The 81,776-nt window shown below is 55.5% G+C and carries 71 protein-coding genes and 2 pseudogenes; 39 read left to right on the top strand and 34 right to left on the bottom strand.

The window, feature by feature from the left end:
- Positions 1-1,043 (bottom strand): hypothetical protein (locus BUC32_RS15185; RefSeq protein WP_139280748.1); only part of this gene is annotated, 1,043 nt, incomplete at its 3' end.
- A 234-nt stretch (positions 1,044-1,277) separates the two neighbouring features.
- On the opposite strand from BUC32_RS15185, the pseudogene BUC32_RS15180 reads away from it, so the two are divergent.
- Together BUC32_RS15180 and BUC32_RS20985 are read left to right on the top strand one after the other, a co-directional pair.
- Positions 1,278-1,984, top strand: a pseudogene (locus tag BUC32_RS15180) (IS6 family transposase).
- Positions 1,985-2,205: 221 nt separating this feature from the next.
- Positions 2,206-3,064, top strand: a pseudogene (locus BUC32_RS20985) (IS110 family RNA-guided transposase); the annotation flags it as partial.
- A gap of 259 nt (positions 3,065-3,323) precedes the next feature.
- Here BUC32_RS20985 and BUC32_RS15165 read toward each other — a convergent pair.
- The 3 genes from BUC32_RS15165 to BUC32_RS15155 form a co-directional block, all read right to left on the bottom strand.
- Positions 3,324-3,830 (bottom strand): hypothetical protein, encoded by a 507-nt coding sequence (locus BUC32_RS15165; RefSeq protein ID WP_073254689.1) that lies wholly within the window; start codon positions 3,828-3,830, stop codon positions 3,324-3,326.
- A gap of 545 nt (positions 3,831-4,375) precedes the next feature.
- Complete coding sequence (locus BUC32_RS15160; RefSeq protein ID WP_073254686.1) at positions 4,376-5,149, bottom strand: hypothetical protein; 774 nt, start codon at positions 5,147-5,149, stop codon at positions 4,376-4,378.
- A 61-nt stretch (positions 5,150-5,210) separates the two neighbouring features.
- Complete coding sequence (locus BUC32_RS15155) at positions 5,211-5,540, bottom strand: DUF805 domain-containing protein (RefSeq protein WP_456114788.1); 330 nt, start codon at positions 5,538-5,540, stop codon at positions 5,211-5,213.
- A gap of 86 nt (positions 5,541-5,626) precedes the next feature.
- Here BUC32_RS15155 and BUC32_RS15150 point away from each other — a divergent pair, with 86 nt between their 5' ends.
- A complete protein-coding gene (locus BUC32_RS15150) occupies positions 5,627-6,334 on the top strand; it encodes an IS6 family transposase (RefSeq protein ID WP_073254680.1) in 708 nt (235 codons plus the stop codon).
- A gap of 373 nt (positions 6,335-6,707) precedes the next feature.
- Here the strand turns inward: BUC32_RS15150 and BUC32_RS15140 are convergent, their stop codons facing one another.
- The gene (locus tag BUC32_RS15140) at positions 6,708-8,045 is read right to left on the bottom strand and encodes a tetratricopeptide repeat protein (RefSeq protein ID WP_139280746.1); all 1,338 of its coding nucleotides are present in this window, start codon (positions 8,043-8,045) and stop codon (positions 6,708-6,710) included.
- A 239-nt stretch (positions 8,046-8,284) separates the two neighbouring features.
- Between BUC32_RS15140 and BUC32_RS15135 the strand changes: the two genes are divergently transcribed.
- The 7 genes from BUC32_RS15135 (at position 8,285) to BUC32_RS15105 (ending at position 16,640) form a co-directional block, all read left to right on the top strand.
- Positions 8,285-8,554, top strand: coding sequence for a hypothetical protein (locus tag BUC32_RS15135; protein ID WP_073254670.1), 270 nt, complete (start codon positions 8,285-8,287; stop codon positions 8,552-8,554).
- Positions 8,555-8,556: 2 nt separating this feature from the next.
- On the top strand, positions 8,557-9,810 hold the full coding sequence (locus tag BUC32_RS15130) for a DUF3179 domain-containing (seleno)protein (RefSeq protein ID WP_073254667.1): 1,254 nt from the start codon (positions 8,557-8,559) through the stop codon (positions 9,808-9,810).
- Between the two features lie 5 nt (positions 9,811-9,815).
- A complete protein-coding gene (locus tag BUC32_RS15125; RefSeq protein WP_245815191.1) occupies positions 9,816-10,085 on the top strand; it encodes a formate/nitrite transporter family protein in 270 nt (89 codons plus the stop codon).
- Positions 10,086-10,182: 97 nt separating this feature from the next.
- Positions 10,183-10,659, top strand: a complete 477-nt coding sequence (locus BUC32_RS15120) for a hypothetical protein (RefSeq protein ID WP_139280745.1) — start codon at positions 10,183-10,185, stop codon at positions 10,657-10,659.
- 227 nt (positions 10,660-10,886) lie between these two features.
- The gene (locus BUC32_RS15115) at positions 10,887-11,984 is read left to right on the top strand and encodes an efflux RND transporter periplasmic adaptor subunit (RefSeq protein ID WP_073254658.1); all 1,098 of its coding nucleotides are present in this window, start codon (positions 10,887-10,889) and stop codon (positions 11,982-11,984) included.
- Positions 11,984-15,100, top strand: a complete 3,117-nt coding sequence (locus tag BUC32_RS15110; RefSeq protein WP_073254655.1) for an efflux RND transporter permease subunit — start codon at positions 11,984-11,986, stop codon at positions 15,098-15,100. Before BUC32_RS15115 ends, BUC32_RS15110 begins: the two co-directional genes overlap by 1 nt.
- Positions 15,101-15,365: 265 nt before the next feature.
- Complete coding sequence (locus BUC32_RS15105; RefSeq protein ID WP_139280744.1) at positions 15,366-16,640, top strand: MFS transporter; 1,275 nt, start codon at positions 15,366-15,368, stop codon at positions 16,638-16,640.
- A gap of 260 nt (positions 16,641-16,900) precedes the next feature.
- Here the strand turns inward: BUC32_RS15105 and BUC32_RS15100 are convergent, their stop codons facing one another.
- Complete coding sequence (locus BUC32_RS15100) at positions 16,901-17,668, bottom strand: alpha/beta fold hydrolase (protein ID WP_073254649.1); 768 nt, start codon at positions 17,666-17,668, stop codon at positions 16,901-16,903.
- Between the two features lie 89 nt (positions 17,669-17,757).
- Between BUC32_RS15100 and BUC32_RS15095 the strand changes: the two genes are divergently transcribed.
- Positions 17,758-18,132 (top strand): hypothetical protein, encoded by a 375-nt coding sequence (locus BUC32_RS15095; protein WP_073254646.1) that lies wholly within the window; start codon positions 17,758-17,760, stop codon positions 18,130-18,132.
- 133 nt (positions 18,133-18,265) lie between these two features.
- Here the strand turns inward: BUC32_RS15095 and glyA are convergent, their stop codons facing one another.
- A complete protein-coding gene (gene glyA / locus BUC32_RS15090; protein ID WP_073254643.1) occupies positions 18,266-19,558 on the bottom strand; it encodes a serine hydroxymethyltransferase in 1,293 nt (430 codons plus the stop codon).
- A 179-nt stretch (positions 19,559-19,737) separates the two neighbouring features.
- Between glyA and BUC32_RS15085 the strand changes: the two genes are divergently transcribed.
- Positions 19,738-20,499 (top strand): NAD kinase, encoded by a 762-nt coding sequence (locus tag BUC32_RS15085; RefSeq protein WP_073254641.1) that lies wholly within the window; start codon positions 19,738-19,740, stop codon positions 20,497-20,499.
- A gap of 15 nt (positions 20,500-20,514) precedes the next feature.
- On the opposite strand, the gene BUC32_RS15080 is transcribed toward BUC32_RS15085, so the two are convergent.
- Complete coding sequence (locus tag BUC32_RS15080) at positions 20,515-21,660, bottom strand: M24 family metallopeptidase (protein ID WP_073254638.1); 1,146 nt, start codon at positions 21,658-21,660, stop codon at positions 20,515-20,517.
- A gap of 210 nt (positions 21,661-21,870) precedes the next feature.
- On the opposite strand from BUC32_RS15080, the gene BUC32_RS15075 reads away from it, so the two are divergent.
- The gene (locus BUC32_RS15075) at positions 21,871-22,209 is read left to right on the top strand and encodes a DUF6614 family protein (protein ID WP_073254635.1); all 339 of its coding nucleotides are present in this window, start codon (positions 21,871-21,873) and stop codon (positions 22,207-22,209) included.
- Here the strand turns inward: BUC32_RS15075 and BUC32_RS15070 are convergent.
- From BUC32_RS15070 to BUC32_RS15055, 3 genes are all read right to left on the bottom strand, one after another.
- A complete protein-coding gene (locus BUC32_RS15070) occupies positions 22,206-23,666 on the bottom strand; it encodes a sulfatase-like hydrolase/transferase (RefSeq protein WP_073254632.1) in 1,461 nt (486 codons plus the stop codon). The two genes, BUC32_RS15075 and BUC32_RS15070, sit on opposite strands and share 4 nt — an antisense overlap.
- A 106-nt stretch (positions 23,667-23,772) precedes the next feature.
- Positions 23,773-25,665, bottom strand: a complete 1,893-nt coding sequence (gene prpE, locus BUC32_RS15065; RefSeq protein WP_073254629.1) for a propionate-CoA ligase PrpE — start codon at positions 25,663-25,665, stop codon at positions 23,773-23,775.
- A gap of 261 nt (positions 25,666-25,926) precedes the next feature.
- On the bottom strand, positions 25,927-28,206 hold the full coding sequence (locus BUC32_RS15055; RefSeq protein ID WP_073254623.1) for an NADP-dependent malic enzyme: 2,280 nt from the start codon (positions 28,204-28,206) through the stop codon (positions 25,927-25,929).
- Positions 28,207-28,449: 243 nt separating this feature from the next.
- On the opposite strand from BUC32_RS15055, the gene BUC32_RS15050 reads away from it, so the two are divergent.
- The 5 genes from BUC32_RS15050 to upp are packed head-to-tail and all read left to right on the top strand — an operon-like array spanning position 28,450 to position 32,974.
- Positions 28,450-28,842 carry a cytidine deaminase gene (locus tag BUC32_RS15050; protein WP_073254621.1) on the top strand — a complete coding sequence of 131 codons (393 nt, stop codon included), beginning with the start codon at positions 28,450-28,452 and terminating at the stop codon, positions 28,840-28,842.
- Between the two features lie 4 nt (positions 28,843-28,846).
- On the top strand, positions 28,847-30,151 hold the full coding sequence (locus tag BUC32_RS15045; protein WP_073254618.1) for a thymidine phosphorylase: 1,305 nt from the start codon (positions 28,847-28,849) through the stop codon (positions 30,149-30,151).
- Entirely contained in the window at positions 30,151-31,362 is a 1,212-nt protein-coding gene (locus tag BUC32_RS15040; RefSeq protein WP_073254615.1) for a phosphopentomutase, read from the top strand. The genes BUC32_RS15045 and BUC32_RS15040 overlap by 1 nt, the downstream gene beginning before the upstream one ends.
- Positions 31,359-32,345 (top strand): adenosine deaminase, encoded by a 987-nt coding sequence (locus BUC32_RS15035; RefSeq protein ID WP_073254612.1) that lies wholly within the window; start codon positions 31,359-31,361, stop codon positions 32,343-32,345. The genes BUC32_RS15040 and BUC32_RS15035 overlap by 4 nt, the downstream gene beginning before the upstream one ends.
- Positions 32,342-32,974 (top strand): uracil phosphoribosyltransferase, encoded by a 633-nt coding sequence (upp, locus tag BUC32_RS15030; protein ID WP_073254609.1) that lies wholly within the window; start codon positions 32,342-32,344, stop codon positions 32,972-32,974. The genes BUC32_RS15035 and upp overlap by 4 nt, the downstream gene beginning before the upstream one ends.
- A 380-nt stretch (positions 32,975-33,354) precedes the next feature.
- Here upp and BUC32_RS15025 read toward each other — a convergent pair whose 3' ends face one another.
- Positions 33,355-33,711: a hypothetical protein gene (locus BUC32_RS15025; protein ID WP_073254606.1), complete on the bottom strand. Its 357-nt coding sequence runs from the start codon at positions 33,709-33,711 to the stop codon at positions 33,355-33,357.
- Between the two features lie 19 nt (positions 33,712-33,730).
- Between BUC32_RS15025 and BUC32_RS15020 the strand changes: the two genes are divergently transcribed.
- Positions 33,731-34,486, top strand: coding sequence for an SPOR domain-containing protein (locus BUC32_RS15020; protein ID WP_139280743.1), 756 nt, complete (start codon positions 33,731-33,733; stop codon positions 34,484-34,486).
- A gap of 9 nt (positions 34,487-34,495) precedes the next feature.
- On the opposite strand, the gene BUC32_RS15015 is transcribed toward BUC32_RS15020, so the two are convergent.
- Positions 34,496-35,506 (bottom strand): hypothetical protein, encoded by a 1,011-nt coding sequence (locus BUC32_RS15015; RefSeq protein WP_073254601.1) that lies wholly within the window; start codon positions 35,504-35,506, stop codon positions 34,496-34,498.
- Between the two features lie 376 nt (positions 35,507-35,882).
- On the bottom strand, positions 35,883-37,511 hold the full coding sequence (locus BUC32_RS15010; RefSeq protein ID WP_073254598.1) for an AMP-binding protein: 1,629 nt from the start codon (positions 37,509-37,511) through the stop codon (positions 35,883-35,885).
- Between the two features lie 111 nt (positions 37,512-37,622).
- Here BUC32_RS15010 and BUC32_RS15005 point away from each other — a divergent pair, with 111 nt between their 5' ends.
- From BUC32_RS15005 to BUC32_RS14995, 3 genes are all read left to right on the top strand, one after another.
- Positions 37,623-38,519 carry a DMT family transporter gene (locus tag BUC32_RS15005; protein WP_073254595.1) on the top strand — a complete coding sequence of 299 codons (897 nt, stop codon included), beginning with the start codon at positions 37,623-37,625 and terminating at the stop codon, positions 38,517-38,519.
- 204 nt (positions 38,520-38,723) lie between these two features.
- Positions 38,724-39,377: a Hint domain-containing protein gene (locus tag BUC32_RS15000; RefSeq protein WP_083599347.1), complete on the top strand. Its 654-nt coding sequence runs from the start codon at positions 38,724-38,726 to the stop codon at positions 39,375-39,377.
- 262 nt (positions 39,378-39,639) lie between these two features.
- Positions 39,640-40,299, top strand: a complete 660-nt coding sequence (locus tag BUC32_RS14995; protein WP_175556948.1) for a Hint domain-containing protein — start codon at positions 39,640-39,642, stop codon at positions 40,297-40,299.
- Between the two features lie 69 nt (positions 40,300-40,368).
- On the opposite strand, the gene BUC32_RS14990 is transcribed toward BUC32_RS14995, so the two are convergent.
- The 8 genes from BUC32_RS14990 to BUC32_RS14955 all read right to left on the bottom strand — a co-directional run bounded on the left by BUC32_RS14990 (position 40,369) and on the right by BUC32_RS14955 (position 48,907).
- Positions 40,369-42,561, bottom strand: a complete 2,193-nt coding sequence (locus BUC32_RS14990) for a 3-hydroxyacyl-CoA dehydrogenase NAD-binding domain-containing protein (protein WP_073254586.1) — start codon at positions 42,559-42,561, stop codon at positions 40,369-40,371.
- A 12-nt stretch (positions 42,562-42,573) separates the two neighbouring features.
- On the bottom strand, positions 42,574-43,785 hold the full coding sequence (locus BUC32_RS14985) for an acetyl-CoA C-acetyltransferase (protein WP_073254583.1): 1,212 nt from the start codon (positions 43,783-43,785) through the stop codon (positions 42,574-42,576).
- A 13-nt stretch (positions 43,786-43,798) separates the two neighbouring features.
- Positions 43,799-44,437, bottom strand: coding sequence for a glutathione S-transferase family protein (locus BUC32_RS14980; protein WP_073254714.1), 639 nt, complete (start codon positions 44,435-44,437; stop codon positions 43,799-43,801).
- A 301-nt stretch (positions 44,438-44,738) separates the two neighbouring features.
- Positions 44,739-45,878 carry an acyl-CoA dehydrogenase family protein gene (locus BUC32_RS14975; RefSeq protein WP_073254580.1) on the bottom strand — a complete coding sequence of 380 codons (1,140 nt, stop codon included), beginning with the start codon at positions 45,876-45,878 and terminating at the stop codon, positions 44,739-44,741.
- Positions 45,879-45,898: 20 nt separating this feature from the next.
- The gene (locus tag BUC32_RS14970; RefSeq protein WP_073254577.1) at positions 45,899-46,111 is read right to left on the bottom strand and encodes a hypothetical protein; all 213 of its coding nucleotides are present in this window, start codon (positions 46,109-46,111) and stop codon (positions 45,899-45,901) included.
- Positions 46,112-46,164: 53 nt separating this feature from the next.
- Positions 46,165-47,940: an acyl-CoA dehydrogenase C-terminal domain-containing protein gene (locus BUC32_RS14965; RefSeq protein ID WP_073254574.1), complete on the bottom strand. Its 1,776-nt coding sequence runs from the start codon at positions 47,938-47,940 to the stop codon at positions 46,165-46,167.
- Positions 47,941-47,955: 15 nt separating this feature from the next.
- Positions 47,956-48,357 (bottom strand): MerR family transcriptional regulator, encoded by a 402-nt coding sequence (locus tag BUC32_RS14960; RefSeq protein ID WP_073254711.1) that lies wholly within the window; start codon positions 48,355-48,357, stop codon positions 47,956-47,958.
- Positions 48,358-48,535: 178 nt separating this feature from the next.
- The gene (locus BUC32_RS14955) at positions 48,536-48,907 is read right to left on the bottom strand and encodes a MerR family transcriptional regulator (protein WP_073254571.1); all 372 of its coding nucleotides are present in this window, start codon (positions 48,905-48,907) and stop codon (positions 48,536-48,538) included.
- Positions 48,908-49,021: 114 nt separating this feature from the next.
- Between BUC32_RS14955 and BUC32_RS14950 the strand changes: the two genes are divergently transcribed.
- From BUC32_RS14950 to BUC32_RS14940, 3 genes are read left to right on the top strand one after another with little or no spacing between them, the layout of a single operon-like run.
- Complete coding sequence (locus BUC32_RS14950) at positions 49,022-49,447, top strand: PaaI family thioesterase (protein ID WP_073254568.1); 426 nt, start codon at positions 49,022-49,024, stop codon at positions 49,445-49,447.
- Complete coding sequence (locus tag BUC32_RS14945; RefSeq protein WP_073254565.1) at positions 49,444-49,956, top strand: PaaI family thioesterase; 513 nt, start codon at positions 49,444-49,446, stop codon at positions 49,954-49,956. The genes BUC32_RS14950 and BUC32_RS14945 overlap by 4 nt, the downstream gene beginning before the upstream one ends.
- Positions 49,949-51,268, top strand: coding sequence for an MATE family efflux transporter (locus tag BUC32_RS14940; RefSeq protein WP_073254562.1), 1,320 nt, complete (start codon positions 49,949-49,951; stop codon positions 51,266-51,268). Before BUC32_RS14945 ends, BUC32_RS14940 begins: the two co-directional genes overlap by 8 nt.
- 103 nt (positions 51,269-51,371) lie before the next feature.
- Here the strand turns inward: BUC32_RS14940 and arsC are convergent, their stop codons facing one another.
- From arsC to BUC32_RS14925, 3 genes are read right to left on the bottom strand one after another with little or no spacing between them, the layout of a single operon-like run.
- The gene (gene arsC, locus BUC32_RS14935) at positions 51,372-51,710 is read right to left on the bottom strand and encodes an arsenate reductase (glutaredoxin) (RefSeq protein ID WP_073254559.1); all 339 of its coding nucleotides are present in this window, start codon (positions 51,708-51,710) and stop codon (positions 51,372-51,374) included.
- Entirely contained in the window at positions 51,707-52,765 is a 1,059-nt protein-coding gene (locus BUC32_RS14930) for a quinone-dependent dihydroorotate dehydrogenase (protein WP_073254556.1), read from the bottom strand. The genes arsC and BUC32_RS14930 overlap by 4 nt, the downstream gene beginning before the upstream one ends.
- Positions 52,762-53,103, bottom strand: coding sequence for a DUF952 domain-containing protein (locus BUC32_RS14925; RefSeq protein WP_073254708.1), 342 nt, complete (start codon positions 53,101-53,103; stop codon positions 52,762-52,764). The genes BUC32_RS14930 and BUC32_RS14925 overlap by 4 nt, the downstream gene beginning before the upstream one ends.
- Before the next feature lie 112 nt (positions 53,104-53,215).
- On the opposite strand from BUC32_RS14925, the gene BUC32_RS14920 reads away from it, so the two are divergent.
- Both BUC32_RS14920 and BUC32_RS14915 read left to right on the top strand, forming a co-directional pair.
- Positions 53,216-54,790 (top strand): bifunctional metallophosphatase/5'-nucleotidase, encoded by a 1,575-nt coding sequence (locus BUC32_RS14920; protein ID WP_073254553.1) that lies wholly within the window; start codon positions 53,216-53,218, stop codon positions 54,788-54,790.
- A gap of 64 nt (positions 54,791-54,854) precedes the next feature.
- A complete protein-coding gene (locus BUC32_RS14915) occupies positions 54,855-55,160 on the top strand; it encodes a DnaJ family domain-containing protein (RefSeq protein ID WP_073254550.1) in 306 nt (101 codons plus the stop codon).
- Here the strand turns inward: BUC32_RS14915 and BUC32_RS14910 are convergent.
- The 3 genes from BUC32_RS14910 to BUC32_RS14900 are packed head-to-tail and all read right to left on the bottom strand — an operon-like array spanning position 55,157 to position 60,421.
- Positions 55,157-56,896, bottom strand: coding sequence for a tetratricopeptide repeat-containing sulfotransferase family protein (locus BUC32_RS14910; RefSeq protein ID WP_073254547.1), 1,740 nt, complete (start codon positions 56,894-56,896; stop codon positions 55,157-55,159). The two genes, BUC32_RS14915 and BUC32_RS14910, sit on opposite strands and share 4 nt — an antisense overlap.
- A gap of 18 nt (positions 56,897-56,914) precedes the next feature.
- Positions 56,915-58,666 carry a tetratricopeptide repeat-containing sulfotransferase family protein gene (locus BUC32_RS14905; protein WP_073254544.1) on the bottom strand — a complete coding sequence of 584 codons (1,752 nt, stop codon included), beginning with the start codon at positions 58,664-58,666 and terminating at the stop codon, positions 56,915-56,917.
- 9 nt (positions 58,667-58,675) lie between these two features.
- Positions 58,676-60,421, bottom strand: a complete 1,746-nt coding sequence (locus BUC32_RS14900) for a tetratricopeptide repeat-containing sulfotransferase family protein (protein WP_073254541.1) — start codon at positions 60,419-60,421, stop codon at positions 58,676-58,678.
- A gap of 62 nt (positions 60,422-60,483) precedes the next feature.
- On the opposite strand from BUC32_RS14900, the gene BUC32_RS14895 reads away from it, so the two are divergent.
- The 3 genes from BUC32_RS14895 (at position 60,484) to BUC32_RS14885 (ending at position 63,236) form a co-directional block, all read left to right on the top strand.
- Positions 60,484-61,137, top strand: coding sequence for an SOS response-associated peptidase (locus tag BUC32_RS14895; RefSeq protein WP_073254539.1), 654 nt, complete (start codon positions 60,484-60,486; stop codon positions 61,135-61,137).
- A gap of 120 nt (positions 61,138-61,257) precedes the next feature.
- The gene (locus BUC32_RS14890; RefSeq protein ID WP_073254705.1) at positions 61,258-62,079 is read left to right on the top strand and encodes a bifunctional allantoicase/(S)-ureidoglycine aminohydrolase; all 822 of its coding nucleotides are present in this window, start codon (positions 61,258-61,260) and stop codon (positions 62,077-62,079) included.
- A gap of 158 nt (positions 62,080-62,237) precedes the next feature.
- A complete protein-coding gene (locus BUC32_RS14885) occupies positions 62,238-63,236 on the top strand; it encodes a type I glyceraldehyde-3-phosphate dehydrogenase (RefSeq protein WP_073254537.1) in 999 nt (332 codons plus the stop codon).
- Here BUC32_RS14885 and BUC32_RS14880 read toward each other — a convergent pair.
- Positions 63,233-65,005: an SLC13 family permease gene (locus BUC32_RS14880; RefSeq protein ID WP_073254535.1), complete on the bottom strand. Its 1,773-nt coding sequence runs from the start codon at positions 65,003-65,005 to the stop codon at positions 63,233-63,235. The two genes, BUC32_RS14885 and BUC32_RS14880, sit on opposite strands and share 4 nt — an antisense overlap.
- Before the next feature lie 196 nt (positions 65,006-65,201).
- Here BUC32_RS14880 and BUC32_RS14875 point away from each other — a divergent pair, with 196 nt between their 5' ends.
- On the top strand, positions 65,202-65,942 hold the full coding sequence (locus BUC32_RS14875) for a YebC/PmpR family DNA-binding transcriptional regulator (RefSeq protein WP_073254533.1): 741 nt from the start codon (positions 65,202-65,204) through the stop codon (positions 65,940-65,942).
- Between the two features lie 61 nt (positions 65,943-66,003).
- On the opposite strand, the gene BUC32_RS14870 is transcribed toward BUC32_RS14875, so the two are convergent.
- Positions 66,004-66,888: a LysR family transcriptional regulator ArgP gene (locus BUC32_RS14870; RefSeq protein ID WP_073254531.1), complete on the bottom strand. Its 885-nt coding sequence runs from the start codon at positions 66,886-66,888 to the stop codon at positions 66,004-66,006.
- An 86-nt stretch (positions 66,889-66,974) separates the two neighbouring features.
- Between BUC32_RS14870 and BUC32_RS14865 the strand changes: the two genes are divergently transcribed.
- The 4 genes from BUC32_RS14865 (at position 66,975) to betC (ending at position 70,741) form a co-directional block, all read left to right on the top strand.
- Positions 66,975-67,574, top strand: a complete 600-nt coding sequence (locus BUC32_RS14865; RefSeq protein ID WP_073254528.1) for a LysE/ArgO family amino acid transporter — start codon at positions 66,975-66,977, stop codon at positions 67,572-67,574.
- Between the two features lie 75 nt (positions 67,575-67,649).
- Positions 67,650-68,555, top strand: coding sequence for a DMT family transporter (locus BUC32_RS14860; protein ID WP_073254525.1), 906 nt, complete (start codon positions 67,650-67,652; stop codon positions 68,553-68,555).
- A gap of 105 nt (positions 68,556-68,660) precedes the next feature.
- Entirely contained in the window at positions 68,661-69,236 is a 576-nt protein-coding gene (betI, locus tag BUC32_RS14855; protein ID WP_073254522.1) for a choline-binding transcriptional repressor BetI, read from the top strand.
- Entirely contained in the window at positions 69,233-70,741 is a 1,509-nt protein-coding gene (gene betC / locus BUC32_RS14850) for a choline-sulfatase (protein WP_073254519.1), read from the top strand. The genes betI (BUC32_RS14855) and betC overlap by 4 nt, the downstream gene beginning before the upstream one ends.
- A 298-nt stretch (positions 70,742-71,039) precedes the next feature.
- On the opposite strand, the gene BUC32_RS14845 is transcribed toward betC, so the two are convergent.
- The gene (locus BUC32_RS14845; RefSeq protein WP_073254701.1) at positions 71,040-71,783 is read right to left on the bottom strand and encodes a hypothetical protein; all 744 of its coding nucleotides are present in this window, start codon (positions 71,781-71,783) and stop codon (positions 71,040-71,042) included.
- Between the two features lie 89 nt (positions 71,784-71,872).
- On the opposite strand from BUC32_RS14845, the gene BUC32_RS14840 reads away from it, so the two are divergent.
- Positions 71,873-72,412: a MarR family winged helix-turn-helix transcriptional regulator gene (locus tag BUC32_RS14840; RefSeq protein WP_073254516.1), complete on the top strand. Its 540-nt coding sequence runs from the start codon at positions 71,873-71,875 to the stop codon at positions 72,410-72,412.
- 205 nt (positions 72,413-72,617) lie between these two features.
- On the opposite strand, the gene BUC32_RS14835 is transcribed toward BUC32_RS14840, so the two are convergent.
- Positions 72,618-76,865, bottom strand: a complete 4,248-nt coding sequence (locus tag BUC32_RS14835; protein WP_073254513.1) for a beta strand repeat-containing protein — start codon at positions 76,863-76,865, stop codon at positions 72,618-72,620.
- A 501-nt stretch (positions 76,866-77,366) separates the two neighbouring features.
- Positions 77,367-77,951 carry a choline-binding transcriptional repressor BetI gene (betI, locus tag BUC32_RS14830; protein ID WP_073254510.1) on the bottom strand — a complete coding sequence of 195 codons (585 nt, stop codon included), beginning with the start codon at positions 77,949-77,951 and terminating at the stop codon, positions 77,367-77,369.
- Between the two features lie 161 nt (positions 77,952-78,112).
- Between betI (BUC32_RS14830) and BUC32_RS14825 the strand changes: the two genes are divergently transcribed.
- From BUC32_RS14825 to BUC32_RS14815, 3 genes are all read left to right on the top strand, one after another.
- Positions 78,113-79,321, top strand: coding sequence for a BCCT family transporter (locus BUC32_RS14825; RefSeq protein WP_073254698.1), 1,209 nt, complete (start codon positions 78,113-78,115; stop codon positions 79,319-79,321).
- A gap of 74 nt (positions 79,322-79,395) precedes the next feature.
- Positions 79,396-81,054 (top strand): choline dehydrogenase, encoded by a 1,659-nt coding sequence (gene betA, locus BUC32_RS14820; protein WP_073254507.1) that lies wholly within the window; start codon positions 79,396-79,398, stop codon positions 81,052-81,054.
- 98 nt (positions 81,055-81,152) lie between these two features.
- Positions 81,153-81,392, top strand: coding sequence for a YdcH family protein (locus tag BUC32_RS14815; RefSeq protein WP_073254504.1), 240 nt, complete (start codon positions 81,153-81,155; stop codon positions 81,390-81,392).
- On the opposite strand, the gene BUC32_RS21230 is transcribed toward BUC32_RS14815, so the two are convergent.
- The gene (locus BUC32_RS21230; RefSeq protein ID WP_073254501.1) at positions 81,374-81,622 is read right to left on the bottom strand and encodes a serine aminopeptidase domain-containing protein; all 249 of its coding nucleotides are present in this window, start codon (positions 81,620-81,622) and stop codon (positions 81,374-81,376) included. The two genes, BUC32_RS14815 and BUC32_RS21230, sit on opposite strands and share 19 nt — an antisense overlap.
- Positions 81,623-81,776: the final 154 nt, after the last annotated feature.

Here is an 81,776-nt window from a genome sequence, read left to right as displayed (position 1 = left end):
GCGGCAACAACCGAGACTGTTTCGGGGCTGCGAAATGAAACCGAACCCAATGTTTCCGAGAACCGTTCGATCCCTTCGACAAAACCCAGCGCCTGACACAACCGTAAACCCGTTAGCGCCTTTTCATCATCCATCCGAACCAATCTCCGGCTTGGTGCGAAAGGTGAAAACAATGTGTGTCCAAGCCAGTTGGAAAACACGAGTAAGAATAGAATCTGCAATACAAATTGGCCGGCGAAGTCTGTCGCCGACGCCCTAACGCCAAGCACAGGCAGGATGCCTGCAATCGCGACAATCCCGAATAGTGGGACAATAAGGCGTGAAAGGCTCGACATTAAAGCCCAAAAGAAACGCAATGCGCCAGAACTGCCTTCGAATTTTTTGTCAAAGAAACGCCCAACCAATGAGCGCACATAAAAGATCAAAAACAGACCCAAAGCCCCAAGGAACCCGGCAAGAGATAGGCGTTCCAGGCGGGCGTTCTTGAATTCCTTGCGACCCATTGCTTCGGTCAACTCGTTGCCAGCGCCAGCACCGTAGCTCTCGATTTCTCCGATGCCTTTCACAATGGTGCCAGGCCAAAGGACGCTTGGGAAACGTTGAAAAAGCCTATTCCGGTCTTTTTCGCGTATTAGTTGGTCTACTTCGTGGATGAGCAGTTCTACCTGACTAAGGCGGGCTTGCGCTTCGCGGATCGGTTGGCTTGCCTGCTTGAGTTTTTGTGCAAGCGTTTTTCTCTTTTGGGCCAACCCTTCAGTTTCCACGCTCCCATCATCTGGAACTGGTCCCAGTGCTGACAACTGCACCTCGATCACTCTGGCTTCGATGCTCCCGGCGTCAACAATGTCAAACATTTGCTGGCGCAGGTCGTCCAAATCTTTCCGAAGCACGCTAAGAGCTTCAGCCGATGCTCGCCCAGTTTTTAGGGCTTCTTCAGCCCGCTGAGTAAGAGCATCCTGTGCATTGGGGGGAATGAAATCTTGTCCCAATGCAATTGAGGCTGAGGACATGATCATAAATATGGAAAAAAGTATGTGGCGCATGGTCAAATCCTCAACGGTCTCGAGTTTTTCACACAGTCTGGGGAATTAGGCATTCCTGTCCAGTTGAAAAACCAAAATGGCGCCATTTCAATTTTACCTAAGCAGAGTTTGGATTCTTTTGGACTAGTTGCTAATAGTGTAAGCACAAGCCGTTGGAAGCATAAAAGCGTCCTCAGTGGCACTGTCAGAGGAATCTCGGTTATGATTGGCAGGGTGTCGATTTAGCTTCTACCTATGACAAAACGCTCCCCATTTCGCTACTTCAAAACTAGTCCGGAAGTCATCCGCCTTGCGGTGATGATGTATATCAGGTTTCCACTTTCGCTTCGGAATGTCGAAGACCTACTGCACGAACGGGGTATCGATGTAAGCCGCGAAACTGTGCGGTTTTGGTGGAACAGATTTGGTCCATTGTTCGCTTCAGAAATTCGTAAACGGAGAGTTCATCAGCTTCGCTCGTACTCAAATTGGTGTTGGCATCTGGATGAGGTGTTTGTGAAAATCAATGGCGTCCAGCATTACCTTTGGCGTGCGGTTGATCACGAAGGTGAGGTGCTGGAAAGCTATGTAACCAAACGCCGTGATCGCACTGAAGCCCTTAAATTCTTGAAGAAAGCGATGAAAAGATATGGACCACCGGAAGTCATCGTGACGGATAAGTTGCGCTCATATGGCGCTGCGATGAAGGTCATTGGAAACGCCTGCAAACAGGAAGCGGGGCGTTGGAAAAAAATCGCGCTGAAAACTCACACCTACCTTTTCGAAGGCGAGAGCGAGCCATGAACCGCTTTCGTCGGATGCGAAGTTTGCAGAAATTTGTTTCCGTCCATGCTTCCGTTTTCAACCACTTCAATCAGGAGCGCAGCCTTTCGAAAAGATGCCATTTCAAGCTGAACCGGACCGCTGCTCTCGCTGAGTGGCGCGGGCTTTGCGCGGCATAAAGGTCGCCCAGCAGCGATAGTATAGTGGAAGGTGATTTAGCGTTCCTTTAGAACGCCTCCAGCAGCTTTAACTTTACCAATTAACGTACCCAATGCTCTGAATACTAAGCTGCGCCCCCGTTTATTGGTGCTGTTACGAACCAACAGAGAGAAGGAGCCATCCACAATGGATATTACAACACTCGGGATTGATCCGCCGGCCGGCAGGCGATTGCTCTGCAATCGCTGAGAGGATCGCCAAGTCTGTTTTCCAACTTCACGGCATTGATACGAATGGCGTCGTGGTTTTGCAAAAGAAGCTGCGCCGTGGCGCTGTTCTAAATTTCCTGTCGAAACTGAAACCCTGCCTGATTGGCATGGAGGCCTGTGCCACATCGCATTACTGGGCGCGTGAGATCGCGGCGCTTGGTCACGACGTGCGGATAATTCCTCCCGCTTATGTAAAGCCGTACGTAAAACGACAAAAGAACGATGCCGCAGATGCGGAAGCCATCTGCGAGGCTGTCACGCGACCTAACATGCAGTTCGTGCCGGTAAAAAACTCGAGCAGCAGCAGGGCGTTCTTGTACTGCACCGGTCTCGTGACCTGTTGATGCGACAACGCACGATGATCCTGAATGCGATCCGTGCCCACTTCGCCGAGTTTGGGGCCATCGCAGCACAGGGGGCTCGAAAAGTTGCTGAACTTGTCAGTCGCCTTCATGATGGTGACACCCTCGGACTACCGGAGACAGCCCAATCTGCCCTTCTGGCTTTGGCGGTGCAACTCGACAGCCTCGAACAAGAAGTCCGTAAGATTGAGCGCCAGCTTCTGGTGTGGCATCGACAGAACACCGCGAGCCAACGGTTGATGACGGTCCCGGGTGTTGGCCTCATCACGGCAACCGCGCTGGCTGCCAGTGTACCCGATCCGGCTGTCTTCAAATCCGGCCGACAGTTTGCGGCCTACCTCGGCCTTGTGCCCCGGCAAAACTCTTCGGGCGGCAAGGATCGGCTCGGGCATATATCGAAGATGGGCAACGGCTACCTGCGTCGGTTGCTGGTTTCGGCGCCACCTCGGTCACACGACAGGCGCCAACGACCGACAAGGCGATAGCCAATGCCTCGGAGCCAATGAGGAAGAAGCGAGCGGAAATCCATCGGGGCTCGCAGCGACGATATTTCGGGCCGCATTCAGAAGCCGGATATACGTCAGCAATCTTGAAAGCCAATCCACCTCAAACTAAGACGTTGCAAAAGGGCGGGGTCCATATACGTCCACACATGACACTACCCGCTTTGCCAATAATTGGGAAGCCGCATGCGGCACCCCTGAAATTCAGAACTCGAATAGTGCGCCCTATTCCCACTCGGCAGACGTAGAACGCCAAAGCATTTCTTCGTTATCCCAGATGCTTGAGGTGACGCACGGTGTGGGATTAATTCCCCCGCATTGTGAACCGTGAACATCTGCCAATAGGACACGATGCGGCCCAAGACTGATAATGCTCCATCCCTGATTCAGGAGGGACGACAGGTTGTCTGCCACCAAAAAATGGGAAACGCTTCCACCGGTTCCATGATAAAGTGATGCTGCCGAGGAGCAGGCAAAACCAAACTCGTTCAGTACCCAGTCAAAACGCATATCACCATCAAGATCGACGCGATTAACGGCCCCCCAATCTATGTAAAACTCGCCATCACTAAATTCAGCGCACTCTTTTTTCGCAAGAGTAATTTTCTCTTGGAATTGTTGGGGCAATTCTAAGATGTCCATGGCCACCGCCTGCGACGTCAGAATGCTCGCTGCAAGCATACTCCCCACGAGCCGCATTTTTACCCGATTTAAAAGTTGTAGAGGCATCATATCATTTCATTCCTCATATTCAGCATCATAAGGCCCATGTTATCCTAAGCGCTCCACCAAACTCGTCGCCGTAGGTATTTTTAGTATACACGAGCCCAGCGGAGACATCAGGGGAGCTTCCTGCGGCACTGTTTAAGTCGAACCAGATTGAGTCTGCGTTGGCCCTCTAAACCTAAAGCGCACCCTCGTCTGATAAGGACATGATGCCATCCGTAGCCCCGTCTTGATACGCGATGCACTGCCAAGGTGCTTTGTCTGGACCTACGCCGACTTTTACCAAAGTTCCGGCTTCAGAGAACTCGGAAGACATTAGAGCAACTTCACTGTTTCCAGTTGACTAGGCAACTGCTGACAAACATGCTGGATCCGCGGCTGTCGGCAGTATGGGGGCTGCGATGTCAGTTCCTTCAACGCAAGCGGTTAAAAGTCCTGTGGCGAATAGCCCAGCGGCAAGTTTACAACCTAGTTTCATCTTTTTTCCCTCCGTTTGTTATCCGCAATTCACGGCAAATCTACCCCACGAAGAGGCCTGTCTTGCCGGTTTCTCAATTGCATTGGCCGTACCGATAATCGCCGAACTCAATCCAGTTTTTGTTGCCATCCTTGAACACCAAAAACTCTGATTGATCCTCTCCCAAAAGTGCGACCAAAAACCCTTTTGGCGGCACACTGTTATTGAAGTAGCTGTAGGCCGTCATGGCACGGATGGTTTCACCGTTAACCGTTACGTTGGCATCCCACTCATCCGTGGCGTTTTGACGGATGAGGTACTCAATCTGGCGTTTGACCTGACCGCCCCCGCAATAGACAATTCCCTCCGGAGCCTCCATCGAGGTGCCTTCCATCCGCTCTCCTGATCGGCAAGCGGATTGCAACGAGCTGATAGCCTTACTTGAGCCTTTCAGATCAAAAATCCCATAACTCACCTCTTGATCTTTCATCGAGAGATTAACGACGGCATTGGCTGATATTTGCTCCAGCACAAAACCGTAATCCTCAGCATCTTGGAAAACGACTTCGACCGGAAAATTGTCTACAATCTGAATAGAAGCGTTTTCGGGGCCCGCCTGAAAGGCCCCCGTTTCCGTGGACCCATCTTTCAAGAAACGAAAGGAAAGACCCTGCTGTTTGACGATATCTTCGCTGTCTTGATATCCTGCGGGGGCAAACCGAATGCGGTCGCACTGTAATTCAAGGGTCATGTCGCCTGATTGAACAAAGGCATTAGGTTGTGGGGCACCGCTAAAGCCCCAATCCGCCAAAACGGGTCCAGCCGACACACCAAGCAGCAGGCATCCAGTTAACAAAGAGTTTTTCATGCGTAGCTCCAAGGTTTTCTAGTAAATTTCGGGGATGGTCCCGCTGTAAAACGTCTAGGACCTAGTTTGATGGGACTGGGCCATATTCATTTGGCCCTTCTTGTGAGGGACGCGAAAGCCACCAGATCATCATAACCGAAAAGACGAGCTGGAGCACGGACATCACGATCATACCAGTTGCGCCAAGAAAGGATGCAGATCCCCTTAAGGCGTCAGGGTCGGCACCACTGGTTTCCAGTACGGAGAACGCTGCCACGCCCGTAAGCAACATAACCATTGTTGCAATACTGAAAGCGAATGGAATGAGGAGATACCAACCGGGACGGCCAGTATCATGTAAGCGACGCCACCCCGCAGCAAGCATCGGGAGAAGCATAGCCAGCTGAAAGATCGAGTTTAGGGCATTCGAACCCTCACCGGGGTGATGTCAGAGGAAACTCGGTTGTGAAGGGTAGGGTGGCGATCTAGCTTCTGTACATGACAAAACGCTCCCCTTTTCGCTATTTCAAAACCAGTCCGGAAATCATCCGCTTAGCGGTGATGCTCTACGTCAGGTTTCCGCTCTCGCTTAGAAACGTGGAAGATCTGCTGCACGAGCGTGGCATCGACGTGAGCCACGAAACTATTCGGTTTTGGTGGAACAGATTTGGCCCGTTGTTTGCATCCGAAATCAAGAAAAGGAGGATTCAGCAGCTTCGATCATACTCCAATTGGAGATGGCATTTGGACGAAGTATTTGTGAAAATCAATGGCGTCCAGTATTACCTTTGGCGGGCGGTTGACCACGAAGGTGAGGTGCTGGAAAGCTACGTCACGAAACGACGAGACCGCGCCGCAGCCCTTAAATTCTTGAGAAAAGCGATGAAACGGTATGGAACGCCGGAGGTCATCGTCACTGACAAATTACGTTCTTATGGCGCTGCGATGAAGGTCGTCGGAAATGCGGTGAAACAAGAAACAGGTCGCTGGAAAAACAATCGAGCTGAGAATTCACACCTCCCTTTTCGAAGGCGAGAGCGAGCCATGCACCGCTTTCGTCGAATGCGAAGTTTGCAGAAATTTGTTTCCGTTCACGCTTCCGTATTCAACCACTTCAATCAGGAGCGCAGCCTTTCCCAAAGAGACCATTTCAAGCGGAATCGCACCGCCGCTCTGGCCGAGTGGCGCGGTCTTGGCGCGGCATAAAGGACAGCTTTACTGGCCTAGTAGAGACTGGTTCGAATTGGTCTGACACCACCCTCGGTGGCTACGATGAGCAACAAATTCTCTATTAGCAAATGACCCTATTTGGACCCATAAGCACTGACGTCAGACAGTTTCCGTTCATGCTTCCGTTTTCAACCATTTCGATAAGGAGCGCAGCCTTTCCCAAGGAGATCATTTCAAGCTGAACCGCACCGCTGCTCTTGCTGAGTGCACGGTCTTTGTGCACCATAAAGGACAGCTTCACCGGCCTAGTATTGACGAGTTCGAATTCGCCTGACACCGCCGGTTGCAAGGTTGCAAGGTTGCAAGGTTGCAAGGTTGGGTTGAACGCCCATTTACTCATCCGACGGCCTCACTCTGACCAGCCCGCTTCACGCAGGGAGGCGATGATTTCGTCGGCATGTTCCGGGTCTCGATAAAGGGCACGAAAAAGTGCACCTATCGGGAATCCCGGCCAGGCGGCGTTGAGGAGGTTCAGCATCTCCTCTGCGCTGTTGGCGTCGCCCAGCCTTGTATGGATTGCGATCAAGTAGCCGAGGGAGATCGGGCTGATCGGATCGCCCTCGAGAATGGATTCGTTGATCAGGCCGAGCGCTTCGGCAAAGTTCCCAAGGTGAAACTCGGCAGAGGCACGTATGCTCTTGTTGGGGAAGTTGTCGCCCGGCGCCATGATCTCGGCGGCACGCCCGGCCATTTCCGTCGCTTTTTCGAAATCTCCCCCGAACAGGGAAATCAGAGCATCTATGTTCAGTGCGTGCAGATCGGACGGATCAAGTGAAGTCGCCCGTTCGGATTGCTGCCGCGCGCTTTTGAAATCTCGCTTCATCTGGGCGACAAGGGCCGCTGCGGAGTGGCTCCAGCTCCGATCAATCCTGAGTTCGAGGGCGCGCGACGCCAGGTCTTCCGCCTCCTGCAACAGCCTGTCGCGATCCCTGCCCGGAGCGTGGGTTACCGCGATGAGTGCCTTGCTTTCGGCGGCCCCGGCATAGCCTCCGAAATAGTTTCCATCCATCTCGATGACCAGTTCGAACATGAGCAACACCGCATCCTGCCATTTGGGTTCGAGCGACTGGAACTGAAGGCTGCGCGCCACATTGGCCAGGTTCGAGGCCTGAAGGCGCGCCGGGGAATTGGAGAACAACGCATTCCGCACCGCCCGCGCAGTGTCATTGTCCGGGCTTGGGGCCGCTGCCTCGATCTCTGCCTCAAAGCCCTCTCCCGGACTGCCCATCTGGAATCCGGGCTGCCACCAGAAGAGGGTCGCCGCGATCACGGCCACCGCCAGTGATGCCAGCAGCCCGACCGAGACCCACCGCTTTGCTTCGATATGGGTCACAGCAACCTCCGGTTGCGATTTCGTCGGCAGAGCCGTCTCCTGACGCAATGAGAATCGCGGCTCATAGCTGCCGGACTGGAAGCTGATCTGCAGCTCGGTCTTCGCCCCGGAACCTTCGTAGTATTTCTTCAGTCGTCGACGCAGACGACCAGCATCGACGCGGACTACCGCGACGGGGTCCCGCCCTTTGAGCGGAGACCGACCATAGACATCCTCGACAATCGTCTTGCCGCGAATGCGATCTCCGCGCCCTTCCAGGGATTCCTGGACGACGTATTCGAGGAAGGCCTGAACGCGGCCGGCGCCTGTGAATTCCGGGCTTTCGAGTATCTCCCGCAGAGCGGCCATGGCCACAGACGAATCCGGGGTAACATATGTGCTCTCCAGGGGCGTTAGGTCCTGCTTGTCCGGTCTAGTCACATTCACTCCCCAAGCCAATTTCTACCGATAGCTTACTGAAAGTAAAAACACGTTACGTAACTGATACCCAAAGAAACTTACAATTCAAGGGCAGGTCGGTTAGTATCTGTGGAGAGCGCCAAGTATGCCTGCCGCATGACGCTTGCCATACCACGAGGGGATCTAGCGCCCAGATGAACTGTTTCAAGCATAGTTTTGGCGACCACCTGGAGCAGATCTGCCGGCTGCGCTCGAAGGATTCCGTCTTCGCGGAGATTTGCCGGGACTACGAGACATTGATGGAATTGATGCCGCTCGATGCGGACGACCCTGCGCTCGCGGACGTCAACGAGAGCTTGGTAGGTCTCGAACAGGAAATCTGGCTCTATCTCGGGCCACCGGACGGCAGGACATCCGACGCTCCCTCCACACGACGCCACGCCAATCACAAACAAGGCCACTGACAATGCTCGCAAATATCCCATTCTATGCCGGCTTCGCGGTTTCACTGGGCATAGCCCTGCTCTACTTTCGCGATTTGGGCGACATCCCCCAGATGATCATGAAGACCAAGCGCGCCAATATCGATCGCTTCATCCGCCACGAATACACTTTCCTGAGCGCGGGCTTCGGCGGCTGGCTGGTCATGGCCGTTGCGCATTTCGGGTTCGGCGCTGGTCTGGGTTGGCTGTTCTGGATCTCCACCGTCCTGGCGGCGCTCCTGGTCGCCTTCACCTGGATCTACGTCCATATCGGCCTGCGCAACCAGAAAGAGAGCGCGCAATTCTACAGCATCGAGGAAGCGAAGGAATTCGTCAGCCCAACGACGCAGGTCATCGTTCTCGAAAAGAACGGCGTGGCGCGGGCGCATCCGCAATCGCAGATCATGCGGCCGCACCTGGCAGGCACCGAGGAAGGACTTGAGGGCTCCAACGTGGTGATGACCTTCTGCGCCATCGCCAATCTCGGGCTCGGCATGACGCCGGAGGTCGAAGGCGAGAAGGTCGAGCTTGAGGTTCTGGCCCAGCACGGCAACAACCTCGTGCTGCGGGACAATGCGACCGGCGAGCCGATCCAGCAGATCTATGGCTTCCGTGGCAAGGATGCCAACACCACCACGGACGGGCCGGCCTGTCCATTGCGCCGGAGTCTGGCGATGCAGCCTTGGCCGACATTCCGAATGACCTTCCGGGGCTTCCAGAAAGCCTATCCCGAGGGCACGGTCTTCCTGAACAAACCGCCGAAAAACCCGCTTCTGTGGCTGCTCGATTTCGCGATGGAAATGGCCTTCGTCGGCTCGATCCAGAAGCACCACACCGAGGCAAAGCCGATCATGCAGAACCTCGAACACCCGATCGACCCACGCCTGCCGACCAAGAGCTATGTTTGGGGTGTGAATTTGGGCTCCGATGCGACCTGCTGGACCGATGATTTCGTCGTTGCCCAAGGCAATACCGTGAATGCGGTCGTTGGTGGCCAGCCGTTGGTCGTCTCCTGGAGCCCACTTTACGAGAGCATGAATGTCTGGGTCAACGAAACCGGTGCAGATGTTTCGGAGGTCGATGTCTATGGCAAGACGCCTGACGGCCATCAGCTCGCCCGCTCGTCGGACGTGAAAGCCGGCCTCTTTTGGCATGTCTGGGCAGAGTTCTTCCCGCATACCGACATCAATCGGATTGGTGATGTCGCTGCAGGTTCGACCGAAAAGGTCGTGGGTTGATCGGCATGACGGCTTTCTTTGCGGCGATAGACAACACGCCCTTTGGAAAAATCGTCCCGATCTTTCTCGTCGCAGCGCTTTTTGTTGCCGGGAACCTGCAGCACAGCCCAGCGAACATGGGCTATTTTTCTTTGTCCACGGCGCATGGTGGAGACCCTGGCCGGGTGTATGCCTTCCTGTGGAACGTGATCCCGACCGGTATCGAAAATATCCTTGGCAGTTCACTGCTAGTCGCGCTTCCGTTCTGGTTCGCCTTTCGCCACCGAATGAAATGACCCAAACGCCGGGGGGCCAAAGATCGACGAACTCGTCTCCCTCCGGATTGGCCCATACCGAGATCTCGGGAAATACCCACCCGACTTTGAGGCAACAATGACTGGAAACAAAATGAACAACCTCGCTTTGAAGACCGGCCTCGCAGCAGCATTCCTTTTCGGACTCTCGGGGCTTGCCTCTGCCTGTACCGGCGTTGAGGACAACGCACCGGAGATCTCAGAAACCTATGTCGACGAGACCGGTCAGTTCCACGCTGTGGGAGCTGATGGGTGGCTCACCTTCGGCTTGGGCGAACAACTCGTTTACTTCGTCTGTCTTGTAGATAACGAAAACGACTACCTGATTGCGCAAAACGGGTCCGCCAATGACGAGGACTACGAACTCTACAGTCGTTTCGAGTGGTTTGTTGTGGAAGACCAGCTTTTCTTCTGCAACCAGGTAAGTGACGCTGGAAGTCAGGCCGATGCAATGGATTTCGCGGCACTTCCCCGCGCTGATCAGGCGAATCCGACCCTGAGGGGATGCGGTGTCGACAGCCAGGCATGGAGTGCTTTGCGGGTCGTAAAACCGTAGGAAACTGCCCGAGACACCGCAGGTGACCTTGGCATCGCTTGTGTTGCTCCTGTCAGCAACGCCAACCAGACAAGTCACAAAAAAAATGCAATAATCAATTCTGTAACCAATCTATATTGCCTCAACTCAGACGATCGAATCCAGGGAAAGGACAACAAATTGCAGCGACCCTTAATAGCAGTTCTCTTTGCGCTGGCCACCACGGCGCAGGCGCAGGATGGGATATCATGAAACGTCTTGCCCTCATTACTTTTGTCACGCTCGCGCTCGCTGGATGCCGAGAAGAGGTTTCAACAGAGACAGAGAAGGTCCTGCGGCCCGTCCGGACGATGGAAGTCGCCGAGACCAGTGCGCTACACGATCGTTTCTTCGTCGGCGTTGCAAGGGCTGCAAAGCAGGCGACGTTGTCCTTCGGGGTCCCGGGCACGGTAAGGACCTTCGACATACGGATTGGTGAGACGGTCAAAAAAGGGCACCATGTGGCGGTGCTTGACACTGCCCCGTTTGAAGCCGAGGTGGCACGCCTTGAAGCCGAACTGGAAAGTGGTGAGGCAACGCTTGCCAACGCCAGGGCGCAGACTGAGCGACAACGGGTTTTGGTCAAAAAAGAGGTGGCGGCCGAGGCCAAGCTCGACAGCTTCCTCAGCCAGGAAGGATCGGCCATTGCCGCGGTCAAGGCTGTTCAGGCCGCTCTGGACAAGGCCAATCTTGATCTTTCCTATGCCACACTAACGGCGCCCTATGATGGGATCATCGTGGCAACCTATGTCGAAAACTTTGAAGAAGTGGCCGGGCAAACACCCATCGTCCGGATCGTCGATGCCGAGCGGATCGAGATGGTAATCGACGTGCCGGAACGGTTCATCTCCATTCTGCCGCAAATCGAGGATATTTCCGTCCGCTTCTCCGCCCTCGGAGACATCACGCTCGCAGCTGAAATAACCGAAGTCGGCACGGAGGCGTCGAACACCACAGGCACCTTCCCTGTAACCGTCCAGATGGATCAACCGGAGGGCGCGCCTGTACTGCCCGGCATGACAGGACGAGCGCGCGGCATTCCAAAACCCGGTGCGATCCCGAGCGTCGGAATTTATGTTCCGGCGCAGGCAGTTTTCATGCCCGAAGGCAGCAACGCACCTCATGTTTGGGTTGTCGATCAGGGCAGCATGACAGTGACGGAACGGTCCGTGACGCTCGGCGGAGCTGGTTCTCTGGGGATCGCCGTCGAGGACGGGTTGGACGAAGGCGAAATCATTGTAGTGGCTGGCGCCAATTCTCTGCGCAGCGGGCAGGACGTGACCTTCCTTAAAGGCGGAGGGAACTGATGGATCTCGCCAGTTTTTCCATTCGAAACGCCAAATTCACTTGGTTCGCCATTGTCCTGCTGACGCTTGGCGGGATCGCGGCGTTCTTTTCGCTGGGTCAGCTTGAAGACCCGGAATTCACCATCAAGACAGCTGTTGTCGCCACCCCTTACCCCGGGGCCAGCGCCAAGGAAGTTGAACAGGAGGTGACCGAAAAGATCGAGCGTAAACTGCAGGAGATCAAGGAGATCGACACCCTGACCAGCGAAAGCCGGGCGGGCATGTCGACCGTGACGATCGAGATCAAGGCGCAGTACTGGTCCGATGCCTTGCCGCAGATATGGGACAGCTTGCGCCGCAAGATCCGCGATATTGAGACGCAACTGCCGCCTGGTGCTGGCCGTCCGGTCATCAATGACGATTTCGGCGACGTTTCCGGACTGCTGCTGGCCGTTACCTCCGATGGGTTTTCCTACAAGGAATTGAGGGACTACGCGGAAGATCTGGAACGCCATCTTTCGCTGGTCGAAGGCGTGGGCCGGGTGGATCTCTGGGGCGAGCAGGATCGTGCGATCTTTATCGATGTTCGAGAGGAGAAGCTCGCTGCCCTTGGAATCTCGCCCCAGACATTCATCAACACGCTGCGGACGCAGAACGAGGTGGTGGATGCCGGGCGCATGGATGTTGGCGACTATCGAATGCGGATTGCGCCCTCTGGTACGTTCACTTCTCCGCGCGATATCGATGAACTGGCAGTGCGGCCAACGGCTTTTGACGCAATTCGCCTCGGTGAGAACCCAGAGGACGCTCTGCTCCGCATCGGCGACATTGGCGAAGTACGCGAGGGCTATGCCGAACCTGCCACGACGCTGATGCGCTACAATGGCCTTCCAACCATCGGGATCGCACTGTCTTTTCAGCAGGGCGTCAACGTGGTCGAAGTCGGCAAGCTCGTCGACGCGCGGGTCAATGAACTGGCGGCAACCCTGCCCGTCGGCATCGAGATCGACCGTGTGCACTGGCAGTCCGACGATGTGGATATCGCAGTTTCCTCCTTCCTGATCTCACTCGCACAGGCAGTTGTCATCGTGCTTGTCGTCCTGACTTTGGTGATGGGGGTCAGGATGGGCATCATCATCGGCAGCGGGCTCTTGCTGACAATCCTTGCCACATTTATCCCGCTGGCCATGTTCGGCATCGACCTCCAGCGCATGTCGCTCGGAGCGTTGATTATCGCGCTCGGTATGATGGTGGACAACTCCATTGTTGTGGCCGATGGCGCGGCGGTTCGGATGGCCGCGGGCAAGAGCCGTATCGACGCTGCCATTGAGGCCGCTCGGCGGCCGGCGATGTCGTTGCTGGGCGCAACCTTTGTTGCCGTCATGGCCTTCTATCCTATCTTCGCCTCGGTTGAGAGCGCAGGCGAGTATTGCCGCACACTGTTCTCTGTGGTGGGCATCTCGCTGCTGGTCAGCTGGTTCCTGTCGATGACAGTCACGCCGCTTCAATGCGTGGCTTTGCTGAAGGCGCCGGAACCTGACGCAGAGCAAAAGGAAGGAGCGCTGCTCAAAGGCTATCGCACTGTCCTCGAAACTGCCGTGCGATTCCGCTACGTGACAATGGGTGGCGCAATCGCCGCGCTTGTTGCGTCCTTTGTTGCATTCGGATCGGTAACCCAGCTTTTCTTCCCGACCTCCGCGATGGACAAGTTCATGATCGATTTTCAGGCGCCGGAAGGCACACGGATCGAGGTCGTGGCAGAAGCCGTGGAGAGCATCGAGGCGATCGTTAGGCCAATGAACGGCGTTACCGCCGTTGCGAGCTTCATCGGAGCCGGCCCGCCACGTTTTTACCTGCCGGTGGACCCGGAGCCGATCAACCCGGCCTATGCGCAGGTCATCGCCAATGTTGAAGACTACCGGATGATCCCCGAGATCGCCGCAGAAGTCTCTGACTGGCTCGCCGCAAACCATCCCGGGGCTACCGCTTTCACACGCCGCTTTGGCGTGGGACCGGCCAATACCTGGACCTTCGAGGGCCGGATCGTGGGCCCGGCGGATGCCGACCCCAATGTTCTGCGCACTTATGGTGACCGGGCGCTCAAGGTCCTGGAGCAACATCCCTGGACCAAGGTGGCCCGGCATGACTGGCGCAATCGGGTGCTGGTGCAGGTGCCTGCCTTCGACCAGGACATCGCCCGCTGGACCGGGATCACCTACGAGGATCTCGGCAATGCGACGCGGCGCGCCTATGACGGGCTGACGGTCGGTCTCTACCGCGAGGGGGACGAGATGATCCCAATCATTGTGCGCCAGCATCCCGATGACCGCGCCTCGGTGGATAATTTCGAATTGGTGCAGGTCCGGGGGCCGACATCAGTGGAATCCTTGCCCGTTGGCCAGATCGTAACTGGTATTGGAACCGAAACCGAAGACCCGGTCATCCTGCGCCGCGACCGGGCACCCACGCTGACCGTTCAGGCCAACCCGATCGACGGGGTGACCCTCCCAACCTATCGCGCCGATGTGATGGAGGAATTTGAGGCCCTGATGGGTGAATTGCCACCAGGATACCGTTTCGAATGGGGCGGTGAACACGAGGATACCGCCGAGGCTCAGGCAGGGCTCGTGCCGGGCCTAATCCCGGCGATGGCTGTCATCGCGCTGATTGTGGTGGCACTTTTCAACGCCTACCGCCCGCCGCTGGTCATCTTTGCAACGATCCCCTTCGTTTTTATCGGTATCGTCCCAAGTTTGCTCCTGACGAACACGCCTTTTGGCTTCGTGGCGCTGCTAGGTGCGATGAGTCTCTCGGGAATGATGGTCAAGAATGCCATCGTGTTGATCGACCAGGTCAACGACAACCTTGCCGCCGGTCAGCCCGACTATGAAGCGCTCATCAATGCCGGCGCCTCGCGGCTGCGCCCGGTGGCCCTGGCGGCGGCAACGACCGTGCTCGGGGTCGTTCCACTCCTACCGGATGTGTTCTGGATCGGGCTTGCCGTAACGATCATGGGGGGGCTGACGGTCGGCACGATCCTGACCATGATCCTCGTACCCGTGTTCTACGCGACCTTCCACGGCATCCGGGAGGAGAAACCGCGCAGTGCACCACAAGTAGAGTTGGAGGCGACATGAGTGAGATGATGGGCAATCATTGCGCGACGGTGTTTTTGTCTTGGACCTTTCGCTGGTTTTCAGCCTAGCTGGCTGGACCTTAACTAGAAGGTTTCAGGCGAATAAAGATAGGTTTTCTTCTCTGCCGCGGTGGGGCTGAGATCAGGGCTCGACGAGACTCTTCTGATCGACCTCGGCATTGACGGAACCTTGATCGACGCAGGCAAAGCCAGGGCACACCTTCATGTAAGCTAGGCTTACTGGCCTGGATGGAAGGAATGGCGTTTTGGAAGGTAAATTGTACTCGTTGCGGGCATTGCTCCTGTCTATGGGGTCGATCCACCTCGCGACAGCGGCGCTTGGAACTCTGGTGGCATTGCGGATTGCCGCGATTGGCGGCTCGGCAGAACTGGTATCACTGGTCGCCGCGAGCTACTCGCTGGGTTTCCTGCTGGGGTGTTTCTACACATACAAACCGCTCGCTGGTGTCGGCTACGTCCGCGCCTTTGCCGGCGCCGCAGCACTATGCGCAATGTTCGCCCTGCTTATCTCACGCACAGACAGCGCAGGCGTCTGGGTGATCGCGCGATTTATCATCGGAATGGCGACCGCAGGCCTGTATTCGGTCGGAGAAGCCTGGATCAACGATTCAGCCTCGACATCCTCCCGCGGTCGGATCCTTGCCGTCTATTCGACCGTGCTCGGGGCCGCCTCCGTTGCGTCGCAAGCCGTGGTGGCACTTGTTTCGGAGGATATTTCCGGCGGTTTCGTGTTGATGGCAGCCGCCTTTTGTTTCGCCATCGTTGTACTTGCGCTGACCCGCATGAAGCAGCCGGTGGTGAAGGGGCATGCCACCGTCCGTCTTCTGCCGGTGTTTCGGTACTCGCCCACGGCTTTCATAGGCACTTTGGTCACTGGCATCGTCGTGACCGTGTTCCTCTCGATCCTGCCTTTCCAAGCCTCTACCGTCGGAATTAGTTCCACGACGATTACCGTCAACATTGCCATGGCTTATGCGGGGCGCATCTTGTTCCAGTACCCGCTTGGGCTGATTTCGGATCACATGGACCGCCGAATTCTGATCGTTGGCATCTCCTTGGTAGCGTCAGCAGCCCTGCTGCTGATCGCGCTTTTTGTTACCGGGGACGGATCTGCGCTGCAGGGAGAGCCTGGGATGGGTGTGCGGCTTGCCGCGATCGGCATCTCGATTGTGCTGGGAGGCACGCTTCTGCCGCTCTACGCGATCCTGATGGCTCACGCGATGGACCGGACAGATCCGGTTTACGTGCCATCTACCGCCATCACACTGCTGTTTGTCTATACCGTTGGGGGGGTCATGGGGCCAGTCCTCGTGGCCGCAATTTCTGTTCTATTCGGGGATGTGCTCATGGTCTGGGCGATGTTCTACCTACTCTTCGGTTTCAGCATTTTCGCTGCATGGAAAATCCGCCAACGAGCGCGCGTCCCATCGGCTGAACAAGCTGTCATGTCGCCAGCGACCGCGACCAGTGTTGAAACCCTCGCTAGTGAAAAGCGCATTTATTCAGTGCAGGGTGGATAACAATTGAGCAGACTGACGAACCACCTACCTTTCGGGCACAAAGCGACTTTGAACGCCGATACGTTCCCCGGATGTCTGCATTCGCCAAGACAATCGACAGGTTCGCAGTTGTGGCGAACGGCCGAGGTCCGCCGATTCTTTTGAAAAACAACGCTTTTCTGGTGCAGAAAGTAGCGATTTGATAAGTGCGCGATCGCAAAAAAAAACTGTATGAAGACGGCTAAGGCGTTAGGCGAATTACAGTTTGAATTTGAATTGCTTTAGTAATCTGCGCGGTCCAGCCAAGCTTGCACAGTCTGGATGTACTCGCGTGGTTTTTCAGCATGCAACCAATGACCAGCACCTGTGATTTTGGCGAAGCGGGCTTTTGGAAAGTAGGCGCGGATGGTGGGGCGATGTTCTGGCGCGACATAGTCAGAATCTGAGCCAGACAAAAACAGCGTTGCCCCCTGGAAGTTACCAGTCATGTCGGGAAAGCCACGGATTTTTTCCATCTCGGCCTCAAGCACATCAAGGTTCAGCCGCCATCGTTTGTTGGCCAAATCCAATGACTGCGTGAAAAAGCTGCGCAGGGTCGGGTCAGTGATCGTAGCCGCCAACTGTTCTATAGCATCTGAACGCTTAAAGACCTTGCCAAGATCAACCGACCGCATCGCATCGATGTTTGTGTTCGGATCAGGTGGGTAATTTACTGGCGAGATGTCTGCCACAATCAGACGGTTGACCAGTTCAGGACGTGTCAGTGCAAGAACCATCGCTGCTTTACCGCCCATCGAGTGCCCCATGACATCCATCGGGGCGTCCTGAGCCTCGATAACTGAGGCCAGATCGGCGGCCATATCCTGGTACGAATGGCTGTCGTACCACGGGCTTTGCCCATGGTTGCGCTGGTCAACCGATACAATCCGCCGGCCAGGTGCCAACCGTTTGGCCACTGCCCCCCAGTTGCGTCCTGACCCGTAAAGCCCATGCACAATCAAAAGGTCTGGCTGATCGGTGCGGGTGCCGTATTCGATAAAGTTCAACATGTCTTGTGATAGCTCCTTGGCATATGAGGGGCCAGCCCTGTTGAGCCTCTTGCCATCAATAGAGTAAGTTGTCCGCAGGAGGCTTTCCAGTGATTGATCCAAACCAGATTCGCAAAGTGAACCAAGAGCTTTGCCTGCTTGCTGAAGAGAAATTTTCGGTGAAAACGGATGATCTGGCGAAAGCCATGCGCAAGATTGGTCGACGGTTGCCCAAATGGGCGCACCGTCACGCGGAAGTTCTGGTTAAAGCCGAATTCATGTCCGGCCATCCCAAACTATCGCCAATGCTCGACGCCAGGGCGATAGGCAAGGCGTCCACGGGGTTGCGTGCGGCGCTTCAATCCATTGATCCAAAAGATCGACGCAAAGGCGCGATCCTTTCGTTGCTAGGGGCTTTATCATTCAACCTGATTGCGGTTGTCGTGCTGGTGGTACTAGTGCTTCGGTGGCGGGGCATTCTGTGACTGCCGGGCTTTGAAAAAGCTTAATTCCCCATTATCAGTGCAGCGACGGGGCGTTCCTTTCAGAAGACCACTTAAACAAAAAAAACGCCACCAGCAGCGGCTGGCGGCGTTTTGTTCTTGAAAGCCTGTTGGCTTAGAGGTTCGGGTACATCGGGAAGCCCGCGCAAAGTGTTGCGACTTCTGCCTTTACCTTTTCCTCAACCGCACCATTGCCGTCTTCGCCATTGGCGGCCAGACCTTCGACCACTTCGATGATCAGATCAGCGATTTTGCGGAACTCGGCCTCGCCAAATCCGCGCGTAGTGCCCGCAGGGGTGCCCAAACGAATGCCGGATGTCACCATCGGCTTTTCCGGGTCAAACGGGATGCCGTTCTTGTTGCAGGTGATATGTGCACGACCCAGGGCTTTCTCGGTGGCGTTGCCTTTCACACCTTTGGGGCGCAAATCGACCAGCATGACGTGAGTATCAGTGCCACCAGTGACGATGTCCAATCCACCTTTCATCAACTGATCGGCCAAAGCCACGGCATTTGCGCGGACCTGCTTTTGATAGGTCTTGAACTCGGGCCGCAACGCTTCACCGAAGGCCACAGCCTTGGCGGCAATCACATGCATCAACGGTCCACCCTGAATGCCGGGGAAGATCGCCGAGTTCACTTTCTTGGCGATCGCCTCGTTGTTGGTCAGGATCATGCCACCGCGCGGACCGCGCAGGGTTTTATGCGTCGTGGTGGTGGCCACATCGGCAAACGGGAACGGCGAAGGATGCTCGCCTGCGGCAACCAGACCGGCAAAGTGGGCCATGTCGACCATCAGATAGGCGCCAACGCTGTCAGCAATCTCGCGGAACTTGGCGAAATCGATCTGACGCGGGATGGCCGATCCACCCGCGATGATCAGCTTGGGCTGATGCTCGGTGGCCAGTGCGGCAATCTCATCATAGTCGATCAGGTTGTCTTCTTTGCGCACGCCATATTGCACGGCATTAAACCACTTGCCCGACTGGTTCGGGGCCGCACCGTGGGTGAGGTGACCACCCGAGGCAAGGTTCATGCCCAGAATGGTGTCTCCGGGTTGGATCAGCGCCTGAAACGCACCTTGGTTGGCTTGGCTCCCTGAGTTGGGCTGCACATTCACAAACTCACAACCGAACAGTTGCTTGGCGCGATCGATCGCGAGATTTTCGGCCACGTCCACATATTGGCACCCGCCATAATAGCGACGTCCGGGGTATCCTTCGGCGTATTTGTTGGTCAACACCGAGCCTTGCGCTTCCATGACGGCTGCAGAGACGATGTTTTCCGATGCAATCAGCTCGATTTCGTCGCGCTGACGGCCCAGTTCATCGGTGATTGAGCCGAACAACTCAGGGTCACGGGTGGCTAGGCTTTCGGTGAAAAATCCAGGGTCGCGGGTCTCGGTCATAGGGTAAGGCTCCAGATCAGAGGTCAGTTGGCGGCTTTCGTAACGGAAAGCCCCTTTGGTTAAAAGGCTGAATGCGACCCTAAGTCCCGTCAGAACGTCCCCTCTGGTGCCCAAGCGGGAGATGTGTTTCCATCGGGAACACAGTGAGCGCTATCGGAAACAAGAATCAGGGTCCGGGCATGACAAAGAAAATCGCATTTCTGGCCAGCGAGGCCCCCGTCGCCCAAACCGCGCGCGCGGCATTGATCGGGCGCTATGGCGATGTCGCCCCTGAAGAGGCTGATGTGATCGTCGCCTTGGGGGGGGACGGTTTCATGTTACAGACCCTGCACGGCACGCAAGAGCTTCCCGCCCCTGTTTACGGCATGAACCGCGGCACGGTTGGCTTTTTGATGAATGAGTATTCGGAAAGTGACCTTATTGCTCGTTTGGATGCCGCCGAAGAAGAGCTGACCAACCCGCTGTCCATGCGCGCGACCTGTATGGACGGCTCTGTGCACGAAGCCCTGGCCATCAACGAGGTTTCGGTTTTGCGCGCCGGACCTCAGGCGGCCAAGTTGCGGATCACCATTGATGGGCGGCTGCGATTGGAAGAATTGGTCTGCGACGGTGCCTTGATCGCCACACCTGCGGGGTCCACTGCGTATAACTATTCGGCTCATGGACCTATTTTGCCCATCGGGTCTGATGTGTTGGCATTAACGGCGATTGCGCCGTTTCGTCCACGTCGCTGGCGCGGCGCTTTGGTGCCAAAAGATGCCGTGGTGCGGTTTGAAATTCTCAACCCCGAAAAGCGCCCGGTGATGGCCGAAGCCGACAGCCGCGCGGTAAACAATGTGCGGTCCGTGGAAATTCGCTCGGAAATGACCGTGCAACACCACATCCTGTTTGATCCGGGCCATGGATTGGAAGAACGGCTGATCCGCGAACAGTTTGTCTGACGCCTTTTCGCGGCCTTACAACACGATCTCATCTAAAGATTTCGGATGATGTGTGATCGGCTCCCATCCATCTTCGGTGACAATAAAGCTGTCGCCAATCTGTGCGCGGAATGTGTCGACCAGTACCGAGCCATCCACCGCAAACACCATGCCCGGTTGCAAAACCGTGGTATCTCCCGTCACCAGCTGCGGGCTTTCCAGAAAACTGAACCCGGTCGCGCGCCCACAGCGGAACGGATACTCATAGCCCGCCCCCTGAATAACCTCGGCATATTCCGCATGTACGCTTTGTGCCGTCACACCGGGGCGCAAGGCGGCAAGGGCCGCGCGTTGGCTGTTCAGCGCGACTTCATAAACGTCTGCTTGCGACTTGTCGGCGATCTCTCCGATCCAGAAGGTGCGGTCAAACCCTAGTTTAAAGCGGTGGAAATTGGTCATACCACAAAAACACAAGAAAACCGGTTCGCCGTGTTTCATGATCCGGGTTGACGCACGGTGATGGGTTTTAGTGATCTCCTCGCCGGACGCCATGATTTGCAGGAAATGTGTAATCGGGGACATGTCAGCGTCGTCGTAGTGGGCTGCCAGCAGTTCGGCGGCTTTTCGGGTTCCGACCTGATTGATGGCGAGCGCCACTTCAAACTCGGCCACGCCATCTCCAATGGCGGCACGCCCCGCATTCATCATTGCACTGCCCACCTGACCGGCATGGCGCGCCAGTTGTAATTCCTGTGCCGATTTTATCATCCGCATGTCAGATAGGATCGGGGTTGCCGACGTCATCCGTGTGGCATCCATCAGGTCATTCACATAGGCACGCACAACAGGGGGCATGTGATCAGGTTCGATAGCGACCTTGCCTGCGTTTCTGACGGCTTGCGGCAACTCGGTACGCCATTCATCCCCCATGCCGTCGTTCCACGCGGCGATGCGATCCACCTGCGCATGGGCCTCGGCTGCGACCAGATCAATTGTGGGCGTAATCAACAGGGTCTCGCCGTCCTTGGTCACCACCAGAATTGTCGGACGGCCAAATTCCATGTGCAGATAGTCATAATACCCAGTCAGGTAGTAGACGTTGTCGTCGTCGGTGATCAGGGCCACATCAACGTCGGCTTTTGCCAAACGCTTTCGAAATTCCTGCATACGCGCTTTAAACATTCGGGGTGCCTCCTGAGGTCTCCAACGTGGTAAAGCCTGATTGAAAGGCTCTGGCCGCAATTTCACAGGTTAATGGCAATTCCGGTCAGGGATAGTCAAATTGCGACATTTGCCCGACTCTGTTCCGTCTTGCATTGTCGAATTGAGTGAGCTGGTGTTAACCTTTTTGGGTTCTGATAAACGTACCACCCCTAACGAAATGGCATCTTCATGATCCACATGCTGTCCGCCTTTGACCTGAAAGATGGTGAAGACCCGAAAACCTTTGAAACCGCCTATTCGGCCTTCCTGTCAGATTTGCTGGCAGAGGCCATGATTGCACAGGCGGGTCCGGTTGGGCGACGTGTGTCTGACACGCCAATGGACACTGACAATGATCGCACACATCAGTTTTTCTCGGTCATGTCGTTTGAGGATCGCACACAGCTTGAAGCGGCCTATGTGCAAATTGCACAACGCCTCTCAGGTGCGACGCAATCGCATAACCATGTTTTCTCTAAGGTAACAAATGCGGTGTTCACCTGTTGGCAGGACGGTGTTGATCCCTAGTATTCAGGCCGCCAATCCTCGCCCCAGATTTCTTTCCACAAGAAGGGGCGGGTTGAGTTCGATTTCAATGTGCCCCCCTTCCACAGGTCCCACTTCGGATCGCAATAGGTCGAAAAATAGGTGTCCAGCCTGTCTGATGCGGCCTCTAGAGCGTCGGCATACGCCGGATCGTTGGCCACATTCACCCGCTCATCCGGGTCCGCTTCCAGATCATACAACTCTGTCTTGAACTCATAAGGGCAGGGGGCAACCCGGCGCATCAACAACCATTTATCGGTGCGTATGGCGCGGGTTTCTTCCTGTTCCATAAACACAGCATTGTCCCACGAAACATCATCGCCTTGCATTAAGGGTCGCAAACTGTGGCCGGGGCTTTTGTCGATTGCAGGCAATCCGGCAAAATCCAGAACCGTGGCATGAATGTCTGTGGTGCCGACGAGGTTATTGCGCACCTGCGCGCGGCTCTCCTCCGGAGCCTTAACGATCAGCGGAATATGATTGGCCTGACGGTGGGTGTTGGACGGCCATGTGTCTTCGCCATGCCCCCAAAATCCATGATGGCCCAGCGACATGCCATGATCCGAGGTGTAGATCACCAGCGTATCGTCACTCAGGCCCTGTTGCTCCAACGCCTCCAGAACCTGACCCACGCCATGATCCACCATGCTCATCTGTGAATAGTAGTTTCGCAACGTGGTCAGATCGTTGGGAATGCGCGCAATGTCTTTGAAGAACGCGTCTTCGCCGTCGACCTTGTCATGCACAATGAGCATCCAGTCGATCAGTTCTTTGCTCAAGCCTTCACGCGGAACCGAATGAAACGCCGTGTCCTTGTAAAGATCGGCAAACGGGTTTTGCGGCTCGCCTTGGATCGACGGCCAATGCCCGTAGGGCGCCGGATAGGTGAGATACATGAAAAACGGATCGTCTTGGTCTTGGCGCGCCTTGATATAGTCAACGGCGTGATTGCTGAAAAACTCAACCGAATGGCCGGGATGGGTCAGCTTGTCACCATTCACCAACATCTTGTTGTCGTAAAAAGACAGCACATGTCCGATCTGCATGGTCACCCAATGGTCAAACCCGTTTTGCGGCTGATCTGCAACGCCGAGGTGATATTTCCCAATCAATGCCGTGTTATAGCCCGCTTGGCGCAGCTGTTCGGGCAAGGTCTCGAACTCATGCAGCGCGTTGTAGTGGTCTGGCCAATTGTCGATTTCATCATCATCCAGCCACGTGTGAATGCCATGTTGTGATGGAATAAGGCCGGTCAACATCGATGCGCGGCTTGGGGAGCACATGGCATTGGGGCTGAAAGCCTCAGAAAACCGCGTGGCCTTGTTCGCCAATCCGTCAAGGTTTGGCGTGTGTACTTCGTCATTGCCGGAACAACCCATCATATCGGCGGGCTGGTTGTCGACATAGATCAAGAGGATATTGGGCTTTTTCTGGGTCATGCCCGATTGGTATGGAGTGTATCCTTTGCTGTCAAACTCTCTCGCACCAAAAAGCCCCGCACAATGGCGGGGCTTTCAAGTTGTTCAACTAGGTCTGCCTTTTGGCTTAGCCTTTGGCATAGCCAATCGTTTGTAAGGCCTCTTTGATTTCATCCAGAATGACCGGATCATCAATGGTGGCAGGCATTTTATAGGGTGCGTTGTCCGCAATGCTGACCATCGTGCCGCGCAGGATTTTGCCCGAGCGTGTCTTGGGCAGACGATCGACAACCACAGCCAGCTTGAACGCCGCCACGGGTCCGATTTTTTCACGCACCAGTTTCACAACCTCTTTGACAACGTCGCCATGGTCACGATCCACGCCCGCATTGAGGCACAGGAAGCCAACAGGCGATTGGCCTTTCAGCTGATCGGTGACACCAATAACGGCACATTCTGCGACGTCCGGGTGACCTGCCAGAACCTCTTCCATACCACCAGTTGACAGACGGTGGCCTGCCACGTTGATAACGTCATCGGTGCGCGCCATGATGTAGACATAGCCATCTTCATCCATCATGCCCGCATCGCCGGTTTCATAGTAGCCGGGAAAGGTGGTCAGATAGGATTTCTTGAACCGATCTTCGGCGTTCCACAGCGTTGGCAGCGTGCCTGGAGGCAGCGGCAGTTTGATCGCAATCGCGCCCAGTTCGCCCGCCGGAACCGGATGCCCGCCTTCGTCCAGAATGGTCACCTCATAGCCCGGCATTGGCACGGTGGGAGACCCCAGCTTGATCGGCAGGTTTTCGATGCCCACCGGATTGGCGGCAATCGCCCAACCGGTTTCTGTCTGCCACCAGTGATCCACCACTGGCACCTGCAATTGATCCTGCGCCCAGATGATGGTGTCAGGATCGGCACGTTCCCCGGCCAGATACACCTGCTCAAGACAGCTAAGGTCGTATTTTTTGACAAACTCGCCTTTGGGGTCCTCGCGTTTCACCGCACGGAAGGCGGTTGGCGCGGTAAAGAACGATTTCACTTTGTGTTCGGAAATCACCCGCCAGAACGTGCCTGCATCCGGCGTGCCCACGGGTTTGCCTTCGAACACAATGGTGGTGTTGCCGTGGATCAGGGGCGCGTAGCAGATGTACGAATGTCCCACGACCCAACCCACATCTGACGCCGCCCAGAACACATCACCGGGGTCCACGTTATACAGGTTCTTCATGGTCCAGTTCAGCGCAACCAACTGGCCTGCTGTGTGGCGGATCACGCCTTTGGGCTGACCCGTGGTGCCAGAAGTATAAAGGATATAAGACGGGTGGTTGCCTTCAACTGGCAAACAATCGGCAGGCTCTACACCGTATTGGAACCCGTGCCAGTTCACGTCACGGCCTTCGACCAATTCCGCCACTTCCTGTTCACGCTGTAGGATTACGCAAAAGTCAGGCTTGTGTTCGGCCAGATCAATCGCACCGTCCAGAAGGGGTTTGTAATGCACCACGCGCCCCGGCTCGAGACCGCAAGACGCTGCAATGATGGCTTTTGGCGTGGCGTCATCAATGCGCACTGCCAGTTCGTTGGCGGCAAACCCGCCAAACACCACCGAATGCACCGCGCCAATACGGGCACAGGCCAGCATGGCTTCCAAAGCTTCGGGGATCATCGGCATATAGATGATGACACGGTCGCCTTTTTCGATGCCTTTGGCGCGCAAGGCACCAGCAAGGTTGGCCACCCGGTTGCGCAATTCCACATACGAGATTTCGCGTTTGGTGTGGGTGATGGGCGAGTCATAGATGATCGCTGTCTGTTCACCACGGCCTGCCTCAACATGGCGATCCACGGCGTTCCAGCAGGTGTTGACCTTGGCGTCGGCGAACCACTCATACAGGTCGTCGCCTTTTTCAAACAAAGCTTTCGAAGGGGCCTGGTCCCAGTCGATGGCCTGGGCGGCGTTCATCCAAAAAGTTTCTGGATCGTTTTTCCAGCCTTCGTACACGTCTTTGTATGCCATGGTATTCTCCTCCGAATGCGTTGTGAAGTTGTTACGAAAGCAAGGGCTCTTGCAGCAAGAGACTTTCGCGACGTCGCGTCAGATTATCGCGGAGAATTTGCATTTTTTGAGGGGCAGACCCTGCAAACCTTTGCAAACAACGTTGATTTCCGCGAATATTCAGGAAATATTTCCCTTTTTGCAAATCTGCAAATTTTTTCTTGCAAAATAAGAAGGGCGAGAATCGCCCCCTCCATAGGTCTAATCCGTCGTCGCGTCTGACTAGCCGTAGTGCGCGACGGGTGTCCCGGCAATCGCGGCCATGTTCAAAAGTCCACGTGGCGTAATCGACGGCGAAACGATGTGAGCACGGTTGCCCATACCCATCAGGACCGGCCCAACCTCAAGCCCATCCGAGCGCATCTTAAGAATGTTGCGCACACCCGAGGCCGCATCTGCGTGGGCGAAAATCAACACATTGGCCTCGCCGTCCATACGAGAGTTGGGGAAGACCCGGTTGCGCAGAGCAGCGTCAAGCGCGCTATCTACGTTCATTTCGCCCTCGTAGACAAAATCTCTGGGCTCCGAGTCGAGAATTTCAATCGCAGCACGTAGTCGTTTGCCAGACCCTTGTGCATGGTTGCCAAATTCCGACTGCGAACAAAGAGCGATCTTTGGCTCAAGTCCAAAGCGGCGCACGTGCCGGGCCGCCCCAACGGCGGTTCGTGCAAGAATTTCCGGCGTTGGCAGCTCATTAACGTGGGTATCTGCGATGAACAGCGGGCCGTCTTCGAGAATCATCAACGACAATGCGCCATGCGGCTCGAGCCCCTGACCGCCCAGCACCTGATTCACATAATTCAAATGCCAGCGGTATTCGCCAAACGTGCCACATATCAGGCTGTCGGCGTGACCGAGATGCACAGCCACAGCGCCAATTGCAGTGGTGTTGGTCCGCATGATGGCCTTGGCCAGATCGGGAGTGACGCCCTTGCGTTGCATCAACTCGTGATACGACGTCCAGAAATCCCGGTACCGCGCATCATTTTCCGGGTTCACAATTTCCAGATCCGCCCCGGGGCGGATGGCCAGACCCAATCGTTCGCAACGCGCCTCAATCACGTCAGGACGACCGATCAGGATGGGGGTCTCCGTTGTCTCTTCCAGAATGGCCTGAGACGCGCGCAGCACACGCTCGTCTTCGCCTTCAGAAAAGATGATGCGACGGCGAGCAACACGGGCTGCCTCAAACACCGGACGCATCAGCAAGGCTGATTTGAACACAGATTGATTCAGTTTTTGTATGTAGGCTTCAATGTCGTCGATCGGACGGGTGGCCACACCACTTTCCATCGCTGCTTTGGCAACAGCAGCCGACACCACACCAACAAGACGCGGGTCAAATGGTTTTGGGATCAGATAATCCGCCCCAAACGTCATTTGCTCGCCCTTATAGGCAGCAGCGGCTTCGGCGCTGGTTGTGGCGCGCGCCAACTCGGCGATGCCATCAATGCAAGCCAGTTGCATTTGGTCGTTGATCTCGGTTGCCCCAACATCCAATGCGCCTCGGAAAATAAACGGAAAACAAAGGACATTGTTGACCTGATTGGGGAAATCGCTGCGCCCGGTGGCAATAATGGCATCCGGCGCCACGCTGCGCACCTCATCCGGCATGATTTCCGGAGTGGGGTTGGCGAGCGCAAAAACAATCGGTTGAGAGGCCATTTTGGCCACCATCCTGGCTTTCAGAACGCCGGGGCCTGACAGGCCAAGGAACATGTCGGCGCCGTCGATCACCTGATCCAGCGTGCGCAGGTCTGTGTCTTGGGCGAATTCTGCCTTTTGCGGTGTCATCTCTTCGGTGCGGCCCTCGTAGACCACCCCTTTGATGTCACAAAGCCAGACATTTTCTCGTTTCACGCCCAGTTTCAGCAGCATGTTGAGACAGGCAATGCCCGCAGCACCGCCGCCGGTTGAAACAATCTTGATGTCTTCAAATTTTTTGCCGGCGACCTGCAGCGCATTGGTGGCCGCAGCCCCAACCACAATGGCAGTGCCGTGCTGGTCGTCATGAAATACCGGGATGTTCATTCGCTCACGGCAGATTTTCTCGACAATAAAACAATCCGGCGCCTTGATGTCTTCAAGGTTGATCGCCCCAAACGTCGGACCCAATGCGCAAACGATATCCGCAAGTTTTTCGGGGTCTGTCTCGTCTACTTCGATATCAAAGCAGTCGATATTGGCGAATTTCTTGAACAAAACCGCCTTGCCTTCCATGACGGGTTTTGAGGCCAGCGCGCCGATATTGCCCAGCCCCAGAACGGCCGTGCCATTTGAGACCACGGCCACAAGGTTGCCGCGCGAGGTATAGCGCGATGCGGTCGCGGCGTCTTCTTTGATCTCAAGACAGGCTTCTGCCACGCCCGGAGAGTAGGCCCGACTGAGGTCGCGTCCGTTGGCCAAAGGTTTGGTGGCGCGAATTTCCAGCTTACCGGGTTTTGGGAACTCATGGTATTCAAGCGCCGCCCGGCGCAGGTGATCTTTGGCTTTATCGGACATGTCTGGACCTCAAATTTCGAATTAGTTTAGTGTTAAACTAATTCGGTGGAAATGAAAACGGGTCGAATTGACCAAAGGTCAGCCCCCTTGCAAAAAGCGGACATGCGCCGCAATCTTGCGGGTGTTACCAGTCGCCATTGCGGATCAAGCTGTATCAGGTAACGATAGTGAATTGCCCGGTGTGATGCCAGCCTGCTGTAAAACCAGCCTGTATCGCCCGACCCGAACCTGACGGAGGACATCATGAGCCTGAACAAAGCTGCTCTGGCGGTGCGTGAAAACGCCTATGCGCCCTATTCGAATTTCAAAGTTGGCGCAGCCATCCGGGCGCAGGATGGAACGATATACAGTGGCTGCAACGTGGAAAACGTGGCCTATCCCGAAGGCACCTGCGCCGAAGCAGGGGCCATTGCCGCGATGGTGGCCGCCGGGGACACGCGTCTGACCGAGGTTTATGTTGTGGCCGATAGCCCCCATCCGGTGACACCTTGTGGAGGCTGCCGTCAAAAGCTGGCAGAATTTGGAACCGGAGATGTGGTCATCACCATGGCCAATCTCGACGGCGTAGAAGAAAAAATCACCCTGGCTGATTTGTTGCCCGGAGCCTTTGGCGAGCACCACATGGAAACCGTCTGACGCCATGGACGCCCGTGCAATAATCGCGCAACTGCGACTTGGAAATTCACCAAGCTCAGATGAATTATCTTGGTTTGCCAACGGCTTGGCAGATCACTCTGTGACGGATGCGCAGGCCGGCGCATTTGCCATGGGTGTGTGTCTTCGAGGCTTGAGCGAAGAGTCGCGCGTGGCGCTGACCTTGGCAATGCGCGACAGCGGTGACACGTTGCGCTGGGACTTGGCCGGACCGGTGTTGGACAAACATTCCACCGGCGGCGTTGGCGATTGTGTGTCTTTGGTTTTGGCCCCGGCTCTGGCGGCGTGCGGGGCGTATGTTCCGATGATCTCAGGGCGTGGACTAGGGCATACCGGTGGGACGTTGGACAAGATGGAGTCCATTCCCGGACTGCGCACCGGATTAGATGAAATGGCGTTTCGCAATGTCGTAGATGCTGCGGGCTGCGCCATTGTCAGCGCCAGTGCCGATATCGCCCCGGCGGACAAACGGCTTTATGCTATTCGGGATGTGACTGGCACGGTCGAAAGCCTTGATTTGATTACCGCGTCGATCCTGTCCAAGAAACTGGCGGCCGGCCTTGGCGGTCTGGTTCTGGACGTCAAAGTCGGGTCTGGTGCCTTTATGAAAACGCCCGATGAGGCGCGCGCTTTGGCCGAGTCGCTGGTCAGCACGGCAAATCTCGCGGGCTGCCCCACGAGTGCTGTGATCTCTGACATGAACCAACCGCTGGCCCCCTCTCTGGGCAATGCGCTTGAAGTTGCTGACTGCATGGAGGTTTTGACCGGTGTCAAAGGTGGGCCGTTGGCGGATCTCAGTGTTGCCTTGGGCGGTGTGTTGTTGGCCAATGCGGGTCTTGCCACCGATATCGAAGACGGGGCGGGCCGGATCGTGTCTGTTTTGCAGGACGGACGGGCCGCGGAACGGTTTGGTCGCATGGTGTCGGCCATGGGCGGACCTGTGCAGTTTGTCGAGAACTGGCGTCGATTTTTGCCCGAAGCGACCGTTATCCGCGAAGTTGTGGCACCCAAAGCCGGGTACATCACTGCCATGAACGGCGAGGCTCTGGGGTTGGTTGTGGTCGAACTCGGAGGAGGGCGTCAGGTGGAAAGCGATATCGTGGACGCCTCGGTGGGTTTGTCAGAAGTGGTTCGGATTGGCGACCGCGTGGGCAAAGGGCAACCGTTGTTGCGCATCCATGCCGCCCGCGAAGACGCGGCCCAACGCGCGGCGCAGGCCGTGGTGCGCGCCATTTCGATTGGCGCGACGGCTCCTGACATTCCGCCCCTTGTGCATGAAAGGATCCGCTGATGGCACGTGCCTTTCTTGTGGTGATGGATTCAGTTGGCTGTGGCGGCGCGCCGGACGCAGACGCGTTTTTCAACGGTGATCTGCCTGACACCGGCGCCAACACGCTGGCCCACATTGCTCAGGCCTGCGCCAGAGGCTTGGGGGACGTCGGGCGCAGCGGACCGCTGCAATTGCCCAACTTGGATCAACTGGGCCTCGGGGCTGCCATCCGATTGGCCAGCGGTGATGCGACGCCGGGACTGGAAGCTGTTCCACAGGGTTTTTGGGGGGCAGCAACCGAACGCAGCAAGGGCAAAGACACCCCGTCTGGCCATTGGGAATTGGCGGGCTTGCAAGTGCCCTGGGATTGGACCTATTTCCCGGATACCCATCCCGCCTTCCCCGCGAAAGTCGTCGCCGAGGTTTGCAAGATTGCCGGCACGACGGGTATTTTGGGCAATTGCCATGCCTCGGGCACAAAGGTCATCGAAAGCCTTGGCGCAGAGCACGTCAAAACGGGGTTTCCGATCTGTTATACAAGTGCTGACAGCGTGTTTCAGATTGCGGCTCATGAGGTGCATTTCGGCCTCGATCGGCTCTTGCAATTGTGCAAAGCTCTGGCACCGATGTTGCATGAAATGAAAGTGGGCCGGGTGATCGCTCGTCCTTTTGTCGGTGACAGCGAAAACGGGTTTACCCGCACCACCAATCGCAAGGATTTCGCGATTGAACCCCCTGAATCTGTTCTGACAAATTGGGTGCAGGACGCTGGCCGTACTGTGCATGGTGTCGGCAAAATCGGTGATATTTTTTCGATGACGGGGATTGATGACAGCGTGAAGGGATCAGACGCCACGCTGATGACTCATCTTCACCGACTGATTGATGAGGCCCAAGACGGCAGCCTGACATTTGCAAATTTTGTCGAGTTTGACAGCGAATATGGCCATCGCCGCGATATCGCGGGCTATGCAGCTGCGCTGGAATGGTTTGACGGCGAGATTGGTAAAGTGCTGAGCAATTTACGCAGTGGTGACCTGTTGCTGCTGACCGCCGATCATGGCAATGACCCCTCTTGGAGTGGCACCGACCACACGCGCGAACGTGTGCCCGTCCTGTGCGCAGGCATTGGCACAGGTCAGGCCGGATTGATTGAAATGGTGGATGTCGCAGCCACAGTGGCGGCGCATCTAGGAGTGCCGGGCAAACGTCCCGGAAGGAGCTTTTTATGAGCGTGTCAGATCTGCCAAAGGTCGAGTTGCATCTGCACCACGAAGGGGCCGCACCGCCAGATTTCATTCGCCAACTTGCGTTTGAAAAGAAAACAGATCTCAGCGGAATATTCGACGCAAAAGGGGGGTATGTCTTTGAGGACTTTGCGCATTTTCTGCAAACCTACGAGGCCGCAACATCGGTATTGCATACGCCCGAAGATTTCGCCCGTCTGACCCGCGCTATTCTGGAAAAAAGCGCCGCCAACGGCGTGGTCTATTGCGAAAGCTTTCTAAGCCCTGATTTTTGCGGGGGTGGGGATGTCGCGGCATGGCGCGAATATCTGCACGCCATTCAGGAGGCCGCTGACAAGGCTGAAGTCGATTTTGGCATCACCCTGCGCGGTATCGTGACCCCCGTGCGCCACTTTGGACCAGAGCAGGCGAAAAAGACCGCGCTGTGTGCTGCGGAAACTGCGGGCGACTGGATTGTTGGCCTTGGCATGGGCGGTGACGAAGGGCAGGGGCATCAGGGTGATTTTGCCTATGCGTTTGACTTGGGACGCGAGGCCGGGTTGCGGTTGACGACCCATGCCGGTGAGTTTGGAGGCCCCGAGTCCGTTTGGGAGGCTATCCGCGATCTGAACGTCGAGCGCATCGGCCATGGCGTGCGCGCCATCGAAGACCCCGCGCTGGTCAAAGAATTGGTGGCACGCCAAATCACACTGGAATGCTGTCCGGGTTCGAATGTTGTGCTGGGATTGTACCCGGACATGCCAAGTCATCCGATTGCCCGCCTGCGGGATGCGGGCGTCAAAGTGACGGTCTCTACCGATGATCCGCCATTTTTTCATACCACCATGCGCAAGGAATATGACATGCTGGCCGAGGCTTTTGGCTGGGAGACTGAAGATTTCCGCGCGCTGAATGCGACCGCCATTGAGGCGGCATTCTGCGACGAAACCACAAAAACACGCGTCAAAAAGAAACTGGAGACAAACTGATGGATCACCTTACTGTCGTCGATCACCCGCTGGTGCAACACAAACTGACTTTGATGCGTCAAACCGATACATCAACGGGCGAGTTTCGCCGTCTTCTGCGTGAAATCAGTCAGCTTCTGGCCTATGAAATCACGCGCGAGTTGCCGATGACCACCAAACGTATCAGCACACCGATGATGGAAATGGACGCCCCGGCACTGGCAGGCCGCAAGCTGGCACTGGTGTCTATTTTGCGGGCAGGCAATGGTCTTTTGGACGGTATGCTCGAGCTGATCCCTTCGGCCCGCGTTGGTTTTGTTGGTCTTTACCGTGATGAGGAAACCCTTGAACCGGTTCAATACTATTTCAAAGCTCCCTCCGAGCTGGATGAACGCATGGTGATCGCGGTGGACCCGATGCTGGCGACCGGAAACTCTTCGGCTGCGGCGATTGATTTGCTGAAAGAAGCTGGTGCCACCAATATCCGTTTTCTGTGCCTTTTGGCGGCGCCCGAAGGTGTTGCCCACATGAAAGAAGCTCACCCGGATGTACCGATCGTCACGGCCTCTCTGGATGATAAGCTGAACGAAAAAGGCTATATCATGCCGGGACTGGGTGACGCTGGTGACAGGATGTTTGGAACAAAATAGATCGTATTGTTCTCTATGAACTGTTTACTCATATAGGGTTTTACGTCTAAACTTGCCCCTACATATTGTGGGGGCACAATGAATTTAACCAGAGCAATCGCGATCACTGTGATCGGGGCATCTTTGGGTTTAGGCGCGGCGGTGCACGCTCAAACCCTCAAAAATGTCGATACGCCGAACGAATTTCCGCCGGCGTCGTACAAGGGTAAACAATACGTAGACAGCAAAGGCTGTGTCTATATCCGCGCGGGCGTGGATGGCAACGTGAGTTGGGTCCCCCGTGTGACCCGCGACCGCAAGGTGGTCTGTGGCTACAAACCCACGAACCCGAACGCGGCACCAACCACAGCGTCGGCTCAAAAGCTTGATAAAAATGTGGTTTATATTGAACCTGCTGCCAAACCGACTGCGTCAGCTTTGGCCCCGGCTACAAAACCTGCGACCAAGCCAAAAACCACATCGACGACGACAACAGCCGCCAAGCCCAAGACCACAACCAGCACCAAAACAACGTCAACCAAAACAAAACCGGCCTCCACGACCAGCACTGCGGCGTCGGCAACAACCACGGCCACAAAACCGAAATCTTCGTCGAACAATTTCTGGAACTGGGGATCGACAACATCCACTTCGACTTCCACATCGACGACGAAGAAAACCACGAGCACAACATCTGCGGCAAAACCGGCCACGACCAGTTCGACAACCAGCACAACCACAACCACGACAACCAGCACACAAACGCCCCGCCGAACCTTGGACCAGACCAAGCGTCAGTCCGGATACGAGGCTGTGTGCCGCGATGGTGCTAAGTCAAAATACAAAGTGCGCTGCGGTCCACAGGCAGAATTGCCTTACAGTCCGGGATCGGGCAACCCAACCGCTCCGGCACCTGTGATCAACATCAATCGCTCCGGGGCATCACTTAATGCGCCTGTGGGCACGGTTGTGAAAGAGGGTGAGGTGGCGTCAAATGTGCGCGTTGTCCCCAGGCACGTTTATGAAAACCGGCGCCTGGTTTTGACAACAACAACGGTGCCCAAGGGGTATCGCAAGGTTTTTGATGACGGACGGCTTAATCCTTACCGGGCGGAACAAACCTTTGCGGGCAAGGCGGCAATGGATGCGATTTGGACACAAGAGGTTCCGCGTGAATTGCGCCGGGACTTGCAGGATGGCAGCTCAGCGGTCGTTTCGAGCAAATCCACCACGGCCCCCGCAACCAGCAGCACTGCTGTCATTTCCACCAAAAGCGTCGCCAAAGAAAAATCCATCCGCCTGTCCGGGCAAAGCTATGTTCAGGTGGCGACCTATCAGGACAAAAACGCCGCTCAAGGGGCCGCCAAACGGATTCAATCCATGGGCCTTCCGGCAAAGATCGGCAAATATGAGCGTAACGGAGCGACCTACCGGATTGTTCTTGCAGGCCCATTTGCGACCTCGGACAAGGCGGATCGGGCTGCCAGCAAAGCCCGCGGCGCAGGCTATTCAGGTGCGTTTGTGCGCAACTGACACGACGCTCTAATTTCCACAAATTCCTTGCAGAGCGACCCAGTCGCCGTCTGTCAGCACTTGTTTTGGAGAGGTCACAAAAGGATCTGCTTCAATCAGCTCCAAAGTGCGTTCGCCTGAGGGATCCAGCGCATAGGCATAGGGCGAGGTTTTGACCTCACGTGCAGAAAAGGCCGCCAAAAGCGTGTTCGTATCGAGCGTCGTGTGCGGTAAGACCACCAGATCTTCGGCGTAGGCGCGTAGCATGTCGTCATTCAGATGCCCGGTTGTGAGCAGGCGAAAGCTGGCGAGAAAGCCCAGATGTTCAAGCATCGTGCGCAGCGGATCGTTGGTGGTGGCTTCTAACTGTTGCGCAATCACATATCCTGCCGCCACGTCCGGTTCTTCATAGTCTTCAAGGATCGAGCGGTTAATCAGTATCGTGCCGCCAGGCAGGCTTAGCGTGTCTCGCACGCCGCCTCGCACCACCACCAGTTCCCCAGACCCAAGACGTTGCGTAAGGCGATTCAAGGCCGGGGTTGCCAGCACGTCGGCGCAGGGTTTGCCGGTCAATCGCTCCATCGGAGTCATCAGAGCCAGGCCAATTTCTTGCCGTTTCACGTCGGGCACCACTGAAATTGTGTGGGTCAGTAGCGCACCAGGCAGCCAGAACACAGCGAGAGCCAAAACGCTGACCGCCGACAGAGTTAGCGAAAACAACCGCAGGCGACCAGGGCGCGGGCGCCTTTTCAGGATGGCCAGACGCAGTTTCTCAATGGCGTCGATCATCTGGCTTTCCGAAGCAGGCAGTTCCAGCGTTTCTTCCGGGTCTCCATCCGGGCTATAGATCGCAGGGCGTTTGCCGGGATTGACCCTTTCGACCGCAGGCAGCGACCAGTGGGCCAGAGCACGGTCCTGCATATCCGAGATCGTCAAAGATGCATCCCCAATAGAGACCACGACTTCGCGGCGCTGTTCATTGGATGTGGGACGCCAAAGGCCCGAAGCCTCGATCCGGTCGTATTTTTGAAGTGCCGTCATATCTGTTGGTTGGGCTGCTCTGCCTCTGTTGCTTCAAAGATAGCACGATCCACCCGTCAGGAGCAACGCAGGCAAGCATTGAATTGAAAAGTTAAGACAGTCAGGGGGCCAGCCCCCTCTCGGGCCGTTGGCCCGCTTCACCCCCGGGATATTGAGAGGCCAAAAGATCCGAGATGTGAACTCCCCGGTGCAAGGCACCAGGGAGCATCTTCTGGCACGGTCATCGGCGTCCCCGCCTGTACCGCGCGCTGAGTGTGGCGGATTAAGGTTAACGAACCCTTGCATCTTTTGGCAAAAGTATCCCGGGGGAGTCGTTGAAAATGCGCAGATTTTCAACGATGGGGGCTGGCCCCCATGTTTGGACTTCATCCTGTGTTCAGATAGATTTGGCCACTTTTCGAAGTTCAAATTTTTGGATTTTCCCGGTAGATGTTTTGGGGAGCTCCTGAAAGACAACCTGTTTTGGGGCTTTGAAACCTGCAAGGGTTTGCCGTGAAAAGGCGATGATATCAGCCTCGGTGGCTGTTTGTCCGTCCAGCAATTCCACAAAAGCGCAAGGCACCTCGCCCCATTTGTCGTCAGGCTTGGCGACTACCGCTGCCAGCGACACTGCCGGGTGCCCCATCAGAACGCCTTCAACTTCTACAGACGAGATGTTTTCGCCGCCCGAGATGATGATGTCTTTGGCGCGGTCCGCGATCTGGATATAGGTGTCGGGGTGCTGCAAGGCGATGTCACCAGAGTGAAAGTAGCCACCTTCAAAGGCTTCTTTCGTGGCCTCCGGGTTCTTAAGGTAGCCCTTCATAACAGAGTTTCCCCGGATCGCGATTTCGCCCTGTGTGGTACTGTCCATCGGGATTTGTTGCATGTTTTCATCCAGCACCGTGATGTGTTCCATCATTGGCATCGCTACGCCCTGACGGGCTTTGATGCCGGCCACTCCGGCTTTGTCCAGACGGTCCCATTCTTCGGGTTTCCACAGGCATTCGGTGACATGGCCATAGGTTTCCGTAAGGCCGTAGACCTGGGTTACATTGAACCCCAGATCTACGATCTTGGACAGCGTTGCCGGGGCCGGGGGGGCACCTGCGGTAAATACCTCGACTCTGTGGTCAAACGTGCGGCGTTCTTCGTCCAGCGCATTTACCAGCATATTCAAGACAATGGGGGCACCGCCAAAATGCGTAACACCTTCGTAGTGGATCGCGTTGTAGATGGCTGTGGCGGTGATATCGCGACAACACACCAAAGTGCCGCCCATCAGCGGCATCATCCAGGTATGGTTCCAGCCGTTGCAATGAAACAGCGGCACGATCGCCATGAACACCGGGTTCAGCACCATGCGCCAGCTGACCACGGTGCCCATGGTCATGAGGTAAGCCCCACGGTGATGGTAGACCACGCCCTTGGGGCGACCCGTGGTGCCGGAGGTATAGTTCAGAGCGAGGCTCTCCCATTCATCCTGTGGCATGATCCAGTCAAAGTCAGAGTCGCCTGAGGCCAGCAAAGCCTCATATTCCAAATGCTTGCCAGTGGCGTGAAAACCGGCTTGATCGTCAGCGACCTCGACAATCAAGGGTGCGGTGCCTTCCATCCGGGCACAGGCGGCCTCAGCCAGATCAAGAAATTGCGGATCCACCAGAACCACTTTGGCGCCGCCGTGGTCAAAGATGTAAGCAACCGTATCGACATCAAGGCGCGTATTGATCGTGTTCAAGACTGCCCCGCAGGCAGGCACGCCAAAATGCGCTTCGGCCTGGGCTGGCAGGTTCGGGATCAGCGTTGCCACCACGTCCCCTGATCTGACACCCAGTCCGAGCAGACCTGACGCCAGCCGCGTACAGCGATCATAGTACTCGGCGTAAGACTTGCGGTGTTTTCCGTAGCTGACCGCCAGGTGATCCGGAAACACGTCCCGAGCCCGCCGCAAATGCGACAGAGGCGACAGGGGTACAAAGTTCGCGGCGCATTTCTCCAGCCCCGTCTCATCAGCCATCCAGCCCATCAGATCCCTCCCTTGATTCTCTGAGCGTTGTCGTTTTTATGACAGACTACCTGTACTCGATATGTTCGAAGTAACACTGAAACGACAATTGTCAGACAATTAGAGGCAGAAATGACTGCATCCGTCAATAATCGACCCATGGTGGCGGCAGTTTCCATGATGTCTGCGATGGCCACTGTTGGGTTTATCGACAATTTTGTCAGCGTTATTGCGGAAGAAATCAGCCTTTGGCAGTTCCAGGTCATGCGTTCGACCTTTATGGCGCCTCTCTTGGTTGGCATGGCCGCCATTGGGTTGGGGCGGCTACGCCCGATACGTTGGTTACCTGTCCTGGCGCGTGCCACGATGATCACGGTCGCGATGATGTTGTATTTTGCCTCGCTTGGTTTCATGCCAATTTCTCAGGCGCTTGCCGGGCTGTTTACTTCGCCGATCTGGGTTCTGTTGATTAAGACAATTGGGCTGAAACAACGCATAGGACCAAGGCGTATCGGCGCGGTGCTGATTGGCTTTTTAGGTATCCTGCTGGTTTTGCAACCGGGATCAGATGGCTTTGGGCCTTTGATGATGATGCCCGTCGCGGCAGGATTTTTCTATGCAATCTCGTCCATTGCGACCCGAAGCTGGTGCGAGGGTGAAAGCGCGGTGTCGATGCTGGCGGCGAATATGATGATGCTCGGGTTGGCGGGGCTGGTGGTGAGCTTTCTGGTTGGACCGGTCATTCCTGAAGGCGTTGAATTTGTGAACCGTGTCTGGACTTGGGACATAGCTGCCGTACTGCCTTGGGTGGTGTTGCAGGCGGTTGGATCACTGGGTGCTGTGTTTTTGATAATTCGTGCATACCAAATGGATGAGCCCACCAACGTAGCGGTTTTTGAATACACCGCAATGCTGTTTGCACCGTTGTTTGCCTGGATCCTGTTCGGGCAAACTCTTAGTTTCCTGCAGGGGCTTGGCATTGGTATGATCGCGGCTTCCGGAGTGGTAATTGCGGTTCGATCCAAGTGATTCCAATTGGAATCAGGCTCTGAAAAAACTCTCAATTTCTGCGTGATTTCCGCCGATTTTGACCCAATCCAGTTGCGATTTGAGGATTGTCTCAGGCTCGGAAACATTGCCCCAAAACTTCCACATTTCCGACCAAGCGACTTCATACAATTCGTCACAAATAATAGGGCTGCTAACGATCATACCAGACACTAGGGGAAAACAATGTTTGGATGGAACCCATCACAGGAATCGAACACCCAAATGGTGTCTCCTGTACAAAACCTTCAGGATCCAGTTTTGCTGGGCGCCGGTTGTGGTCTTGTTGAGGGCACACATGTTGCGACACAAAATGGCTGGCAGCCGGTAGAAACCTTGCGTCCGGGAGACGACGTGCTGACTTTTGACGGCGGCATGCAACGCGTGACTGCCGTGATGCGCGACGAGCTTTGGGGGGGCATCGGCCCGTGCCCCGAAGCGCTTTGGCCTCTGATGGTGCCCGAGGGCGTTCTGGGCAATCGTCACGACATGCTGGTGATGCCTCACCAAGGTGTCCTGATCGAAAGTGACGCGATTGTGGACCAGTGGGGGGACCCCTTTGCCGTTGTCCCGGGCGCTGCTCTCGATGTTCTTGATGGTGTGGAACGCGAAAACCCATACGGTACAGTCGAAGTTGCTTTGCCAGTTTTTGAAGAGGATCAGATGGTCTTTGCAGACCAGGGTGCTTTGATGTTTTGTCAGGCCCACTGGGGGCTGGGCGCGGGTATGCTGCCAAAATATGGCGCAGCTGGAAACTACAACATGCTTCCTTTGCCTGTTGCCATGCGCGTGCTTGAGGCAGCCTGTTTTCAGGATGACCTACAGTGCGCAGTTGCCTAAGCTCAAAGGCCTGACAGAAAAAAGAACGTCCGGGATTTTGTCTCGGACGTTTTTTTCTGAGGAAGCAGACAGCCACAACATCCAAGTGCAAGTTTACGTTAGGTAAACTTCTCCTTGCATTATTGTTGCGATGTTCATACACTCTTAGGTAGAGCGCGCGTTGAGCAACCCTCAGTTGGGCTGTGTAGTGGCCCATTTTCATGATTTTGCCTCACCTTCCGGTTAAGAACAAAAAGGGCGCGCAATGTTTGGTACGCATTCAATGAGTCACATCAAATGCGAGTTTGCCCAGGTCGGTATGGCGTGCGCTCGTTGCGGTGAAGATGGCTTTGTTGAAGGCACCACTGTTCGGATGGAAAGCGATTGGCGTAACGTTGCCTGGTTGGTCGAAGGCGATATGGTTTTTACGTTTGAAAACGGCCTTCAGCCCGTGCGCCAGATCACCGTGATCGACATCTGGAAGCAACCCGGCACTTGCCCGTCGAGTGTCTGTCCTCTTTTCGTCCCAAGCGGGGCGTTGGGCAATGAAGAAGATCTGGTTTTGCAAGGCGAAACCATGGTGGCGCTCGCTTCAAAGGCTTTTGAAAAACAAAACGGCAGCAGGTTTGCCTTACTCCAGGGGGCTGATCTGATTGGGTTTATCGGTATTGAGCTGTTTCAACCCGATGTCCCGGCCAAGTTGTATCAGCTGCACTTCGATCAGGAGGAACTTGTTCCCGTTGCGAATGGGGCAATTGCCTGTTGCCCTTCTATATTGAGCGCGCTGAGTTTGGATGCGTCAGGCGATCGTGAGAGTATTGAGGCAACAACAACCGGGATCCCGAAATTGGATCATATGCAGGCCAAGGCCTTTCTTGCGCACCTCGAACAAGAGCTGGTTGAAACGCTTAATGCGCGTGCCGAAACAAAATCGGCGAGTTGACCATTCAACGGCAACCAAAAACAAAGGGCGCACCAAGAGGATGCGCCCTTTATTAGTATCTTTCGGAATTTAGGCTGCTTTTGCAGCCTCACCAAAGCGACCATAGAAAGTCTGGTTCTTCTCGGCCATTTCACGCAACAGCGGTGGGCAGGTGAACCGCTCACCGAATTTCTCGGTCAGCTCGTCACATTTTGCCGCCGCCCAAGGCGCACCCACGATGTCCAGCCATGAGAACGGACCACCCGACCAAGGCATAAAGCCCCAACCCAGGATCGCGCCCACGTCGCCTTCGCGGATGTCTTCCAGCACATCTGCTTCCAACGCGCGCACGGCTTCCAGAACCTGTGCAAAAATCAGGCGATGCTGAACCTCGGTCACATCCGGTTGCTCTTCCAGCTGCGGGAACTTGTCGGCAAAGCCTTTCCAATAGCCCAGACGTTTGCCGTTCTCGTCATAGTCAAAGAACCCGGCCTTGGCTTTGCGACCAAAGCGACCCTCATCAACCATCCAGAAGGTGACATCATCAGCCACGGATTTCGGATAGGCATTGCCCATCGCCGCCATCGTCGCCTTGGCGATCTTGGCACCCAGATCAAGCGAGGTTTCATCCACCAGCTGGATCGGTCCAACCGGGAAGCCGAGCAGCTGCGCGGCATGGTCCAAAAGCTGCGGAGCCACCCCTTCGCCGGTCATCATCACGCCCTCGTTGATGTAAGGAATGATGCAGCGGTTGGCATAGAAAAAGCGCTCGTCATTCACGACAATCGGTGTCTTCTTGATCTGACGCACATAGTCCAGCGCTTTGGCCACCGCACGTGGTCCGGTTTCGCGGCCCTTGATGATTTCCACCAGCGCCATCTTCTCAACCGGCGAGAAGAAGTGGATGCCGATGAACTGATCCTTGCGCACAGACGCCTTGGCCAGACCGGTGATCGGCAAGGTCGAGGTGTTCGAGGCAAAGATCGCATCCTCGGGGATGATCGCCTCAACCTTTTTGGTCATCTCGGCTTTGACGCCGGGGTCTTCGAACACGGCTTCGATGATCAGATCGACATCAGCCAAAGCGTTCAGATCGGTGGTGGCGTTGATCCTGGCCAGCATCGCATCTTTCTGCTCAGGCGTCGCCTTCTTGCGCTTGATGCCCTTGTCCATGAAGCTCTCGGAATAGGCTTTGCCGCGATCCGCTGCTTCCTGATTGGTGTCGATCAGCACAACATCCATGCCTGCCTTGGCCGAGACCAACGCGATACCAGCACCCATCATGCCCGCACCCAAGACGCCCACTTTCTTGACGCGCTGGTCGGGCACGTCAGGACGGTTCGCGCCTTTTTCCAGCGCTTCCTTGTTGATGAACAAGGACCGGATCATGGCCGAGGACGAGGGGTTCACCAGCACATTGGTAAACCAGCGCGCTTCGATCTTGATTGCGGTGTCAAACGGCACCATCGCACCTTCGTACACTGCGCTCAACAATGCCTTGGCAGCAGGGTAAACACCCCACGTGTTGCCGTTGACCATCGCATTGGCGCCAACAAAGGTCATGAAACCTGCGGGGTGATAGGGCTCGCCGCCGGGCATTTTATAGCCTTTTTCATCCCAGGGTTTGACGATCTTCGGCTCAGAGAGAACCCAGGCCTTGGCATCCGCCATCGGGTCTTCGCTGACCTCATCGATGATGCCCGCCATCTTGGCTTTCTTGGGGTCCACCATCTTGCCTTGCAACAGGAAAGGCGAGGCCGCCATGGCACCCATTTTGCGCACCATGCGCGTGGTACCACCGCCACCGGGGAAGATGCCGACCATAATCTCCGGCAGGCCGATCTTGGCTTTGGGGTTGTCGGCGGCAAAGATGCGGTGCGTCGACAACGGCAGCTCCAGACCAATGCCCAACGCGGTGCCGGGCAACACACAGGCAATGGGCTTGCCGCCTTTGTTGGTCTTGGCATCCATGCCTGCGCGCTCGATCTTGCGCAGAACGCTGTGCATCGACATCACACCGTCAAACATGCCCTGCGCCGGGTTGTCGCCGCCACGTTTGCCCATTTCGGCCAACACATTGAGGTCCATACCACCGGCAAACGAGCCTTCTTTGCCCGAGGTGATTACCGCGCCTTTGATGGCGTCATCCGACAGCACCGTGTCGATGATGGCATTCAGATCGCTGAAAGCTTGCTCTGTCATCACGTTCATCGACTTACCAGCCGTGTCCCAGGTGATGATCCCGACGCCATCTGCGTCTACGGAGAGATTGAAATCGCTCATGTTTTTAACTCCTTACACGCGTTCGATGATGGTGGCTGCACCCATGCCGGATGCAATGCACAGGGTTGCCAGACCGACCTCTTTGTCCGAGCGCTCCAGCTCGTCCAGAAGCGTGCCGATGATGATCGCGCCGGTGGCCCCCAGCGGGTGACCCATGGCGATTGAGCCGCCATTGACGTTCACAAGGGCGGGGTCGACGTCGAACGCCTGCTGAAAGCGCATTACAACGCTGGCAAAAGCCTCATTCACCTCAAACAGGTCAATGTCACCAATGGTCATGCCACTATCAGCAAGGATCTTTTGCGTCGCAGGTACAGGACCCGTCAGCATGATCGTCGGATCGGTGCCGATTTTACAGGTCTGGCGGATGCGCGCGCGTGGCTTCAGGCCATACTTTTTGCCGAACTCTTCGTTGCCAATCAGCACACCAGCCGAACCATCCACAATACCGGACGAGTTGCCCGCGTGGTGGATGTGGTTGATCGCCTCAAGATGCGGGTATTTCATCAGCGCGATCTTGTCGAAACCGGGCATCACCTGACCCATTTCCGCAAAAGACGCCTTTAGTGCGCCCAAGGACTGCATGTCTGTCTGCGGACGCATGTATTCGTCATAGTCGAGGATCGGCAGGCCATTGACGTCGTTCACCGCAATGATCGACTTGTCAAAACGGTTGTCATCCCACGCGGCCTTAGCTCGGCGCTGCGATTCAACGGCCAGTGCGTCGGCCTGATCGCGGCTAAAGCCATACTCGGTTGCGATAATGTCGGCCGAGATGCCTTGCGGCACAAAATACTGGTCCATCGCCACGGTCGGATCCACAGCCACGGCGGCCCCGTCTGACCCCATGGCCACACGACCCATCATTTCCACGCCGCCAGCGATATAGGCATCACCGGCGCCGCCTTTGACCTGATTGGCCGCCAGGTTCACAGCTTCCATGCCGCTCGCACAGAAACGGTTGATCGCCAGACCGGGGATCGACTCGTCAAGGTCAGATGCCAGCACGGCGGTCCGTGCCAGACAGCCGCCCTGTTCTTTCACCTGGGTGACATTGCCCCAGATCACGTCTTCCACCGCGTGGCCGTCCAGACCGTTGCGGTCTTTCAGGCTGTTCAACACGGTGGCCGACAGGCGTACCGAGGTGACTTCGTGCAGGGCGCCGTCCTTGCGGCCCTTGCCGCGCGGCGTGCGCACCGCGTCATAGATATAAGCTTCGGTCATCAGTTTCTCCTTGTCAGGTGCGGTCCGCGGGGGAACCGGGCATCAGGTCATAAGGGTGTTTCCAGCCCTCAAGGGCCTGGATGTTTGAAAGCCAGCGGTCGATATTGGGCCACTCGGCGCGATCAAACCCAAAGGGTTCGTTGTAAAACAGGTAGCCGCAGCAAGTCAGGTCAGCGTTGGTGACACCATCACCCACAATCCAGTCGCGGCCCTCAAGGTGTTTGTTCAGGATGTCATAAGCCCCCTTGAGGCGGCCCAGATTGAAGCCAATCACCTCTTTGGGCTGTTTGTCCTCGGGCAGGAAATTCATCAGGAACCGGGTCATGCCCGCAAACGATGACAGTTTGTGGTTGTCCCACAAAACCCAGCGGAAAATGTCGTAATTCTCGTCGCGGGTCTTGCCGCCGAACTTGCCGGATATCTCGGTGACATAGGCCTGAATAGCCCCCGACTGGCTGGTCTTGAAATCGCCATCCACCAGCACAGGCGCTTCGCCCAGCTCATTGACGTTTTCGCGGTAGTCTGCACTGCGGGTTTCGCCTGCGAAAAAGTCGACCTTGACCGGCTCCCAATCAAGACCGCTCAGTTCAAGAGCCAACGCGGCCTTGTAAGAATGACCGCTTTCTCCGAAGCAGTAGAGTTTAATGGTCATGCGCATTTCCCTATGGTTGGCGAGGCAGCGGGGGTTTTGCACCCCCAGTTCAAAATGCATGCATTTTGAACTTCCCCCGCAGAGTATTTCTGGCAAGATGAAGAGGCGGGTTTACGCGCCATTAAGGTTAACGCGCGAATATCAGAACTGCGGTACAGGCTGGAGAGCCGATGGCCGCGCGAGGTGAAGCCCTGCCGTCCCGCTGGCAAACGCTGGGCCGGATGGCAGGGTGGACGCCCCGCTTCATCTCGCTCTAAATACTCATAATCCAACATCATCCTCCTAAAACGTCGCCTTCAATTCAAAGTGACCTTGAAATCAGTTCCTTCATGATTTCATTGGTGCCGCCGTAGATCCGTTGCACCCGTGCATCGACCCACATTTCGCCGATCGAGTATTCCTGCATATAGCCATAGCCCCCAAAGAGTTGCAGGCATTCATCCAACACTTCTCCTTGCGTGTCCGTGATCCAGTATTTCGCCATCGCGGCCTTCTCAACTGTCAGCTCGCCAGCGATCAGCTCAGAGATACATTCATCCAGAAAGGCACGTGCGACCTTGGTTTTGGTCAGGCATTCGGCCAGTTTAAACCGCGTGTTCTGGAACTGCATGATCGGCCCACCAAAGGCTTCGCGTTCCTTGCAATAGGCGATGGTGCGCTCAACCGCGCCTTCCATCGACCCTTGGGCGATACAGGCAATGACCAGACGTTCCTGGCCCAGTTGTTTCATCATCTGATAAAACCCCTGGCCCTCTTCACCGCCAAGGAGGTTTTCGGGCGGAATTTCGACATTGTCGAAGAACAGCTCTGACGTGTCCGCAGCGTGGCAGCCGATTTTTTCCAAATTGCGCCCGCGCGAGAAACCTTCCGCCTTGGCGGTTTCAACCACCACCAACGACGTGCCCTTGGCGCCTGCTTTGGGGTCGGTCTTGGCCGCCACAATTACCAGATCGGCGTGCTGTCCGTTGGTGATAAAGGTCTTGGATCCCGACAGCCGGTAGGCGTTGCCGTCTTTCACCGCGCGGGTTTTGATTGCCTGCACGTCCGAGCCGCCCGAAGGTTCGGTCATCGCCAGCGCGCCGACCATCTCGCCGGTGGCCATTTTCGGCAGCCAGCGTTGTTTCTGCTCTTCCGAGCCGTATTCCAGAATGTAATGTGCCACGATGCCGGAATGGATGCCGTGCCCCCAGCTGGCCAGATTGGCGCGGTTGCTTTCCATCAGGATCACTGCCTCGTGGCCGAAATCGCCGCCAACGCCGCCATATTCCTCGGGGATCGAGGGGCACAAAAGGCCCAACTCTCCGGCCTCGTTCCATGTGCTGCGATCCATTTCGCCCTGTTTGCGCCATTTGTCAAAACGCGGAGCCCATTCATCGTTGATGAATTTTGCTGTCATCTCGGACAGCATCTGGTGTTCGTCGGTCATCCAGCTGGACGTCATATCATTCTCCCTCCGGCGGATCAGCGCTTGCGCGCCTCAAGCTCGGAATTAAACAGTCGCAATTTCTGGGCCAGCTTTTCTTCGTCCGTGACGGACGCGAAGTTTTCAAACAGAAAGGACAGCGCTTCGCCTTCGTCCAACCCGGCCTCTGCTGCAAAACTGCGCAGCTTGCGATAGCCGTCTTCGGTCATGGCGACCGGAAAGCGGCGGGTCAGTCGAAATCGTTTTGGCATCTGTCCTCCCAATAAGGCCCTGTGGTCGGGCGGGGTTCACCCCGCCGTTCCGATTAAAACGCGTCTGCGTGCAAGGCCATGACTGTATCCGCACCGGATTGAATGCGGGCCAGATGCATGCCAGTAGCGGGCAGACGACGAGCCATATAGTAGCGACCGGTGGTCAGCTTGGTCTCGCAGAACGCGGCGTCAGATGTGCCCGCGGCCAATTGTGACGTCGCGGCCTTGGCCATTTTCGCCCACATCAGACCCAGACACACATGCCCAAACAGATGCATGAAATCATACGAGCCCGCCAATGCGTGGTTCGGATCTTTCACACCGTTTTGCATAAAGTACATGCTGGCGGTTTGCAGATCTTTAGACGCAGCTTTCAATGGTTCAATGAAATCGGCCATGGCGTCGTCGTCGCCATTGTCCTTGCAGAAGGATTTGACCAGATCAAAGAAGGCCATCACGTGTTTGCCGCCGTCCTGCGCCAGCTTGCGACCAACAAGGTCCAGCGCCTGAACGCCATTGGCCCCCTCATAGATCATCGCAATCCGCGCATCGCGCGTGAACTGGCTCATGCCGTGTTCTTCGATATAGCCGTGACCACCGTACACTTGCTGTGCCAGCACGGTCATGTCGTAACCTTCGTCTGTCAGGAAGCCTTTGATGACAGGGGTCAACAGCGATACCAGACCATCGGCATCCTTGTCCTCACTGCGGTGTGCCGCATCGATCATCTGTGCGCCCCATAGGATAAAGGCGCGCGCCCCTTCGACGAAAGATTTCTGATCCATGAGCGAACGGCGAATGTCAGGGTGCACGATCAATGGATCGGCCGGGCCATCAGGGTTCTTGGTGCCGGTGACATCGCGGCCCTGCAAGCGGTCCTTGGCGTATTCCACAGCGTTCTGATAGGCGGCTTCAGCGGCCGACAGCCCTTGCATGCCAACACCCAGACGCGCTTCGTTCATCATGGTGAACATGGCGCGCATGCCTTTGTTTTCTTCACCCAGAAGGTATCCTGTGGCTTCGTCATAGTTCAGCACACAGGTCGAGTTGCCGTGAATACCCATCTTTTTCTCAAGCGCTCCGACCGAAACACCATTGCGCTCGCCGGGCGTGCCATCGTCTTTGACGATGAACTTGGGCACGATGAACAGGGATACACCTTTGATGCCTTCGGGGCCGCCGGGGATTTTGGCCAGAACAAGGTGCACAATGTTGTCGGCCATGTCGTGGTCGCCAGACGAGATAAAGATCTTTTGGCCGGAAATCTTGTAGCTGCCGTCACCCGCAGGGTCGGCTTTGGTGCGCATCAGACCGAGATCGGTGCCGCAGTGCGGTTCGGTCAGGTTCATCGTGCCGGTCCATTCGCACGAGACCATTTTTGGAAGATAGGTATCTTTCTGCTGATCGGTGCCATGCGCAAGGATCGCGGCAGCCGCACCATGGGTCAGACCCTGATACATGGTAAACGCCTGGTTTGATGCTGAGAACATTTCGCCAACGGCGGTACTCAGAACATAGGGCAGGTTTTGACCACCGTATTGTTCGGGCATGTCCAGACCGGTCCAGCCACCTTCTTTGACTTGTTCAAACGCCGCTTTGAAACCGGTGGGGGTATAAACAACACCGTTTTCCAGACGGCAGCCTTCCTGATCGCCAACGACGTTCAGAGGCGCCAGTAATTCGCTCGTCAGTTTGCCGGATTCTTCCAGCACGGCCTTGGTGAAATCAGCGTCCATATCATCATAACCGGGAATGTCGGATTGGGACACGTCCAGAACGTCATGCAGGACAAATTGGAGGTCTTTTACGGGGGCTTTATAAATCGGCATCGGTTTGTTCCCTGCTTATTCTGCGGCTTTTTTAGTGGTGTTAAATGAGGTGATAATGCGTTCACCCCATTTGAGCTGTTCTTTCAGATCGTCGATGGCTTCGTTCAGCTCATCGCGTTGTTCGATCATGTCCTGAAGGCGGGCTTGTGCGACCTCATAGGTACGCTTAAACTGCGTCGCTTGATGATCGTCCATGTCATAAAGATCAAGCAGCTGGCGAATTTCTTCCAACGAAAAGCCAAAACGTTTGCCGCGCAAAATAAGCTTGAGTCGGGCGCGGTCGCGCTTGGTGAAAAGCCGCTTTTGACCCTCTCGGATTGGGAACAGAAGTTCCTTGGCCTCATAGAACCGCAGGGTGCGGGGTGTTACATCATACGCATCGCACATTTCGCGAATTGTCAGTGTCCCATCGATCATGTCGTCAACCTCGTCGTGTCGTTCCATAGACAAATTGGTAGTTGCCGATCTGGATACAACATTGCTTTACGTTGACGTAAGCGAAACGTTACGTCACTTCTTAGTTGACGTATTGTTTGTAAAGGTAAAGTGAATTTTTTCAGAAAAGCGCAGTGGAAAAGTTGGTTTTGGGTCGCAATTAACCGTCGACCAATGCCGCTGTTTCGTCGCGCAACGTCTTTAGTTCGTGCATGGCTTCTTCCAGCTGGCGTTTTTGCTCTTCCAGCTCGGCGTATTGGCGATCAGCCATATCCACAAAGGCCTGCATCTGCGCCGAGGTGCCTTCGTGTTCATAAATCAGCAACCACTGGCGAATATCTTCGAGTTTGATCCCAAACCGACGCCCCCGCATGATCAACGTCATTCGCGCCACTTCCCGAGGACCAAAAAACCGGGACCGGCCTTCGCGGTCGGGTTGAAGCAGTTCAATATATTCATAGTAACGCAACGTTCTGGGCGTCACATCAAACTTGGCACACATTTCCTTAAAAGACAGGCGTTCTTCGGTCATTTGGTAATTCTCCAGTACCGCCAAGCCTATTCTGGCTTTTTGCGGGGTGCAACCGCCCCTTGCAGAGATCTGAAAATGAGGCTCATAAAGGACAGGGAAATTCAGGAAACGCACATGGCCCACCAAAAAGTAAAAATGGCAAAGCAGTTCATCAGCGCAATTCCACATTGCAAGGCGCTTGGTATGACGCTGACTGAAATCGGCGATGGAGTCGCTGTGATGGAGCTGCCTTATGACTTGCGTCTGGTCGGAGATCCGGAAACCGGTGTCCTGCACGGTGGGGCGGTGTCGGCGTTGATGGATACCTGCTGCGGGGCCGCCGCGATGAGTCACCCTTCATCGCCCGCCGGAACCGCAACCATTGATCTGCGGATCGACTATATGCGTGCTGCGACACCGGGTCAGAACGTGCGTACGCGCGCAGAATGCTATCACATCACCCGGTCAGTGGCTTTTGTGCGCGCGGTTGCGATGGATGATGACCAAGACAACCCCGTCGCGACAGCCACCGGGGCCTTTACAGTCGAGGGTCTGTCATGAGCCGCAAACCGATTGAACCCGTTCAGGTGGTCAAGCAACGCCGTGATGCCGCCCTCAGCGGGTTGGTGCATGGTGTGCCTTATGTACAGTATATGGGGATTGAATTTGATCGGCGCGGGGACGAACTGACCGCCGTGATGCCTTTCGATGAAAAACTGATCGGCAATCCTATGTTGCCTGCCTTGCACGGTGGGGCCATTGCCGGATTTCTGGAAACCACGGCGGTGATCGGGTTGGCGTGGTCGGTTCTTTGGGAGGACATCGAAACCGGCAATTTTGATTCAGATGAACTGGCAATCGGTCATTTGCCGCGTCTGCCCAAGACGATTGACTTTAACGTCGACTATTTGCGCTCTGGCCTGCCGCGAGATGCCTATGCGCGGGCGCGGGTCAACCGTTCGGGGCGCCGATACGCAAGCGTGCATGTCGAAGCCTGGCAAGATCAGCGTGGCAAACTGTTTGCACAAGCCACAGGTCACTTTTTGATGCCATCGAAACAGGATGGCTGAAACCCACGGGATCACCCATCGCCGGGTTCTGAAGACCGCCATTCCGATTGTGATTGCCAATTCCACGGTCCCCATTCTCGGGGCTGTGGATACGGGTGTGGTTGGGCAGCTGGGACTGGCGGCACCGATTGGCGCTGTAGGCATAGGCGCGATTGTTCTGACCACTTTTTATTGGGTGTTCGGGTTTTTGCGCATGGGCACAACCGGATTGACGTCGCAAGCCTATGGGGCAGGGCGCACCGGCGAAGTCTCGGCCATGTTGACCCGCTCTCTGATGCTGGGAGTGATTGCAGGCATCGCGATCATTCTGTTGCAAATCCCCCTCTATTGGCTGGCGTTCAAAATGTCGCCGGCCAGCGCAGAGGTCGAAGCATTGGCGCGCCAATACCTGCTGATCCGGGTCTACAGCGCACCTGCTGCAATCGCTCTTTATGGCGTCACTGGCTGGCTGATTGCGCTGGAACGCGCCCGGGCAGTTCTATGGCTCCAACTGTGGATGAACGGCCTGAATATCGTGTTGGATCTGTGGTTCGTGCTTGGTCTGGACTGGGGCGTTTCAGGCGTTGCTTTTGCGACGTTTCTGGCGGAATGGAGTGGTTTTGTTCTGGGCATTTGGCTATGTCGTGGCGCCTTTCGTGAACCCGCCTGGAGAGACTGGGTTCGGGTGTTTGATCGCGCGCGCCTGCGTGAAGTCATGGCAGTTAATTCTGACATTATGACTCGCTCGTTGATGCTACAGGCGATGTTTTTGTCGTTCATTTTCCTTGGTGCGCGGTTCGGCGATGTGACGCTGGCCGCAAATCAGGTACTGATGCAGTTCCTGCAAATTACCGGTCACGCGCTTGATGGCTTTGCTTTCGCAGCCGAAGCCTTGGTCGGCCAGGCGCTGGGTGCGCGCAACCGTCTGGCGTTGCGGCGGTCGGCCTGGATGAGCAGCCTTTGGGGTGTTGTGATCGTGGCGGTTCTTGCGCTTGCCTTTGCGCTCGCCGGAGGGGCCATCGTTGATCTATTGGCCAAGGCGCCGGATGTGCGGATCGAGGCACGGGCCTATCTGCCCTATATGGTGGCAGCTCCGCTTGTCGGTGTGACGAGCTGGATGCTGGATGGCATTTTCATAGGCGCGACTCGAACCCGCGACATGCGCAATATGATGGCCATATCGCTTTTGGTTTATGTGGCCGCGGTTCTGGTGCTCATGCCGCTCTGGGGAAACCACGGACTGTGGGTTGCGCTGCTGATCAGCTTTGTCGCGCGGGGGGTGACACTTTGGTTGAAATATCCCGCTCTCGAGCGTGCAGCCGGGGCCGATTAACCGGATATTGCGGTTGATCCGGTTTTGTACAAAACGGTTACGTGCCGAAAAAGTTTTGTACAAACCGGTTATTCTGCCAAAAACGCACGCGGCGCGATCTGTTTCAGAGAATTTCCAGAACAGCTTCGGGGGGGCGCCCAATGGCGGCTTTGTTGCCGGCAATTACAATCGGCCGTTCAATCAGTTTCGGACATTTCGCCATAGCAGAAATCAGGGTTTTGTCGTCATCAGATTTGGATAGGCCCAGCGCGGAAAACTCTGGTTCTTTTGGGCGCATCATGTCGATGGCCTTCATCCCCAGCAAGTCACGCACTGCAGTGATGTCGCTCTCGCTGAGCTTGGCTTCTAGGTATTTTACAACCTCAACCGCGCCTTTTTCCTCAACAAGAGCAAGCGTTTGACGCGATTTTGAACAGCGTGGATTGTGCCAGATGGTAATCATAGCCAATTCTCCCGTTTGCTGCCTACCGCCTCGGCGACATTGCCAAACCCGTCTTGCTCTAACAGCTTATCCAGCCCGCGAATGATGTCTTCCGCGAGGGACAAACCGCCATAGACCAGCGCGGTATAGAGCTGCACCACCGATGCGCCTGCGCAGATCTTGTCATATGCGTCCTGCGCATTGCAGATACCGCCCACGCCCACCAGTGGCATCTTGCCTTCGGTCAGCTGCGACAAACGCGCCAGAACACGCGTGGACTTAGTGAATAATGGGGCGCCAGACAGGCCGCCAGCTTCATTTTTATGCTGAGATGTCAGTGCCTTGCGATCCAGTGTTGTGTTCGTGGTAATCACGGCGTCCAGTTTGGACTCGATCGCCACTTCCGCGATTTCCGCGATCTCTGCATCCGACAAATCAGGCGCAATTTTTAGGAACACAGGGATGTGTTTGGCCAGTCCGTTACGGGTCTCCATGACACCCGCCAGCAGGGCAGACAAAGCCGCTTTGCCTTGCAAATCCCGGAGCTTTTCGGTGTTTGGCGATGATACATTCACCGTGGCGAAATCCAAATGCGCACCACAACACGCCAGCACTTTGGCAAAATCGCTGGCACGGTCGTCGCTGTCTTTGTTGGCCCCAAGGTTAAGGCCAATCACGGCGTCTTTGGGTCGGTTTGCCAGTCGTGCTGCAATCGCCTCCATCCCGTCGTTGTTAAAGCCAAACCGGTTGATGGCGGCGTAGTCTTCGGTCAGGCGGAACAGCCGTGGCTTTGGGTTGCCGGGCTGTGGGCGAGGCGTCGCAGCCCCCACTTCGAAAAACCCAAACCCCGCTTTGGAAAGACCTTTTAAGGCAGTGGCGTTTTTGTCAAATCCAGCGGCCAATCCCACAGGGTTCGCCAGATCAATCCCTGCGAAAGTGGTCTTCAGCCGATCTGACGTAATCTTACCCGGGGCCGGGGCCAACCCCATCTGCAAGGCGCGCAAGGCCCAGCCATGCGCCGCTTCGGGATCAATCGAGCGCAAAGCCCGCATACCAAAGGTTTCAATGAGTTTCATAAGCCAAGTCCTGCCGGGAATTGATGCACCCCGTCTTGCAGCGGCAAGGGCTGCGCCCAGGCCACATCTTCGATTTTGAAAACCCGGTAAAGATGAGGGAACAATGCCCCTCCGCGCGATGGTTCCCAAACCAGATCGTCCCCCAAAGCGTCAGTCTCAACACCAAGAAGAAACAAACCCTTTTCACCCGCAAAATGCTTGGCAGCAGTTTCGGCGGCCTGCTCAGCAGTTGAAAAATGCACATAGCCATCGGTGACATCGATAGGCGCCCCGGCGGTCTCGCCGTTTGCGCGCAACTCAGCCCATTCTGTGGACCGGAAAATCTTGAAAATCAGCATAAAACCCATGTGCAACGCTTCGGCCGCAAGGTCAAGCGAGAGAAGTTTTGACTCAAAGGTCAAAACGGAGTCACCATTGCCCTTTAAATTGTCCAACGGAAGGGGAGTGCCGATGTTTTCTCGTGTCATGACAAGTGTGGCCGCCATCGCTTTTAGTACTGGTGCAGCAATGGCAGATTATTCGCTGACCATATTGCACACCAACGATTTTCACTCACGATTTGAACCGATTAGCAAATATGATTCAGGGTGTTCGGAGGACAAAAACGTCGAAGGCAAATGCTTTGGTGGTTCGGCCCGATTGATGACAGCAGTCGCCGAAGCGCGTGCGCGTTCTAACAATGCGATTCTCGTGGATGGTGGTGACCAGTTTCAGGGCACGCTATTTTACACCTATTATAAGGGCAAAGCTGCCGCCGAGATGATGAACAAAATGGGGTATGACGGCATGACCGTCGGCAACCACGAGTTTGACGATGGCCCGGAAGTGCTGCGTGGCTTTATGGATGCGGTGAACTTTCCGGTTGTGATGTCCAACGCGGATGTCAGTGCCGAAGAAATGCTCGCTGGCAAACTGCAGAAATCGGTGGTCATCGAAAGAGGTGGTGAAAAGATCGGCCTGATTGGCCTGACACCTCAGGACACGGATGAGCTGGCCAGCCCGGGTCCCAATGTGACCTTTTCTGATCCGGTGGCCGCGGTGCAGGGCGAAGTCGACAAATTGACCGAAATGGGCGTGAACAAGATCATCGTGCTCAGCCACTCGGGGTATGGCGTCGATCAGCATGTTGCGGCCAAAACCACGGGTGTGGATGTGATCGTGGGCGGACATGATAACACCTATCTGTCCAACACGTCAGACCGCGCCAAAGGGCCATATCCGACCATGGTGGGCAGCACGGCAATTGTGCAGGCCTACGCATACGGCAAATTTCTGGGTGAATTGAATGTCACCTTCAATGACGCAGGCGAGATCACCGAAGCGGTCGGTGAGCCTATCATCATGGATGCTGCCGTGGCTGAAGACGGGGACACCAAGGCGCGTATCGCCGAGCTGGCCGGGCCGCTGGAAGAAATTCGTCAAAAGGTTGTGGCTTCGGCAGCCGAGCCCATCGTCGGTGATCGTGAAGTATGCCGGGTACAGGAATGCGCCATGGGCAATCTGATTGCTGACGCCATGCTGGATCGCGTAGCGGATCAAGGTGTGAGCATCGCGATTGCCAACTCGGGTGGCATTCGCGCCTCAATTGACACGGGCGAGGTGACTATGGGCGAAGTGCTGACGGTGCTGCCGTTCCAAAACACGCTGTCGACCTTTCAGGTGTCGGGTCAAACTGTGATAGACGCGCTGGAAAACGGCGTGAGCCAGGTAGAAGAGGTCAAAGGCCGCTTCCCACAAGTCGCGGGCCTAAAGTTTTCTTGGAGTGCTGAGGTTGCACCAAACGAAGGACGAGTCAGTGATGTGATGGTGATGGAAGGCGGCGCGTGGGGACCGATTGATCCGGCCAAAACCTACACACTGGTGTCGAACAACTATGTGCGGGGCGGTGGCGACGGTTACAAAATGTTCCGCAGTGCCGAAAATGCCTATGACTACGGCCCTGATCTGGCGGATGTTTTGGCCGAGTACATGGCCAAGAATGCGCCCTACACGTCGTATACAGATGGGCGCATCACCCAGAAGTAAATGCGCTGTCTTGACAGTCGCGACCCCGCCGGGAAACTGGCGGGGTCTTTTATTCGGAGTGCTCATGGATCATCCGCTATTCGATCTGATTGATCAGAAAATCCAGCAAGCCCAGAAAGACGGCGCCTTTGATAATCTCGAAGGGGCGGGCAAACCGCTGCCTCAGGAGGATGATCCCCAAGACGCGCTTTTGAACCGGCTTGTTCGGGAGAGTGGCGGTGTGCCTGAATACGTTTCAATCAGCCGAGAGCTAAGCCGGCTGAGAGAAGAATTGCGCGAAACCGGTGACCGGACCCAACGCCAGGACATCCTAAAAGAGATGTCGATGATGGAAACCCGCCTTGAGATCGCGCGCACGTCTTTCCGTTAGTCGAGATCGGGCCAAAGCGCTGGATCAAGAGCATCACAAAATGGGGCCAGAGCCTTTTCAAAGCGGCGCCAACCACCCAGTGACTTTTGATGAACCCCTTGACGTACTTGTGTCACGGACGCCGTGCGCACCATTGCGGTGTTTTTTTCCGGGGCGGCCATTTCGGCGATCCAGTCTAACCCGCAGAACTTTGCCATCTCGCGGCTTGCCCCTTCGATGTCAGACACGATGTCTTTGTAATCTAATGTTAAAATGCGATCCGGATACAAGTCTTGCCAATGCGTCATGTAACGTCGGTACAAGTTCGCTTGGTAGGCCATAGCACGCTGATCAAAGGTGAAGTTCATCCAAGGATTGGGAAAAAAGTTTCTCCACATCGACAATGCTACATCGCGCGGGTCCCGGGTAAGGTGCACAAATACTGCGTCGGGGAAGGTTTTTAGCAAGGCATCAACATACCGATAGTTGGCAGGCATTTTATCCACGAAAGCCTGCACTTTGAGTGCCGCTTCTGGCAGATCGTCCTGAAAGGCCGCTGCGAGGGTCACTGGGTCAAAAGCCCCCTTGCTTAATGCGGGATCCAAAACCCGCGATGCCGCTTCCATTTCACCGCAACTTGCCACCTGAGGATGCGCACTCAGGACCATTTCACACAAAGTGGTTCCCGAGCGGGGCTGCCCGATGATGAATATCGGGCGCGGCATTGATTTGACCTCAGGGTCACGGTCATTTGTCGAAGTCAGTTTTCGGGTCAGCGTTTCAAATTCTGCCTCTGCCACTTTTTTGTTGAAGGGGCGTGTTTTGGCAGTCAGGGAATTTGCCCGGGCCAGAGCGGAAGCCGCGCCTTCATAATCTTTGTGCTGGAACAATAAGTTGCCCATGGCAAAGTTTAACGACGCTTGCCCCTCGGATTTCTGAGGAAGCTGCTTCAACGCAGCCTCAAGTGCAGGTTTGAGCTTTGTGTTTTCTTCCGCCGTTTGCGCAAGAACCAAGGCTCGAAAACTTTGTGCGTCCAAGGGATCGGCTTCGATCAGGCGATGATACTCGGCCTTGGCGGCTTCGCCTTGCCCTGCTTGAGCAAGCTGAATTGCCAAAAACCTTCGGGCTCGCAAATCTGACGGGCGAATTTGAAGAGCCTGTTGCAAGACAGCAAGTGCATCGTCCGTGCGATGGCGTCGGGTCAAAGGCTCGGCCATGTTTACAAGCGGAGTTGGGTCCGATGGCGCAAGATCAAAGGCTTGTTGAAAATCCGCAATCGCTGCATCGTCCTCTCTTACACAATCATGGGCCGCGCCTCTGAGGGCCCAGATCTCGGAAATTTTAGTTTCACTTTCAAGAGCTTGAGATGTGGTGGCAATGGCGTCATGGAACCGTTCGAGTGCCATTTCGGCATTTGCCTTCAGGATCATCAAAGGTACGGTTTCATCGCGCTTTTTCAAAAGGCGGTCAACTAATTCCAGCGCCTTTTCAGCACGCCCGGCTTGAACAAGGACCCTCAGAAGGTTGTCTTGTGTGCCCGCATCACCGGGCGCAAGCGCCAGAGCTTTGTTGAAAAACGAAACGGCTTGCGGGAAATTCCCGGCCTGGGCGTGTGCCGACCCTGCAGCATTGGCAAAACCGATTTCACGAGGAAATTTCTTAAATGCGGCGGTGGCGGTTTTCGCAGCCCCAGTGAATTGTCCCGCGCGCATCTGGGCGGTGATTTTTTGCATCTGAATCTGCGCCGGATTTGCCATTGTCAAATCACCTTTTGATTAGTCGAGATCAAGTTCGGGCCACAAATCCCGGTCGAGTGCGTCATTGAAAGGCCGCAGCGATGGTTCCATTGCCCGCCACCCGCCGACGGATTTCTTGTGAACGCCCTGACGGACTTGAACGACTGAGGCCGTATTCACCTGAGCCGCGTTTTTCTCGGGCGCGGCCATAGCTTCAGTCCAGTTTAGTCCGCAGAAATCGGCCAATTTGCGGCTGGCGAGTTCGACATCTGCAACAATATCGGCATAGTCCAGAGACAAGATCTGGTCCGGATACCGCTGATCCCATAGGTTCATATAGCGGCGATACAAGTTCGCCTGGTGGGCCATCCAGTTCATATTATATGTAAAATTCATCCAGTTTCCGAAGAAATAATTGCGCCACATTGACCACGCGACATCGCGTGGGTCCCGGGCTATGTGCACGACCCGAGCCTCAGGAAAAGCGGTCAGCAAATGACCAATGAACCTATAGTTTCCCGGCATTTTATCGACAAATCGGTTGGCGCCTTTTGTGTCGGCTGGCAGATGACGCAGATATCGTAATTTGAACAGGTCAGCATCAAAAGGCCGTGAATAGTCTTCAAATGCTACCATTGCGTCTGGGCCGGCTTCCAGCTCTCCACAGCTGATCACATCCGAATGGGCCGTCAGGATCATCTCGGTCAAAGTTGTGCCTGACCGTGGTTGTCCCAGCACAAAAATGGGTTGAAGCGTGGTGTTTCCCTCAGATGTGCCGGTCTGTTTCAAACCTTTGGAATGTTCACAAATGGCCTCAAACTCACGCTCTGCATGGGCCGGGTCATAGGGGCGTAGACTGGCCGCAGCTTTGTTGGCCATGGCCAGATGTTTTGTCGCGCCGCGTTCGTCCCCCTGTCGCAACAGGATATTGCCAAGCCCGAAACTCGCGAGCACAAAATCAAATGAATTTCGTCGTGTTTTACCCAGCGCGGCCTGAAGTTGAGGTAAAAAGGCCTCGTTCTGGTCCCGGGTCTGAGATTGGGCAAGCTCAAACAAAGCAAAGCCATGTGTGGGGTTAAGGTCGAGCACCTTGTAGAAATGCTCAGCGGCTTCTTCAAAGCGACCCATGGTAGTGAGTTGGCTGGCCAGGTTGTAGCGCGCGCCAAAGTGGTTAGGCGCAAGCTGCACTGCCTTCAGGGCGACTTGATAAGCCTCTTCGTTGCGAAGGCGTTTGGCCAGAAGGGGGCTGATATAGGTCAAAGTATCAGGATCCGTCGGATTGAGAGCCTGAGCTTTCTCCAGATCGGCCAACCCTTCATCAATTTCACCAATTTCCGCCAGCGCCAGCCCCCGGATGTTCAATGCGGGAACCATTTCAGGCGCATGTTGCAGGGCCTGTGATGCTGCCTCAATCACGGCTTGCTCTTCGCCTTGGTCATTGTGCGACAACGCGCGCAGAAAGTACAAATGTGCCGGGGCATCGCGGTTGGTGAGAAAGCGGTCGATCAACTCTCGAGCCTTGTCACGTTGATCCGCCATGATCAGCGACTGAACAAGATTGTTTTGAAGCTCTTCATGTCCGGGTGACAGTTTCAAGGCCTTCAAAAAATAGCTGCTGGCCAGTGGGTGTTGCCCCAGATTGGACAATGCGCTGCCTGCCAGATTTGCAAATTCACCAGACTTGGGATGTTTCTTAAAGGCCGCTCGCGCCGACTTGGCTGCGAACTTAAACTGCCCGGCGTCGAGCTGAGCTGCTATTTTCTCGGCGGTTTGTTGCAACGGGTTTTGCATTTTTGCCCCTCAATCCAGGTCGGGCCACAAGTCCCGGTCGAGCGCATCAATAAAGGGTCGTAGCGACGGTTCCATTGCGCGCCATCCACCGAGGGATTTTTTGTGAACTCCTTGGCGGACTTGCACGACAGACGCTGTGCGTACCTTTGCCTTGTTGCGCTCTGGAGAGGCCATCTCGGGTATCCAGTCAACGCCACATTGCTCGGCTAACTGGTGGCTGGCGGCCTCAACGTCAGAGACAATGTCGCGATAGTTCAACGTCAAAATACGGTCGCCGTACAAAGTGTTCCAATGTTGCATATAGCGTTGGTACAGGTTGGCGTTAAACGCCATCGCTTTGAGTTCAAAGGTGAAATTCAGCCACCCCGACGGGAAATGGCTGCGCCACATCGAAAGCGCCACATCACGCGGATCGCGGGCGATATGTACAATGCCTGCATTGGGAAAAGCATGAAGCAAGAAGCCTATGAACCGATAATTGGCAGGCATTTTGTCGACAAAGGCCAATGTGCCCGGGTCCATTTTTGGCAATCTCTGACGATACTCGCGGGCAAAAGTCGCCGCATCGAACGTCTCTTGACCTTCGACAATTGGCAATGTGATCTTGCCGACACCCGGCAGCTCTCCACAGGACTGCACGTCGGGATGCGACGTGAGGATCATCTCGGTCAGGGTCGTGCCTGACCGTGGCTGCCCAAGCACGAAAATTGGCTGCGGAGCATCGATATCCCCGGTTTCAGGAGCCAGATCACCGGCAGGGAACATCGAAACGATGCGATCAAACTCTGCCTCGGCGACAGTGCGATCATAGGGTCTCATCTGGGCTGAAAGTGCGTTGGACGCCGCCAAGAAACGGCCTGCCTGTTCAAAGTTGCCCTGTTGATACAACAAGTTGCCCATACCAAGGTTCAAATAGATCTGCACCGGGGCTTTCTTCGGCGATTTGGCGATAGCCGTGCGCAGCTTGGGCTCCAATTCTGCATTGCGGTCTTTGGACTGCGTCAGCACCAGTTCTGAATAGGCTTCGCCGTGCAACGGATCTATCTCTAACAGCTTGTGATACTGGGCAATCGCATCTTCAACCCGACCAACTTCGGCCAGTTGCACCGCATATCGATGGTTTGCGTTGATATGGTCCGGCCGCAGTGTCAGTGCCGTTTCAATAGCGACCATCGCCTCGTCTGTGCGGTCCAATCTGGACAGCGGAATACCCATATTGGCAAGGGGATCCGGATCAGCCGGAGTCAGTTCATGTGCAATTTCGAAATCTGCATAGGCCAGCTCGTCTTGCCCCAGGTCAGTATGGGCGATGCCTCTGATGTTGTAGGACAGAGACATTTTGGGACTGGCCGCAATGGCCTTGCTCGCAGCTTCGATTACCGCTTCGGGATTTCCCTGACGGGCGCAAGACGAGGCTTTGAGGTGGTACAACTGGGATGGGTCGGCACGGCGGGGCAAAAGCTTGTCAATCAGCTCGTTGGCCTTGGTGTGCTGATCGGTCATCACAAGTGCCTGAATAAGGTTATCCTGAACGCCCGGATCGCCGGGTGTGATCTTAAGAGCTTTGGAGAAAAAGCTGATGGCTTCGCGCAGGTTTCCGGATTGGGCCATGGCCATACCGGCAGCGTTGGCAAAGTTACCTTCGCGGGGGAACTTTTTAAGTGCGGCCTTTGCGGCCTTTGCGGCTTGGACAAACTGTCCTGCATTCATCAGAGACATGACTTTTTGTGCGTGTTGCTGATGAGTGACTGCCATGATCACGACCTTTGCGAAAATTCCAGTATGAGCCTTAAACGACCCGGTGTTAGGATGTATACATGTGCGGCAGATTTGCAATCACCTTACCCCATGACGCGATGGCGCAGCTGTTTTCTGCGGCACCGGCAAACGATCTGCCTGATGTGCCGAATTTCAACGTGTGCCCGACAACGCAAGTGCATGTGGTGCGCGGTTCGGAAAACGGGCGCAGATTGGTGGCGATGCGCTGGGGGTTCCTGCCGCATTGGTACAAGGCCACGGAAGGCGGGCCATTGCTGATCAATGCGCGTGCTGAAACCATTGCCGAAAAACCAGCTTTTCGCGCGGCCTGCCGGGAAAGCCGTTGCCTGATCCCTGTGACGGGCTTTTATGAATGGACCAAGGACGACGACGGTGTGCGGTGGCCTTGGTATATTCACAGTCAGGGTCCTCTGGCTTTGGCCGGTATCTGGCAAAACTGGAGTTTTGAAGACCTGACGTTCGACACCTGCGCCATTGTTACAACCGGGGCGAACAAGACCATGTCTTCGATACATCACCGCATGCCGGTCATTGTCAGTCACGAAGACTGGCCGCTTTGGTTGGGCGAAGAAGGGCACGGCGCGGCAAAACTGATGCAGGCGGCGCCTGATGATCTGTTGCAGTTTCATCAGGTGGATCGGGCAGTGAATTCAAACCGCGCCTGCGGCCCCGAGCTTATCGAACCGCTGTAGGTCGCGTGATTATCAAATAAACCAAGTTAATCTTTCAAGGTGGACTCAGTCGCTTGGCATTGGACCCCGATGGGATCGTGGGCCATGATGCCACCACCCCGGAACAGCCGAGATATGACGATGAGCAACCCGACATACTACACCCCAGCGGGCGGCCTGCCGCCGCAAACGCAACTTTTGACAGATCGCGCGATGTTCACCGATGCCTATGCGGTGATCCCGCGTGGCACGATGACAGATATTGTTACGTCCTTCTTGCCATTTTGGAGTGAGGCACGTTTCTGGGTGATTGCACGGCCATTGTCGGGGTTTGCGGAAACCTTTTCGCACTATATCGCTGAAGTGGCGCCCGGCGGCGGAAGTGAGCGGCCTGAGTTGGACAGTAACGCCCAAGGGGTGCTGTTTGTTACCGGCGGGGAAGTGACCCTAACAGTCGAAGGTGAACCGCATATTCTGGCCGAGGGTGGGTATGCCTATTTGCCGGCGGGTTGTCAGTGGACGCTCAAGAACAACAGCGAAGAACTTGCCAAGTTTCATTGGATTCGGAAGGCCTATGATGCTGTGGATGGGTTAGAAAAACCCGAAGCCTTTGTCGCCAATGAAAAAGAAATTGAGCCCACATGGATGCCCGGAACCGACAAAGCTTGGGGAACGACGCGTTTTGTGGATCCAACCGATCTGCGCCATGACATGCACGTGACCATCGTGACATTTGAACCCGGCGGCGTGATCCCATTTCCGGAAACCCATGTGATGGAGCACGGACTATATGTGCTCGAAGGCAAAGCAGTTTACCGTCTCAATCAGGATTGGGTCGAAGTTGAGGCCGGTGACTACATGTGGCTGCGCGCCTTCTGCCCACAAGCCTGCTATGCTGGTGGGCCGGGTCGGTTCCGCTATCTCCTCTACAAAGACGTCAATCGCCATATGAAGCTTGGCTGAGACCCGGCTTCATTATTTCCAAAGTACTATGAGGTCAGAGCGGCGTGCCTTGGCACGCCGACCGAGGGGCAACGCCCCTTGATGCCCGTCATCACAAAAATACACTGGCTTTTGCAGGGTAAACCCGTCGATAACGTCTCAACCCACAGGAGGCGCGCATGACCGATCAGAAAACCCGCATCTTTATGAATGGTTTTGGCCGAATTGGACGGACGTTGCTGCGTATTCTGGCCAAGGGTGAGCATTCGGACATTGAAATCATCGGCATCAACGACATTGAGCCGCTGGAAACCTGCGCCTATCTTTTTGAATACGATAGCGTGTTCGGCACCTATCTGGGCGCGGTCGAAACCGCCGACAAGGCTTTGATCCTTGATGGACACGCGATCCCGTTCCACGATGTGCATGATCTGCGTGATCTCGACCTAAGAAATGTGGACGTCGTTCTGGAATGCACCGGCATGGCCGGAACCCGGGATATGGCAGAACGGGGGCTTGAGGCGGGCGCAAAATCTGTGTTGATTTCAGGGCCTTCGGATGAGGCGGATGTGACCCTTGTGATAGGGGCAAACGAGGCCGCGCTTGGCGATCACCGGATTGTTTCAAACGCGTCGTGCACAACCAATGCTCTGGCCCCACTTCTCAAACTTCTGGATGCAGAATACGGCCTGATCAGTGGTCACATGACAACTGTGCATTGTTATACCGGCAGCCAACCCACTGTCGATAAACCCCGCGCCGATCTGGCCCGATCCCGGGCGGCAGCGCTTTCTATGGTGCCGACCACCACAAGTGCTGGCCGTTTGATCGACCAGGTCTTGCCCGATCTTGCAGGTCGGGTACTTGCGCGTGCGATCCGTGTTCCAACGGCCAGCGTGTCTGCGATTGATCTCACTATTCAGACCGACAAGCCAACAACGCAGGATGGGGTGAACACATTGCTCAAGGCCGAAGCGGACAAGGCACATTTGATTGGCTGGACGGAAAAGCCTTTGGTTTCCACCGATTTGCGCATGCGGCCTGAATCCTTGATCCTGTCAGCACAAGAAACGTCTGTTTCTGTGGGGGGCTTGCTGCGTGTCTTTGGCTGGTACGACAATGAATGGGGTTTTTCCTGTCGGATGCTGGATATGGCCCGCCTGATGGGGTGTCGTTAAAGCGGCCAGAACACCAGAATAGCAGGCACAGACACCGCCACGACCAGAATTTCCAACGGCAAACCCATGCGCCAATAATCGCCAAAGCGATATCCGCCGGGGCCAAGGATCAGGGTGTTGTTCTTGTGCCCAATCGGGGTCAGGAATGCGGATGACGCTGCCACAGCGACGGCCATCAAAAAAGGATCGGGCGACACGCCCAGCGTGTTGGCCATCTGGATGCCCACGGGTGCGGCCACAATTGTGGTGGCTGTGTTGTTTAACACATCAGACAGGGTCATCGTCACGATCATCAAGACAGTCAGCACCGCCCATGCGGGCATGCCATTCGTCAGGCCGACCAATGAATCCGCGATTAATTTGGTGCCACCCGCCTGCTCCAAGGCAGCGCCCAGCGGGATCATGGACCCAAGCAAAACCACGACCGGCCATTCAATATGGTCATAAAGCTCTGAGATTGGCATGATTTTCGTCAGCACATAGGCGACCACCACGATGCCCAAAGCCACCGGCAAATAGATCAGCCCAACTGAGGCCGCGAGCACCGCGCCACCAAACAGGCCGATGGCCAGCCAGACCTTTTTGTTGTCGGTGACGACATAGCCTTTGTCGGCCAGCGGCAAACATCCCAACCATTCGGTCACATCGCCGCCGCGATCTTTAGGCACCAACACCAACAGAATATCACCGGGGCGAATTTCGGTGCGCCGCACGTGGCTGGTGATGCGACGTCCCTCTCGGGAAATCCCCATCAGAACCGAGCGTTGCCGCCAAGCCAAACCCAAAGCTTGTGCTGTTTTTCCGGCAATCCGCGAACTGTCGGTCACAACCACTTCGATCATGTCGAGCCCTTCGCCCGCTGCTTTCAGATGCTCTTCGCGTTTTTCATCTGAGAAATTTAGGTTCAAAGCGGTGCGAAATTCGTCCAAAGCGTCCGGAGTGGCTTCAATGATCAGCGTGTCTTTGGCCAAAAGTTTAACGTTGCGTGCGGCACCATAGCGGCGTTTGCCGTCGCGGATCAGACCGATGATGGCGACATCGGCCTCGTCTGCTTCCTCTTGTAGCTCGGCCAACCGTAGCCCAAGCAATTTGCTTTCTGTCGGAACAGTCAGTTCGGCGATGTAACTATCAAGCTCAGAAACAGATTTTCCCGCATCTTCACGTGCCGGGATCAGTCGCCAGCCGATCAGCGCCACAAAAATTAGGCCAGCGATGGCCGTGATCCCACCCACTGGGGCGAAATCGAACATTTTGTAAGGCTCGCCCATGGCTTCGCCGCGAATAGCGGCGATGATGATGTTGGGCGGCGTGCCAATCAGTGTCGCCATGCCACCAAGGATCGTGGCGAACGACAGGGGCATCAGTGACAGGGCAGGGGACCGACCTGCCTTGCGCGCAGTCTGAATGTCGACAGGCATCAGCAGTGCAAGGGCGGCGACATTGTTCATGAAAGCTGACAGGATCGCGCCAATACTACCCATCAACGCAATATGGCTGCCAAGCCCGCGTGCGCTGTCGACCAAGGTGCGCGTGATCAGGAAGACAGCACCCGAGCGCATCAATCCGGCGGACACGACCAGCACCAATGCCACCACAATCGTGGCCGGGTGGCCAAAACCGCTAAAGGCATCTTTGGTGTCGACAACCCCCAGAACGACGCCCAGCAACAACGCCGAAAAGGCAATCAGGTCATAGCGAAATTTACCCCAGAGAAGAAAAATAAACACCAGCCCAAAAAGCGAAAACAGGATAATCTGATCAGTGGTCATGGCGCGCCTCGTTACCTGTCTGTTACCCAAACAAAGCGCAGCGTGATTGGCAAGCGGGCTGATGAAGCAAAAATTCCCCGATAGTTTCGTGAGGTGTGGAATTCACTGATGAAACGCGTGATGCCCAGTCGCTTGCAGGTCAGGCCCCGGCTGGTCTATATGATGCCAAACCGACGAAACAAATGGGACGCGCAACATGGCAGGTCACTCAAAATGGGCGAATATTCAGCATCGTAAGGGACGCCAGGACGCCGCGCGTTCAAAACTGTTCTCGAAGCTGTCCAAAGAAATTACTGTCGCCGCGAAAATGGGCGACCCGGATCCTGATAAAAATCCGCGCCTGCGCATGGCGATTAAGGAAGGCAAAAGCCAGTCCTTGCCCAAAGATGTGATTGACCGCGCGATTAAGAAATCTGTCGCTGGTGAAGGTGACGAATACGAAGAAATTCGGTATGAAGGCTACGGCCCCAACGGTGTCGCCGTAATTGTTGAGACCATGACCGACAATCGCAACCGCACCGCTTCCACTGTGCGCTCAACCTTTACTAAGAATGGTGGCAACCTTGGCGAGACAGGCTCGGTTGGCTTTATGTTCGAGCGCACTGGTGAGGTGACCTATCCAGCGGATGCAGGCGACGCGGATGCGATCTTTGAGGCGGCGATTGAGGCCGGGGCTGATGATGTCGAAAGCTCGGAAGATGGTCATATTATCTGGTGTGTGGATACCGATTTGAACGATGTGTCCAATGCGCTCGAGGCCGCGCTGGGCGAGTCGCAGTCGACCAAGTTGATTTGGAAGCCCACGACCACAACGGAAATGGATCTCGAGGCGATGGAAAAGCTGATGAAGCTGATCGATGCCCTGGAGGATGACGATGATATTCAGCGCGTCACGACCAATTTTGAAGCCTCGGACGAGGTGATGGATCAGCTGTAAGCTATGCCGTCTTGCAGTAAACAGTTGACCAAACGGCGCCCAAGTGGCGCCGTTTCCTTTTTCAGCCCTGCATGAGACCATTTTTTGCAGCCCTTTGCACGGACCGTGTCAACGGCTCCAGCGCGTCTCCCAAAAGCCGTGCAGATTGCCAGAACAACGGCGTGTCAAAGCCAGCATGGGGCAATAGTGGGACCAGAGCTCCGGACGCAATATGGGACCGCACCAAAAGTTCGGGATTCATGCCCCAGCCAAGCCCTAACAGACTGGCTTCGACAAAGCCCTGAGGTGACGGCAGGCGATGGCTGGGAGGTGTCAGCTTGCGCCCCAGATACTTTTGCATCCAACGGCCCTGCAGATAATCCTTGGGATCAAAGCGCAGCATTGGGGCTGCAGACATGGTCTGCGCCGTGACCCCATCCGCAAAGTACCGTTGCATAAAGTCGGGGCTGGCCGTGGCGACATAATGCAGGTTCCCAAGCGCCCGACAATCACACCCCGACACTGCCCGATCGTTGGAGGTGATCGCAGCAGCAACTTCTCCGCGTCGGAGCCAATCGGCTGAGTATTCCTGATCATCCACCACAAGATCAAACAACATATCCGGCACATTCGCCAGCGCAGGCAGGAGCCATGTTGCCAAGCTGTCGGCGTTGACAGCAATACGCACCGGAGCGTCTGGCCCCGGCACGAGTGACCGCAAGTCCTTGTCCAGATTACGTTCCAGCAGGCCCACATTGGTCACATGCGACGCCAGCCGTCGTCCTGCATCAGTGCCCGTACAGGGATGACCACGGTGTACCAGCAAGGCGCCGACACGATCTTCAAGGGCTTTCAATCGCTGAGAAATCGCCGATTGTGTGACCCCGAGTTCTGCGGCCGCACCATCAAAACTGCCGGTGCGCAGAATTGCCGCCAAAGCCTGAAGGTGAGCGTAGTCAAATTGCATTAGCAAAACTAATCCAGTGTGAGAAATTTTAATTTGGATAATTCAGATGGGCCCGTTAGGCAAGCTTTAGCAACAGGAGACGATTGATGTTTGAAGCAGCACTTGCTGGATTTGCCTTAGGGTTTTCTCTGATCATGGCAATCGGGGCGCAGAATGCTTTTGTGCTGCGCCAAGGTCTGCGCGGAGAATATGTTCTGGCGTTGGTTTTGACCTGCGCGGTGTCTGATGCCATCCTGATTGTGGCGGGTGTTTTGGGATTTGGTGCGCTCGTCGAGGCCTATCCTCAGGCCATCGATCTTGCCCGATGGGGTGGGGCGGCGTTCCTGTTGTTTTACGGGCTGATAAGTTTTCGGGCGGCATTTCGGGGGGGGGACGCACTCAAGGAGACCGGCAGAGGCGCCAAAAGCCTTGGTGCAGCCGTGACGGCTTGCCTGATGCTGACCTGGGCCAATCCGCATGTCTATCTGGACACGGTAGTTTTGCTGGGTGGCATTTCCTCACAATATGACCCGGCCTGGGGTTTTGGGTTGGGTGCCGTGGTCGCCAGCTTTGTGTTTTTCTTTTCTCTGGGCTTTGGAGCCAGCCTGTTGCGCCCCTTGTTTACAAATCCGCGGGCCTGGCAAGTTCTGGATGTCGTCGTGGGGCTGACGATGTGGGCGATTGCTGCCAAACTTTTGATGAATTGATCTGACTTGGCAAATGAAACAAGTTAACTTGTTTCCCGTCTCGACAAGCTCTGGTGAAGCGGTGTTAATGCGCTCATGACCGACGCCTCCTCCTCAAAGCCGATGAAGGGCATCCTTTGGATGCTTTTGACTGGCCTTTGTTTCGTTGCGGTAAATGTTCTTGTGAAAACGCTTCATGGCCGAGTGCCTGCGGCCGAGGCCGCCTTTTTGCGGTATGTGCTTGGGTTGCCATTCTTGTTGCCGATGATCCGCCCGATTCTGAGCGCCCATCTTTCGGGGCGCGACCTTGGCTTTTTTGCTTTGCGTGGCGTGGTGCACACCCTGGGTGTGGTGTGCTGGTTCTATGCGATGACCAGAATTCCAATCGCGGATGTGACATCAATGGGCTACATGGCCCCGATATATGTCACGATCGGGGCGGCGATTTTCTTGGGAGAAAAGCTCGCCCTGCGGCGGATTCTGGCCGTGGCCGCAGCACTGGTCGGGGCTCTGATCATCCTGCGCCCCGGATTTCGCGAAGTGAACGCCGGGCATTTGGCCATGCTGGCCAACTCGGTGCTGTTCGCAATTGGCTATCTGATCGCAAAAAACATGAGCGACAAATTCAATCCGGCGGTTGTGGTGGGCATGTTGTCGATCACGGTGACAATCGGTCTTGCCCCATTGGCCGCGATGAATTGGGTCACGCCGAGCTGGTCAGATATGGCGGTTCTGGCTGCAGTGGCGTGTTTTGCCACGGCAGGTCACTTCACGATGACGCTCGCTTTTGCGGCGGCACCGATCACGGTGACACAGCCGGTGACGTTCCTGCAATTGGTCTGGGCGGTTCTTATAGGCTGGCTTATCTTTGACGAAGGTGTGGACCCCTGGGTGATTTTGGGCGGTTTTGTGATTATCAGCGCCATCAGCTTTATCACATGGCGCGAAGCGGTGTTGAAGCGCCGGCAGATGACCCCAACAATCAATCAAACCAAAGTTTGAAATAGGGCAACGGATAGTGCAGCAGGTGCAGGTTGCTGGTTTTTTGTTGATTGACGAGTCAATCAAAAATAAATTAGCCTGTGCGCAACTGGAATCGGAGCGCTCATGCCCAAAGTCGGAATGGAACCCAAACGGCGTGCCGCCTTGGTGGATGCGGCCATTGTCGAGATTGGCAAAGCTGGATCGCTGGACGTGACCGTGGCGCAGATCGCGCGGCGGGCCGGAATGAGTTCGGGGTTGGCGCATCATTACTTCGGCGGCAAAGAGCAGATGTTGTTAGCGGCTATGCGTCATATTCTTGGGGTCTTTACGGAACAAGTCCGCATCGGTTTTCTCAGTGCCAAAACACCGCGAGAAAGGCTCGAAGCTCTGATCCGTGCCAATTTTGCGGATCACGTGTTTGATCGAAAAAAGACCAGTGCATGGCTTAGTTTTTACGCCATGGCGCAAGCCAACGAAGACGCCGCGCGGTTGATGCAAATCTATCAACGTCGTTTACAATCAAATCTGTTGTTTGACTTGCGGCATTTGGTGGCAAACCCTGAGGCTGTCGCGGCTGCTTTGGGGGCTTTGATTGACGGCGCATACTTACGTGCGGCGCTGGCCGGACAGGGCCCTGATCCGCAAGCTGCTGAAACCGTTCTTTTGACACTGGACGCTCTGATAGGAGACGCCAAATGACCCACCCCAATATTCTAATTTTTATGGTGGACCAACTGACGGGCACCTTGTTTGAGGATGGCCCTGCCGATTGGTTGCATGTACCCAATATTCGCAAACTGGCAGACCAGTCCACGCGATTTGCCAATGCCTATACCGCCTCTCCGCTGTGTGCTCCGGGGCGGGCAAGTTTCATGACCGGATTGTTGCCCAGTGCAACGGGGGTTTACGACAACGCCTCGGAATTTTCCGCCTCAATTCCCACCTATGCGCATCATCTGCGCCGTGCTGGATATCAAACCAGCCTGTCCGGCAAGATGCATTTTGTTGGACCAGATCAGCTGCACGGATTTGAAGAACGCCTGACAACGGACGTCTATCCCCCCGACTTTGGCTGGACGCCGGACTATCGCAAACCCGGTGAACGCATCGACTGGTGGTATCACAATATGGGCTCGGTGACTGGCGCAGGTGTGGCCGAAATCACCAATCAGCTCGAATATGATGATGAGGTGGCCTATCACGCGACTCGCAAGGTTTATGATCTGGCCCGCGGTAGCGATGAACGCCCCTGGTGTCTGACAGTCAGCTTTACCCATCCGCATGATCCCTTTGTCGCGCGCAAGAAATACTGGGATCTCTATGAGGATTGCGAACATCTTCTGCCCGAGGTCGGCGCGATGGATTATGACGACCACGACCCCCATTCCAAACGCATTCTTGACGCCAATGACTGGCAGTCGTTTGATATTTCTGAGGCGGATATTATCCGATCTCGTCGCTCCTATTTTGCCAATATTTCTTATCTTGATGACAAGATTGGCGAAGTGATGGAAGCGCTTGAAGCCACACGGCAAGAGGCCATCATCATGTTCGTGTCAGACCACGGCGACATGCTGGGCGAACGTGGCCTGTGGTTCAAGATGTCGTTCTACGAGGGCTCTTCGCGTGTACCACTGATGATTGCCGCCCCCAACATGGCGCCGGGCAATGTCACAGCACCTGTATCGAGCATCGATATCTGCCCGACGCTTTGTGATCTCGCGGGTGTTGATATGGACGAAGTGTCCCCATGGACCTCGGGTGAAAGTCTGGTGCATTTGGGGCAGGGTGGTGCGCGAACAGCCCCTGTGGCGATGGAATACGCTGCCGAAGCGTCTTATGCGCCGATGGTGTCGCTGCGCTATGGCAAATGGAAGTACAATCGCTGTCTTCTCGACCCCGATCAATTGTTTGACCTTGAGGCGGACCCGCATGAGTTGACCAATCTGGCCGAAGCACCAGAGCATCAGGGCACAGTGCAAACACTGCGGGCCAAGTCTGAGGCGCGTTGGGATTTAGAGAAATTTGATGCAGATGTGCGGGCAAGTCAGGCGCGGCGTTGGGTGGTCTATGACGCGTTGCGCGAAGGAGGCTACACGCCGTGGGACTACCAGCCGATGCAAAACGCGTCCGAGCGTTACATGCGCAACCACATGGATTTGAATGTGCTGGAAGAGAGTCAGCGATTTCCGAGGGGAGAATAGGCATAAGCCATCTTCAGGCAAACGCGTTGGGAAAAGATTGAAAAAGGATGCGGAAATTTCGAAACTTGGAACCAGATCTGGATCGACGTCAAGATCAGTAAGACGCCGTTCCGTGGGCATTGTTTTTGATCGCTCGTGGTGGCTCGTAAGACAGGCTTTTACCTGCGAAATCAGGTGATGTGCGAACTCACGAAGTGCGAAACCAAACGGCTCTTGGCTGTCGCAAGATAAAACCGTCTGGGTTCGTGAAGTTTTGAGGGTCTGATCAATAGGGTCCCTGTCGTGAAACGCGTTAATCTTATTCGACGCGACCGGGTAGAGAGAGGTCAGCCGAGGCGACATCAAAGACATCCGTAACGCATAACAGCGGGGCGTGAACGCTTTCGTTGACCCGTAAAGCTGCGGTCACACCATCATAGGACGCGCCATGTGCACCTCCGGCAACCGCGGCGTTGATCGTTACTTCCGGTCCATCAAAGACAGGGGTAAAGCCGGGGCTGTCCAGCAGGATCGGAAAGCCCGGCCAGGTCAGGGGTAAGTTCGGCGTCGCCCCCTCGGGGATGTCCTTGACGGCCAGAGATCCCGAACCGCACGCCTCAGTTGGGGCCAGAACAACCCAGTGGCTGTGCCAGATTCCGCCATCATTGCCGGTGCTCCCGTCCAGATTTTCGTCAAATAGTGGCGTGTCGTCAAAGTCTGGGTGACTGGTCGCGGCCATCGCCAGAATACCGGCCCCTTCATCAAAACCAACGACGCTTGGATCAAGGGAGGTTGGCCAGACATAGGACCAGACAGGCGCACCACCAACAGAGCCTTTGGCTTCAGGAGTATCACTCCCGGCTGCTCCATTTGTGGTCATGTGGAAGCTAACCATGTTGCCAGCCCGATGAACATGCGCGGCAAGAATGTCGAAAGACGCCACTTTGGCGGTTTTGGCTTCAGGCGCAATCGCGCCACCTTGGTGAATGGCATGAGAGTCATCAGCAGATAGGCCTGTTGCACAAAGTCCAACGACGGTGACGGTTGTAAGAAATCTGATCATTTTCATCTCCAATGTTTGAGTCGATGGAAGAAAAATAGTAGCGAGTCGAAACTATTGCAATAATAATTTCGACTCGCTACATTGGGTCAATGTCTAAGAACACCCATATCAGCCAACTTATCACCCGCCTCGCGCGTCTGAGCGCTTCGGAAACCTGGGGAGGGGATCTCAATCCTGCGCAGGTCTCTGCACTCAGCTACCTGTCGCGCGCCAATCGGTTTTCTCGCTCTCCCTCTCATGTGGCCGAGTACCTCGGCACAACGCGTGGCACCATGTCTCAGACGCTCAAATCGCTTGTAGGAAAGGGTTATGTGGCAGAGGTTTCATCTGAAACCGACAGACGCTCAATATCTTATGATTTGACGCCAGAAGGTGTAAGGCTCGCCGCCCGGAGGGGTGTTCTTGACGATGCAGTTGGGTCTGTTCCCGAGCGCGAAAGAGCAATTCTGCACGGGGCGCTTTCGGACGCTCTTAGGTCACTTGTTGCTAAGAATGGCGGTCGCTCGTTTGGAATATGCAGCACATGCCGTCATCATCAGCGCAAAGGGCGCACGCCCTACTGCGGCCTTCTTGACTTGGTGCTTAAACCAGAAGAAGCGCTGCAAATTTGCCGCGAACAGACGTCATAGCCGCAAGGCGCGTATCGTGATCATGTCCTGAGAGAATGGTCCGGCCTTTGTTAGGCCGACAGGCGCTGCACCGGCTGCATTGGTCGCAACCAGCCGGTTCGCTTTTTGTCACCGTTATCCGGGCCAAAACCGGGTGATCGGGCAAAGCCGCAAATCACCTGGTTTTCGTTGACGCCAAGACGCGCGAATGAAAGGTGTTCAATCCCTAGACAAAAATGAACGCATCGCCTGAGGGAGATACACTCAACAAATCGACATTCTGCAAGACAACCTCATCCAGCCCATTCAGATTGATGATCGTGTTTACACCGTCAAACGAATAGCTGTTGAAATCGGTGCTCGACATATAGCCATACGCTACCAAATCAATCTGGTCGCCGGCCCCGAAATCAAAGTCGTTGATAGTGTCCACGCCATCTCCGGCGGCAAAGACAAAGCGATCAGCCCCTGAGCCACCGATGAGCATATCATTGCCCGCCCGACCATTCAGAACATCATCTCCGCCGCGCCCGTCCAGTGTTTCGGCGGCAGCAGAACCGGAAATGTTATCGATGCCCGAATTGGATCCGCGAATATTTTCCATGTTGAGCAATGTGTAAGCAAAGCCGTTGCCGCCCCAGGTTCCGGTCGCGATTTCAGCCGCGAGATCCACTGTGACATCGCTGACACCGGACCGGTCAAATCTGATCCGGTCAGTTCCGCCACCACCATCAATGGTATCGTTGCCCTGTTCGCCAATGAAAGCCTCGTTGGCATTGCTGCCGGTGATGTTGTCGGCGAAATTCGTGCCGCGCACCTCCCATACATTGCCGTTGATGGTATCCACGTCACCCCAGCCATCGTTTGAGGCGGTGCCATTCTCGAGATCAATGGTGATCCCGTTGGCCGCGTTCCGGTAATCGAGGCGCACGATGCCCGACAAGACGTTGATGACATCATTGCCTGCGTCCATCGACAGCTGCATCCATTGGCCCGACGCCTGATTGTTAATGGTGATCGTGTCGTCCTGCGCTGTCGTCACAAAGCCAAAGCCTCCGGCGACCCAACCAGCGTTCAGAGGGTTCGCAATATCAACAATGGTATCTGTACCGTCTGCGCCACGGCTTACTGTGGCCGTGTTCCCAATCCCATCGATTGAGGCGACAATCCCATTGGCCGCAACATAATCCGCGTAGGACAGGGTTTGATACCCGTTCAGCGCATCAGTGTAGATGATTGTGTTGTTCCCGGTGCCGGGGCGCACAATGTCGTCATACGAGTTGTCACCGGGGTTTAGAATGTCGTCTCCGGCACCCCCGTTGAGTTCGTCTGTTCCCAACAATCCGATGATCCAATCGGCCCCCGAGGTGCCGTTTAGCACGTCATCGCCGGAGGTGCCGTTGATCACGTTGACCGCGCCACCATCAAACACAAAGGCGTTTTCAATGTCTATCAACGCGGTCAGGTCAGCATTTGCAAGCGTGATTGTGTCGACTCCGTTCAGGTCTATAACAGTATTTGTTCCGTCAAAAGAGATGGACGCAAATTCCGCCGTTGAAGTGAATCCGTAGGCCGATACGTCGATCCGATCGCCATCGCTATACGAGAAATCATTGACCAGATCGTTGCCGTCACCCGGCGCAAACAAGAAGGTATCAGCCTCGGATCCGCCTTCCAGGGTGTCGTTGCCCAGACCGCCAGACAGCGTGTCGTCTCCCAACCCGCCGAGGATGAGGTCGGCGCCGTCTTCGCCCCACATATCGTCGTTGCCGCTCTCGCCTTCGATGAAATCGTCCCCGATGCCCCCAAAAAGCACGTCATTTTCCGATCCGCCCGAGATGGTGTCGTTGCCGGAACCACCCAAAACTGTATCGTCACCGTTCTGGCCCAGCAACAGATCGTGTCCACCCTGTCCGTCGATCATATCGTTGCCGCTGCGACCTTCGACTTTCTCGTCGACGTCGGACATGGTGATGCTGTCGTCACCGTTTGAGCCGCGAATGAACTCGACGCCCAGAATGGTCACATTGTAATCCGTCCCTCCCGATCCGACGCCACCATCATAAGAGACAGTTTCCGTTCCGGCATCGGTCAGGTCAACAGTGATCGAAGTGATGCCACCCCGATCAAAACGCGCGCGGTCAAGCCCGCCCGCACCACCATCGAAATAGTCGTTACCGCGCCCGCCGATAAACCGTTCCGTGAACCCGTCGGCCCCCAGGAACACATCATTCCCATTGCCGCCTGCAATTTCCAGTGCATTGGTGTAATCAATCGTATCGGTCTTGAGAAGGCTGTTTGACAGGTCGTAGACATTAACCCCGGCAAGAACCGACGTGCCGTCAAAAATCGCGCGCCCGCCAGCGCCGTCGCCGTAATGGACTGCCAGATTCTGTCCTTCGTAAGACACCCGGCCACCCGAACCACCACGGAACGTATAAGTATCATCGCCGAGCCCACCATAGATCGCGATCCAGGCATCATCGGCAAGTTCAATGGTGTAGGAATCCGCAAAGTCGGTTCCGTAAATCGCCAGCCCGTCACTTGTTGAGCTGGTTGCAACATCAATGTCTACCAGAGTGTCCGTGCCGTATTGGCCCAAATTGCCCTTGATGACGGTTCCGTCGATCGAGTTATTTTGGGTGCCGCTGAAATCCGTGACGTGAATATCCACCGTGATGCCGCCATCGAACACAAAATTGCCGGCACTGTCATAGCGTTGGTTGTAGTACAGGCCAGTGTATCCCGAGACATCACTGTAATCGAGCGTGTCGTTACCTGATCCCTGAAACACATAGTCGTTGCCGAAAACACGAACCGTTTCATCCCCCTCGTAAGCGTAAATCGTATCCCCACCCGAGCCAAGCGCGGCAAGCGCTACGCTGTCGTCGGCGCTGGTCCCGAAATAGCTGACGCTGGGCGCGGAATAGGTAACCTGTCCATTCAGGTTCATCGCATTCCAGTCTGCCATCGTGAGCCCATCCAGGATCAGATCCTGGGCGCTGCCCCAATTTGTATATTGAAGAACAAGGTCAATGGTTCCGTCGCTGTTTACGTCTGTCTCATAGGCGGCAAGGTTTTCGACATAGGCACGCGATGTTGCACCAGTACGTGACAGGTCCAGAACGTCTCCGCCCGCACCAACTTGGAAATCCAGGATACGGTTTTGGAAAATACTATCCAGCATGGTGAAGGTGTCAGCGCCCGCGCCACCGTTCATGACGTTGCTACTATAGCTCAGGATGATCGTGTCATCTCCGTCGCCGCCGTCAATGTAGTTCTCTCCGCCAATGCCATAAATGACATCGTTCCCTGCGCCGCCAAACAGCTGATTATTTAGGAAATTCCCGTAGATCAGGTCATTTCCCGCCCCACCAACAACGTTTTCGATGTTGACCAGAATGTCATAAGACATTTCGTCATTGCTGTCGTAGGCATAGCCGACATGTTCGTCTGCATCATGGCCAATGCCGGTTAGGAATGCGCCCACATCAAGGGTCGTCCCGCCGGCCCCGGAGTCCAGTATCTGACCATCGCGATTGACCTCGCGCAGGTCAATGGTCAGATTGCTGGCTGCGGATACTGACGGGTATGTCACCGTGTCATCGCCAGCGCCTCCATCGAAATAGTCATTTCCAGCGCCTGATCCGCCAACGATGATGTCGTCTCCATCGCCCGCGTCGACAATGTCATCACCATCTCCTGATATTATGGAATCGTCGCCAGCCCCAGCGTCAATGGTGTCGTTGCCAATACCGGCGGAAATTGTGTCCGCGCCGGACGCGGTTGTGACAACGTTGTTGCCATCCCCTGCGTCAATCTGGTTTGCGCCTTCGCCAGCGTCGATCACGTCGTCGCCGGACGATGTGGTCACCACGTCATTGCCACCGCCAGTCGTTGCGTTAACGTCATCGGTACCTGTCACCGTGACCACACGATCATTGTCTGCAGTTTCAGGGTCAGAGGTCATATCAACGTCAACCGGGGAACCGGTGTTGCTGTCTTCAATGACGATTTCGTCGTCGTTGCCACCTTCGACAATCAGTTCGAAGTTCTCAATTGAATGCAAATGAAGAGTTGAGGTTCCAAGCGCAAAGGACATATGGCCCTTGCCACCTGAGCTTATCCAGGCCTCTATCGCCTGAATTTGCATCTGCAGCGTCGCGTTGTTGTCGGACTGGTCGATGACAATCCGCAATGTGTCATTGCCTCTGCCACCTCGATAGCGGTCAACCGAATTGTTGTTATCTGAGACATTGTACACAAGAACGTCGTCGCCTTTGCCACCGTTTAGATGGTCGCGTCCGGCGCCTCCGATAAGTGTGTCGTGGCCCTTGCCACCCCAAAGGTGATCGTTGCCCCCGCCACCATCAATCAGATCATCGCCCTTTCGTCCCAGGATAACGTCTCTTCCGTCAGTTCCCGTCAGATCATGTGGTGCACGCTTGGCGTTTTTGTTTCTTGAAGCACTCATTTTACTGTCCCTAACCGCATGTGCACCCCTCCCGAAGAGATACGCTGCCTAAATGTATTTTGAAAAACCAACCTGAAGTGCCAATTTATGTCAGGGAAGCGTAATTAGGGAGATTGGCACAACACCAGTTCCCGCGTTTCCCGAGAAATACTGTGCAACGTTGACGGGTGGAGTGCCAGACAAATCTACCCCTGCCAGATTCGCTCGATCTGCTGGGCTCACGGCATGCGATGTGTTTGCATTTTCACTAAGGCTCTGCATTCTTTTGATGACCTATTCCCGAAAACGTTGAACCCAAGTCTTCGGTAGAGAGCCTTGAAGCGAACTGACTGAAGCCGCCTCGTTGATAATACCGTTCTGGCAAAAGACCCGTGCAACAACCATTTCACCCCAAAAGCACTCGAAATGGACAATTGCTGGGTGGGCATGGGCAGTTATCCCGCAAATACTCACTGCGTGGCAAAGACCACACGCATCCCTGAGCCGTTGGGAAAAGTGAAATTAGGGGGCGGCGTCCAGCAGCAGTTGGGCTACACGCCGGGCGTCTGCACGGGTTTTGGCAGGGTCGAGTGGCCGGGCTGATTGCGTGGCTTCCAACCAAACGCCGTCCATATAGCTTTGCAGGGCTTCGCGCACGGTTTCACGTTGGTCTTCGGGCAGGAGTGCGCGGAGTTCTGCGCGGAAATGCGATGTCACGCGGGCGCGGTTGATCCGGTGCAATCTGGCCAGCGAGGGTACGTAGGGGGCGTTGCTCCAGAATTGCACCCAAACCGAGCAATGTTCGACAGTGAACAGGCGATCAGAAAAGTTTGCATCCAGAACCGCCATCAAACGTTGTTCAGGCGAATGTGCATTGGCATAGCGCGCCAGTGTGGCGTCCTTCAAAAGCTGCAATACCCAGCGCATCGTGGCTTCCATCAGGTTTTCCTTGGAGCCGAAATAGTAGTTGATGCTGGCGGCCGTTGCGCCCGCCTCTTGCGCAATTTCAGACATAGTCACGCCGGTGAACCCGTGTTTGTGCACGGCCGTAATGGTGGCAGCGATCAGTTCATCATGTCGAATATCGCGAATGCGTTTTCTACTCATGTTGGCAGTCTTGCAAGCCTGCGGGTTTGCTGCAAGCGGGTTTTCCTTTTCAAAAATTGAATGATCATTTAAGAAATAATTTTGAAGTTTAAATTTTCTGTGATACGCCCTGCTGTCATCGTCATGCGGGCTTCATGAGCCCGGTAAACTGGGAGGTATTCATGAGTGCAATTATTTCATTTGGAATTCTGTTGGCGCTTGGGCTGGCATTGTTCTGCGTGATGAAATGGGGGAACGTGCGCAATGTCGGTGTGACACCTGTTCACCTTTTCACATTCATCGCCATTCTGTTCACGTCCGGTCTGGATGTGGGGCTGATTATGTTCCCTCTGGCGTGGGATTTTCCATTGTATGCGGACACCGCTGCCGAACCCGCCTACGCGTTTACCAACCCGTTGGCGTTGGAGTTCGGTTTCTGGGGCTTTCTGATCTGGGCGTTCTACTTTTTGACGACTTTCTATTTCTGCGTGATCGAACCACGTGTGAAGTTCTTTGAAATTCCAATCATTAAGCTGATCAACAACATCGTCATCATCGGCACCTGCGCCTTTACCGGTGCACTATTCCTGATCTATCTGCCATATTACGCGACCTTTATGGGCGACGGAGAAACCGTGATCCCTGCGTTTTATGTCATCACATTTCTGGTTATTCTGGTGGCCGCATTCTCGTCAACAGACATCAAATATGTGCGTGTCCTGTCAGTTGGATCGACCGGGCTGTTTGCCGCTCTGATCCTGCTTATGTGGGGATTTGGTGGCATGGGGCTTGGCGGATTGTTTGGCACAGCATCCAACATCGGTGGATATTTCACCAATATTCACAAATTCATCCTGCCAATGACGGATTATCACGAGTTCTACCTGTTCTGGTGGTTCGCATGGTCGATCATGATTGGCCAGTTTACCTCACGTTTTGTGGGCGGCATGAAGACATGGCAGGTGCTTGCCGCGCTGCTGATCTTCCCATCGATCCCGCTCGGCCTGTGGTTCTCGGTTCTGTACTATTATCACCTGAACAGCATCGAGCTGACGCTGATGATCAACGTGTCCATGATGGTTGTGGGGATCATCTTTGTGATCAACTCGTTTGACTCATTGATTCGTCTTTACACCGACAACCTGAACCTGACCGCAGCGCGTTTCGGTACCGTGCCTTACGTGCTGGGTAACGCGGTTGTTCTGTTTGGTCTGACTCTTGCCTTCCAGAGCCAATGGTTGCAGATCCAGTGGATCGGTATCGTGGTGATTGGCCTTTATGTGGCATGTTTGGCTTACATACTGTTCGCCAAGAGAGCCGAGGTGATGGCGATCGACAGTTCTCCAGAAGACCGCGATCTCGATTTCCACAAGATTGACAAGGTGCACTAGAAGCAACAGCCCGGTGCGGAGGCTTTCGCGCCGGGCATACTTATAGAATTCCCTTTAAGAAAGCTGGGGGCGACATGAACGCGGATTATGTGATTGTTGGGGCTGGTAGCGCTGGCTGCGCGATGGCCTATCGTTTGTCTGAGGCAGGCAAGGACGTGCTGGTCATTGAACATGGTGGAACCGATGCGGGGCCATTTATCCAAATGCCGGCAGCCCTCAGTTATCCCATGAATATGGGCGTCTATGACTGGGGTTATAAGACTTTACCTGAGCCACATCTGGGCGGGAGGACCCTTGTGACTCCACGCGGCAAGGTCATCGGTGGCTCGTCTTCGATCAACGGGATGGTCTATGTGCGGGGCCACGCTGGCGATTATGACCACTGGGAGGACAGTGGCGCCTCTGGCTGGGGGTATGCAGATGTGCTGCCCTATTTTCGACGCATGGAGCACTGGCACGAAAGCGGGCAGGGCGGTGATGTAGAATGGCGCGGCAAAGACGGGCCCTTGCATGTGTCGCGTGGCCCACGAGATAATCCGCTACACACGGCCTTTGTCAAAGCTGGCAAGCAGGCAGGCTACCAGACCACCGACGACTACAATGGCCAGCAACAAGAGGGCTTTGGCCCGATGGACATGACCGTCTGGCAAGGGCGGCGGTGGTCGGCGGCCAACGCCTATCTGCGCCCCGCTCTGGAGCGGGACAATTGCAACCTGATCCGCGCCTTTGCCCGCAAGGTTGTGATTGAAGATGGTCGCGCAGTTGGGGTGGAAGTCGAACGCGGTGGCAAAATCGAAGTGATCGGCGCCAATACCGAAGTGATCCTCGCGGCCAGCTCGATTAATTCGCCAAAGATGCTGATGCTTTCGGGTATTGGGCCCGCCAAACATTTGACCGACCATGGAATTGACGTTGTCGCAGACCGTCCGGGTGTAGGTCAGAATCTACAGGATCACCTTGAGGTTTACATGCAGGTGGCCTGCAAACAGCCGATCACATTGTTCAAATACTGGACTTTGTTCTGGAAGGGTGTCATCGGCGCAAAATGGTTGTTCACCAAAAAAGGTTTGGGCGCATCGAACCAGTTCGAAAGTGCTGCCTTTATTCGTTCCAAAGCTGGGGTAAAATACCCGGATATTCAGTATCACTTTTTGCCGATCGCTGTGCGCTATGACGGCAAGGTTGCCGCCGAGGGTCACGGCTTTCAGGCACATGTTGGACCCATGCGCTCTCCTTCCCGAGGCGAGGTGACGCTGGCGGACAGTGATCCCAACACCGCGCCGAACATCTTTTTCAACTACATGTCGTGTGATGAAGACTGGGAGGATTTTCGAACCTGCCTGCGCCACACACGTGAGATTTTCGCGCAAGACGCTTTTGAGCCTTACGTGAAACATGAAATTCAACCCGGTGAAGCGCTGCAAACTGACGAGGAATTGGACAGTTTCATCCGGGAGCACGCCGAAAGCGCCTATCACCCTTGTGGGACCTGTCGCATGGGGGCGGCTGACGATCCGATGAGCGTCGTGGACCCCGAATGCCGCGTGATTGGCGTGGATGGCCTGCGTGTGGCCGACAGTTCAATCTTTCCCCGGATCACCAATGGCAACCTGAATGGCCCCTCGATCATGACCGGGGAAAAAGCGGCCGATCACATTCTGGGACGTGGCATGTTGGCACCCTCAAATGATGCGCCTTGGTTCCATCCTGACTGGGAAACGTCGCAACGCTAGAAATCTCAACTTTCTGTCTGGTTTTTGATCCCTGTCAAAGCAGGTGGCCAACAGTGCCGCCTAGTCTCTTCATGGATTAACGAAAAGGAGCGCACTGCATGTCCCACACCCCTCACGAGCTGGCCGAAGAGTTTCCGGAATTTGTTGAAAAAATGAGCGAGCTGAAAACCTCGGACGCGCATTTTTCCAAAATGGCCGATGAATATCACGAACTGAACCGCAAAGTTCACCGGGCGGAAACGAATGTCGAGCCGCGCGAGGAATTGTCCGAAGTGGATTTGCGCAAGCGGCGTGGGTCTCTCAAGGATGAGATTTATGCCTATCTCAAGGCGAACTGATCGATAAACTGCCAAAGACGCGGCAGGACGGTAGACCTCCATAGGTCCGTGTGTCCGGCTCTCTTGGCGACGATCAATTGTTTTTGAACTGATGGGGCGGCAGCGAAAATCTGTCGCCCCATTTCTATTGGGATCAACGCGTCTTTGGTTCCGTGCATGACCAGCAAGGGTCCTTGTAAGGCTGATGCCCGATCCAGGCTTTGCCAGGTATTGTCGATCTTTTGTGCCAAATCGCCTGTGCCCGGATAATGGTGTTCGGCCAGCGCTGGTATGGATGTAAAAGGCGATTCTAAAGCTACGCGCTTTTAACCTGATGCATACCCGGCCTCGCAAAAGTAGTTCCAGCATTCTTGCGGTGTGAACATGTCGCAGACTTCGGCCAAT

It is taken from the genome of Shimia gijangensis (assembly GCF_900142085.1).
In the GTDB taxonomy this organism is placed as follows: Bacteria; Pseudomonadota; Alphaproteobacteria; order Rhodobacterales; family Rhodobacteraceae; genus Shimia; species Shimia gijangensis.
The sequence above is the reverse complement of the archived record's forward strand: the minus strand, read 5'-3'. Positions and strand labels throughout refer to the sequence as shown.

Excerpts from the sequence above, each read along its gene's own strand:
- BUC32_RS15010 (WP_073254598.1), bottom strand. The coding sequence starts at position 37,511 with ATGGGCTGGATGGCTGATGAGACGGGGCTGGAGAAATGCGCCGCGAAC.
- BUC32_RS14905 (WP_073254544.1), bottom strand. The coding sequence starts at position 58,666 with ATGCAAAACCCGTTGCAACAAACCGCCGAGAAAATAGCAGCTCAGCTC.
- BUC32_RS14870 (WP_073254531.1), bottom strand. The coding sequence starts at position 66,888 with ATGCAATTTGACTACGCTCACCTTCAGGCTTTGGCGGCAATTCTGCGC.
- BUC32_RS15085 (WP_073254641.1), top strand. The coding sequence starts at position 19,738 with ATGACAAAGAAAATCGCATTTCTGGCCAGCGAGGCCCCCGTCGCCCAA.
- BUC32_RS14890 (WP_073254705.1), top strand. The coding sequence starts at position 61,258 with ATGAGCAACCCGACATACTACACCCCAGCGGGCGGCCTGCCGCCGCAA.
- BUC32_RS14915 (WP_073254550.1), top strand. The coding sequence starts at position 54,855 with ATGGATCATCCGCTATTCGATCTGATTGATCAGAAAATCCAGCAAGCC.
- BUC32_RS15150 (WP_073254680.1), top strand. The coding sequence starts at position 5,627 with ATGACAAAACGCTCCCCTTTTCGCTATTTCAAAACCAGTCCGGAAATC.
- BUC32_RS14835 (WP_073254513.1), bottom strand. The coding sequence starts at position 76,865 with ATGAGTGCTTCAAGAAACAAAAACGCCAAGCGTGCACCACATGATCTG.
- BUC32_RS14940 (WP_073254562.1), top strand. The coding sequence starts at position 49,949 with ATGGCTGAAACCCACGGGATCACCCATCGCCGGGTTCTGAAGACCGCC.
- BUC32_RS15045 (WP_073254618.1), top strand. The coding sequence starts at position 28,847 with ATGGACGCCCGTGCAATAATCGCGCAACTGCGACTTGGAAATTCACCA.
- BUC32_RS14970 (WP_073254577.1), bottom strand. The coding sequence starts at position 46,111 with ATGCCAAAACGATTTCGACTGACCCGCCGCTTTCCGGTCGCCATGACC.
- BUC32_RS14975 (WP_073254580.1), bottom strand. The coding sequence starts at position 45,878 with ATGACGTCCAGCTGGATGACCGACGAACACCAGATGCTGTCCGAGATG.
- BUC32_RS14825 (WP_073254698.1), top strand. The coding sequence starts at position 78,113 with ATGAGTGCAATTATTTCATTTGGAATTCTGTTGGCGCTTGGGCTGGCA.
- BUC32_RS14945 (WP_073254565.1), top strand. The coding sequence starts at position 49,444 with ATGAGCCGCAAACCGATTGAACCCGTTCAGGTGGTCAAGCAACGCCGT.
- BUC32_RS14990 (WP_073254586.1), bottom strand. The coding sequence starts at position 42,561 with ATGAGCGATTTCAATCTCTCCGTAGACGCAGATGGCGTCGGGATCATC.
- BUC32_RS15005 (WP_073254595.1), top strand. The coding sequence starts at position 37,623 with ATGACTGCATCCGTCAATAATCGACCCATGGTGGCGGCAGTTTCCATG.
- BUC32_RS14860 (WP_073254525.1), top strand. The coding sequence starts at position 67,650 with ATGACCGACGCCTCCTCCTCAAAGCCGATGAAGGGCATCCTTTGGATG.
- BUC32_RS15070 (WP_073254632.1), bottom strand. The coding sequence starts at position 23,666 with ATGACCCAGAAAAAGCCCAATATCCTCTTGATCTATGTCGACAACCAG.
- BUC32_RS15130 (WP_073254667.1), top strand. The coding sequence starts at position 8,557 with ATGCTCGCAAATATCCCATTCTATGCCGGCTTCGCGGTTTCACTGGGC.
- BUC32_RS15135 (WP_073254670.1), top strand. The coding sequence starts at position 8,285 with ATGAACTGTTTCAAGCATAGTTTTGGCGACCACCTGGAGCAGATCTGC.
- BUC32_RS14885 (WP_073254537.1), top strand. The coding sequence starts at position 62,238 with ATGACCGATCAGAAAACCCGCATCTTTATGAATGGTTTTGGCCGAATT.
- BUC32_RS14815 (WP_073254504.1), top strand. The coding sequence starts at position 81,153 with ATGTCCCACACCCCTCACGAGCTGGCCGAAGAGTTTCCGGAATTTGTT.
- BUC32_RS15080 (WP_073254638.1), bottom strand. The coding sequence starts at position 21,660 with ATGTTTAAAGCGCGTATGCAGGAATTTCGAAAGCGTTTGGCAAAAGCC.
- BUC32_RS15035 (WP_073254612.1), top strand. The coding sequence starts at position 31,359 with ATGAGCGTGTCAGATCTGCCAAAGGTCGAGTTGCATCTGCACCACGAA.
- BUC32_RS15125 (WP_245815191.1), top strand. The coding sequence starts at position 9,816 with ATGACGGCTTTCTTTGCGGCGATAGACAACACGCCCTTTGGAAAAATC.
- BUC32_RS14840 (WP_073254516.1), top strand. The coding sequence starts at position 71,873 with ATGTCTAAGAACACCCATATCAGCCAACTTATCACCCGCCTCGCGCGT.
- betI (WP_073254510.1), bottom strand. The coding sequence starts at position 77,951 with ATGAGTAGAAAACGCATTCGCGATATTCGACATGATGAACTGATCGCT.
- BUC32_RS14865 (WP_073254528.1), top strand. The coding sequence starts at position 66,975 with ATGTTTGAAGCAGCACTTGCTGGATTTGCCTTAGGGTTTTCTCTGATC.
- prpE (WP_073254629.1), bottom strand. The coding sequence starts at position 25,665 with ATGGCATACAAAGACGTGTACGAAGGCTGGAAAAACGATCCAGAAACT.
- BUC32_RS15075 (WP_073254635.1), top strand. The coding sequence starts at position 21,871 with ATGATCCACATGCTGTCCGCCTTTGACCTGAAAGATGGTGAAGACCCG.
- BUC32_RS14920 (WP_073254553.1), top strand. The coding sequence starts at position 53,216 with ATGTTTTCTCGTGTCATGACAAGTGTGGCCGCCATCGCTTTTAGTACT.
- BUC32_RS14900 (WP_073254541.1), bottom strand. The coding sequence starts at position 60,421 with ATGGCAGTCACTCATCAGCAACACGCACAAAAAGTCATGTCTCTGATG.
- BUC32_RS15000 (WP_083599347.1), top strand. The coding sequence starts at position 38,724 with ATGTTTGGATGGAACCCATCACAGGAATCGAACACCCAAATGGTGTCT.
- BUC32_RS14930 (WP_073254556.1), bottom strand. The coding sequence starts at position 52,765 with ATGAAACTCATTGAAACCTTTGGTATGCGGGCTTTGCGCTCGATTGAT.
- BUC32_RS14910 (WP_073254547.1), bottom strand. The coding sequence starts at position 56,896 with ATGGCAAATCCGGCGCAGATTCAGATGCAAAAAATCACCGCCCAGATG.
- BUC32_RS15040 (WP_073254615.1), top strand. The coding sequence starts at position 30,151 with ATGGCACGTGCCTTTCTTGTGGTGATGGATTCAGTTGGCTGTGGCGGC.
- BUC32_RS14880 (WP_073254535.1), bottom strand. The coding sequence starts at position 65,005 with ATGACCACTGATCAGATTATCCTGTTTTCGCTTTTTGGGCTGGTGTTT.
- arsC (WP_073254559.1), bottom strand. The coding sequence starts at position 51,710 with ATGATTACCATCTGGCACAATCCACGCTGTTCAAAATCGCGTCAAACG.
- BUC32_RS14845 (WP_073254701.1), bottom strand. The coding sequence starts at position 71,783 with ATGATCAGATTTCTTACAACCGTCACCGTCGTTGGACTTTGTGCAACA.
- BUC32_RS14980 (WP_073254714.1), bottom strand. The coding sequence starts at position 44,437 with ATGACCATTAAACTCTACTGCTTCGGAGAAAGCGGTCATTCTTACAAG.
- BUC32_RS15120 (WP_139280745.1), top strand. The coding sequence starts at position 10,183 with ATGACTGGAAACAAAATGAACAACCTCGCTTTGAAGACCGGCCTCGCA.
- BUC32_RS15100 (WP_073254649.1), bottom strand. The coding sequence starts at position 17,668 with ATGTTGAACTTTATCGAATACGGCACCCGCACCGATCAGCCAGACCTT.
- BUC32_RS14895 (WP_073254539.1), top strand. The coding sequence starts at position 60,484 with ATGTGCGGCAGATTTGCAATCACCTTACCCCATGACGCGATGGCGCAG.
- BUC32_RS14995 (WP_175556948.1), top strand. The coding sequence starts at position 39,640 with ATGAGTCACATCAAATGCGAGTTTGCCCAGGTCGGTATGGCGTGCGCT.
- BUC32_RS14965 (WP_073254574.1), bottom strand. The coding sequence starts at position 47,940 with ATGCCGATTTATAAAGCCCCCGTAAAAGACCTCCAATTTGTCCTGCAT.
- BUC32_RS15110 (WP_073254655.1), top strand. The coding sequence starts at position 11,984 with ATGGATCTCGCCAGTTTTTCCATTCGAAACGCCAAATTCACTTGGTTC.
- BUC32_RS15055 (WP_073254623.1), bottom strand. The coding sequence starts at position 28,206 with ATGTCCGATAAAGCCAAAGATCACCTGCGCCGGGCGGCGCTTGAATAC.
- BUC32_RS14985 (WP_073254583.1), bottom strand. The coding sequence starts at position 43,785 with ATGACCGAAGCTTATATCTATGACGCGGTGCGCACGCCGCGCGGCAAG.
- BUC32_RS14925 (WP_073254708.1), bottom strand. The coding sequence starts at position 53,103 with ATGCTGATTTTCAAGATTTTCCGGTCCACAGAATGGGCTGAGTTGCGC.
- betA (WP_073254507.1), top strand. The coding sequence starts at position 79,396 with ATGAACGCGGATTATGTGATTGTTGGGGCTGGTAGCGCTGGCTGCGCG.
- betI (WP_073254522.1), top strand. The coding sequence starts at position 68,661 with ATGCCCAAAGTCGGAATGGAACCCAAACGGCGTGCCGCCTTGGTGGAT.
- betC (WP_073254519.1), top strand. The coding sequence starts at position 69,233 with ATGACCCACCCCAATATTCTAATTTTTATGGTGGACCAACTGACGGGC.
- glyA (WP_073254643.1), bottom strand. The coding sequence starts at position 19,558 with ATGACCGAGACCCGCGACCCTGGATTTTTCACCGAAAGCCTAGCCACC.
- BUC32_RS15160 (WP_073254686.1), bottom strand. The coding sequence starts at position 5,149 with ATGAAAAACTCTTTGTTAACTGGATGCCTGCTGCTTGGTGTGTCGGCT.
- BUC32_RS14960 (WP_073254711.1), bottom strand. The coding sequence starts at position 48,357 with ATGATCGATGGGACACTGACAATTCGCGAAATGTGCGATGCGTATGAT.
- BUC32_RS15165 (WP_073254689.1), bottom strand. The coding sequence starts at position 3,830 with ATGATGCCTCTACAACTTTTAAATCGGGTAAAAATGCGGCTCGTGGGG.
- BUC32_RS15050 (WP_073254621.1), top strand. The coding sequence starts at position 28,450 with ATGAGCCTGAACAAAGCTGCTCTGGCGGTGCGTGAAAACGCCTATGCG.
- BUC32_RS15115 (WP_073254658.1), top strand. The coding sequence starts at position 10,887 with ATGAAACGTCTTGCCCTCATTACTTTTGTCACGCTCGCGCTCGCTGGA.
- BUC32_RS14955 (WP_073254571.1), bottom strand. The coding sequence starts at position 48,907 with ATGACCGAAGAACGCCTGTCTTTTAAGGAAATGTGTGCCAAGTTTGAT.
- BUC32_RS14875 (WP_073254533.1), top strand. The coding sequence starts at position 65,202 with ATGGCAGGTCACTCAAAATGGGCGAATATTCAGCATCGTAAGGGACGC.
- BUC32_RS15015 (WP_073254601.1), bottom strand. The coding sequence starts at position 35,506 with ATGACGGCACTTCAAAAATACGACCGGATCGAGGCTTCGGGCCTTTGG.
- BUC32_RS14950 (WP_073254568.1), top strand. The coding sequence starts at position 49,022 with ATGGCCCACCAAAAAGTAAAAATGGCAAAGCAGTTCATCAGCGCAATT.